Origin of the sequence: Nocardia terpenica (genome assembly GCF_013186535.1) — a bacterium.
Classification (GTDB): Bacteria; Actinomycetota; Actinomycetes; order Mycobacteriales; family Mycobacteriaceae; genus Nocardia; species Nocardia terpenica.
This window is the reverse complement of the sequence record NZ_JABMCZ010000004.1, coordinates 56,703-170,313: the sequence shown is the minus strand read 5'-3', so window position 1 is coordinate 170,313 and position 113,611 is coordinate 56,703. Positions and strand designations below refer to the sequence as shown.

Sequence of the window (113,611 nt, the reverse complement as noted above, 5' to 3'; positions counted from 1 at the left end):
ATTCGGGGCTGGTCGGTGAGCATGCCGATCCGCGCGCCGGGCCAGTGCTCGCGCAGCCGCTCGGCGGTGATCGCCATCATGGCGATGTCGCCGCGATTGCGCAGCCAGTATTCACCGTTCTCGATCAGTACTCGAATCTCGCGCGCCCTCGGCTCCGCGCCGATCATCCCCACGCCCATCGTCCCTCCGCAGGCCCGGCCATCGCCGGTTGTCCGGTTCGTCAGAGCCGCGTCGCCCCTGCGCGTTCCATCGGACCACGCGGGCGGGCCGTTACGCAAGGAGATCGAATCACGTTCGGCGACAACAGACTTGGGGTTCGGTATTTCCGATTGCGAGCGTCGGGGCTCAGCGGCGCGCGGGCTTGGGCTCGGCGCCCGGCAGCCAGGAGTTGCCCGCCGCGGTCCACTCCCGGTCCCGGATCATCCGCCGGGCCTCCCGGCGATGGCGGCCGATCAGCCGCTCCAGATACAGCCGCCCGGCCAGGTGATCGGTCTCGTGCTGCAGGCAGCGGGCCAGGTATCCGGTGCCCTCCACGGAAATCGGCTGCCCGGTCGCGTCCACGCCGGTCACCCTGGCCCAGTGCGCCCGGCCGGTGGGAATCCACTCCCCCGGCACCGACAGGCAGCCCTCCAGATCGTCCTCGGGATCGGGCATGGTCTCCGGGATCTCGGAGGTCTCCAGCACCGGATTCACGACGCAGCCGCGGTGGCGCACCCCGTCGTCGACCAGGTCGTAGACGAAAACGGCTCGGGGATCGCCGATCTGGTTGGCGGCCAGGCCCGCCCCGTGCGCCGCGGTGTTGGTGTCGAACAGATCGTCCGCGAAGGCCAGCAACTCGGCGTCGAACACGGTGACGGGCGTCGCGGGGGTGGACAGCCGGGGATCTCCGGCAATGAGGATGGGTCGAACAGCCATGCGTCCGAGAGTACTCAAAAACGAGTACTCGTGACAGACTGTGGGGGTGAACGAGACTCGGCTGTTCGTCCTTGCCGCCCTGGCCCGCCGCGGGCCCATGCACGGCCATCAGTTGCGCCGCGACGCCCGGCTGGACCGGGCCGACCTGTGGTCGCGGGTCAAACCCGGCTCGCTCTACGGCGCGCTGCATCGCATGCAGGACGAGGGCCTCATCCGCCCGGTCCGCACCGAACAGCAGGGCGGGCTGCCCGCGCGCACGGTGTACGAGATCACCGACGAGGGGCAGCGGGAACTGCGCGCCCTGCGCGACGAGGCGTTCACCGATACCGGAATCCGGCCCGACCCGGTCGATCTCGCGCTCGCGGTCAGCGCCGACCTCGACCGCGAACTGCTGCGCGGCTACCTCGAGGACCGCATCGCCGCCCTGCGCGCCCGCTCCGCCCAGATCGAGCACCACGCCGACCGCCGCTGGCCGGACCAGCGCCTGGCCGACGACCTCATCGCCGAGCACGCGACGCTGCGGCTGCGGGCCGAAATCGAATGGCACGAAAAGGTGCTGGGGAATATCGATAAGTTGGAATCGCCTCGGTAGGAGGTCCCGGCCAAAAGCGTGCCGGGAACACGATGGCCGCGTGCCGGGAACACGATGGCCGCGTGCTGGGAAACGATGGCCGCGTGCTGGGAAATGATGACCGCACGCCGGGAAACAACGACCGCGCGCCGGAACGATGGCCGCGTGCCGGGAAACGGTGACCGGTGGGGCCGCGTCGCATACACTGTGCCGTGCAAGGATGTTCGGCCGTTATCGCGGGCCGAGGGTATCGACGACCCGGGGGTTGTGCGTGCGGCTGGTGCGGGTCCACATGACCGGGGCGGAATGGTTTTCTGCGGCGCCGGGCGGGCTGAACAGATACTTCACCGAGCTCTACGGCGCGCTGCGGCGGTGTGGCGAGATCGAGGTCACCGCAACGGCTTTCGGCGTTGCGCCCGAGGGCGGGCGGTCCTGGGGGGCGCCGCGCGGTTCAACGATCCATCGCGCCCGGCGCGCATTCGCCGACCGGGCGGGCGCCGATCGGAAATACATACTGGACAGACACTTCTGCCTTTACGGCCCGGCCACCTCCGGACCGCTGGTGGTGCATTTCCACGGACCGTGGGCGGCGGAAAGCAGAATTGCCGGAGAAACCGACCGGACAGTGCGGATAAAATATCTGCTGGAACGTCTCCGGTATTCCCGCGCCGACCGATTCGTCGTGCTGTCGAACCACTTTCGGGACCTCCTGGCCAGCGACTACCGGGTGGCGCCCGACCGGATCGCCGTCATCGCCCCCGGCGTCGCCCCCGACCGTTTCCCCGCCACCGACCCACCGCCCGACGACGGACCGCCGACGGTGCTGTGCGTGCGCCGCCTGGAGCGCCGGATGGGCATCGATATCCTGATCCGCTGCTGGCCCGCCGTGCTCGACCGGCATCCGGACGCCCGGCTGGTGATCGTCGGAACCGGCACGGCCGAAACGGAATTGCGCGCCCTCGCCGCCGGGCGGGAGTCGATCGCCTTCGCGGGCCGCCTCGGCGACGACCGGCTCGCCCGGCTCTACGCCGCGGCCGCCTGCACCGCGGTACCGTCGGTGGCGCTGGAGGGCTTCGGGCTGATCGCCCTGGAATCCCTCGCGGCCGGGCGGCCCCCGATCGTCGCCGACTGCGGCGGTCTGCCCGACTCCGTGCGCGAGCTGGACGCGTCGCTCATCGTGCCGCCCGGCGACCCGCAGGCGCTCGCGCACCGCCTCGCGACCGCGCTGGACGGCGACCGGCCGTCACCGAAACGCTGCCGCGCCCATGCCGAATCGTTCTCCTGGGACGCCGCCGCCCGCCGCCACCTCGCGCTCTACCGGGAACTGTCCGACTCGTGAAGGCCGTGTTCCTCGCCCATACCGCGGTCCCCTCGGGGGCCGAACTCGCCACCCTGCGGCTGGTTTCCGCGCTGCGGGCGCACCTGGACGCGGCCGTCGTGTACACCGCCGACGGGCCGATGGTTGAGCGCATGCGCGGGCGGGGCATCGAAACCCGGCTGCTCCGAAACACTTTCGACAGCCGCGCGATGACCATACGGAAAGCCGGTGTCGGCCCCCTGCTCGCCGGCGGGCTCGCCCTGCTGCGGGTGGGCTGGGCCCTCGGCGCCACGGCGCGGGACATGGAGGCGTCGGTGCTGATCGCGGGAAGCACCAAGGCACTGCTCATGGGTGCGGTGGCGGCCCGGCGCGCCCGCGTCCCGCTGGTCTGGCAGGTGCACGACCGCGTCGCCGCCGACTACTTCGGGCGCTGGCTGGCCCCGGTGATCCGCGGGCTGGGGTGGACGGTGGCGCGGGCCTACATCGCCAACAGCCACGCCACCCTGTCCTCCCTCGCCATCCGGCGCAGGCCCGCGGTCGTCGCGTATCCCGGCCTCGAACCCCGGCCGATCCGCGCGCATCCGCCGCAGCGCCCGCCCGCCGAGACGGTGGTCGCGATGCTCGGGCGGCTCGCGCCGTGGAAGGGCCAGGACGTGTTCCTGCGCGCGCTCGCGGCGACGAAAACCCGTCCGCTCCAAGTATTCCTGGTCGGGGGCGCGTTCTTCGACGAGGAACCCTACCGGGCCGAACTGGAGCGGCTCGCCGCCGAACTCGACCTGCCGGTCACCTTCACCGGCCACCTCGACGACCCGGAGGACACGCTGCGGCACGCCGACATCCTGGTGCACTGCTCGGTGCTGCCGGAACCGTTCGGGCAGGTCGTCGTGGAGGGCATGCGCGCCGGATGCGCCGTGATCGCCACCCGGCCCGGCGGACCCGAAGAAATCATCGAGCCCGGACACGACGGGCTGCTGGTCGACGCCGGGGACCGGCGCCAATTGACCGCCGCCCTCGACAGACTCATCGACGATCCCGATCTGCGTGTGAAACTCGCCGACGCCGCCCAGCTCCGCGCGCAGCAGTTCGATATCACCGAGTCCGCCCGCGCCGTGGCGGCGCTGCTGGACTCGGTGCGGCGAAAGCGAGTGCGGCATGGTTGAATCCACCAAGAGCCGAAAACCGGTCCACTTCGGCTTGATCGCGGTGCTCCGCGATATCGGCTACGTCAGTCTCGGCAAGTACGGCCAGTACCTCATCACCGTGGTCACGCTGCCGCTCATCGCGCGGCGGCTCGGCACGCACGGCGTCGGCCTGCTGGCGATCGGCATGTCCGCGTACTTCATCGGCTCGCTGGCGGTGGACCTGGGCATCACCTCGTTCCTCGCGGCGAAGGTGAACGACGCGCGCGGCGGTCCGGAACTCGGGCGGCTGCGCGGCACCTACGCCGTCATCCGCGGCACCGTGCTGGGCGCCCTCGGGCTGGCCCTGGTCGCGAGCCTGCCGATCGGCGTGCCGCCGCAGCTGCACATGATCCTGCTCGGCCTGTTCTCCGGCGGATTCTGGTCGATCTCCGAGGACTGGCTGCTGATCGGGCAGGGCCGGTTCGGGGCCTCCACGCTGTATCAGGGGGTGGGCCGGGTCGCGTATCTGGTGCTGCTGATCGCGCTGCTGCCGCTGTACCCCAATGCCTCGATGGCGATGCTGTGCCTGCTGGTGTCCTCGGCGCTCACCGTGCTGCTCACCTGGTGGGATGCGTTGCGCACCTATGGAATTCCGGGCCGGCCGCATCGCCTGCGGCAGGTGCTGCGGATCGGTGCGCCGGTGCTGACCTCGCGGGCGCTGGTCACCAGCTACGGGCAGGGCTCGGCCGCGGTGTACGCGGCGGTGCTCACCGCCGCGTCGCTCGGGCTGTATTCGGCGGGCGATCGGCTGGTGCGCGCCATCCAATCCCTGCTCGATCCCATCGGTTTCGCGCTGCTGCCGCGCATGGCCCGCCGCAGCGGCCACGAGTCGTTCTGGCGCAATGCGATTCGTTCGCTGGTGGCCTGCGTGCTCATCGCCGCCGTGGCGGTGCTGACGGTGTGGGCGACCGCGCCGCTGCTGATCCACCTCATGTTCGGCGGGGATTTCCTCGCCGCGGTGCCGCTGCTGCGGATCGAGGTGCTGATCCTGCCCGCCACCACGGTCACCTCGTTCGTCACCACCGCGGTGCTGCCGGTGCGGCAGGACACCGTCGGGGTGCTGACCGGGGCGATCATCGGCACCTGCGTGGCGGCGAGCGCGCTGGGGATCGCGGTGCACACGCAATCGGTGTGGACGCTGGTGTACGGCACCGTGTGCGCGGAGGTCACCGTCGCGCTGTGGTACCTCGCGCGGATGCGCTGGCTCATCGTGCGCGAGCGCGACGGACGGCGAGCCGTCCCCGCGCCGCTCGCCGACGAGGAGGCCGCGGCGTGAAAATCCTTTATGTGGGCGATGATTGGGTGGGCAGCAATGCTCGCTCGCTGGCCGACGGGTTCCGCGAGGCCGGGCACGAGGTGCTGGTGGTCGACTCCACGCCGGTCACGCTGCCCGCGCGGCTGTCCCCGCCGTGGGTATACGCGAAGCTCGCGAAGCGGCGCGCGCCGTGGGACATTGCCGCCGTGCACGCCGACATCGAGGCGCTGGCCCGGTCTTTCGCGCCCGATCTGCTGTTCGCGTTCAAGACGGTGCATCTGGACCAGCGGCGGCTGCTGGCCACGCCCGCCGCGTTGCGCGTGCACTACAGCCCCGACGATGTCGCCAATCCGGAGAACATCAGCGCCGATTACCTTGCGCACGAGCCGTGTTGGGATCTGATCGTCACCACCAAGCGGCACAATGTGCCCGAGCTGACCGCGCGCGGGGCGCGCGCGGTGCTGTTCGTGCGCAGCGCCTACGACCCGGCGTGGCATCGGCCGTGCGCGCGGCGCGGCGGGCGCTACCTGGCCGGGTTCATCGGGGCCTGCCGACCCGATCGGCGGGACCTCGTCGTCGATCTGGCCCGCGCGCACGGCGCCGATCTGGCGGTGTACGGGCCGGGCTGGCGGCGGGTGCCCCGGTTGCGGCGGACGGGTGCGGCGGTCCGGGGCCCGGTCTACGGCGAGCGCTTCTCGGTCGCCGTCGCGGGCGTCACCGCCAACCTGGTGCTGCTCAATTCCGCCAACCGCGACACCCACACCTGCCGCAGCTTCGAAATCCCCGCCGCCGGTGGCCTTTTCGTCGGCGAGCGCACCGACGAGCACGCCGAGCTGCTGACCGAGGACAGCGAATGCTTCCTGTTCTCCTCCGCCGCCGAACTCCGCGACATCCTCGACCGCTGCGCCCGCCACCCCGAGCGGGCGGCCGAGGTCGCCGCGGCGGGGCATCGCCGGATCACCGGCGGCGGGCACCGGTATGTCGATCGCGCCCGCGAAATCCTCGATGCGGTCGAGTGAGGACGGACGCCGATGAGCGTCGCACAGCCCGAAGTACTCCTCGTCGCCGGGGCATTGGCGGTCATCGCGATCGCCGGATTCCGGCTGTCCGGCCCGATCCGGGTGCTGCTGGTGGCCCAGGCGGCGACCTGGGCGCTGTCGTATCTGGCGCGGCCGCTGGTGCTGCTGTGGGTGCGGCCGGAACCGCAGTACGGCGACAATGTGCCCGATCCCCGGCTGGCGTCGATCGGCTACGACACCGGCATCGCGGTGGTGCTGAAACCGGTGGTATTCGGGCTGTGGCTGTACGCGGGACTGCTTGTCGCCTACGTGATCCGGTACCGGCTGCGCCGATCCGACGCCCGGCCGCCGGTGCCGTTCGCCCACGACCCCGTGTTCGCGCGCACGCTGTGGGTGCTCTACGGGATCGGCACGCTCGGGCGGCTCGCCGCGGTCGCGACCGGGAACAACGGGCGCGCAGGCGAATTGGAGAGCCCGAACGCGATCCTCAATCTGGTCGCCCTGCTGGCCACCCTCGGCGCGCTCGGCCTGATCGTGTACTCCCGGCCCGCGACCCCGCGCGGCACCGTCCTGCTTCTCGGCGCCCTGACCTGCGGTGAGCTGCTGTGGACCGCGGCGGTGCAGTCCAAGACGCCGATCATGGGCGCGGCGCTGGCGATCGCCGTGCGCTGCGCCATGACCGGGTGGACGCGGGCGAAGGTGGTCGGGGTGGTCGCGATCGCGGTGCTGGCCGTCGGCGGCTTCGGCTGGCTGCAATCGCTGAAGGCCACCGATTCGGCGAAAACCGAACTGGCCGCGGCCGATTCCGCCTACCCGGCGCAGGTGCGGCCGTTCCTCAGCCTGCTGCGCCGCTTCGACGGGCTCGAGGCCGCCACCGATGCCTACTACGCCGGGCCGCATTCCTGGCTGACGCCGGAGCAGGTGCTGACGCACTCGGCGCAGAGCCTGATCCCCACCCAGCTGCTCGGCGCGGCGAAGTTCCAGTCCGGCGCGGCGTGGGCGACCGATGTGCGCGGCCAGTCGGTGGATATGAGCATGGTGTCGGTGTCGCTGGCGGAGGGCAATATCAACGAGGGGTACGTGCTGGGTGGCTATGCGGGGGTGGCGATCGGGGTGTCGGTCACCTTCGTGGTGTTGCTGCTGTGGGAGCGCGCGCTCTACAGCCCGCACGTGGCGCCGACCGTCTTCGGGCTCGCGCTGAACGAGGTGCCGGTGCTGCTGGAGCGCGGGATGCTCGGCACGGTCGAGACGATCGGCAAATATCTGCAGGCCATGGTGCTGGTCTGGGTCATCTACCTGGTGATCGAGGAGTATCGGCGGCAGCGGGCCGGGGCACCGGCGGCTGCCGTCGTCGGGAAAACGAGGGCGCGGCAATGGGTTTGATCGATCTGTGGCAGCTGCTGCGGCGGCGGTGGGCGATCGTCGGGGTCGGCGCGGTGCTGTGCCTGGCCGCCTCCTACGGGTATCTGAAGATGCTACCGGTCACCTATACCGCGTCGAGTACCTGCTATGTGTCCATGGCGACGGGCACCTCGGTCAACGACTCGTATCAGGGCGGGCTGGCCGCCCAGCAGCGGGTGCGCTCCTACCTGGCCCTGGCCACCAGCATCACGGTGGCGCAGCGGGTGAAAGACCAACTGGGACTGCCGATGTCGGTCGACGAGCTGCGCGGCCGGGTGAGCGCCGCCTCCCCGCCCGCGACCGCCGTCATCGTGGTGTCGGCGCACGACGGCACCGCCGACGGGGCCCGGCGGATCACCGACGAGGTGGTGTCGCAGTTCCGGCATCTGGTCGACCAGTTGGAGACGATTCAGCCCGAGGCCGCGCCCGCCGCCCGCGTGGCCGTGGTCGACAAGGCCCAGCTGCCGGGCGCGCCGAGCAGCCCGCAGCGCTCCCGCATTCTCGTCCTGGGCCTGCTCGCCGGGCTGGTCCTCGGATCGGCCGCGGCGTTCGCCCGCGACCGGCTCGACCGCCGCCTGCGCACCTCCACCGACCTGGCCGCCCTCGCGCCCGTGCCCATTCTCGGCATCGTCGACGACGGCCGCCCCGGCGCACCGGGTGAGCTGCGCCGCCTGCGCACCCGGCTGGGCGACGACCCCGACACCCGCACCGTCCTGTTGACCCCGCTGTCGCGAGAGTCGCTGCCGGAGTTGGCGATCGGCCTGTCCCGCACCCTCGCCGACACCGGCGACCGGGTGGTCCTCGTCGACGCCGACACCACCGGCCACGGCAGCTCCACCCGCGCACCGGTGCGGGCCGAGACGGGCCTGGCCGAATTGCTGCGCGACAGTTCACCGCTCGACAATGCGATCGTCGCCTGGCCGGAGGCCGGAATCAGCATGCTGCCGCTCGGCGTGATCGATTCCCGCACACCGGATCTGCTGTCCTCCCGGCGCTTCGCCGAGATCATGACCAAGCTGCGCACCGACTTCGACCACATCGTGGTGGAGGCCGCCCCCGTCACCGCCGCCGCCGACGCCCTCGCCCTGGCCCGCCGCTGCGACGCCACCCTCGGTGTGGTGGAACTGGGGCCGACCACAGGCAATCAGGTGCGGGGGGCGCTGGCGACATTCGGGGAGGGTAACGCCCGGCTCGTGGGGATCGCGGTGTTCTCCCGGCAGCGCCGGTCGGTGCGAAATCTACTGCGGCGCAGAGGGAGGCGCGAATGAGTGCGACGGGGTCGTTCAGCGATGACCAAGGATCCGACCTAGGTCGTCGGCGGCTGTTGGCGACGCTGGGGGTTGCGGGGGTTGGGGCGCTGGCGGGGTGCTCGTCGGATTCGGGTCCGAATCCGGCGGCGGAATTTCGGTCGCCGCGTGTGACCGATGCCCCGTCGGCGCGCAGTATTCGTGATTTCGGGGCGGTGGGTGACGGGAAGGCCGACGATACCGATGCCATTGCGGCGGCCGCGGCCGTCGGGGATCGGCCGCTGGTGATGTATGTGCCCGCGGGGCGGTACCGGGTGCGGAGCTGGCCCGCGCTGCCCGATTACGCCACCGTGCTCGGCGATGGGGCGGACGTCACCACCATCGCCTACGACGGCGACGACACCCTGATCTCGCTACAGGGCAGGCAGCGGGTCCGGTTCGCGCGCATGGGTTTCTACGTCTCCGGTGCGCGGTCGACCGCGGTGCACCTGACCGGCTGCTTCCGCTGCTCGTTCGAATCGGTGGTGCTGCGCGGCAATCACGTGTCCGACAACTTCCCCGGGTTCACCGCGCAGCGCGGGGTCGTGCTCGACGGCAATACCGGTGGGACCGCCTTCATCGACTGCGATATCAACAACTTCGGCTACGGCATCGTGACGTCCTGCATCCAGAACTACGTCACCGCAAGCAAATTCACCGACAACCGGATCGGGTTGCTGGGCACCGGCAACGACCGCAATGCCGGAATGGCGCTGTCCAATGTCGAATTCGTCTCCGACTCCGATCCGCGGACCACCGACAAGCACGTCGTGGTGGACGGCGCCGCCAACGACTGGTGGTTCACCAATGTGTGGTTCGAGGGCGCCGACACCGCGCTGTCGATCGGCGAGCAGGGCGGCGGTCCCGCCCAGTTCGGCATGGTGAACTGCAAGATCGCCGCGCGCCGAACCTGCCTGGAGCTGCGCCACTGCCGCCAGCCCTACCTGGCCAATGTGCAGTTCGACCCCGACCTCGACAACCCGCCCATCGAGCTGCACATCGACCCGGCGGGCTGCCCGGAGGGCACGGCGATCAACCTGATCTCCGGCTCCTACGACGACATCGACTCCCGCACGTTTCCCGCAGGCTGGCACGTCATCGGCCGCGGGCGCGTCTACGGCGGCCGGTACGCGGGCACGCTGGTCCTGCAGCCGGGCATCCCCGATACCGATATCGCGCAGGTGCAGGACCGCACGGGAGCCACCCTGTCGGCGATATTACCGAGCGGCACTTGGCTTTCCGATCGCCCCGAGGCGGGCGTGGTGCTCAAGGATCCGGCCGGTGGCTATTGGCGGCTGTCGGTGGGTACCGACGGCGCAGTGAAGACCTCGCCGCTGGGCAAGCAGCGGCCACGGGAATGACCGGAAGGTGCGCGATGCGTAACTTCGAGCGCAGCAACGCGATTCAGCAACGGCTGCACGACCTGGTGCCGGGCGGCGCGCACACCTACGCCCGCGGACCCGACCAGTATCCGGAAGCCATGGCGCCGGTCCTGGTGCGCGGCAAGGGATCGCACGTCTGGGACTGCGACGGCAACGAATACGTCGAATACGGGATGGGCCTGCGGTCGGTGACCCTCGGGCACGCCTACCCGCCGGTGCTGGAGGCGGTGACGCGGGCGATCGCCGACGGCGTGAACTTCTCCCGCCCCACCGAACTGGAACTGCTTGCCGCCGAGGACTTTCTGCGGCTGGTCCCGGGCGCGGACATGGTGAAGTTCGCCAAGAACGGCTCCGACGCCACGACGGCGGCGGTGCGGGTGGCCCGCGCGGCGACCGGCCGCGAGACGGTGGCCGTCTGCGATCAGCCGTTCTTCTCCGTCGACGACTGGTTCATCGGCACCACCGCCATGAACGCCGGGGTCCCGCCGCTGCTCGCCACCGTGCACTTCGCCTACAACGATCTGGAATCGCTGGCGGCCGTGCTGAATACCCACGAGGTCGCGTGCGTGGTGCTGGAGGCGGCGACGGCGATGACCGAGCCCGAGCCGGGCTTTCTGCCCGGCGTGCGCGCGCTGTGCGACCGGTCGGGGGCGCTGCTGGTGTTCGACGAGATGATCACCGGCTTCCGTTGGTCGGCGGGCGGGGCGCAGCGGGTGTACGGGGTGACGCCGGACCTGTCGTGCTGGGGCAAGGCGATGGGCAACGGGTTCCCGATCTCAGCGCTGGCCGGGCGGCGCGAATTCATGGAGCTCGGCGGGCTGCGCACCGATCGCGATCGGGTGTTTCTGCTGTCGACCACGCACGGCCCGGAGACCGCGTCGCTGGCGGCGTTCCGCGCGGTGGTGCGCGCCTACGCCGACACCGATCCCATCACCCGAATGGAGCGGGCGGGTCGGCGACTGGCCGACGGGGTCAACAAGATGGCCGCCGAGCTGGGCATCGCCGACTGCCTGCGGGCGGCCGGACGGCCGTCCTGCCTGGTCTTCGTCACCCGCGATCCGGAAGGCCGCCCGTCCCAGGCATTCCGCACGCTGTTCCTCCAGGAACTGCTGGACCGCGGCGTACTCGGGCAGTCGTTCGTGACCTCCGCCGCGCACAGCGACGACGATATCGACCGGACCGTGGAAGCGTGCCGGGCGGCGGCGCAGGTCTACCGGCAAGCTCTCGAGCACGGCGTCGACGGCCTGCTGCGGGGCCGCCCGGTGGCCCCGGCCCTACGCCGCCGCGCCGCGCCGCGCCGGATTCCGTCTGCCGGAGCGTGATTCGATGACTACATCCCGAATCGCGGTGGTGCACGAGCGATTCACCGAGTACGGCGGTTCCGAGGCAGTTGTGACCGAGTTCATCAAGACCTGGCCGGGGGCACGGGTTTTCGCGCCCATTGTCACGCCCGGGTGCCTCGCCGCGGTGGAAGCCGCTGTCGTGGAAGGGGATTCCGGCCACAAGCATGCCGGAATCGTGAGGAACTACAACGGCCGATACGCCGTTCACACCACACCGCTGACCCGAGTACACGCTGTGCTCGGCCGTCGTTCACACGCTCCCCTGCTGCCGTTCGTTCCCGCGGCCCTGCGGCGGCTTCCGCTCGACGGCCGGTTCGATGCGGTCGTGGTCAGTCATCATGCCTTCGCCACTCAGGCCGCGCTCGCCACCGACCTGCCCGTCGTCGCGTACGTGCACAGTCCGGCGCGGTGGGCGTGGGACCCCGATTTCCGGGCGCGCGAATCCGGTGGCCGCGCCGGGCAATTCGCGCTCGCCGCGCTCGGCCGCCTTGCCCGGCGGGCGGAGTCACGGGCCGCGCCGCGCCTGACCCGGGTGGTCGCCAATTCGCAGGCGGTCGCCGCCCGCGTCCGCGACTGGTGGGGGTTGCCAGCCACCGTGGTGAATCCGCCCGTCCGGATCGACCGCTTCTCCCCCGATCCGGCGATCCCGCGCGAGGACTTCTTCCTGTTCGCCGGTCGGCTGGTGCCCTACAAGCGCCCCGATCTGGCGATCCGCGCCGCCCGGCGAGCGGGCTGTCGGCTGATCGTGCTGGGGGACGGCCGTTTTCGCGCCCAGCTCGCCGCGCTCGCCGGTCCCGAGACCACCTTCCTCGGCGCGGCCCCCGACGACGTGCTGCTGGACATGTATCGCCGGTGCCGGGCCCTGCTCATGCCCGGCGTGGAGGATTTCGGCATCGTCCCCGTGGAGGCCATGGCCTGCGGCACACCGGTTCTCGCGGTCGGGGCGGGCGGCGCACTGGATACCGTGCGACCCGGCGTCACAGGCGAGTTGCTCCGGCCGGGCGACGATGACGCCGTGGTCGCCGAATTCGCCCGCGTCATGCGCGAATTCGACGCCAACGCCTACGACCCGGGTGCCGTGCGCGCCCACGCTCGGGCGTATTCGCCCGAGGCATTTCGCGCACGGATGGCCCGGATCGTGACCGATGCCCTGGTATGAGCGGTCAGCCGAACCAGATCAGGCTCCGGCCGTGCGGCGCGGTGTAGGCGAGCGGTTCGCCGTCCAGCGCGAGCACGGCGTAGTCGGTGTCCTCGGGCGGGGGCGGCATCCGATCGGCGGGCAGCGCGATCATGCCCGGCGCCTCGTTGGATATCCAGTGGCACGGGAGATTTCGCATCGTCTGCTCGAACTTGGCGCGGGTTTCGGGCGCGGCGTGCGGCAGCACGGAGGTGTTCACGACCACGACCGTGGTGTCCCCGGGCGCGGCGTAGACGAGATCGGTGACGGCGGTGGCGAGATCCCCGGCGACGATGTCCGGCGGCTGTTTGCGCGCCACCTCGATGGCCGCCCGCAGGCGCTGCAGCCGGTCCTCCTCGTCCGGCGACACCAGGCATTCCAGCCAGCGCATGTCCTCGGCGTCGGTGACATCGAGCGGATTGCGGTCCACGCCCGCCCGGTGCACCACCTCCGGCAGCCGGGCGGGCAGCGTCGGCGCGCCGGATGTGGCGCAGGACAACACCACCGGGGACGGGCCGTCGACCGGATCCAGGTCGATCTCCATATCGCCGTAGCGGAAGCTGTAGCGGTCCGGGTACAGGCACAGCCCGGCCGCCGCGCCCACCTCGATCAGGGCCAGCGGCTCGGGCAGCCCGGCCAGCGCGGGCAGCAGCAGCGCCGTGCGGGCGGGCTCATTGGTTTGCAGGTCGTGTGCCGACACCACCTCGCGCACCGTATCCCAGTGTGCCCGAACCCAATCCCGGAATTCCGCGAACGAAACCGGCTCCAGCCCGGCATACCGGGCGGCGGCGAAGAGTAACTGGGGCCGCCGCTTCTCGGGCGGTAATTGCTCGGCGAGGGCGAGTAGGTCGGGGTCGTCGGCGACGCCCCGCGCCCACTGCTGGTAGATCGGCGAGTTCCCGCGCGCCTCCCGGTCGGCGAAGAGTCGATAGCGACGCGCGGTGTCCATGTATCCTCCCTCAATCCAGCCGCAGTTCCGGCGAATACAGCTCCAGCCAGGTATGCAGATCGATGGCTCGGTCGAGCCCTGCCCGTGTGTAGTTTTTCATTCGGAACGGATCCTCCGCCACCGCACGGCGCAGCCACCCGCGATCGACCAGCTCGAAAAGCGGCGAATCGCCCTCGGCCAGTATCTACTTCGCCAGTTGCTGCAGGTTGACGACGTAGCCCGGGTCCTGCGTCGACGGGTAGGGGCTCTTCACCCGCTCCGCGATCGACCGTGGCAGTACGTGTTTCGCCGCGTGCCGCAGCAGGCTCTTCTCCCGGCCGTCGAAGGTCTTCAGCGACCACGGCGTGTTGTAGACGTACTCGACCAGGCGGTGATCCAGGTGGTCAACCTCGGCGCGCGCGTGCGCGTACTGCTCGGCGATGTGGGCCTCCAGGTTCAGCCACTCCCGCAGCCGCGGCGTGAGGATCCCCCAGCGCGGCCATCTCCCGGACGAGGGGCGAATCGGGGGTCTCGCGCATCAGGTCGGGCACGAAATTGCGTTCCTGACCGACGAAATCGACCGAGAAGGTGCGCACCCGCTCGCCGTCGCGCGCCAGCCGCGTCACCGCCAGACCGGTGATGGAGCTGGAATCCAGTCCGCCGGAGAGCAATACGCAGCGCGGCACGTCCGCCACCAGCTGCCGATCCACGATATCGGTGAGCAGATCCCGCACCCGGGCGACCGTCTCGTCTCGGCCGTCGGTGTGCTCGGCCGCGGTCAGCCGCCAGTAGGTGCGCGGATGAATACCGTTGCGGTCCACGGTGATCAGCGTCCTCGGGCGTCTTCGTCAGCACGAACAGCTCGCGCAACCCGTCGAGGTCGACCACCCGGGGCACCAGCGGATTGGCCAGCATCGCCTTGGGTTCCGACCCGAACAGCACACCGTCGGGCGTCGGGAAATAGTAGAAGGGCTTGATGCCCATGCGATCTCGGATCATCACCAGCCGCTCGGCCCGCTCGTCCCAGATCGCGAGCGCGTACATGCCGTTGAGACGGTCGGCGACCCGCTCACCCCACTGCGGGTAGCCGCGCAGCACCTCGGTGTCGCTGTCGGTGCGGAAGGCGTGGCCCAGTGCCCGCAGCTCGGTGCGCAGCTCCCGGAAGTTGTAGGTCTCGCCCGAATACACCAGCGCCACAACGCCGTCGGGCGTGGACACGGTCATCGGCTGGACGCCACCGGGCAGGTCGATGATGGCCAGCCGCCGATGCCCGAGCGCGGCGTGGGCGCGAACGAACGCGCCGCGATCGTCCGGGCCGCGGCCAGCCCGTGATTCCGCACATTCTCGCCTCCGGAATTACTTAGCTAATACAACTATATGTAATCCCGTTGTAACACAGGGGAATGCATGATCACCGGGTATTGCGCCGGTAGCCCGGACGCAACCCTCAGGCGATCGGTGTGGCGGAATCGCCCGCCAGCAGCAGCTGCGGGACCTGGGTGAAGTTCCAGCCGTCGCCGTTGCGGATCAGCACGTACACCATGTCGAACCGCTCCCCCGGCCACTTCGCGGGCGGGGCGGGGTGAATCGCGCCTAGCTGGGCGAGGATGGCGTTGATGTTCTCGTGCTGCCAGGAGATCAACACCGGGCTGCGCAGACCCGGCAGCGCGGCCGCCAGCGCGGCCTCCTGTCCCTTGGCGAAGCGGGTGTCGGCCTGCACGTTCAGCGCGGCGGCCAGCGGGGTCACGGTCTCCAGCGGGCGCTTGCTGCCGCCCTTGCGCACCGGGTCGGAGGCGAAAATCGTTGCGGGGCGGAACAATCCGGGCCGGGTCTCGGCCGGGCCGCCGTCGGCCGCACGCGGGGCGAACAGATCGGTCAGGGCTCCGGCGCGCGTCCACCCGCGCACGGTCAGCGATTCCTTGTCGTGCTCACCGGCTTCGGTGAGGCCGTAGGGGGCGCCGTCGCCGGTCGGCTTCTCCGCGTGCCGGATGATCATCACGACATTCGGCAGCGGCCCCGAGCCCGGCGTGGGCGCCGCCGTGGCCGCCGCCGCGGGCCGGTCGTGTTTGTTGCCGTCGCCGCAGGCCGCCAGGGCGGGCGCGAGCACCCCGGCGGCGGTCAGCGCCAACAGCGAGCGCCGGTCCAGCTGTCCGTTCATGAGCCGACCGTACCGAATGCGCGACCGGCCTCCGGCAGGCACGCGGCATTGCTTACGTCGCCGGGGCGAGCAGAGCCGCCCACCCGTTCACGAGGCGACCGTACAGGACGCGCGACGGGCCTCCCGCAGGCACATTGCTTACGTCGCCGGGGCGAGCAGGGCGGCCACCGCCGCGGCCCGGTCCGGGTTCAGCATGCCCGCGTGTGTGCCGGGCAGGGCGTGTTCGGCGACGCGGCCGGTCACGAATTCGCGCCACTGCGCCGGGTCCGCGTCGGAATCGGGCTCGTCCGCCGCGGTCACGTAGACCAGATCGCCGTCGAAAACTCCCGGGCGGTAACCGGATTCGAGCGGTGCGACCGCCGACCGGTACATGCGGCGCACCTGGGCGAGGGTCAGCGCGAGTCGCTCGCCGCCGAGGGCCCGCGCCACGGTGGACAGCTGGTCGTCGGACAGGTCGGCCGGGTCGTCGTCCGGGCCGAGGCGAATGCCCAGCCCGGCCAGCGCCTCGGTGAGTTCGGCCCGCAGCCGCGCGGGGTCGGTGTGGCGGGTGCTGTCCAGCAGGACCAGGGTCTCGACCCGCTCCCCGGCGGCCTGCAGCCGGGTCGCGACGGCGTGCGCGAGGACGCCACCGCGGGACCAGCCGAGCAGATGGTACGGCCCGTGCGGCCGCGCCTGGCGCACGGCGGCGACGTAGCGGTCGGCGAGCTCGCCGATGGTGGCCGCGGGTGTGTCCGGTTCGGTGATAACCGGTGTCTGCAGGCCGTAGAGCGGGCGACCGGGCAGGTGTTCGGCGAGAACCGTGTAGGCCCAGGACAATCCGATCATCGGGTGGACGCAGAACACCGGTTCGCCGTCGCCCGCGGTGCGGATCGGCAGCAGCACGCCCAGGCCGTCGTCCGCGCTCCCGGCCGCCCCCGCGGCGAGGGCGGCCAGGCCCTCGACGGTGGGTGCGGTGAACAGCCACTGCATGCGCGGCGAAACGACCAGCCGCTCCCCCAGCAGGGCGACGACCCGGGTGGCCGTGAGGCTGGTGCCGCCCAGCTCGAAGAAGTTGTCGTCCAGGCCGATTCGCTCGATACCCAGGACCGCGGCGAACACCTCCGCCACGGCCCGCTGCCCGGCGGTGACCGGCGGCCGGTACCGGCGCGGCGCAAACACCGGCGCGGGCAATGCCTTACGATCCAGCTTGCCGGAGGCATTGAGCGGGAAGGCATCCAGCACCACCAGCGCCGCCGGGATCATGTACGCCGGAAGCGACCGCGACAGCGCCGATTTCACCGCATCGACGGCGACGACGGCATCGGGCTCACGCACCACGTAACCCACGATCCGATCGCCCGCGTGCGCATCGGTACGCACCACGACCACCGACTGCGCCACGCCCGGCTGCGCCAGCAACGCCGCCTCGATCTCACCGAGCTCGATCCGCAGACCACGCAACTTCACCTGGAAATCGGTGCGGCCCAGATAGTTCAGCTCCCCCGCCGCCGTCCAGGTGACCAGGTCACCGGTCCGGTACATGCGCTCGCCCGGCTTCGGTCCCCCATTCCCTTCGCCGAAGGCGAACGGGTTGGCTATGAACCGATCCGCCGACAGGTCCGGCCGCCCCAAATATCCCCGCGCCAACTGATCGCCCGCGAGATACAACTCACCCGCGACACCCACCGGAACCGGCCGCAGCCGCGAATCCAGCACATACACCCGGGTATTCCACACCGGCCGCCCGATCGGCACCGACGCCGTATCGGCCGAAGTCACCTCGTGATAAGTGACATCCACCGCCGCCTCGGTCGGACCGTACAAATTATGCAGCCGCGCCCCGGTCAGCTCCACCAACCGCTGCGCCGTCGGCCCCGGCAACGCCTCACCCGACGCAAACACCTGCCGCAGCCGCACCGCGTCGAGAACCTCGACCCGCGCGCTGTCCGCCCCCTCGCCGGAGGCCCTTTCCGATCCCTCGCCGGAGGCCCCCTCCGTTCCCTCGGCGCCGGAGGCGTCGAGGGCGGACACGAAGACCGACAGCATCGACGGCACGAAATGCGCCGTGGTAATGCCCTGCTCGGCAATGATCCGCGCCAGATACACCGGGTCCCGATGCCCGTCCGGCTTGGCGACCACCAACCGCGCCCCGGTCTGCAAGGGCCAGAAGAACTCCCACACCGATACATCGAACGTCGCCGGGGTCTTCTGCAGAACCGCGTCGGTGACGTCGATCGGATACTCGTGCTGCATCCACAACAACCGGTTGACGATCGCGGCGTGCTCGACGGCGACACCCTTCGGGCGGCCCGTGGACCCGGAAGTGAAAATGACATACGCGGTGTGACCCGGCCGAATCGGCTGCACCCGTTCGACATCGGCGATCGGAGCCGCATCGAAACCGTCCAACGCCAGCGCGTCGACCTCCAGCACAGCCACATTCCGGCCGGTAACAAACCCGTCGCGCCCGGTAGTGAGAATCGCCGCCGGACGAGCGATGTCGAGCACATAGTCGATACGGTCGGCAGGCTGATCCGGATCCAACGGCACATACCCGGCACCCGCCTCGAGCACCGCATACATGGCCACAACCAGGTCAATAGAGCGCCGAATAGCCAGCGCAACAAGGGATTCCGCGCCAACACCATCGGCCATGAGACGACGGGCCAGACGATGCACCCGCGCCGCGAACTCGCCGTAGGTGAGCTGCTCGTCCTCGAAAACCAACGCGACCGCATCGGGAGTCGCAGCAGCCTGTGCCTCGAAAAGAGAGACGAGATCCCGACTTGCGCCCGGAAGTTCGTGCGCGGTCGCGTTCCACTCGCCGAGGATTCGGCTCCGCTCCTCCCCGGACATCAGGTCGATGTCGCCCACCGGGGCGTCCGGGTCGGCGGTGACCGCCCCGAGGATCCGCGCGTACCGCTCGGCGAAGGACGCGGCCGTGGCGGCGTCGAAAAGGTCGGTGGCGTAGGTCAATTCGGCGATGATCCCGGCCGGTGCGCCCGTGGCGTCGAACCGCTCGGTGAGCGTCAGGCCGAGGTCGAACGGCGAGACGCCGGTGTGGGCGGGCAGCAGGCCGACCGACAGCTCGCCCAGGGACAGCTCCGGCGGCTGCTGGTTCTGTAGCGCCAGCATCGCCTGGAACAGCGGGTTGCGGGCCTGCGAGCGCGGCGGATCCAGCACCTCCACCAACCGCTCGAACGGCACGTCGGCATGGTCGAAGGCGGCCAGATCGGTGCCGGTCACCCGGGTCAGCAGCGCCTCGAACGCCGCGGCCGGATCGACGGGCGTGCGCAGCACCAGGGTATTGACGAACATGCCGACGAGCCCGTCCAGTTCGGCCGCGCCCCGCCCCGCGATCGGGGTGCCGATCACGATGTCCGTGCCGCCGGACAGCCGCGCCAGCAGCACCGCGAAGGCGGTGTGCACGACACCGAACACCGTGGACCGCCGCCGCGCCGCCAGCGCGCCGATGCCGCGATGCACCTCGGCGGGCAGCGCGAAGCGGTGCACCGCGCCGCGCTGGGACGCCACCGCGGGCCGGGGACGATCCCAGGGCAGCGCCAGCTGCTCGGGAATTCCGGCCAGGGTCTCGGTCCAGTAGCCGAGCTGACGGGCCGCGAGACTGCCGGGATCGTCCTCGTCGCCGAGCGTATCCCGTTGCCACAGCGTGTAATCCGCGTACTGCACCGGCAGCGGCTCCCAGCGCGGCGCGATGCCCGCGGCCCGCGCCGCGTAGGCCAGGGTCAGATCGCGGGCCAGCGGGCCCATCGAGAAGCCGTCGGCATTGATGTGGTGGACGACCAGCACCAGCACGTGCTCGTCGGCGGCCGTCCGCAGCAGCGCCGCCCGCAGCGGCACCGCGGCCGTCACATCGAAACCGCGGCCGACGATCTCGGTCAACCGGCCCGCCAGACCGTCCGGGTCGATCTCCTCCGGCACCAGGGACAGGTGCACGTCGGCGGCCGGAACGATCTCCTGATACGGCCCGTCGGCGTCGGCGGGATAGCGGGTCCGCAGGGATTCGTGGCGCGCCAGCACATCCGCCGCCGCGGCGGTCAGTGCCGCGCTGTCGAGGCGGCCGGTGAGCCGGACCGCGAGCGGAATATTGTAGGCCGCCGAATCCGGGGCCAGCCGGTTCAACACCCACATCCGGCGCTGCGCGAACGACAGCGGAATCCGTTGCGGCCGTGGGCGAGCCGCCAAAGCCGGGCGGTCCGGCGCGGTCGCGCCCACCGCGCGGGCGGCGAGCAGCGCCACGGTCGGGGCCTCGAACAGGTCACGCACCCCGAAGGCGGTGCCCAGGGCGGCGTTGACCCGGGCCGTCACCCGCATGCCGATCAGTGAATTGCCGCCGAGCCCGAAGAAGTTGTCGTCCACCCCGATTCGCGCCACACCCAGCAGCTCCGCGAACACCGCGGCGATGGTCTGCTCGGTCGGGCCGTGCGGGGCACGGAATTCCGGCGCTGCCACGGCCTCGGCCGCGATCGGCGGCAGCGCCCGGCGGTCGAGTTTGCCGCTCGCCGTGAGCGGCAGCCGATCCAGCACGACCACGTGCTGCGGCACCATGTACGCCGGAACCAGCCGGGCCACCCGCTCGATCAGTTCGGCGGTGTCGATCACCTGCCCCGCCTCGGGCACCACGTAGGCGACCAGCAGTTCGCCGCCGTGGTCGGGCCGGGTCACCACGACCACCGTGCGCGCCACCGACGGCTGCGCGGCCACCGCGCTCTCGATCTCGCCCAGTTCGATCCGCAGCCCGCGCAGCTTCACCTGAAAATCGGTGCGCCCCAGGAACTCCAGCGCACCGTCGGCGCGCAACCGGACCAGATCGCCGGTGCGGTACATGCGGGTACCCGGCGCACCGAACGGATCGGCGACGAACCGCCCCGCCGTCTGCCCGCCCGCGCCCTCGTAGCCCCGGGCCAGCTGCACCCCGGACAGATACAGCTCCCCCGCCACCCCGGGCGGCACCCGGTGCAGGCGCGAATCCAGCACGTACGCACCGGTATTGCGGATCGGCCGCCCGATCGGCACCCGGTCGCCGACCGCGCCGTCGCAGCGCTGCACGGTGGAGGTGACGGTCGCCTCGGTCGGACCGTAGGTGTTGTCGACGACGGCCGGATGCCGCTGCCGCACCCGCGCCAGCAGGCTCGCGGGCAGTTCCTCGCCGCCGATCGAGAAGTAGCGCAGGGTGTCCGGCAGGTCCGCGGTGTCGTCGCCGAGCAGCAGCTCCAGCATCGACGGCACGAACTCGAGGATCGCCACCCGGTGCCGGGCCGCGGTCCGCACCAGATAGTCCGGGTCGAGGTGACCGTCGTGCCGGGCGATGACCACCCGCGCGCCGATCTGCAACGGCAGGAACAACTCCCACACCGAGGCGTCGAAGGTGACCGGCGTCTTGTGCAGGACCGCGTCGCCGGGGCCGAGGTCGTATTGCTCACGCATCCACCACATCTGGTTCACCACCGAGCGGTGGGTGATCACCACGCCCTTGGGTCGGCCGGTGGAACCCGAGGTGAACAGCACATAGGCGGCATTCGAATCCCGCAGGGGCGCACGGCGATCCGCGTCGGTGATCGGCTCGCTCGACAGGTGCGACAGCGCGAGCCGATCGATGCGATACCGCGGCGCCTCGATCGCCGATCCGAGATCCAGGTCCTCCCCGGACGTGAGAACGCAAGCGGGCCGGGTGGTGTCGAGAATGTAACGGATGCGGTCGGCCGGATGATCCGGATCGATCGGCACGTACGCGCCGCCCGCGGCCAGCACCGCGTAGATCGCCGTCAGCAGATCCGCGGAACGCCGCATGGCCACGGCCACCCGGACCTCCGGTCCGACGCCCATCGAGACGAGCTGCCGGGCAAGGCGATTCACCCCGGCCGAGAACTCCGCGTAGGTCCGGGTGCGGTCCTCGAACACCACCGCCGGGGCGTCCGGGGTGCGGGCGGCCTGCGCGTGGAACGCCTCCGGCAGGGTGCCGGGCGTCGGCTGCGGCGCACCCACCGAGGCCAGCAGCACCCGCTCGTCGGCCGACAGCAGCGCGATGTCGCCGACGGCGATCTTCTCGTCCTGGCTCACCTGCGTCAGGATCGCCGCGAACCGCCGCGCGAACGCCGCTACGGTGTCGTGGTCGAAAAGGTCGGTGGCGTAATCGATCGCGCCCGCCACCGAGCCGTCGGCGTATTCGGTGAGGGTGACCGTCAGGTCCAGCTTCGCGACGGTGAGGTCCAGGCCCACCTGCTCGACGGTCAGGCCCGGCAGCTCGACGCGCGGCTGCTCGAAGTTCTGCAGCATGAGCAGCACCTGGAACAGCGGCGAGTAGGCCAGGGTGTGGCCGGGCCGCAGCAGCTCCACCACCCGGTCGATGCCGAGGTCGGCGTGCTCGAAGGCGGCCAGGTCGGTATCGCGCACGACGTCCAGCAGCTCCGAGAACTGTTGTGCCCCCGCCACTTCCGTGCGCAGCACCAGGGTGTTGCCGAACATGCCCACCAGATCGTCGAGGGCGGGCTCGCCGCGGCCGGAGATCTGGGTGCCGACGCTGATGTCGCCGGTGCCCGACAGCCGGGCCAGCAGCACCGCCAGCGCGGCGTGCGCGACCATGAACAGCGAGGCGCTGTGTGCGTCGGCAGTGCGCCGCAGCCCGGACACCACATCCCTGCCGATCCGGAATTCGGCGGTCGCGCCGCGGCCGGAGGGCCGCGCGGGGCGGGGACGGTCGGTCGGCAGCGGCAGCAGTTCCGGGGTTCCGGCCAGTGTCCTGCGCCAGTAGCGGGCCTGCGTGGCGGCGAGCGAGGTGTCGTCGGACTCGTCGCCGAGCAGATCCCGTTGCCACAGCACGTAATCGGCGTAGTCCACCGCGAGCGGCGACCAGACCGGGGGCGTGGCGGTGCTGCGGGCGTGATAGGCGGTCACCACATCGCGGGCCAGCGGCGCCAGCGAGGTGCCGTCGCAGGCGATGTGGTGCGCGACCACGGCCAGCACGTACTCCCCGGCATCGACCCGGAACAGCCTGGCGCGCAACGGAACATCGGTGCGCAGGTCGAAACCGGCCGCCGCGCCCGCCAGCAGGCGCGACCGAATATCGGTGGCCGCCAGCGGTTCCGGCGTCAGGTCCGGGGTCGCCTCGGCGGCGGTCAGCACCCGCTGCACCGGCTGCCCGTCCACCTCCGGATAGATCGTGCGCAGCGGCTCGTGCCGGTCGATCACATCGCGCAGCGCCGCCCGCAGCACCGTCGGGTCCAGCGCGCCGGTCAGCCGCAGCGCGAACGGAATGTTGTAGGCCGGGGAGGCCGGATCGAAGCGGTTGGTCAGCCACAGCCGCTGCTGGGCGAGCGACAGCGGCATCGGGTCCGGGCGGTCGCGCCGCACCAGCGGGGGCCGCCGATCGGCCGCGAGCTCCCCGATCGCAGCCGCCAGCTCGGCCACCGTCGCCGCGGTGAAGAACACCCGGGGCGTGACCCGCACGCCGAGCTCGGCCCCGATGCGCGCCGCCGCCCGCACCGCCAGCAGCGAATTGCCGCCCAGCGCGAAGAAGTCGTCGTCCAGCCCGACCGCCTGTTTGTCCGGGTCCAGCCCGAGCACCTCGGCCAGCGCGGTGGCCACCACCCGCTCGGATTCCGTGCCGGGCGCACGGTATTCGGTCGTGGTGAGCGGCGGCGCCGGCAGCGCCGCCCGATCGAGCTTGCCGGCCGGCGTGAGCGGCAGCGTGTCCAGCACCATCATCGTCGCCGGAACCATATGCGCGGGTAGGGCGCTGGCCACGAATTCGCGCAGCTGCCGCGAATCCGGGTGCGCGCCCGGCCCGGCCACCACATAGGACACGAGCACCGTTGCGCCCGAGGGTGTCTCGCGGCCGACGGTGACCGCATAGTCCAGCTGCGGGTGCGCGGCCAGCGCGGCGTCGATCTCCCCCAGCTCGATCCGGAAACCACGGATCTTCACCTGGAAATCGTTGCGCCCCATATACTCCACCGACCCGTCGGGCGCGGTGCGGGTGACGTCGCCGGACCGGTACATCCGGCTGCCGGGCGGACCGGACGGATCGGCGACGAACCGGGCCGCGGTCAGGCCCGGCCGCCGATGATAGCCGCGCGCCACGCCCGGCCCGGCCAGATACAGCTCGCCCGCAACGCCTTCCGGCGCGGCCGCCAGCCGCTCGTCCAGCACGCGCGCGGTGGCGCCGCGGATGGCGCGGCCGATGGTGATCGGATCGCCCGGCGCCAGCGCGTCGCCGATGGTGGTCACGATCGTGGTCTCGGTCGGGCCGTACGCGTTGTGGAACCGCCTGCGGCCACCGGGGATCTCGATCGCCCAGCGCCGCACCAGGTCCGGCGGGCACGCCTCCCCGCCGACCACCACCACGCGCAGCGCGTCCAGCCCGCCCGGATCGACCGAGGCCAGCGCCGCCGGTGTCACGAACGCGTGCGTCACCCGCTCGCGCCGCAGCAGCTCCGCCAGCTCCGGCCCGCCGTACAGCTCGGCCGGGGCGATCACCATGGTGGCGCCCGCGCCGACCGCCAGCAGCAGCTCCAGCATCGACGCGTCGAAGCTGGGCGAGGCGAAATGCAGCGTGCGCGACCGCGGCGTCACCGCGTACCGATCCCGTTGCTCGGCGGCGAGATTCGCCAGCCCCGCGTGGGTGACCGTCACGCCCTTGGGCACCCCGGTCGAGCCGGAGGTATAGATGACGTACGCCGGATGCGCCCCGGCCAGCGGCCGCACCCGGTCGGCGTTGGTGACCGGCTCGGCCACGAATCGCGCCAGCTCCCGGTCGAATTCGGGATCATCGAGGATCAGCCAGTCCGCGCCGGGCAGCTCCTGCGCGCTCGAGCGCACCGAAAGCCCCACCGCCGCACCGGAATCCGAGATCATGTGGGCGATGCGCTCGGCCGGATAGGTCGGGTCGACCGGCACGAACCCGGCGCCGGTCTTCGCCACCGACCACACCGCCGCCACCGACCACACCGAGCGCGGGATCCCGATCGCGACCAGATCCTCCGGGCCCACCCCGCGCGCGATCAGCAGCCGCGCCGCCCGCGAGGACCAGGCGTCGAGCTCCCGGTAGGTGAGCGCCCGCGTGCCGTCGGTCACCGCCACCGCGTCGGGCGCGATCTCGACCGCTGCCGCCAGCAGCAGCGGCAGCGTGGTGACCGCCGGACCGCGCCGCACGCGCGTGGGGCGCGAGCGCGCGCGGCCCGATCCGGATGAACTGGTCACGGCGGTCATCAACATCCTCTCCCGGCAAGGGTCTGGTTCCTGGCCGACACCGAGCACATCGGCGAACGGCCACGACTGGTTAGCCGCCCGCGCCGACGCGGCGGTCGAGGGGGCTGGCGATCGCCCCGACACCGCGGCGCGCTCCCACCCCGCCGACCCGCCGACGACGCAGACATCTCCAGCACAGCGGCACATCCTGAGCGGCCCCGCACCTTATCCTGCGAATGAGCTGGGAACGAATGTCCGGTGATCATTCTCACGGGCGCGCGCCCGACGGTGGAGCCCGGGTCGTCCGAAAGTTTGATTCCGGCGATCACCGCGGCCGGTATCGTCGAAGACGAAGTTAGGTAACCCAAAGTCACACCTCGAGCCGCAGCAAGGAAGCCTTCACATGCCGGACACCGCCCCGCCGACGACCGTGCCGTTCTCGGCGCAGATCCGCACCGCTACCGAGCGGCAGCACGCGGACGCGGAGAACTCCACGTTCATGAGCGACATGCTGGGCGGAATCCTGGGCGTGGACGCCTTCTATCGATACACCGGTCAGCTCTGGCATGTGTACCGAGCGCTCGAGACGCACTGGGACACACTGGCCGACGATCCGGTCGCGGGGCCGTTCGTCCGCCCGGAACTCGCCCGGCTGGCCCACCTCGAGGACGACCTCGCCCACCTCGGCGGCGCGGACTGGCGCGCCGGAGTGCAGGCGCTGCCGTCGACCGCCGCCTACGCCGCCCGCATCGAGGAGTGCGCCCGGCAGTGGCCCGCCGGATACGTCGCCCACCACTACACCCGCTATCTCGGCGACCTGTCGGGCGGTCAGGTCATCCGCGGCACCGCCGAGAAGCTGTGGCAGCTGCCCAAGCGCGGCGACGGCGTCCGCTTCTACGTCTTCGACCAGATCCCGAATCCGGCGGCGTTCAAACGCGAATACCGCGAACTGCTGGACCGGCTCGCGGTCGACGATCTGGAGAAGCAGCGCGTGCTCGGCGAGTGCCAGCGCGCCTTCGCCTTCAACACCGCGATGTTCCGAGAGTTGGCCGCGGAGTTCCCGATTCGCCGCCGGGGCTGACCGGCGACATCCGTCGTTCCGGCGACGCACTCGGCTGGTTGCCCACGGGTTACCGGCTACCTTTACGGATTACATCAAACCCTTTGTTACACATACCGATCGGCGCTCCCAGGTGGTGACACGTCCCACACCGCGGGGAGCGCCGATTGGTTGCGCGCACAACCGACGCGCCGCTAAAGTTACTCACCAGTTAGGCACGAAGGTGTTCCTACCTCGGCCCGACTTCTGTTAAGGGGCCGATTCCATCACGTCCGCATCCACCGACGCATGTCGGACGAGCCAGCTCGCCCATAGGCGGGTTGTGTTGTGCGACAACGGGTTCGAGATGCAGGAGGGGCGATGGTCGCGTACATCGTGACGGGTGGTACCGGTTTTCTGGGCCGGCGTGTGGTCGAGGGGCTCTTGGCCCGCGACCGGGATGCGGTGGTGCACGTGCTGGTGCGCGAGGCGTCGGCGGCCAAGCTGGCCGAGCTCGCCGCGCGCTGGGGCGCCGAGGACCGGGTGTTCCCGCTGATCGGCGATCTGGCCGCGGAAAACCTTGGGCTGCACGACGATCCGCCGCACGCCGAGCACGTCGTGCACCTGGGCGCGGTCTACGACATGACCGCCGACGAGGAAACGGCCTACGCCGCCAATGTCGGCGGCACCCGCGCGGTGATCGGCCTGGCCGTCGACCTGGGCGCCATGCTGCACCACGTCTCGTCGGTGGCCGTCGCGGGCGACCACAAAGGACAGTTCTTCGAGGACGATTTCGACCTCGGCCAGAATCTCACCTCGCCGTACCATCGCACCAAGTTCGCCGCGGAGAAGCTGGTGCGCGAGGCGAAGGACCTGCGCTGGCGGGTGTATCGGCCCGCGATCATCGTCGGCGATTCCCGCACCGGCGAGATGGACAAGATCGACGGGCCGTACTACTTCTTCCCCGCGATCGCGCGCCTGGCGGCGCTGCCCGCGGAACTGCCGCTGCCGCTGCCGGATCTGGGCGCCACCAATATCGTCCCGGTCGACTACGTGGCCGCCGCGATGGTCGAGCTGATCGGCCGCCCCGGGCTCGACAAGCGCACCTTCCACCTGGTCAATCCGCGGCCGCAGCCGTTCAGCGACATCTACGGCGCGCTCGCCCGCGCCGCCGGGGCGCCCGCCGGGCTGGGGCCGGTGCCGGGCAGCCACGGCGCCCTGCACGCCCTGGGCCGGCTGCCCGGCGTGCCGGTCGTGCGCGATTTCCTGTTGCAGCAGCTGGGAATTCCGGCGGAGGTGGCGCCGCACGTGGCGTTCGAGTCGGAGTTCGTCTCCGATTCCACCCGCGCCCAGCTGCGCGGCAGCGACATCACGGTGCCGCCGTTCCACGCCTACGCCGAGACGCTGTGGCGGTACTGGCGCGCGCATCTGGACCCGGACCGGGCGCGCCGCGACGAGAGCGGCGACCGGCTGCGGGGCCGCATCGTGCTGATCACGGGCGCGTCCTCCGGTATCGGGCTGGCCACCGCGCACGCGGTCGCCCGGCGCGGGGCCACGGTGCTGATGGTCGCCCGCAATGTCGAGGAGTTGGAGGCCGCGGCCGCCGCGGTGCGCGCCGAAGGCGGTGCGGCACAGGCGTACTCGTGCGACATCACCGACGAGAAGGCGGTCGAGGTGCTGGTCAAGCAGGTGCTGGCCGACCATCGGCACGTCGACTACGTGGTCAACAACGCGGGCCGCTCGATCCGCCGCTCGGTGCTCAATTCCACCGACCGCATGCACGATTTCGAGCGGACCATGGCGGTCAACTACTTCGGCGCGGTGCGGATGATCCTGGCGCTGCTGCCGTCCATGCGCGAGCGCCGGTTCGGGCACTTCGTGAACATCTCCTCGATCGCGGTGCAGACCAAGGTGCCCCGCTTCGCGGCCTACGTGGCGAGCAAGTCGGCGCTGGACACCTTCAGCGAAATCGCGGCGGTCGAAAACGCCGACGCGGGAATCACCTTCACCTCGGTCCGGATGCCCCTGGTCCGCACCCCCATGATCGCCCCCACCGACCTGTACCGCTCCATCCCCGTCCACACCCCCGCCCAGGCCGCCGACATCGTCCTGCGCGCCCTGGAAGAACGCCCCACCCGCATAGACACCCCCATCGGCACCTTCGCCCAATTCGTCGACACCCTCATGCCCTCGGTAAAGAAATCCATCCTCGCCCAGGGCTTCCACATGTTCGGCGAATCCCCAGCGGCCCAAACCACCGAGCCGAAACCCACTCCAACATCCGACGACCGAGCAACGCCGGAGCCCACGAAGAATCGCAGCCCCCTCCTCGCCCTGGCCCCGGTAGTCCAGCCCCTCATGGGCCTCCCCACCCCCGCCGCCCGCATCGCCAACCGAATCCCGGGTTTGCACTGGTAATTCCGCGCGCCGGGCCGGTGATCCCACCGGCCCGGCGGGCGCAACAGGACAGATGAACCCGAGGCAAGAAATGCTGTACCGCATGTAATTTCGCCAATTCTGGTCATCTACCACTGCCAGCCCACAGAACGCGGACGGCTTACTCACCGGTGTCCTCCTCTTCGATACGCCGCCGAATCTCTTGTACGGAGCAGTCTTTCGGTAGCCGCTGTGGCCACAGCACAACCACCAGGTACACAACGACCGACACCGCCAGCGATGCCAGCAACAGCAGTCCGAGCGCGCCCCAGTCGCTCATTCCTTCGGTGGCCCTTCAGATTTCAGCTTCTCGAACTCCGCTGCCGCTTCCGGATCAGTCGCCGCGTGATGCTTGCAATAGGCATACCTGCCCCAGTACCCATCCGCCTTCATCGGCGGTGGCGGCCCTTCCTCGCGGAGCGCGGCGGCCCGATCGGGAAAGAACCGATCGTAGAATGCCAGGTCGGCCAGCCATGCCTGCTGGAACGTCGCTGGAACGTCGTCTTCGTCGTCCATGTCGCCCACGGGCTATCGCCCCTTCGTGGCAACAGCCAGATTCCTGCCGCGCGGTGTGATCGACCAGCGAGCCCGGTACGGGTTCGTCATTATCAATCCACGAGATTCCAACTGCCCTATTGCCCGCCGCGCTGCCCAACTGGTCAGCTGAGCCTGCGCCGCAATCTGCCCGGCGGTCAGCATGCCGCCGGGCGCAAGCACTCCCAGCACTTCCGATTCGGCGACCGTTCCTGTTCCCATTCGGTAACCCCCTGGTCCGTGGATTGGTACGGCCCTACGTCGGGGGAGCCGGCGTGAAATCGTCCCGGAGTCGGGCCTACTTCGAGCGTCCCGCCTGCCCTGCCTTGGGTAGGAGTGGCAGGAGGGTGGCATGTCGGGACTGCTGTGCAGGCGTCGATTCGGTTCCTGATGCCGCTAGTGGCATGGGGGTGGCATCTGGCGCGTGGGAGCTCGTAGCGGTGGAAGAGATGGCAGGCTTGGTGGTATGTCGGCGTCCGTAGGGGCATTGATCAAACAGCTTCGCCTTGCGAAGGGTTGGAGCCAAGGCAAGCTCGCCAGCGAGTTGTCGAAGGTCTCGGGTTTCAACATGACCCGTGAGTACATCTCGCGGCATTGGGAGTCGGGCAGGACCGAGCCGTCGCCGTTCTGGCTGCGCCACCTGGCGACGGTGTTGGATTGTCCGCGGAGTGTTTTGGAGGCGGACGTGAACCGTCGGGAGTTTCTATCGCATCTCGCTGCTACCTCGATTGCTCCTGTGGTGGCGTCCGACCTGCTGTCGCAAGGGTTTTCGTCGCGTCTGCATTCGGCACGACCGAGTGTCGAGGGGTGGGAAGGCAAGCTCGCGCAATACGGTACTGACTATATGAGCCAGGGGGCGGCCGATATCCAACGCCGGTTGGCTGCCGATCTCGTGGTGTTGCAGCAGCAGCTCGACTCGCCGCGCATGTGGGCGGTCGCGGCCCGGCTGATGACGCTGTTCGCCAAGACCTATCCGGGTTCCGATGGGAACAAGGCGATTTCGTGGTATCGCATGGCGGCCGAGGCTGCCGACCGCTCCGACGATACCGATATCCGGGTGTGGGTTCGTGGCCGGGCCGCCATCGCGCTCGGGTATGAGGGTGCATCGCTGCCCGTCGCCCGCGAGTTCGCTGATCAAGCCCTGGCCGTATCGGACCGGCACAGCCTCGGACGGTTGAATGCCCTCTGGGGTAATGCGCATGCCGCCGCCTTGCAGGGCGACACCGTGACGGCGCGCACCTTGATCGACTCCGGTCGCCGCGAGTTCGACCGGTCCTACTCGGAGGAACAGACATCCGACTATGCGGTCCCGTGGTGGCGAGTCAATGTGTTTCTGTCCCTCCTCGCGGCACGGCTGGGCGATGAACGGCTCGCGATCCGGGCGCAGACCGACGCGAGGCGCGAGCTGCCCGCCGAGCTGCCACGGTTCGGGACCCACTTGGACATGCACGAGGGTCTGATGCTCGTTCGCGCCGGAGACAGAGCCCGAGGCGTAACCGCCGCACGCGCGGCCCTCGACGCGCTCCCGCCGGAAAAACATTCACTGACGTTGCGGATGCTGATGACCGAGATCGAGGGACCGGCCAAGATCTAGCCCCCAGCGAGGCTTGCGCACGCCCGATATGCCCCGAATTCACCTACCCGCTGTGCGCCCGCCAATCCGATCTGTCAGAGTCGTTTCCCATGGAAGCTCGTTCACGTGCTCTCGGGATCGGTGCCGCGCTGCTGAGTGTGGTCCTACTGGCAGGCTGCGGCGGAGCAGGGAGCGGGGGTGCGCCGACGACCACGGCCAAGGCGGGTGGGGTGCCGCTGGTGTCCACCGACAATCTGCCTGCCGCGGGGCCGGGTGAGGTGCATCTGTTCGGGATCAATGATCTGCACGGGAATCTGCAGCCGCCGACCGGTAGTAACGGTCATGTCGGTAGTTATGTGGCGGGCGGGGCCGCCTATCTCAGTGCTCATCTGGCTCGGTTGAAGGCGAAATATCCGGCGAGTGCGATTCTTTCGGCCGGGGACAATGTGAGTGCCAGCCCGCTGGTGTCGGCGCTGTTCCACGACGAGCCGACCATCGAGTACCTGAATTCGGTGGGACTGGCCGCCTCCTCGGTCGGCAATCACGAATTCGACCACGGCGTTCGGGAATTGGCGCGGCTGCAGCAGGGTGGGTGCGCCCTGGACGGCTGCTCGCCGGGCGAGCCCTTCACCGGGGCCAAGTTCTCGTATCTGGCCGCGAACGTCACCGACGCCAACGGCCAGCTGCCGCCCGCCATGCGTCCGTGGACCATGATCGACGTGGGCGGGCACAAGATCGGTGTGGTCGGTGTGGTGACCCCGACCACCGCGAATATCGTTATGCCCGAGGGCATTCGGGGCTACACCTTCGGCGACGAGGTCGACGCGATCAACAAGTACGTCCCGCAGATCGAGGCGGCGGGCGCGGAAACCGTTGTCGCCCTGCTGCACGACGGCGGCGCGCAGCAGACCCACGGCGGCCCCGTCGATTACAACGGCTGCACCGACGTCGGCTCAGCGGTGAACGATCTGGCCAAGCGCACCGATCCCGCGGTGCGCGTGCTGATCACCGGCCACACCCATCAGGCGTACAACTGCACCATCGACGGCAAGGTGGTCACCCAGGCGGCCTCCTACGGCCGCCTGATCACCGATATCACGCTGCGCTTCCACGACGGCAAGGTCGATGCGAAGGCCGTGAATCGCGTTGTCACCCATGACATCACGCCCGATCCGGGTGCGGCGAAGCTGGTCGACTTCTTCACCGCCCAGGCCGAGCCGCGCGGCAAGCGGGTGATCGGCAGCTCGACCGGGCCGCTGCCCAACGAGGGGTCCCCGGCGGGTGATTCGCCGCTCGGGGACGTGATCGCCGATTCGATGCTGGCCGCGCTGGCCCCGCAGCAGGCGGTGGCGGCGCTCATGAATCCCGGTGGCGTGCGGGCGGATCTGAGCGGCGGCAACATCACCTACGAGCAGGCCTACACCGTGCAGCCGTTCGGCAATCAGGTGGTCGGCGTCAGCCTCACCGGTCGGCAGCTGCTGGCCGTGCTGGAACAGCAGTGGGACAACCCGACCCGGCCGTCGGTGCTGTCGGTGGCGGGCATCGAGTACGCCTACGACGACGCCGCGCCGAAGGGGCACAAGGTGATCGCCGACAGCGTGCGCATCGGCGGGCAGCCGCTGAATCCCGTTGCGGTGTACCTGGTGTCGACCAACAACTTCCTCGCCTCGGGCGGGGACGGGTTCACCGCCTTCACCCAGGGGCGGCAGACCGCCACCGGCCCGACCGATCTCGACGCGCTCGCATCGTATCTGGCATCGCACGGCCCGGTTCAGCCCCCGGCGAGCCGAATTCAGCGGCGCTGACCCCGATTACAACCGCGACGCCACGAAATTCGCTGCGGCCCCGATGCTTCCGGCATAGGCGAGGTGCGCCGCAGGGTTGCCGCCCCCGGCGCACACCGGATCGCCCGGCGCACAGTAGTTTCCGGTCTCGCCGAGAAATTCGCCGGGCACGGTCTGGCCGATCAGCCGCAGCGGATCGCCGAACAGCAGCACCGCCGCCACCCGCGAACCCAGGTCGCCGTCCATCCGGACCGCGCCGGGGATGGCGTCGGTGACCCCGGTGCCCAGCGCCGTGTGCACCACCACCGCGCCCTGCGAGTAGCCGACCAGCACGAACCGCTGCCCCGGACAGGCCGCGGCCCGATCCGCCACGTGCGCAACGAGATCCGCGCTACCCTCGCCCACCGAGCCCGGGTTGCTCAGATCGGCCGGATAGTCGACGCGGTAGGCGCTCACGCTGGTCGGCAGCACCGCCCGCAGCGCCGCGAGCAACGGATCACCGACCTCGCTGCCGAGGTACCCGGGTTCCTGAGTTCCCCTGGCCACCACCACATCCACGACCGCACACCCCTGTGCGGCGGCCTGCGGCGCCGGAGACAGCATGCCCGCCACGAGTGCGGCGGCGAATACCCCGGCGATACGACATATCCTGAACGGCAACACCTTTCGGTCGCCCATGATTCTCACCTCTCACGCCGTTGTGAGGGGCCGAGTGACTCTTGTCAGAGACTATTGTCCCGGCCGCTATATGGCCCAAGGTAAGAGGCGATCGAGGGGGACGGCAACGAACTCTGCTGGAGAGATACCCAATTGCGGCGTATTTGTATCACCCCTCGAATCGGCCCACTTTCTAGAACGCGTTCTCATAGGCTGGCGTGATGGAGCGCATGACCGGACTCGATGCGAGCTTTCTCTACCTGGAGACCGAGACCCAGCTGCTACACGTGTGCGCGCTGGTGCTGCTGGACCCCGCGACCGGCGGCGAGCCGTACGAATTCGCCGCGCTGAAACAGGAACTCGGGCGGCGGCTGCACCTGGTGCCGACCATGCGCCGCCGCATCCACCGGGTGCCGTTCGATCTCGATCATCCGGTGTGGGTCGAGGATCCGAGCTTCGATCTGGACTATCACGTGCATCGGGTCGGCATCCCGTCTCCGGGCGGTGAACGCGAGCTGGCCGAGTTGGTCGCGGATATCGCTGCGCAGCAGATGGATCGGGGGCGGCCGCTGTGGGAGATGTGGGTGGCCGAGGGGCTGACGGACGGACGGATCGCGGTCATCGCGAAATATCACCACGCCGCGATGGACGGCGTCACCGGCACCAATGTGATGGCGCACCTGTGCGATCTGCAGCCGGGCGTGCGCTATCCGGAGCCGGAGGATTCGCAGCCGCACCCGGTGGCCGCGCCGAACGATCTCCTGCTGACCGCCGAGGGGCTGGCGCGGTTTCCCGCCAAGTTCGGCGTCGTCGGAATGCTGCCCAAGACCCTCGCCACGGTCGGCGGTCTCGTGCGGCGGCGGCGAAACGACGAGAAGGGCATGGCGATTCCGTTCACCGCGCCGCGCACCCCGTTCAATCGCACCATCACCGGGCACCGGGCGATCGCGTTCACCCAGGCGGAGCTGGCCGATATCAAGGAGATTCGGGCGGCGTTCGGGGTGAAGGTCAACGATGTGGTGCTGGCCGTGGTCGCGGGCGCGCTGCGGGAGTATCTGGCCGATCGCGACGAACTGCCCGACGATTCGCTCATCGCCTCGGTGCCGGTGTCGGTGCACGCGACGAGTCGGCACGAGCGAGGTGTCAACAAGGTGTCGACGCTGTTCTGCCGCCTGTACACCGAGGTGGCCGATCCGGTGCGGCGGGTGCGGTTGATCGCGGAGGCCAATCGCGGCGCGAAGGAGGAGCACGATCTGCTCGGCGCGGATTTCCTTCAGGACTGGGCGCATTACGCGCCGCCGAACACCTTCCAGGTGGCGGCGCGGGTGTATTCTTCGTTCAAGTTGGCCGAGCGGCATCCGGTGGTGCACAACCTGGTGATCTCGAATGTGCCCGGGCCGCAGGCGCCGCTGTATTTCCTGGGCTACCGGGTGGATTCGATGTATCCGTTCGGGCCGGTGTTCCACGGCGCGGGGCTGAATGCGACGGTGCTGTCCTCGGGCGGGCACCTGGATGTGGGATTCATCGGCTGCCGCGAGCTGGTGCCCGATATCGAGAAGCTGGCCCACGCGGTGCACGACGCCATTGCCGACCTGCGCAAGGCCGCGCGACGCTGATCGATCACCGCCGGTCGGCGACCGCCGCGCAGGCGTCCAGGAGCGCCGGGACGAACACGTCGGCCTCCAGGACGCACGCGGCGTGCCCGGCCCGGGCGGGGAAGATCTCCGCGCCCGGAATCAGCTGCGCCAGTTCCAGTTGCCGATAGACCGGCAGCGCCCGGTCCCGGGTGGTGATCACCACGGCCGTCGGCGCCCGCAGCGTCGGCAGCCACGGCGACGAATCGAAGCGGCCGAGCTCGGCCACGGCCTGCGCGATGGCCCAGCCACTGGTGGCCCGCAGCTCACCCAGCGCCCACCGATCCATGCGCCCGCTCTCCCACGAGGTCCGCGGCAGCGCCGGAAGGCGACGGCTCGCCCGCGCGACGCGGCGCGACATCGGTTGCGCCAGTGCGGTACCCAGCGCGCCCGCGACGCGGTGGAAGGCGCGTTCCCGCCACTTGTCCTGGAATCGGTAGGTGGTGGCGCACAGCACGAGCCCACCGACCCGCTCCGGATGCCGCCGCGCGACAAGCTGAGCGACGATACCGCCCATGGAATACCCGGCCAGCAGCGGCTTCTCGACTCCGACCGCATCGGCGACCGCGACCACATCATCGGCGAGCTCGTCGAGATCGAAACGGGGAGAACGAATCCCATGCCCGTGCCACCGCTGGTCGTAGAGCACCACCCGATACCGCAGCGCCAATTCGGCCAGCGCGGGAAACCAATTCAACATGGCGGTAGTCGCCACCCCGTGCAACAGGATCACCGTCGGCGCACCGACCGGCCCCGTCAACTCCACCAGATACGTACTCCCCCGCCCCACCAACTCGACCATCCGCCCCGCAGGCACCGCGGTCAGCCGCGAAATACGTTCACCCAGACGACGATCCATCCGCCGACTCGCGCCGCCGTCCCCACCCCACGGCCCCCGCACGAAGCCACGAACCGCATCCAGCGGTCTCGGCGTGAAGTCACGCGTCGCACTCTCCGACCCCGGCATAGAGTCACGCGTCGTATTCCCTGACCCCGGCATAGAGTCACGCGTCGTACTCCCTGTTCCCGGCATAGAGTCACGCGTCGTACTCTCTGTTCCCGGCGTGCTTTTGGCCGGGATCGGGTCCGGTGTCGCCATCGCCTACCTCTCGCCGCATCACGAAATTGGAACGCGTTTCACCAAATGATGCCACAGCGGCAGGCGGGAAGGATCAGGCGCAGGGGGCGGTCGACACTGCGGGCGGGACAGTGGTGACCGGGGGTGGGGCGGTGGTGGGCTGGATCGGTGGTGGTGGGCGGTACAGCTGGATGTCGGTGTGCTGTATCTGTCCCGGGGTGACGGTGATGCCGGGGACCTCCGCCTGGTGGCCGTCGGTGTCGGTGAGCAGGGCGGTGAAGGGGCCGGGGCCCGCGCCGGAGATGCGCCAGTAGTTGTCGGGGCCGCGGGAGAGGGTGTGGCCGGGGCCGCCGCTGTCGGGGCGAATCTCCACCCGGCTCAATGCGTTTCCGGTGTCGGCGAACAGCAGGCCGATCCAGCTCGCGGAGGAGCCGTTCTGGACGCGGAAGGTCAGCTCCGGCGCGGGGTCCGGATTGTGGATGCGAATCAGCCGGATCTCGGCGACGCCCGCACGGGGGTCGGCGATCCGGTTGTAGGCGGCGGTGCTCAGGTCGTACTGATGCGGGCCGCAGCCGGGGCAGCGGTCGACGATCTCGGCGCGCACCGCGCCGAGCGGGCCCTCCAGATCCACGAAACTGCCGCACTCGGCGCCGCCCGCGAACTCACCGGTGGGCACGCCGACGTAATAGCCGTCCAGGGGCAGATTCGGGAACGAGCACGACACGGTCGGGGCGAAGGCGTAGTAGCGGGCCTGCGCCGCCTCGGGGGCGTCGCGCTGTTCGCCGCCCGGAATCTGGTTCGGCGCCAGCGGGTTCGGGACGGTGGTCGGGCTCGCGAGCGCCGGGGCCGAGGCGGGGGCCGAGCGCACGGCGGTCGAGGCGGTCCGGCACGCGGCGGCGTGCGGGCGCATCGCCCAGAGCACCGCGGTCACCACGGCGGCGCCCAGTAGCGCCGCCGCCAGCCACGGGCGCGCGGCGCGGATGTGTTGCTGCTGTGTTACTCGATGCATCGGCTCCGCCTCCGGTTCGCCTCATGCCATTGCCCTCACAGCAAAGCAGCAGGAACCGGCCGACCGGCCTCGAATCGCGAACTCATACTGCGAAACTCGGCGTGTCTACGGCGTGTCAGGCAGCGTTGGGGATCAGAACGGCGGCACCCGCAAACTTTCCGTGTGCCAAATCCGACAGCGCGTGGTCCGCGGCGTGCAGCGGATACGGGTGCACGGTCACCTCGAGCCGGTGCTCGGCGGCGAACGCCAGGAATTCGCGGGCATCGGCACGGGTATTGGCGGTGACCGAGCGAATCTCCCGCTCCTGGAACAGATGTCGCTGGTAGTTCAGGGCCGGGATATCGCTGAGGTGGATGCCCGCAATGGACAGCACGCCGCCGCGGTCGAGCGCCGCCAAGGCGGGCAGCACCAGGTCACCGACGGGAGCGAACAGGATGGCGGCGTCCAGTTCGACCGGCGGTGGGTCGGCCGCGCCCTGGGCCGAGGCCGCGCCGAGTTCCAGTGCCAGCCGCTGCGCCTGCGGATCGCGCGTCATCACGTGCACCTCCGCGCCGCGCGCGAGGGCCACCTGGGCGGCCAGGTGGGCGCTGCCGCCGAAACCGTAGATGCCCAGCCGCCCGCCCCTCGGCAGCGCCGCCCGCTCGAGTGCGCGGTAACCGATGATGCCCGCGCACAGCAGCGGCGCGAGTTCGGCATCGGAGTAGCCGTCCGGCACCGGATGGGCGTAATCGGCCGGGACGGTGGCGAATTCGGCATAACCGCCGTCGGCGTCCCAGCCGGTGTAGCGGGAGTTCGGGCAGAGGTTCTCCGCGCCGCGCAGGCAGTACCGGCACCGGCCGCAGGTGTAGCGCAGCCAGGCGATGCCGACCCGATCGCCGGGCGAGAACTCCGCGCCCGCGCCGGGGCCGAGCGCCACCACCTCCCCGACCACCTCGTGCCCGGGGACGACGCCCGGGCGGTGCACCGGCAGATCTCCCTCCGCCACATGCAGATCCGTGCGGCACACGCCGCAGGCGAGCACGCGCACCAGCAGTTCCCCCGTGCCCGGTTCCGGAATACGGACATGCACCCGGACCATCGGCTCACCGTCGATCGGGCCTGGTCGGGCCACCGTCCACGCCGACATCGAGGGCACACCCGTCGCACTCATCCGACCTCCCCTTCCTGATTCGAGCGTAGCTCCGGATTATTCGAACATACATTCGACTCTCGAGCTATTCTCGGCGCCATGATCAGCTCCCCTCACGAGGCGATGCACCAGATCTTCCGGCACGATCCCGGTGTCTTCGCGCGCGCGTTCCGCGCCCTGGATCTACCCCTGCCGGACCCCATCGAGGTAACGCTCGTGCCCACCGATCTCACCGAGATCGAACCGGTGGAGCGCCGGGTCGATACCTTACTGCGCATCGCGACTGAGGAGGGTGCGTTCCTCCTTCTGGTCGAGGCGCAGGGCCGCGACGATCTCGACAAACCCGGGGCATGGGCCTACTACCTGGCCCACTTGTACGCCAAATACAAACTGCCCCCGATCCTTCTGGTCGTCTGCCAGGACCGGACCACCGCCATGTGGGCCGGTGGCGAACTGATCATCGGCAGCCCGTACTGGCCGAGCCTGACCGTCCGCCCACTCGTCTTCGGCCCCCACAACGTCCCGGCGATCACCGACGCCGAAACCGCCCGCGACGACATCCCCCTCGCCACCCTCTCCGCCATCACACACGCGAAACGGCCCTACATCGGTGACATACTGAATGCGCTGGCCGCCGCGCTACAGACCGTCGAGGACGAGGAAGACTCCTCGATCTTCCAAGTACTGACCGAAATGGCCCTGGGCAAGAGCCCCGCCGCAGACATCTGGAGGAAACTGATGACCGTGGACCTGTCGTTCTTCCGCTCGGAAACCTGCCAGCGGGTACGCGCGGAAGGTCGCGTCGAAGGTAAAGCCTCGGCCATCCTGAACATCCTCGACGCCCGGGGCATCGCCGTGCCCGACGAAGCGCGCGAGCGCATCACAACCTGCACGGATGATACGGTGCTCGACCGCTGGACAAGGCAAGCGGCGACGGCAACCAGCATCACCGAACTGTTCGCGGATCGCGCGTGAGCGCGGAATTCCTCCTCGAAGCACGAGATATCACCGTGCCCGACGACGTTCGCGAGCGCATCGAGACCTGCACCGACCCCCGGACCCTCGACCGCTGGATACGGCGGGCCGTCACGGTGGCGACTGCCGACGAACTCGTGGCGTGAGCGCTCGAGAGGCGTGCCGTTGATACGGTCGCATCGTGCCCCAGACCGTTGCCGCGTTCACGCTGCCGATTCAGCGGGTGCGGGCCATTGTGGATCTGGCCGGGCGGCGTGGGTGGGATACCGCGGCGATGTTGGCGGAGGCCGGTATTTCGCCCGCGCTGTTGGCGCGGGGGCGGTCGCGGGTGACCGTCGAGCAGGCGGTGCGGATGGTGCAGTGGCTGTGGCGGAGCACCGATGACGAGTTGTTCGGGCTGGGGCTGCAGCCCATGCCGCGCGGCACTTTTCGGCTGGTGTGCTTCGCGCTGCTGAGCGCGTCGACCGTGGGGGCGGCGATCCGGCGGTTCAGCGGGTTCCGGACGTCGCTGCCCGGGTTTCCGCCGGTGACGCTGCACGTGGTCGGGGACGAGGCGCGGGTGGTGTTCGATATCGGCGAGATTCGCCAGCCGGTCGGGCTGATCGTCGACACCATGCTGATGACCGCGCACCGTTTCCTCGGCTGGGCGGCGGGCGCGCCGATTCGGCTGCGTCGGGTCGAGATGCCCTATCCGCCTTCGGATCTCGACGACTACGATCTCATCTTCGGTGCGCCCGTGCGATTTTCGGCCGCGGCGCCCGCGCTGGTCTTCGATGCGGCGGTGCTCGACACGCCGCTGCTGCGCGACGAGGACGATCTGCTCGCCTTCCTCAGCAATGCGCCGTCGGCGGTCCTCGGCCCGCCCGACTACGCGGTCTCGGTGACCGCGCAGGTGCGCCGCATCCTCGCCCGCGGCCTGCACGGCGACTGGCCCGGCGTGGACGCCATCGCCGCCGAACTCGCCATGAGCCCGCCGACCCTGCGCCGACGGCTGCGCGAGGAACACACCTCGCCCCGCGAGATCCGCGAACAGATCCTCCGCGACGCCGCGATCGCCAGCCTCGTCCGCGGCGACGAAACCGTCGCCGCCCTCTCCCGCCGCCTCGGCTTCTCCGAACCCAGCTCCTTCTCCCGAGCCTTCCGCCGCTGGACCGGCAGCCCACCGGGCTCCTACCGCCCCTGACCGGGTTCGCTCCCCGCTCCAACCACCACCCGCTCCAACAGTCCTCGCCCCGTCCGGGAATGCTCCACCAACGAGCCCCGGCATGCTCCATCGCTAGGCCCCAGCGCCCTCCACCACCAGATCCCGACGCCCACCACCACTAGGCCCGACGCCCACCACCACTAGGCCCGACGCCCACCACCACTAGGCCCGGCATGCTCCACCACCAGGTCCCGGCGTGCTTTTGGCCGGGACCTCGCAAGACTCCGGCCAAAAGCACGCCGGAGTCCAAGTGGAGCAAGCCTTCCGCCGCTGGACCGGCAGCCCACCGGGCTCCTACCGCCCCTGACCGGGTTCGCTCCCCGCCCCAACCACCACCCGCTCCCAACAGCCACCGCCCCGATCCGGGAATGCTCCACCACCAGATCCCGGCACACTCCACCACCAGGCCCCGGCACACTCCACCACCAGGCCCCGGCACACTCCACCACCAGGCCCCGGCACACTCCACCACCAGGCCCCGGCACACTCCACCACCAGGCCCCGGCACACTCCACCACCAGGCCCCGGCACACTCCACCACCAGGCCCCGGCACACTCCACCACTGGTCCCGGCACGCTTTTGGCCGGGACCTCGCAAGACTCCGGCCAAAAGCGCGCGGGGGTCGCCAACTGGAGTAAGCATCCTGTCAGCGGTACAGCGTTGGCTCGATTACGAGCTGGAAGTTCGGTGTATCGACCCGGACTGGGGTCAGGGAAGTTGGTTGCAGGGCCGTGGGATTCGTGTGGGGGGCGCCGAACCGGCAGTGGCCGTTGGGGTTTACGACGAGGGTGTGGGGGGTGGTGGGGAGTGTCAGTTGGGCCGCGCCGCGGAGGTCCAGTGCTTGGTTCGGGGGGAACGGGATCAGGGCGTGGACCCAGGGGGACAGGTATGGGTGGGCGATGACGGTGGTGGTTGTGGGGGTGGAGGTTACGGCGGGGGCGGGGACCTGGACGGGGGTCCATGCGGGGGTGATGTTTTCGGCGGGGTCGGCGCCCTCGCCGTTGGGTTGCTGGGTGTAGTCCGGGGTTAGGGGCGCGGCGTGCGCGGTGGCGGATCCCAGCAGGGCGATTCCGGCGGCTACACCGGCGACCAGGAGTTTCATGTGCCGATTCTCGGGGCTGCCGAAGGTGCGCGGGCCGGTTGCGCTCGAGCAGATCGCAAAACGCGGGTCCGCGAGCGGAATTGTCAACAGGTCGAGCAGGGCGGTCATTGTCGATCATGACTGTGAGCCCTACGGTCGGGGCAGCGCTGTGTGAACGTGAGGAGTACGACGTGGGCCTGCATCGCTCACCATGGATGGACGAGGATCTGGACGCGCTCGCGGAGCTGGCCCGCCAGTTCTTCGAGAAGGAATGCGCGCCCAACGAGGAGCGCTGGGGCCGCCAGCAGCACGTGGATCGCGAGGTCTGGAACAAGGCGGGTGAGGTCGGGCTGCTGTGCCTGAGTATCCCCGAGCAGTACGGCGGGGGCGGCGGCACCTTCGCGCACGAGGCCGTGGTGACCATCGAGCAGACCCGGGCCATGGCGCCGAGCCTGGGCAATCCGGTGCACTCGACCATCGTCGCGCACTACATCCTCGCCTACGGCACCGAGGAGCAGAAGCGCGCCTGGCTGCCGAGGATGGCCAGCGGCGAGATCGTCGGCGCCATCGCCATGACCGAACCGGGCACCGGCTCGGATCTGCAGAGCATCCGCACCCGCGCGGTCACCGAGGGCGACGAGTACGTGATCAGCGGCGCGAAGACCTTCATCTCCAACGGCCTGCTGAGCGACCTGGTGATCGTGGCCGCCAAGACCTCCGAAGGCAAAGGCGCGCAGAGCGTTTCGCTGATCGCGGTGGAGACCGACCGGGACGGGTTCCGGCGCGGCCGCAATCTGGAGAAGGTCGGCCAGCACGGCCAGGACACCTGCGAGCTGTTCTTCGACGAGGTGCGGGTGCCGAGGGCAAACCTGCTCGGCGCCGTGGAGGGCCAGGGCTTCATCCAACTCATGCAGCAGCTCCCGCAGGAGCGGCTGATCCTCGGCGTCACCGCGGCGGCGGCGATCGAGAAGACCGTGGAGATGACCGTCGCCTACACCAAGGAGCGGGAGGCGTTCGGCAAACCGATATTCCAGTTCCAGAACACCCAGTTCGTGCTCGCCGAATGCGACACCGTCAAATCGGTGGCGTGGGCGTTCCTGGACGACTGCGTCGCCAAACACCTACGCGGCGAACTGGATATCCCGACCGCCGCCAAATCGAAGTGGTGGCTGACCGAACAGCAGTGCAAGGTCGCCGACGACTGCCTGCAATTGTTCGGCGGCTACGGCTACATGGCCGAATACCCGATCTCGCGGGCCTACACCGACGCGCGCATCCAGAAGATCTACGGCGGCACCAACGAGATCATGAAGCTGATCATCGGACGCAGTCTGTAACAAGGGAAGTCGGCGATCCCGCGTTCGCCGACGCGCACCCCCGCCCTCGTGTTCTCATGAACCGGTCGGATCCGAGAAGAGGGAGGTTGGGTGTGATCGGAATGCGCGTGCGGGGAGCGCTGGCGGTGGTGGGCCTGGCGGCCGGGCTGGTGGCGGGGGCGGGCTCCGCCCACGCCGGGCCGCAATCCTGCTCCCCCGCAAACCCATTCCGGCCCACGGCCGAGCTATTTGCCACCGACAGCACGGCCACCATCACCGACCCGAACGATCCGCGCGTGCACGACCGGCTGGAGGGATTCGAGCTGGACGTGGACCGGATCGAGCTGAGCGACTACACGCTGCCGGTCGGGTCGACCCTCGTCAGCGGCGTGTTCTGGTCGGACACACAGAAAGTGGCCACCTATGAGGCGTCCCGCGACTTCCGGCTGGCCTGCGCGGACTCCACCGAGCTGCGCCGGGTGGCCGATCAGGTGCGGGTGCGGTACCACCAGGAGTCGGTGCTCACCTTCGAACCCCGCCCCGCCGGCGATCCCGCCCGCAACGCGTTCGTCGTCGAGGTGCCGGGCGTGGATATCACCCGTTTCCACGACGCCCTGGTCGCCGACCCCGAGGCCCGCACCCGGCTGGGCGGCGGCTCGGTCACCGAGAACCACACCCTGATCCTGGTCGCGGATCTGGCCGATCTCGACCTGACCCGGCGGTTCCTCACCGGGCTCGGCGCGAACTGGGACCCCGGCACGATCCGTTACGGCGACCGCGAATTCGTGGACTGATCAGTCGGCCGGGAGCTCGACGCCCTCGGCGGCGGCCTTGGCGCGGACCTCGTCCGGGAAGACGTTCCGGAACAGGTACAGGTCCTGCCCGAGCCGCCAGCCGGGGGCCAGCGCGACGGCGTAGCGTTCGAAGTAGCCGAGCTGCTTGCCCATCAGAATCAGCTGCTCCGGGCCGGAAGCGCCGCGGCGCTTGCCGAATTCGACGAGCCGGGCGGCGACCTTCCCCATGTCCAGCTGGGCCAGCTTGCCCGACAGCACCGGCGCCAGCGCGGTGGCCAACTGCCGCCCGACGGTGGCGTCGTCGCCGGAATCGCCTGCGACCAGATCCAATTCGCGCAGCGCGCGGGCCACGGGACGGAAATCGCCGTCGAGGGCGCTGGCGTGGAACAGCGCCCGCACGAAATCCCGCCACTGCGGGGTCATCTTGCCGACGATGCCGAAGTCGAGCATGGCGGCGCGGCCGTCCTCGAGCAGCCACAGATTGCCCGCGTGCACGTCGCCGTGGAACAGGCCGTGCACCACAACGCTTTCCACCCACGCCTTGACCAGCCGCCGGATCAGCAGCTCCGGGTCCGGGTGCACGGCGCGGATGTCGTCGAAGCGGTCCAGCGGCAGGCCGCGCATGCGTTCCATGCACAGCACCCGCGGCCCGGAGTAGTCCCAGTACACCTCCGGCACAACGACGCTGGCATTGTCGCCGAAGGCCCGCAGGTTGGTGCGGGCGCGGGTCTGATTGTCGGCCTCGTTGCGGAAGTCCAGCTCGGCGACCGTGGTCTCGTACAGGTCGCGCACCACGCCCTCGGCATTGGCGACGCGTGCGTTCTCCGAACGCTTTTCGAGCAGGCCCGCCAGCCGGAACGCCGCGCGCAGGTCGACGATCATGCGGCGCGCGATATCGGGCCGCTGCACCTTGACCACGGCCGGGCGTCCGTCGGCGAGCACGCAGGCGTGCACCTGCGCCACCGAGGCCGCCGACAGCGGTTCGTCGTCGAATTCGCGGAACAGCTCGGCGATCGGCCGGCCGAGGTCGGCCTCGACGATGGCGCGGGCGTCGACGGCCGGGAACGGCGGCACATCGTCGAGGCAGCGCAGGCAGGCGTCGGCCAGTTCACGCGGGAACGCGCCCGGGGAGGAGGCGATCAGCTGGCCCAGTTTGACGAACATCGGGCCCAGCACCTCGAAGCCGTCGACCATGCCGTCGGCCATCGCGCGACGGCGCTTGGCCCGGCGCAGCCCGCCGCGCAGCGTCCGACGCGCCACGCTGCCGCCCAGGACGGTGCCGATCACCACCGTGCGCCGCATCTCCGCGAGGCCGAACTTCTCCAGCGCGGGCCGCAGCACCGCGCGTTCGGTCGTGGTCTCGGCATCCACCGCCGCCGCCGTCACCGCGCATCACCCACGGTCACGCCGCACTCGTCGCCGCTCGTTCGAATCTCTGCCCACAGTGTTTGCACCGCTCCGACCGCCTCGGTTCGTATCGTTCGAAACGCCCATGTCCGAATTATCGCCGTACTCCCCCGTCCGGCCGTACCCGAAGGTATACGTCGCAAAGTGTACGACTATCTCACGGGGTCACCCGATAGGCTCCCGCGACACGCCTGCCCTGATCGGAGCCTGCGGGCGTCGGCCGGTACCGAGGGTTGACGGTACACACCTGATCAGGATGCCGGGCTGGATAGCCGTCCTTTCAGAGTGGTGTCGCGCCCGGATCGACCCCGGGAAGTCAGAGCGTAGGACGTGGTGATCTCGTCATAGCAGATGCCCACGCATGGTGTAGTCGATGCCATCCAGCGCGGTGCCGTGATCAGCAGCACCGAGGGTTTTCCGATATGTCACGGTTCGACCGAATGCGGCTGCGAAAGTGCCCCGGGGCGAATTCTCCACCTTTGTTCCCGACGCGCTCCCCACCTTTGATCCCGACGCACCCCCACCTTTTGTTCCTGGCACGCTTCCCAGCTTTGTCCCCGGCACGCTCCCCACCTTCGTCCCCGGCACACTCCCCACCTTCGTCCCCGGCACACTCCCCACCTTCGTCCCCGGCACACTCCCCACCTTCGACCCCGACACACTCCCCACCTTCGACCCCCAGCGCACTCTCCACCTTTGTTCCCGGCCCGCCCCCACCTTTGATCCCGACGCGCTCTACACTTTGATCCCGGCGCGCTTTTGGCCGGGATCTACCGTGTCGCAATGGATTCCGGCCAAAAGCATGCCGGAATCAGGTGGAGGTACCGACGGCCGGACCAAGTGGGCACACCGACAGCCGGGACCCAGTGGATGCGTCGATGACGAAGTGCGGCATCAACATTCGTTTGGTGCCGGTATGCCCTGTAGCCGCTGGTCCACCCAGGTCATCGCATCCGGGTAACCGGCCACCGCGGCGATGAAATGCTCCCCCGGCACGCTGCGGTAGACGGCGGGGACGCCCATTGCGCACTGGTCGTGGAAGAGGTTGCGGGCGCCCTCGGCGGGGACCCAGAATTCCTGCTCGCCGTTGTAGATGTACAGGGGCACCGCCGATTTCATGCCCGGCATGCGGGTGATTCGGTAGATATCGGCGGCGAGGTCGCTGTGCAGGGGGTCGGGGATGTCGGCGGCCAGGTCGATGGGCAGCATGAGGACGCCGGGGAGGGCGAAGACGCCCGCGCAGGTGTCCTTCAGCGGCGAGATCGCGGCCCAGCGCGCGAGATTGTTCATCCGGGCCAGGATTTCGGGCCGCTCCCGGCCGACGCCGAAGGTGGCGGCGAGGAAGACCCCGGAGGCGAGGTTGGCGTTCATGCTGTGCGCCAGGATCTCGTAATCCGCGGGCACGCCGCCGAGCGCGGCGCCCGCGATCACCGACGCCAATTCCGGTGCGTAGGAGTCGATCAGCGCGACCGCGCCGCGGGTGGCGATGGCGCCACCGGAATATCCGTGCAGCGCATAGCGACTCGCGGTGAACTCCCCCGACGGCAGCGCCCGCACCGCGCGCACGGCGTCGAGCACGGCATGCCCCGCGACATACGGTTCCGCGTAGGCCATTCGCGGTCCCTCGTGATCGGGGATCAGCACCGCGTACCCGCGCAGCACCGCCAGCTGCGTGGTCGGCGGAATGTAGTCGCTGCTGCTGGTGCTGACGTTGATGCCGTGCGCCAGAGTGTATCCCGGCGTGCAGTCGCGGCCGAGGGCGTCGATGGGCAGATTGTTCACCAGCACCGGCCGCGACCCGTCCCCGGTCCACGGGGTCGCCGGAATCACCAGCGACGCGGTCGCATACGAGGGCGCGCCGGGCGCGTCGGTGGTCCGGAATTTCAACTGCAGCACCTGCCGCACCGGCGCCAGCAGGATCGGCGCGGCGACGGCGGTCACGTCCCGGGACTGGAGAATGTCGCCGGGCGCGTGCTCGGCCAGATCCGCGGGCCAGGCGTCGAACAGCGGATCGTGGATCGCCGCGGGGCCCACCGCCGCCTGCAGCCGCGCCAGATCCGCGGGCACGCGCGACGACGGGGCCTCCACCGGAACGGGCGGCGGCGCGATCGGGGGCGGCGGGATCACGGCGTCGATCCACTGCTGCAGCCCCGGCAGGTCCAGGCTGGGCGGCAGCGGAATCGACGGCGGCGCAGGCAGATTCGGTGGCTGCGCGCTCGCGGCGCCCGCCAGGGGCACGCAGGCGAGCAGCATCACGGTGACGAGGGCAAACCATCCCCTCATGACTCACCCCCACTGTGAGCTCGTCCCGGCGTACGACGAACGAGACCGCTCCGAGACCGCGGGCCCGCTACGCCGAGTGGATAAGAGATTACCGTCTGGAAGTGATTGAGACCGTGAAGTTTGCATTTCTCGTCCCTCGCGAATGCGGCCGGAGTCGGTGGGAGGCAGACCTATCGGTAGGATCGGCGCATGCGGATCGTCATTGCGGGCGGACACGGCAAGATCGCGTTACTGCTGGCGACTGTGCTCACCAGCCGGGGGGACGAGGTGGCGAGCATCATCCGGAACCCGGATCACGCCGCCGATATCGAGGCAGCCGGGGCGAAACCGGTGCTGCTGGATCTCGAGCGCTCGGGGCCGGTCGATGTGGCGGCCGTGCTGGGCGGCGCGGATGCCGTGGTCTTCGCGGCGGGCGCGGGCCCGGGCAGCACCGCGGAACGCAAATACACCGTCGATCGCGACGGTTCGGTGACGCTGGCCGACGCGGCGCAGCGCAGCGGGGTGCGGCGCTTCGCCCAGATCTCCACCATGGGTGCGGGCAAACCGCCCGCCGCGGGCACCGACGCGGTGTGGGCGGCCTACATCGACGCCAAGACCCAGGCGGAGGACGATCTGCGCGCCCGCGACCTGGAGTGGACCATCCTGCGCCCGGGCCGCCTCACCGACGACCTCGGCACCGGCCGGGTCGCCCTGGCCGAACCGCCCGGCTCCTACGGTTCCGTCCCGCGCGCCGACGTCGCCGCGGTGATCGCCGAAATCCTTTCGGCCACATCCACCGTCGGCAAGACGCTGGAACTGATCTCCGGCGAGACGCCGATCGCCGCGGCCGTCGCCGCCGTTCGCTGATCCGGCGCCGGATGGATCGGCGCAGCATACGAACCCGGTAGTCCGTTCGAAATGTCCTGAGAAATCACAAGTTCCGCCGTGCGACACCTGTGCTACACGACGAATTCCACCGATAACACTGGTCCGGCTGCCGTGACGAACGTACCGTCGGTTCGGGCGTCGCGGCCGCGCTGAGCGGTCGCGGCGTCGGATGTGAAGGAGCACGGCCATGGACAGTCGCGACTGGGTCCCGGAGCCACCCACCCGGCGGATCACCGTCTACTTCGACGGCCCCGGCCCCGGTGACCGGCTGGTTCTCGAATACGCCGCGACCCGCGCCGAGGCACAGGAATTCGAGGACGCGGCGGTCGGCTCCGGGCTCGCGGTCACCGTGGACGCCGAGGTGCGGCCCGGTCTACGGCCGCTGCCGTGCCGCAGCCTCTGGCATTGACCGCTGTGAGTGTTCACAACCCCGCTGGCTCCCGTCTGCTGTCTGCGCACAGATTCCCGCGAAACCGATCGCCCGGCCCCCGGCGCCGGTTAGCGTAGCCGCCGCACAGCGGTTCGACGGCGGAAGGAGTCGGCGATGACCGTCGACAGTTCGGCCCGCTCGGGTCTCACGGTGTCGGGGCGGCCGATGTCCTCGCCGCTGCAGGACGTGTGGGCCCTGTCGCGGCAGATGGTGGGCCACTTCGTGGAAAACGTCGCCCCCTGCGGCACCCTGCCCGGCGACGCCATCCACGGCGACGTCACCACCATTACCCGCACCTGCCTCGAGCTCGCGGTCAGCATGCTCGACGGTAAGGACATCCCCGAGAAGGCCGAACGCCTCGAGAGCGCCGCCGCGCAGTGGGCCCGCGAGGGCGTGCCGATCGACACCATCCACCATGCCATCCACGAGGGCTTCAAGATCGGCCTCGAGTTGGTGGTGACCAGCGCCGCCGACAAGTACCGCGGCGGCGGGGCCGACACCGTGCTCACGGTCAGCCTGGCCGACTACGAAAGCCTCATCGGCGGCGCGAAACTCGTGGTCGAGATGCTCGACACCATGACCGCCGCGGTCTCGCAGGCGTACGTGCGCGAGCTACGGGCGGTGGTGAGCGAGCACCACACCGCGGTGCACACCCTGACCTCCGCGCTGCTGGGCGGGCACCCCACCTCGACCATGGCCCGCGAGTGCGGCATCGAGATCGCCGAGCGGTATCGCGTACTGGCACTGTCGATTCCGCCGCATCCGGAGGAATCCGATCCGATGCTGGACGCCAAGGTGGTGGCCCGCCGCAAACTGCGCCGGGTGCAGGCGGAGCTGGCGACCCGCTGCGGCGACACCGTGCTGTCGCTGCTCAGCGTGGACGGCGGCACCCTGCTCATCCCCGGCGACGACCCGGATGGCGCCGAATCCGGGGAGACCGGTCTCGACGAGCTCGCCGCGCAGCTGTCGCACGCGGCCCGGGTGCCGATCACCGCGACCGTCGTCGCCACCGACACCGCCGACATCCCGGCCGCCGCCGACCAGGCACACGACCTGCTGGACATGGTGACCCGGCTGCAATCGGTGCCCGGCATGTACCGATTCGACGATCTCGCCCTGGAGTACCAGCTCACCCGGCCCGGGCCCGGCCGCGAATATCTCGGCTCCCTGCTGGATCCGCTGGACGAGCACCCCGAACTGCTGGCCACGCTGCAAACCCATATCGCGCACAACCTCAACCGCCAGCGCACCGCGCGACTGCTGCACGTACACACCAACACCGTCGACTACCGCCTCAAGCGAATCGGCCAGCTCACCGGCTTCGACCCCACCCAGGCAAGCGGCCTATGGTACCTGCGCTCAGCCCTGGTGGCCAGGACGTACCGAACGAATTGACCTGCGCGCGAGCCGGAATCCCGACTCCCAGATCGGCGCACCGGGGAGAGACCGAGGGCACCGGGAAGAGATGGCGCCCACCGGACGGTGACAGGTTCCGTCCGGTGGGCGCGCCGCCGCCGGGAGCCGAGTTGGGGGCGGGGCAGGAGGGGTCTCGGGTTCCTGCCCGCCACGGACTCGCGGGGGCGGCATACGCTCACCGGGTGATGACAGTTGGCGGGTTGTCCGGCCCCGGCGGGCGCACGATGGGAGGAGTAGCGGAGAACGTCGGTGGTCACCGGCAACGCGGGCCGCGCTGCATGCACACACCCTAGAGCCGATCGCCCACGGCGGCGCGCCCACCGGACAGATCTGAGCGTTGTCATAGCATTATCGCGGATTCGCTTGGGAACGAACACAATTCACCGCTATTCCGGACCGTGTCCGGTTCCGGCGTGATCGGGCGGTAAACACCGGTCGACACCGAGGATTGCGGGTGCGCACGCGGGGTACGCCATCGATGTGGTCACTTCGAGTCTGCGGGAGCTGGCCGACCACGAAGGCCCCTTCGCGTCGGTCTACATCGACAGCGCGGCCACCGGGGACGCGGCGCCCCGGCACCGGCTACAGCGCCGGGCAGTTCACGGCATTTTGACCGAAAAGGGCGCTCCCCCACCGCTTGTCGCCGCCGTCGACGGCGCGCTGGCGGGCCTGGCGCCGGGTCCGGTCGGGTGCGCGGTCATCGCCGCCCGCGACGGTGTGCTGCTCACCGAGGCGCTGCCGACCCCACCCCGGCGCCAGATCCTGCGGCTTTCCGCGCTGCCGTACCTGATTCCGCTGCTCGGGCTGCGGCAGCCGCGCACCCCCTACGTGATCGTCCTGATCGACCGGGACGGCGCCGATCTGGTCGCGGTGAACGGCCGGGGTGAGCGGATCGGCGACCGACCGTGGCGAGAGCTCCGGCGGCACACCGGGGAGTCGGTATCGCACTCGATCGCCGCCGTCGCGGCGGAGGCGACCCGGCTGGCCGATCGCGCCGGGGCGACGCTGGTGCTGGTGGGCGGTGCGGTGGCCGAGCGTGGCGCCCTCACCGACGCCCTGGCGCCGCGCGGCCGCCGCATCGTAGCACTCGAAACCGTCACGCGCGCATCGGATTCCGACCGGCGCACGATCGATGTCGACGTCCGCCGCATCCTCCGGGAAGAGGCCGAACTGCGCCGCCGCGCGGTGGTGGACTGCTTCGCCCAGGAATTGCGGCGCTCGCCCGCGCTCGCGGTGCAGGGCCTGGCCGCTACCACCGCCGCCCTGCGCGCCGCCGATGCCGACGTCCTGCTCGTCGATCCGGAACGACTGACCGACCAGAAGGTCCGGGTGGGCGCGGATCCGACCCAGGTGGCCCCGCAGGACATCGCCCTGGGCCACACCTGGCTGCGCCGCGCCGACGAGGCCCTTCCGCTGGCCGCGCTGGCGAGCCGCGCCGATGTCGTCCCCACCGACCGCCGGTGCCTGCCCGCCGACGGTGTCGGGGCACTGCTGCGCCACGGCTGACATTCGGTGAAAACCTCACTCCCGCAGCGCCTCCGCGCGTAGCCAGCTCAGCGTCCTGGACAGGATGCGGGAGACTTGCATCTGCGAGATGCCCAGCGCCGCGGCGATCTGGGATTGGGTCCGCGCCTCGAAGAAGCGCATGAGCAGCACAGTGCGCTCGCGCTCGGGCAGCTCGGCGATGAGCGGCTTCACCGCCAGGAACTCCTCGACCAGGGCGTAGCGGGGTTCGTCGGCGCCCAGCACCTCCATCAGCGACAGCGGGGTGTTCTCGCCGTCGTCGGCGGTGACCGCGTCCAGCGACGACATCTGGTAGGCGTTGCCGGCGATGAGCGCGTGGGTGACCTCCACCAGGTCCACGCCGAGCTCGGCGGCGATCTCGCTGGCCTTGGGCATCCGGCCCAGCCGCTGCGTGAGGGTTTCGACGACGGCGCCCAGCGAGATCTGAATCTCCTTGGTGCGCCGCGGGACTCGCACCGCCCAGGTGTTGTCGCGGAAGTGCCTGCGCACCTCGCCCATGATGGTGGGCACGGCGAAGGACAGGAACGTGCAGCCCCGCGTCACATCGAACCGGTCCACCGCCTGCACCAGGCCCACCCGCGCCACCTGCCGCAGGTCCTCGAAGCCCTCGCCGCGGCCGGAGAATCTGCGGGCGATGTGGTCGGCCAGCGGCATGCACAGCGCGATCACCTTCTCCCGCACCGCTTCTCGCCGTGGGTCGGTGGGGCCGAGCGCGGCCAGCTCGGCGAAGACCGTCTCGATATCGTCGTAGCTGTCGCGGGCGGACCGGCGCTGTCCGCGGTCATCCGCCATCGATGTCACCTCGGGCACGGCCGAATTCGACGATCGTGGGGTAACCGCCGCGTAGGCCGTCGAAGGGCTCGGTGTGGGAGCTGATGCCGTCGGTGATGGTGCGCACCACGTGCCAGCCGAAGCCGTTCTCGTCGAGCGGGTCGTCGATCTCGGCGAGCACGTTGACCCGCACCGTCATTCGGTCCCCGTCGATACCGAACTCGCAGTCGAGCACCGACTCGGGCACGGCGGCGGCGATCAGGGCGGTGCTGACCTCGTCCAGTGCGACCCGGATGTCGGTGACCTCGTCGAGGGCGAAATCCGCGATCAGCGCGACGGTTTCGGCGAGCGCGCGCAGCATGGTGAGCTGCCCCAGATCGGCGGGCACCCGGATGCCGACGGTCGAAGTTCGCGCGTACGACCTCGACACCCATTCGCTCATCGTCACGTCCCTCTCCTCATCCGGCCGCGACCGCCCGCGAGCGGCGCGCGACACCGCCACCTCTCCGACCGGTCGCGTCGTCCGTGGCCGCTTACCCGGCCTCGGAATCGCGAAACATGGGGAGCAATAGACCGTTTCGAAAATGTGCCCGGTACGATTCGGGCCGGTGATCAGGCCCGCAGGGCGGTCTGCACCGAGGGATAGTAGCGGAACAGTGGCCGCGCGCCCGTCACTTCCAGCACTCGCTCCACTTCCCGGCGGCCCGCGACGATCCGGAGATCGACCCCCAGCACCGCGGCGTGACGTTTGGCCTCGACCAGATCGTGTGCCGCCTCGATGCTCAGGAACCGCGCCGTCCCGAAGTCCAGGATTACCGCGCGGGAACCGGGGGTGAGGGCCTGATCGAGGGCCTTGCGGAACTCTCCGACAACCGCCGCGTCCAGCTCACCCTCGACTCGCACCACGGCGTGGTGCGGATGCCGGTCCGCTGTCGGCGGGTCGCCGGGTGCGTCCCGTGCCACCGGATACGTCCGGCGGTGCAGAACGGCGATTGCAGGCATAACCAGAGCCTCCCTACCAGGGGATTCCAGTTCCTCCTTCCCATTGTGGCACGGCCGCCCCGGATCTTCACGGCGCCGTACCGAAATAGCGGCCGCTCGATCATCAACTCCCCCATCGAGTTTGCCAATCGGTTGCTATCGCTCGCTCGAGATCGCGTCCGGCAACCTTCACGCACCCTGTACGCGCAGGTGCACGCACACAGGAAACAAACCGGCGGCGATGCTCCGGTCATGCTTGCCCGGGCCCCTGATTCGCGGTAGATGTTCGGAGTGACAGTCGATCGGGCGCAGACCTCCTCGGAGCGTCGCAGCTGGGAGCAACTGCCGCCCGCCACGCGCGCGGCGGTCGAATCGGTCACCGGCCCGATCCGACATGCCGAGTCCGTCATCGCCGGATTCAGCAGTCACCTTGCGGCCGTGGTCGACACCGGCGACGGCCCGACGTTCATCAAGGGGATGCGCACCGACGATCCCGAGGTGTGGACCCAGCATCGCGAGGCCGCCCTGGGCCCCTACGTGGTGCCGATCGGGCCCGGGGTGCGCTGGCAGATCGCCTCGGACGGCTGGGATCTGCTCGGATTCGATTATATCGCAGGACATTTCGCGGACTACCGGATCGACGCCGATCTGATCGCGACGGCCGCGGCCATGGCCGACCTGGGTCGGCTGCCCTGTCCGCCGGAGCTCGAGCTCAAGGATGCCGAACGCCGCTGGGGCGCATACCTTTCCGATCCCGCCGAGCGGGCTCTGCTGGCCGGCGGCGCGCTGCTGCACACCGACTGGAACTACAGCAATGTGCTGATCGCCGAGTCCGGCGCGGCCCGGCTCGTCGACTGGCCGTGGGCGACCCGCGGCGCCCCCTGGATCGATCCCGGCTGCTGGATCGTCTGGCTGATCTTTGCTGGGCAGCATCCGGTCGAGGCCGAACACTGGGCCGCCCGAGTCCCCGCCTGGCACGCCGCCACCCCCCGCGACCTCCGCGTATTCGCAACCGCCCTGGCCGCCGAGTGGACCGCCACCGCCGCCCGCCGCCCCAACATCTGGACCCGCAGCCTCCGCGACGCGGCCCGCCGCTGGGCGGACTACCGCCGCACCGTATAAGCGCACGCCTCAGAACACCGAACCCCGCCCCGCCACACCGACAACCTCGTCCAAGCGCCCCGCAGTAATCCGACGCCCCGCATTGGCCACCGCGGTGATCAGCCCGGTCCCGAAGACCCCGTGCCGGTCGAACAGCGTGGCGGAGCCGACCGCGATTCCGTTGCCGCCGAGGTGATTATCGGCCTCCACGCCGATATCGGGACCGATCGGCATCCGGGCCAGCGCCAGCGTCAGATCGGTATTGATGAACGCGACCCCCAGGTCCGACCAGTTCGTCACCATGCTGGTCTGCTCGCCCACCATCGCGGCCCGCACGAACGGCGATCCGGTCTCCCCGGCGAGGACGTCGAGCGGCCGCTGCCAGGTGCGCTTGCGGCTGGAATCCTCGTGCCCCGACGGAATCGCCGACCAGTTACCGGAGGCATCGCTACTCCACAGCGGCACGTGGCCCGGCGGGCGGGCCATTCCCGGATCCGGCGGCACCGGTTCGTGATCGCGGGTCCAGACGACGCCCGGCGGCTGCTCGGCGGGCCGCAGGAATACCAGCGCGGCCCGCGCCACCGGTGCGTCGTCCTGCATCACCGTGGCCTCGGCGAGCCGAATCCGATTGCCCTCCCGCACTATCCGAGTGGTCACCGCCAGCCGACGCATCCGAGCGGGTTTGAAGAGATCCACCGTCAGACGCACCGGGACCAGACCGCCGCCGCCGTGCCGATCTACCTCACCGAACGACCACCGCCGTTCGATCTTGTTCCTGCCCTGGAGAATAGCGCAGCCGAATGAAACAAGTTCCATTCGGGTCCCATCCTGATCCCGGCATGCTTTTGGCCGGGATCTTCTTGTACTGCAACAGAAATACCCCTGATTATCTTTCTGGCAGGGTTCTCGGCGGAGTGGTCATTGGTGAGCGGTCGTAATTCCTGGGTAGCTTCTCGTGGCGCTCGGTTTTCTTCGGGAAATACCTTCGCGAACCGTTGTCATTTCGGTCTCGGTCGGCGGTGAGGTGGGGCGTGCTCGTCAGTTGCCCGACAACCGATTCGGGCCATATCGACAGGGTTGCCAGGGGTGCTCTCGAAGGGCGCCGCGACCCGCTCGGTTGCCCCGGCAGGGACGCGGCGGTGAGACCGAGACGCCCGGTGTCATCGAGCGGCCGGGGCGGGCGGCACGAGGGCATCCGGGGCCCGGCAAAGGCCCGTTGGGCCGGACACGGGCCGCCGGGAGTGGCGACACGCCCCGGTGTTCATCCGTGTGGGGAGGGGGCAACAAACAGTGGTCGACGGGTCCGCAAATTTCTGGAACCGGGCGGGAGACCACCTCGGACGGCCGCGAATGGAAGCATCTGCGCCGCGGTTACCGCTATTCATCTCGCACGGGTCCTCGGGCGGCGCACCAACCAGGTGGGATTATTGGGTTGGTCCAGCATCATGCAACCCGAATAGCTATCCTTCAGCAGCCGAAAAGTGCTCTGCGAGTGCATATTCGAGGTTGCAGATGTACTTGCACCTGCACCTTACGCAGACCTAGACTCTTTCTGGCAAGGCAATACAGGGGACTACCAGGGAGCCGTAGGGCGAACCCGGGGCCTATTCAGCCATCGGATAGCTCGCGGCCTGGCGTCAGGGGCGTTCGAATGAACCAGCCAATGGACCTCGGCCGGCTCGGAATTATGGACAGAAACCGGACCGAGCAACACATCTACTCGCGGGAGACCGCGACTCGCTTCGTGATCGACGCGGTCGAGTCCACCGGCGCGGCCACCCGCGACGACTTCGACATCGATCGCATCGTCACCACGGCGCACGCCATGGTGAACGATTGGGACTTCCATACGATGCAGCCAGAGGCATTCTGGCGCATCGCATCCAGCTGCATCCGGCAGTAGTCGTCCCGCGCGATGCGTCACGGGTCATGATTCGCGGCTCCCCACAGCCGCGACGTATGTCCGAGGGCTCGACGTGGTAGGGGCCGCCGACCAGTGGTCGGCGGCCCCTACCGCGTCGAGGCTCGGGTTGTGCCGGGGCTCAGGCCCGTTCGGCACCCCGCTCGGCGTCGGCCAGCGCCTGGTCGAGCACCTTGCGCGAGCGCTCCGGCGGCTCGGCCTGCACGCTCAGCCGGTCCATGACCTGCCGGTACAGTTCGAGATCCTGCTGCCGGTCCAGGTAGAGCGCACTGGTCAGCTGCTCGAGATAGACGATGTCGGGGAGTTCGGGTTCGGCGAAGCGCAGCATGGTGAACGAACTGCCCGCCGCCGCATGCCCGCCCGCCGCGTACGGCAGGATCTGAATCGTCACATTGGGCTTGGACGACATGTCGACCAGGTGGGCCAGCTGCGCGCGCAGCACATCCTGGCCGCCGATGGGCCGATGCAGCACGGCCTCGTCGATGACCGCCCACAGTGTCGGCCCGCCGCGGCGCTCCAGAATCTCCTGCCGCTTGCACCGCAGCTCGACACGCCGTGCCGTCTCGGAATTCTCGTGCCCGAGCGCGACCACCGCGCGGGCGTACTCCTCGGTCTGGAGCAGGCCCGGGACCAGCTGGCCCTCGAAGGTACGAATGGCCTTCGCCGCATGCTCCAGGCCCAGATAGGTCTCGAACCAGGGTGGCAGCAGGTCGCTGTAGCGGTGCCACCACCCGGGCTGGTTGGCCTTGCGGACCAGATCGAGGAACAGCTCGCGCTGGTCCGGGTCGTCGATGCCGTAGAGGCTCAACAGATCCCGGATGTCGCGTTCCTTGAAGCCCGTTCGGCCCAGCTCCAGGCGACTGATCTTCGCGTGAGAGCCGCGGATGTGCTCACCCGCGGCCTCACGCGTGATGCCGCGTTCTTCTCGTAGTTTGCGGAGCTGGCCGCCGACCGCGATCCGAAGCGCGGTCGGACCACGTTCCGCGACAAGCGATTCCACGCGGCCGATCCGGACGGGTTCTGCGATCATGAGGTCTACTCCGATGCTCGACGATCACCGGCAGTGAGGGCCACAACCGCTCTCGTCGCGAACCACACCGCGCCGAATGCCAATGTTACCGCTCAGCGCGCCAAATCGTCGAACTCCCCACTCTTCGCGCCGCGCAGAAATGCATCGATCTCCGGACGGGTGTAGACGAGGACACCGCCCTCGGGGTCGCGTGAATTGCGCATAGCGACCAGACCGTTCGCCAGATCGGCTACCTCCACACAGTTACCGCTCGGATTGCTGAATGTGCTCTTGCGCCACTTCGCGCCCGAGAAGAGCTCAGCACCACTTGCCATCGACTCGCTCATGACTGCCTCCCTGCTCAGTGATCTCCATAGATCCGCGCGTCGCCCTCGAGTAGCGACTGGTCAGTGTTTGCAAATGTTCGCGCGGATGTTCTTGCATTTGAACTGACACCCAAACGATAGCACGTGGGTTGCCGAGGATCGAGACCTAGCGAAAAACGGAAACAGCAAGGGGCCCAACGGCTTCGATCTTGATTCCAACGCTCCACATGGTGGTGGAATCGCCACAGTCACCATCCGACCAGTCTGTTAAGAGGCAATGGGGCAGTTATTCTCCACCGTCCATCCCACCTCGTCGACGGGGTTGAATCTTGTACTGTCACATGCGCAGATCAGGCATACAGGCCCCCGCTTCGCGCCCGCCGAATCCCGGCGGGACCAGGGGATTCTCATTGAGGAGTTGATCATGCCCACAGGGCACAACACCGAGATCCGCACCGACATCCCGCATTCCGCACGAATCTGGAACTACTGGATGGGCGGTCAGGACAATTACGACATCGATCGACAGGTCGGCGATGCCAGCCTGGAGATCGATCCCGATATCGGCGAGATGGCGACCGAGAGCCGCAAGTTCCTCATTCGCGCGGTCAGCCATCTGGCCGGAGAGGTGGGCATTCGCCAGTTTCTCGACATCGGCACCGGCCTGCCCACCATGCAGAACACCCACGAGGTGGCGCAGAGCATTGCCCCGGATGCCCGAATTGTCTACGTGGACAACGATCCCCTGGTGCTCACCCACGCCCGGGCCCTACTGACCAGTACCACGGACGAGGGCGTCACCACCTATATCGAGGCCGACTTCAACACGCCCGAGCAGATCCTCGACGCGGCCCACAACATCCTGAACCTCACCCAGCCCGTCGGCGTGATGTTCATGGGTGTGCTCGGCCATGCGCAGACCTACGACGATCTGCTGCGGATCGTGCGCACCGTGATGGCGGCGGTGCCGTCCGGCAGTCATCTGGTGTATTGGGACGGCACCACCGACAGTCCCTATTACGTCCGAATGTGCGAGGAATACGCCAAATCGGGCGGCGTGCCCTACATTCCCCGCACCCAGGACCAGCTGAGGGGCGTTTTCGACGGGCTCGAGCTGCTGGAGCCCGGCTTCGGCAAGATCACCCACTGGCGGCGGCCCGAAATCGAGCTGGCGACCGTTCGCGATGTCGCCGCCTACGGCGGGGTGGCACGCAAGCCCTGAATTACGCCTGACGGATACATTCCGGAGCGACGCGCCGTGCGACAGTGCAGATGTGCTTGCATCTGCACTGTCCGCAAACCTAAACTCGTCTGCGACGAGGATGGCCGGTCAGCGCCGGATCCGATGGGAGCCCCGAGCCAACGTCGCCACCACCGTTACCCTTCGCGAAACGGCAGAGGCATCCCATGAACCAACTGCTCCAGCATTCGGGTACATGCGATTTCATCGGCAGCGCCGACACTTCGGATGACTGCGCGGTGGAACCACGGGATCTCACTTACCGCCGGGCCAGAGCCATCCTGCGCACCCACGATCGTCATGTCGGGTGCCGTCAGTGGATCGCCGCGGCGGCGTATTTGTCAGCGGGGCTCGACTACGATTAATCGTGCCGGTCGGTCGCTATATTCGTAGTTACCGACCGGGAAACCTGTGTCCGATCACAGCTCGCGGTCATACCATGGTGGACGTCGCATCGTCATGCCGAACGAGTTGATCATGATCATCACGGCCGCATACGAATTCGTACTCGCCCAGATCACGAACCCGACGCCGGAAACACCCCCGGCGGCGGACAAGATCATGAAGTTGGTGCGGTACTTCACCTGGTTCGTACTGCTGTCCGGCACCACCGCCATCATCTACGCGGGGGGACGGTTCGCCTGGGAGAAGTGGAGCGGCGGGGCGTTGCAGTCGCCGAAGATGATCGCGGGCGCCCTGGTCGGCGGGGTCGTCGCCACCAGCGCCGGAACCATTATGAATTCCATTATCGGATCGTGACGCACCCGTTCCGCCGGAGACGATTTCGTGACGTGACGGAACGGTAGCGGTATTCCCCCCTTCCCCGAGCCGCCCCGGATTCGGCTGCCATGCCCCACAATTGGTAGCTGATGAAGGTTCGGCCCCGAGGAAGTCATGTCTGCGCGCGCTCTCGTGGCGGTAGCTCTCCTGCTGCCGCTGGCCATCGGTGGCTGCTCCCACCAGGATTCGAAGTCGGTCGTCCAGGCGACGACACCGCACTCGGCGGACCGCCCGGCCGGGCACGTACCGGTCGGTCCCGGCCCGTCGGGAACCTATATCGTGCAGCAGCAGCCCGCGCCCGGCGGCTGCCACTACCGCAAGACCGGTGACGGGCAACCGCTCCCCGACCCGGCCTGCACGCCCGGGGCGGTGAACCCCAAGGTATCCGCGAACACCATCGCCGACACCATCTGCCGCAGCGGCTACACCTCCTCGATCCGGCCCCCGGCGAACGTGACCGATCGGGAGAAGGACGCCAACGCCAAGTCCTACGCCTTCACCGGCCCGCTGCGCGATGCTGAGTACGACCACCTGGTGTCGCTGGAACTCGGTGGGGATCCCGATGATCCGCGCAATCTGTGGGTGGAGCCGCCCTCCCCCGGCCACCGGTCCGGCTCGGGTCCCACCAACCCGAAGGACACCGTGGAGAACCGGCTGCACTCGCTGGTGTGCGGCGGCAAGGTGGCGCTCACCGCCGCGCAGGACGCCATCGCCACCGACTGGACCACCGCGCTGGCCACCGTCGGTCACCCCGACGGCAAGTAACCGCCGCACGGGCATCGAGAACGAGGGGGGACGATGGGGACGGACGACCACCCGGGCAGACCCGGGCCGCAGCGGGACCACAACCGCCGCAACCGGATCGTGGTCGGCATGCGCCTGGCATTCGCCGTCGCGCTCGTGGCGCTCGCGCTGATCCTCCTGGGATCGCACGTGCGGACGGCGCCCGAAAGACCCGCCGTCACACCGCTTCCGCTGATATCGCCGCTGTTCACGCCGCCCCCGGTGCCGACCTCGCTCCGCGAGGAGGTCCGGCTGTGATTGTCTGTGATTCCGGCACGCTTTTGGCCGGAATCTTGCGGGAGGTCCCGGCCAAAAGCACGCCGGGACCGAGTGTGGATACGTAGGGGATCCGGATATGTTGCGGCTCAGGGGCGTACGACTGTGACCAGGCTGACCAGGTCGGATATTTGGGGGGTGCCGGGGGTGGGGTCGGGGAGTGAGCGGCCCTGGGCGCGAATGTAATCCGATAGGTCGATGTGGTCGGCGTGCCAGCCGCGGTCGGCGAACCACTGGGCGGCGTCGGTGCGCTGGTCGTTGTAGATCAGCTGGAACCATTCGGTGCGGGCCTCGGCCGAGTCGTCGGGGTTGCCGGTGAAGACCGCGCGGGCGGCCTCCGACAGCTGCTCCATCTGCTCGATGGCGACCCGGCTGCCGGGGGCGCTCACCTGCTCGATATCGGTGTACAGCTGGTCGACGGCGGCGGCGGGGAGGTAGATCACCAGTCCCTCGATCAGCCAGGCGGTGGGCTGCGACGGGTCGAAACCGCTGTCGCGCAGCGCCTTGCGCCAGTCCTCGCGCAGGTCGGCCGCCACCTCGCGGCGCTGCGCGAGCGGCTTGTCGCCGTGCGCGCTCAGGGTCTCGCGCTTGAATTCCAGCACCTGCGGCCGGTCGAGCTCGTAGATCACGGTGCCGTCCGGCCAGGGCAGCCGGTAGGCGCGCGAATCCAGGCCCGCGGCCAGGATCACCACCTGCCGCACCCCGGCGGCGACCGCCTCCCGGAAGTACGCGTCGAAGTAGCGGGTGCGCGCCGCCTGGAACAGTCGGAAGGGTATGCCGAAATTCGGGTCGAACAGCGGATGTTCGGGGTTCTTGTCCTCCAGCAGCTCGACCCACTCCCTGCCCGCGGCGCGGACGAAGACCTCGGCGAACGGGTCGACGGCCAGCGGATCGGGCTCGCGCGCGGCCAGGGCGCGGGCCGCGGCGACGAACAGCGCGGTGGACCCCACGCTGGTGGTGATGTCCCAGGAATCCCCATCGGTACGCATAATCGCCAACGTACCGGCGGCGGGCACGGTCGGCACCTACGGCGCGGTACGGCGCCGAAATCCGACAGGAAAGACCGGTCGCGTCGTGGAATCCGACAATCGCGCGGGCCGGGCGCCGATCATCCGCCTCGGACGCTCCGGTAGCTGCGCGCCACCAGCGCCGAGCGCAGATACCACAGGCCCGACGGCTGATTCGGGTCGAAACCGGTCAGCTGCCCCACCCGCTTGAGCCGGTAGTCGATGGTGTTGGTGTGCACGTGCAGGGTGCGCGCGGTGCGCTGCCGGTTCATATTGTTGGCGATGTGCCGTTGCAGGGTGACCAGCAGATCGGGATAGTCGTCGAGCGAATCCAGCAGCGAGCCCAGGTATTCGCGGCCGGGGCCGGGCCGGGTGAGCTGGTATTCGAGGGCCAGATCGTCGAAGCGGTAGAGGCCGGGCACGCAGTCGAGCCGGTGCACGATGTCGAGCAGTTCGTGCGCCCGATCGGCCGCGCCGGGCACCTCCTCGGGGGCGGCGTGCACCACGGTGGCCCGGATCGGCACCTGCGCGGCGCGGGCCAGGCGGGCGGTCAGATCGTCGAGCCGGTCGTCGTCGAATTCGGGCGCGGGTAACAGGATGGTGCCACCGTCGACGCTGAGCAGCGACAGCGCGGACTCGCCGCACCGGGTGGCCAGTTCCGCCTGCACCCGCCTGAGTTTTCGGCGCGCGACCACCCTGCCGTCGATGCGCGGATCGCCCTCGTCGCGATGCGGCGGAATCGATAGTGCCAGTACGTGATACGCGGGCGCGATCTCGAGCCCGCACTCGCGGGCCATGGTCGCGGTGGGGTGGCCGCCGAGCAGCGCGGAGGTGAGCGTGTGCACCGCGGTGTGGTGCTCGCTCACCACGGCGCGGAACTCCTTGACGTAGGCCAGCGACACGGCCGAGGCGATGGCGTCGAAGACCTCCAGCAGCCGCCGCGCGGTGGGTACCACCACCGCGTGGTCGTCGGCGGTCGCCTGCGCGAACACCAGATCGAAACAGATGGTGACGCCCTCGAACACGGCGCGCTGGATGGTGTCGATGGGAATGCCCTCGCGGGCCCACTCGGTGGCGGCGGCGCGCACGCGGGCGACCTGCTCGGCGGTGTCGCGCCCGTCGAACATGCTGGTGGCCAGCTCGACACAGACCCGGGTGACGGTGACGACGTCGCCGTGCAGCACGTCGTCGGGCAGGGTGCCGCAGGAGGCGACGTGCTCGATGAAATGCTCGACCAGCTGCCGCGACAACCCCCAGGCGTCACGCAGCGAGGCGGCCACCGGCCGCCCGGACAGGGTCGGGATCCCGGCCGACGGGGTGCTGGTCATGATGGCCCTGCACTTTCATACCGAGTACTGCTCGAGGTGGTCGTACGCACCAAACACGGTATCCCCCTGCGCCATCCTCGCGCCCCGTCATCGAATCCATTGTGATTCGGCGGAATACGCGACCCCGACTCGCTGTGAGATCACACAGAATCCGCTGATTCAGGCCGCCGAGCGCGGATGGCGGGCCTCGTAGGCCGCGCGTTCGGCCGCGCGGCGGGCGACGACGGTGGAATTCTCCAGATCCGGTGGCAGACCGTGCTTCGCGAGCCGGTGCGCGCGGTTCATCGGCATGTAGGCCACCGAATAGAATACCGCCAGCAGCACCGCCAGCAGGATCATCGAACCGCGCAGCCACAGCGCGCCGGGGAACAGCAGGAATGCCGCGAAGATGGGAAGCAGCGGCACCATGCCGCGCACCAGATGCCGTGCGACGGCGGACCTTCCGGTGAGATCGTTGCGCACCCAGTCCTGCATGGAATCGGGCAGGCGCCGGCCGCAGGCATAGCCGAGCCACTGAATCGGGTTGGGCCGCCGTCGTTCTCGGGTCATTGCCGCTCTCCTGTCGGGGTGTCGGCGGGCGCGGGCGTCACCGCCCGGCGGGCGGCCGCGTTGACTCGGGTGAGAACATCGCGCAGCTCCTCGAGGTCGGCCAGGCTCACGCCGAGCCGCTCGACCACCGCGGGCGGAATCCGCTCGGCCTGCCGCCGCAGGTCGCGGCCCACGGGGGTCAGGTCGACGACGAGGTTGCGCTCGTCGTTGCGGTCGCGGCGGCGGGTGATGTAGCCCGCCGCCTCGAGCCGCTTCAACAACGGTGACAGGGTCGGCGAGTCGAGCTGCACGGACTCGCCGATGTCCCTCACCGACATCGGCGCATCACCCCACAGCGCGAGCATCACCAGGTATTGCGGATGCGTGAGCCCCAGCGGTTCCAGCAGCGGGCGATAGATCGCCAGCACGGAGCGGTTGGCGACCGCGATCGCGAAACACACCTGCCGCTCCAGCCGCAGCGGATCATCGAGTTCCACGGCTACCTCCCTGTCGAACGAAAGGATAGCTCGAGAATAGTTAACGCGCTACTCGATAGCCCGCGAAGTGTGCTCCACTCTCGTCATCCCGGCATGCTCCGCCCTCGTCATCCCGGCGCGCTCTGCCCTCGTCATCCCGGCGTGCATTTGGCCGGGATCAGCCGATCGGCGGTAGGGCCTGCGGCGTGAAGAACTCGTCGAGCGGGGTCGGGCCGGTGTAGCGGTGACACGGGCAGCGCACCCACTCCCGCATTCCGTTGGCCTTGCGGGAGAACTCGGCGTGGCAGACGCCGGACTCCCGATCGTGCACGGCCAGGTCGTGGCCGCAGCCACAGGGTGCGGGCGACTTCTCCACGGCGGCAACGCGATTGCGGCGGCTCATGCGGCCGAATACCCATCCGGCGCCGACGAGTCCGGCGCCGACGGCAAGGCTGATCGGATCGAACATCTCCCTATTATATTTATACGTATACCGACCGCAAGAAGGAGAGTGCTAGGTCTCACTACCAGCCATTTAGGTCAATTGACCTATAGTGCTCATCATGACTGATGCATTGACTCTCGACCCCCAGGGGCCGGTCCTGCTGGTGGGCGGCTACGGCACGGTCGGGGCCGAGTTGGCGCGGCTGCTGTCGCCGCGGTTTCCCCTGCTGCTCACCGGGCGCAGCCGCGAGCGCGGGCGCGAGGTCGCCGCGGAAACCGGTGCGGCGCTGCAGGTCTGGGACCTGGCCGGGACCGCGCCCTGCCGCGCCGCGGTGCGGGCGGTGGTCGGCGTGGTGAACGATCCCGACGACCGGGTGCTGCGGGCGGCCGTGGCCGGAGGCGTCCCGTACGTCGACATCACCCGCTGGACCAGCCGGATGCAGCGGGCCGCGACGGTGGCGGCGCTGCTCGGGCCGACCGCGCCGGTGCTGCTGTCCTCGGCGTGGATGGGCGGCGTGACCAGCCTGGTCGCCGCGCAGCTGGCGGCGAGTCTCGGCGGCGCGGACGTCGTCGAGGTGGCCGTCCGCTGGGATCTGGCCGATCGGGCCGGGGCCGATTCCGTCGAATTCATGGATCGGCTCGGCCTGGACTACGAGGTGGTGGAGGCGGGGCGGCGGCGCACGATCATGCCGCTCAGCGATGTGCGGCGGGTGCGCATCGGCGACCGGGTCACCCGGGTGGCGCGCATCGACACCCCGGAGCAGTTCACGCTGCCGCTGACGCTGGGCACCGCGACCGCGACCACCCGGATCGGATTCAGTTCGGGCGCATCGACATCCGCGCTGCTGGCGGCGAAGCGCCTGGGCCTGTTCCGCTGGGGCCGCGGCGACCGCTTCACCCCGATGCGCCGCGCGCTGCTGTACGCGCCCGGTGCGGGCGGCACCGCCAGCCTGCGCATCGACGTCACCCACGCCGGGCGCACCGGCGGCGCGGTGGTGACCGATCCGGCCGGGCAGGCGCACCTGACCGCGGTGGGCGCGCTGCTGGGCGTGCACCGGGTGCTCGGGCTGGACGGTGCGCCGGTGCGCGCGGGCGTGCAGTTCCCCGAGCAGACACCCACGCCGGATAAGGTGACGCCCATGCTGGCCGAGTACGGGGTGAGTGTGGAACCGGATGCCGACATCGGTCAGGTCGCGTGAGTGAGGCGGCGAGCCCGGCCCGGCCGCCCGCGACCGGGAAGGGCGCGCGGCGGCGGGCCGAGTTGCTCGATGTGGCCGAGCGGATTCTCGTCGATGCCGGGCACGGGGAGCTGACCATGCGGGCGGTCGCGACCGCGGCCGGGGTGCGGCTCGGGCATTTGCAGTACTACTTCCCGAATCGGGCCGATCTGGTGGCGGCGGTGCTGCACCGGGCGCTCGGGCAGTCGATGCACCGGCTGGGACCGCTGCTGGAATCGGCGGCCGCACAGCCCGCCCCGGCGCTGATCCGCACGCTGCTCACCGAGCAGGACGACCCGCGCATGGTCCGGATCTACACCGAACTGTGGGCCCTGGCGGGCCGGGACGAGACGGTGGCGACGGCGGTCCGCGACTTCTACCGCACCTATCAGGCGCATGTGGCGGGCGTGATCGCCGCGCGCAATCCCGGCCTGAGCGAACGGGAGTGCCGGGTTCGTGCCCGGGTATTCGCCGTAGTGATCGAGGGCGCGGCCCTGTTCCGCTCGGGCATCGCCGACGCCGCCGACGCCGAGACCGACGCGGCCCTGATCGAGACCGCCGCCGCGCTGCTCGATCCGTAGCAAGATGGTCGGCACACACGCCCGTCGGCGAGGAGGTGATCGTCATGGTCAACGACGTCGAGAAGAGCTGGCACGACCCCGGCATGTTCCGGCAGGCCGCCGGATACGTCGCGAGCGTGCTGCTGGTGGCGGCGCTGGTGTTCCTCGCGATCGTCGTGTGGGCGAGCCGCCGCGAGCCGTGCACGGGGTCGGGCTCGATGTTCTGCGACTCCGCCTCGCGCGGCGCGATTCTGGCCGGTCCCGGCGCGGTGCTGGTGCTGGGCACGCTCGGCGCGTTCGTCGCCACCTACCGGGTGTGGCGAAAGCACCGCGCCTGGCCGATCTGGCAGGGCGCGGGCTGGGCGCTGCTCACGGTGACACTGGGCTATCTGGCCGTCGGCAGCGGCGTACTCGGCAGCGCCGGGTAGGGCGAGATACGTCCGCCTCGGTGCGGCGAGAGCGAGAGGATCCGCTGCGCCGCACCGAGGCGGACGAGATCATGCTCGACAGGAGCTGATCAAGGGGAAAGTGGTTGCCCGACAAGAGCTCCGGTCACACGGCGGCCCGCTGCTCCTCGGCGGCGCGGCGCTGCGAGATCCGGCTCATGATCGGGTATCCCGCGCAGACCAGCACGGCCCACACCGCGCCCGCGACGAGGGCGGTACGGCCCGTGTCGGTCCAGAACAGCAGCACCACGACCAGCCCCAGCAGGCCCAGCGCCAGCGCCGTGGTCACCGGCGCGCCCGGCAGCCGGTAGTCGGCGGCGGGCAGCTCGCCGCGGCGCACCCGGGCGCGATACACCATGTGGCACACCAGGATGATGCCCCACACGAAGATGATGCCGATGGTGCTCACCGAGGTGATGTAGTTGAACGCCTTGTCCGGCGAGATCACATTGACGATCACGCCGATCACCATCAGCGCGGCCGACACCGTGATGCCCGCCCACGGCACCTGCCGCCGGCTCAGCGCGCCTAGCGCCGCCGGGGCCTCGCTGCGCAGCGCCAGGGCACGCAGCATGCGGCCGTTGGAGTAGATGCCGGAGTTACACGACGACAGCGCCGCGGTGAGCAGCACGAAGTTGATGATGCCCGCCGCACCCGGAATGCCGATCTGCTGGAACACCTCCACGAACGGGCTGTGTCCGGCGTGGAAGTTCCGCCAGCTGGCCACCGACAGGATCACCAGCAGCGCGCCCACATAGAACAGGCCGATGCGGAACGGCAGCGTATTGATCGCCTTGCGCAGCGTCTTGCGCGGGTCGCGGGCCTCGCCCGCGGTCACACCCACCATCTCCACGCCGATATAGGCGAACAGCACGATCTGTAAGGCGAGCAGGCCCTGGCCGAAGCCGTGCGGGAACACTCCCCCGTCGGCCCACAGGTTCGTCACGGTCGGGTTCTTCGCGTGCCCGAACCCGATGACCAGCACGCCGATACCGATGGCGATCATGGCCAGGATCGCGGTGACCTTGATTGCGGAGAACCAGAATTCGCCCTCACCGAAGATCTTCACCGAGATCAGGTTGGCGGTGAACAGCGCGCCGAGCACCACCAGCGCCGTCATCCACTCCGGGATGGCGAACCAGTACTTCACGTACTTTCCGGCCACGGTGATCTCGGCCATGCAGGTGGCCACCCACACCGCCCAGTAGGACCAGCCGGTCGCGAAACCCGCGAAGCGGCCGAGGAATTCGTTCGCGTACTCCGCGAAGCTGCCCGATACCGGGCGATAGGTGAGCAGTTCGCCGAGGGCACGCATGATCACGAAGATCGCCGCGCCCGCAACGAGATAGCAGATGATCAGCGACGGTCCGGCCTGTTCGATGGCGCCACCCGCTCCGTAGAACAGGCCGGTGCCGATGGCACCGCCGATGGCGATCATCTGAATGGTCCGGGGGCTGAGCCCGCGTTGGTAGCCCTCTTCCTCCCCGGAGGAGTCCGAAGATGGCGCGCCGGGCGCCGCCGCTTTCCGATCGGTCGTCATTCCAGGCACGCTACCGCGTGGCGATGATCAAGGTGAGCTGGCCCACAAGTCTTGCATACGGAACAGTTGTGGTTTCACAATCTTTGTGTGCGTACAACTGTTGAGGGGTTGAGCGCGCACCGGAAGACGATCGTTCTGGTGACGTGCTGTATGAGCCTGCTGATCTCGTCCATGGACGCGACCATCGTCAATGTCGCGATTCCGACGATCCGAACGCAGATGGACGCGCCGCTCCCCCGGCTGCAGTGGATCATCGACATCTACACCCTCACCCTGGCCAGCCTGCTCATGCTGTCGGGCGCGACCGCCGACCGGTTCGGGCGGCGGCGGATGTTCCGGATCGGGCTGAGCATCTTCGCCCTCGGTTCGCTGCTGTGCAGCCTGGCCCCTAGCGTCGACATGCTGATCGGGGCGCGGCTGGTGCAGGCCGTCGGCGGGTCGATGCTGAATCCGGTTGCCATGTCGATCATTACGACGGTGTTCACCGACCGGGTGGAGCGGGCGCGGGCGATCGGCGTGTGGGGTGCGGTGGTGGGCATCTCGACGGCGCTGGGCCCGATGGTGGGCGGCGGGCTGATCGACGCGCTGGGCTGGCGGTCGGTGTTCTGGATCAACCTGCCGATCTGCGCGATCGCGCTCGTCCTCACCACGATCTATGTGCCGGAGTCGAAGTCGGCGACGGTGCGCGGCATCGATCCGGTCGGGCAGGCGCTGGCGATCCTGATGATGTTCACGCTGGTGTTCGGGCTGATCGAGCATCGCCCGGAGGTGTTCGTGGTGACGGCGGTGGCGCTGGTGGGGTTCGTGTTCTACGAGCGGCGGCACGCGTCGCCGTTCATCGATGTGCGGTTCTTCCGCAGCTTCCCGTTCGCCTCGGCGACGGTGATCGCGGTGTGCGCGTTCGCGGGGCTGGGTGCGTTCCTGTTCAGCGCGTCGCTGTATCTGCAAGGGACGCGGCACTATACGGCGGTGCACACCGGTCTGCTGTATCTGCCGATGGCGCTGGGCATGCTGATCTGCTCGCCGATCTCGGGGCGGCTGGTGGGGCGGCACGGCACCCGGCCGTCGCTGCTGATCGCCGGTACGCTCATGGGTGTCGCCGCGGCGCTGTTGACCACGCTGCGCGCCGACACCCCGATCTGGCAGCTGATCGTCATGTTCGCGCTGTTCGGCACCGGATTCGGCATGGTGAACGCGCCGATCACCACCGCGGCCGTGAGCGGAATGCCGCTGGATCGCGCCGGGGCCGCGTCGGCGGTGGCATCCACCAGCCGTCAGATCGGCGTCAGCCTCGGTGTGGCACTGTGTGGGCTGTTGACCGGTGCGAGCCTGTGGTGGGTGCTGGCCGCGATGTCGGCCGGTGTCGTCGCCCTGGGCGCCGCGGCCAGCACCGCGTGGGCGGAACGCTCGCGCACCCGCATTGCCCATCTGCTCGAGCCGAAGGTACCCGCCGGTGTCCAATGAACCCCGCCCGGATGACGCTCCGACTCCCGACGAGGTGTGGCGGCTGCTCACCCATGTCGTGATCGATACCCGCGATCAGTGGAAGCGGGCGGTGGTGGAGCGAACGGGCATGCCGTTCAGCCGAATCCGGGTGCTGAAGCGGCTGCGCAAGGGCGCGATGACGGTGTCGGAGCTGGCGCGCGCGGCGGCCATGGACGCGCCCGCGGCGACGGTCACCGTCAACGATCTCGAGGAGCGCGGGCTGGTGGTGCGCGAGGTCGATCCGACCAACCGGCGCTCGAAGCTGGTGAGCATCACCGACGCCGGGCGCGCGGTGCTCGCGGACGCGCTGGGGACGCCGGACCCCGCGCCGGAGCCGCTGGTGGACCTGCCCGCCGACGAATTGAGCGCACTACACGAGATTCTGCGCAAGCTGGAACACTGAGCCCGCTCATTCCTTGTGGGGCAGACGTTCTCGCCAGCCGGTGCGCGGCGCCGAATTGCCGCCCGGCGCAGCGGGGGCCGAAACCGCCGGGGCGTCGGCTGCTTCGGCGGTGGCCGGGGCCGTCGTCGCCGTAATGGCATGCGCGCCACCGGAATGCGCGGCGAGCAGTACCTCCTCCGGGTAAGCCTCCTCGTCGTGCGCACCGATATCGCCGGACTCCAAGGTCGCGTCGTCCATGCGCAGCTTCATGAATAGGCCCAGCAAGCGCAGGATCGCGAAGGTGACCAGGGCATCCCAGGCGATCACCGTGGCCGCCGCACCGGCCTGCCACAGCAGCTGTTTCGGATTGTCGCCGTAGAGCCAGCCTTTGGCGCTCACGTTCGGGACATCCGCGCCATTGCCCAGGTACACAACGACTTTCGGGTCCGCCAGCAGGCCGACCAGCAGGCCGCCCGCGAGCCCGGCCACACCGTGGGTGTGCACCACGCCCAGCGCGTCGTCCACCCTGCGGAACAGCCGGGTGCGGCCGAGCCGGTTCCACGACAGCCACACCAGCGAGGCGGCGACCGCGCCGATCACCAAGGCGCCGAAGCTGTTCACGAAACCGGCGGCGGGGGTGATCGCGACCAGTCCGCTGATCATGCCGTTGACCGCACCGAGGAACGTCGGCTTGCGGCCGGGCCCGGCGGCGATGTCCCAGATCACCCACGTCAGCAGCGCGACGGCGGTGGCCAGGTTCGTATTGAGCACGGCCTCCGAGGCATTCGCGCCGGAGAAGTACATGTCGCCGCCGTTGAAGCCGTTCCAGCCCAGCCACAGCAGGCCCGCACCGGCCGCGGCCATCGGCAGATTGTTGGGCACCGCGCGCTCCCGGTCGCGGGCCAGCCGGGGTCCGATCACGGCGGCGGCCACGAATCCGGAAGTGCCTGCGGCCAAATGGATCACGTAGCCGCCCGAGTAGTCCAGCGCTCCCATCTGCGACCACCAGCCGCCGCCCCACAGCAGAAAGGCGTTGACGCCGTAGGCGAATGTGGACCACAGCGGCACGAACAGCAGCCACACCTTGAAGTTGATCCGCCCGATCACGCTGCCCAACAACAGCAGCGGCGTGATACCGGCGAACACGAATTGGAAATAGGCCAGCGTGGTTTCGCTGAATCGGAACCTCGGCATGCTGGCGTCCAGCAGCGGGATGCTCGCCCGATTCTGATTGTCGCTGCCCAGGATGGTGTGCGGGATGCCGACGGCCGCGCGCAGGATGCCGGGGCCGAGCCGCAGCGGTTCACCGAAACCCATCTCGAACACCCACAGCACCCACACCACGAGCACCAGGGAGAACCCGGTGAAGGCCATGAGCATGGTGTTGACGGCCCATTTCCGTTGCACGAGACCGCCGTAGAGAATAGCGATGCCGGGGATGCTCATCAGGCCGACCAGGGTGGCGGCCACCAGCTGCCATGCGTTGTCGCCGGGATTCAGCCAACCGGGATAGGGGTTCATGTTCGGCGCCCTCTCTGCCAAACCGTGGGCCCGTTCGCTAAAGTCTGGCGAGATCACGTTTCGGCGAGGTTATGCCGTGTTAAGTCTGGATATCTCCCGGCCGCGTCCTAGGGTGTGCGCTATGACGCCGCTGCAGCGCTATATCGCCGAGGAGATCGGGACCGATCACGCTGAGGGATTCATATCCCGGCGCGAGGCGCTGCGGCGGCTGGGACTGCTGGGGTTGGGGGCGGCCGCCGCCGCGGAGCTGCTGGCCGCCTGTGCCCGCGGCACCTCCCCGTCTGAAACAACCGAATCCGCCACGGCCACAGCCGGTTCGGCGGCCGCGCCGCCGGGTGCGAGCACCGCGCTGCCGGTCACCGACATCACCCTCCCGGGGCCGCAGGCCCGTACCCTGCGGGCGGCCTGGGCCGCGGCCCCGCAGCCGCGCGGGGCGGTGCTCGTCATCCACGAGAACACCGGGCTCTCTCCGTTCATCCGATCGGTGACCGGGCGGTTCGCGGGGATCGGGTATTCGGCGCTGGCGGTGGATCTGCTGTCCGAGGAGGGCGGCACCGAGGCGTTCTCCGACCCCGCCAAGGCCACCGCGGCGCTGAGCAGCGTCCCGCAGGAGCGGTTCGTCGCGGATCTACAGGCGGGGGTGGCGGAGCTGGCGCGGCGGGTGCCCGGAAAGAAGCTGGGCGCCACCGGATTCTGCTTCGGCGGCGGCCTCGACTGGCTGCTGCTCACCAGCGGTACGCCGCAGCTGGCCGCGGCGACACCGTTCTACGGGCCGTTCCCGGACAATGGGCGGATTCTGACGAAGGCGGCGGTGCTGGCGATCTACGGGGCGCTCGATCATCGCGTCGGGGCTACCCGGCCCGCCGCCGTGTCGGCCCTCGAACAGGCGGGTGTGCCGCACGAGACGTATATCGCCGACGGCGCGGATCATGCCTTCTTCAACGACACCGGGCCGCGGTACAACGCGGCCGCCTCGGCGGAGGCGTGGCGGCGGGTGGTCGATTGGTATGGGAAGTACCTGAATTGAGTGCTCGGACGAGTCGGGGCTAGCGGACACTCCACGCCTCGGTGATCTCCTTGACCACCCGCTCGATGTCGCCGGTCGCGTCTACGGTCAGGCCGTGTTCGTCGGGAGTCGGGGGCTCCAGGGCCGCCAGCTGTGAGGCCAGCATCTGTACGTGCATGAAATGTCCGCTGCGCGTGGTCAATCGGCGTTCCAGCTCGATGCGCGGCACCTCGAGGTAGACCAGGAACAGGTCGGGTGCGGCGGCGCGCAGGCGGTCGCGATAGGCGCGTTTGAGGGCCGAGCAGCTCACCACGCCGCCTCGGCCGTGCCGGTCGGCGAGCCACGCGCCGATAATATCCAGCCACGGGGCGCGGTCGGTGTCGTCGAGCGGGATACCGGCGGCCATCTTGGCCACATTGGCGGCGGGGTGGAAGTCGTCGCCCTCGGCGTAGTCGACCCCGAGGGTCTGCGCCAGCCGCGCGCCGATGGTCGACTTGCCCGCACCCGACACACCCATGACGACGATCGGTCGCAACAGTTCCGCCATGGCGTCGACAGTAATGGCCGCGAGCGCTCGAACACGACGTGGCCCGGCTGTTCTAGGCTCGAAACGTGGCGGAGGAGATGACACCGGAGTGGGCGCCCAGCGCGTCGGGTTTCGAGCTGGGCACCGACGGCCCCAGCGTGATCATGGTCGGCATCGACGGTTCGGACGCCTCCTGGCGTGCCGCCGCGTACGCCGCGGGCCTGGCCCGGCGGCAGAGCGCCCTGCTGGCAATGGTTTACGTGCAGCCGTTCATGGCCATGGCGGGCGCGTACGGGGCCGACGTGCAGGGCGTGACCGCGGAAATGGCCGACGACCTGGCGCGGGAGATCCAGGAGCATGCCGAGCGGGTACGCGACGTCTACTCCACCCGCTGGAAGTTCCTGACCCGCCGCGGCGACGCGTACACCGGATTGGCCGAGGCCGCCGACGAACTCAAGGCCGACGCGGTGGTGGTGGGGGCCTCGGAGAAGGCGGGGCATCGATTGATCGGATCGGTGGCGGTTCGGCTTGTCAAAGCCGGGCGCTGGCCGGTGACCGTCGTACCCTGACAGGGTTTGACCGCGCGGACCGCGGGAACCCGCTCGAACAGCATCGAGGAAAGGGGTCATCGTCATGTTGCTTCGCCGTCTCGCCCGCCCATTGCTGGCATCCGCCTTCGTCGTGGACGGGGTCGACACACTCATGCATCCCGAGCCGCGCGCGAAAGCGGCCACGACGCTGGTGGAGCGCGGCGAACGACGACTGCCACCGCAACTGGCATCGAAGCTGCCCTCGGATCCGGGCACGGTGGTGCGGGCCAATGCCGCCGCCCAGGTGGGCGCCGGGGTCCTGCTGGCCCTCGGCCGGATGCCACGGCTGTCCGCGCTGGTGCTGGCCTGCACGGTGGTCCCCGCGACGGTCACCGAGCAGGACTTCTGGAACGAGAACGACCCCGACCGCCGCGGCGCCAAACGCGCCGCCTTCCTCAAGGACATGGGCCTGCTCGGCGGCCTGATGATCGCCGCCGCCGACACCGAGGGCAAACCCTCCCTCGGCTGGCGCGGCCGCCGCGCCGCCCGCCGAGCCGCCGCCGCCCTCCCCTTCACCGCCTCCGCCGACCCCCTCCGAGACCGCCTGTACCACCAGGCAACCCGAGGCCGCCACCTGGCCGAATCCCTGGCCGAAGCCGCCCAGACCCACGGCACCGAACTGGCCGAAGCCGCCAAATCCCGCGGCGCCGAACTCACCGACACCGCCCTCCAACGCGGCACCGAAGCCGCCGACGTGGCCAAACACCGCGGCACGGAACTCGCGAAGGTGGCCCGGCACCGCGGGACCGACTGGGCCGAGGTCGCCAAACACCGCGGGGCCGACTGGGCGGACGTGGCTCGGCATCGGAGCGCGGACTGGGCCGACGTGGCCAAGCATCGCGGAGCCGATTGGGCGGACGTCGCCAAGCATCGTGGGGCCGACGTGGCCAAACATCGCGGGGCCGACTGGGCCGACGTGGCCAAACACCGTGGGGCCGACTGGGCGGACGTGGCCAAGGCTCGGGGGGCGGACTGGGCCGAGGTTGCTAAGCAACGAGGTTCGGAAATCGCCGAGGTCGCCAAGCAACGAGGCGCTGAGTTGGCCGAGACGGCGCGCGAGCGCGGACCGGAATTGGCCGAAACCGCCCAGCAGCAAGGCAAGCGCGCGGCCCGCCAAGCCCGCCGCAAGGCATCGGAACTCGCCGAGATCACGCGAACCCGCACCGGCACCCACTGACACCGCGCGCAAACACGGATCAGAGTCGGCCGAAACCGCCCAGAGGCAAAGCAAACGCGGCCCGCCAGGTGCCACCGCAGGGCATCGGAACTCGCCGAACTCACTCAAACCCCGGCACCGGTACCACTGACACTGCGGGCGGACACGGCAGGGAGTTGGCCGAGACGGTGCGCGAGCGCGGGGCGGAAGGGTGGGCCGGGTAATCCGTGCTCGGGACCGAACGGCGTCCCGGGTAGTGGGCTCGGCGGTGCATTAGAAGAACCGATTGTTGTGGGGAAGGTTGGCGGGCTCCGCTGCTTCGGCCGGGTCTGAGTGCGTAGTCGAAGGTTTTCGTCGGTATTCCGGCGGGTTTGTGGTCGGAATCTCCTGCGGGAGGGTGGGTTCCGGCCGCGAGCACGCTGGAATGGCGGGGCGGGACCTCTGCCGACGTGGCTAGATTCGGGTGAGTTGGTAGAGGCGGAATTGGCGGGGGTGGGCCAGGCGCTCTTCCATGGTGTAGCCGGGCCAGTAGGTGGTGGCGCGGTGCCAGGCGGCTTCGCGGGCGGGGCCGGTCAGGCGGTTTACTCGGACCTTGAAACGTTCGCCGCGGGTGTGGATTTCGGCGTGGTCGGCGGCGTTCAGGTTGGCCGACCACGAAGGGTGGTCGGGGCGGCCCCAATTGGAGCCGACCAGCAGGTAGGTGTCGGGGCCGTCGGGGATGTAGAGGAGTGCGACCGTGCGGGGGAGGCCGGATTTGCGGCCCAGCACGGTGAGTTCGATGGAGGGCACGCCCGCCAGGTCGAGCACGCCGTGGCGGCCGCGGGTGAGCGTGCGGACGCAGCGTTCCAGCAGGGCGACGGCGGGCGCGGCCCGCATGACGAGCGGGCGGCGCGCAAGAGCTCGACCAATGGCAGGCAAAGGATTCCTCAGCACGCGACCACCGTATCGGGCGGCCGGGCCCGAGCTACCACCAGCACCGACGGCGGCCGCGGGCATCACAGACGACCCGTCCGGCGTTACCGCACAGGGGGCAAATGTTTCCTCTGTATTACCAAGACTTTACCAACTATCACCGCTATCCTGTGAGCATGCTGTCGATCTGCGCGGTTCGGCGTGACGAAAGCCCGTTCTACGCAATCAATTCCGAGGTCGCCCACGATGCGGCGAGCACGGTGAAGGCGGCGGTGCTGGCGGCGCTGTACCGCGGCGACACCGATCTCGACGCGCTCGTCTCGGTGCACGACCGTTTCGCCTCGGCGGTTCCCGGCCGCTGGTTCCACAATCGGCCCGACGCCGACAGCGACCCCGCGCCCTGGCGCCGGCTGGGCGGCCGGGCCACGGTCCGCTGGCTGGCCACCCGCATGATCACGCACTCGTCGAATCTGGCGACCAACCTCTGCGTCGAACACATCGGGCTGACCGCGATCGCCCGCGTGCTGCGCGACACCGGGGCCACCGGCACCCGCATGGAGCGGCTCATCGACGATCACCCCGCCCGCGAGGCGGGCACCACCAACGAGGTGACCGCCGCGGGCTTGGCGCAACTCCTGCTCGAGATGCGCCCCGACGAGCTGGAGGTGCTGGAGCGCAATGCCTTTCGCGACGACCTGCCCGCCGGGCTCCCGCACCGCACCCGAATCGCGTTCAAGAACGGCTGGTTTCACGGTGTGCGGCACAGCGGCGCACTCGTCTTCCCCACGGACGCACCGCCGTACGCGCTGGCGGTGTGCTACACCGGCCCCCTGGCCAATGGCCGGGCCGTCGGCGATCCGGCCTCGCGGCTGCTGGCCCGCATCTCCGCGCAGGTGTGGGACCTGCGGCGCAACTGACTCTCGAACGGCTAGCCGATCGCGAATTCCGGTGAGACGCCGGTGAATCCGGTGACCACTCCCCCGGCGTCGCGGCTGTCGCCGGTGTACCGAATCCGATACCGCCCGGCCTCGGTACCCTCCGGCACGGTCCACTCGATCCTGATCACCGACGCCGCGGGCTGCCCTTCCGGCCGTGACCAGTGCAACTCGGTACACCAGTCGTTATCGTCGCACACCCCGGCCCACTGCCCACCGGCCCACCGCTCGACCACGAAATACGTTCCGTCGGTATGGAAGTCGTTGTTGGGGTGCGCACCCACGAAATCCACCGACACCGTTTGCCCTGTCGCGTACGAGGGCTGCGGCGCGGTGAGCACGTCCCCGAACCGATGTCCGGCCACCGGCACGTCCGGCGGCACCGGCGGCAGCAGGTCCGGCTGCAATCCCGAGGTCCAGTCCAACGGCGCGGGACCCCGGCCCGGATCGGTGCGCGCCGCCAAAGCCCGTGCCAGCCGGTCGAATTCCTGCATGTACGCCGACAGCGTCCACCGCCCGAACAGCGTCTCCCCGCCCTCGTACTGCTGGGACACGTACTCCTCGGGCGTGGTCACATACCCGCTGTACCCATTGGCGTACCCCTGCATCAGCACGTTCTCCAGCGGCGCCCCGAGCGCCCGCGCCACCAGCCGCCGGATCCGCAACCCCGACACCACCGTGTATTCCGCGGGCCCGGACGCCAGTACCAGGTCACCGATCCGCAGAATCTGAATCGGCAGCACCAGCGGCACCCACGGCCGGGGCGGCAGAGTCCCCAGCGGTGCCACGATCAGCTTGGGCGCCTGCACATCCCGCATCCACTGCTCGATCGGTCCGTTCACCCCGCCCAGCGCGGCCACCACCGGATTGGTGTCGCCCTCTTGAAGGAACGGCAACTGCGTATTCCAGTTGTCCTCCGAACTGGTGGCGGCGGCGGAGGCGCCCATCATGGCCGGGCTGGTGCGCGCGGGCCTGCCATCGGGGGTGTAGTCGCCATCGATCGCGGTGTCGCCCATGTTCACATACCGCAGCACCGCGTCCACGCCTCCGCTGGACATCGGCCGCGCCGCCGCGAAGGCCGCACGCCCGGCCTGATATTGGCGCTCGCCGATGAGGGCGCAATTGACCCGATTGTTCTCGGTCGGCCCGGACGGATGCCAGGGGATGACATTCAGGTTCGGGGTGATGTCCCCGGGATTGGTCTGCGCGAACGCGGCCACGAAACCGGGCTGCCCGTCGAGATATCGCACGCCCATCTCGTCGTGCTCCCAGCGGTAACTGGCATAGCCCTTGTTGTCGGCGGACAGGAGAGTATTGCGATCCGTCAGCGAGGTTCCATGCGTCGCATACCAGGTGATGGCGCCGATATCGCGGCCGCCCTGCCGCAAGCGCAGCACCGTGACCTGCGGATCGATCGCGTTCGGGAACTGCGCCCTGTCCTCGGGCGGGTTGAGCTCGAACGCCACCCGCGACCGATTCGCCGCGGCATCGTGCAATTCCCCGTGGCCCAGCAGGATCTCACCGGGAGCGAGCCGGTCGTGCGCCCGCGCGATGGCGGCCACGATGCCGTTCACCTCGGCCCGATGCGAATTCTGCTGAAAACCGTAGGCGGCCAGCGAGTAGGCGTACTCGCGGGCGGTGCCGCCGCAGGAGTTGTGATTGTGGGTGGCATTGATATTGACATTGCGCTCGGTGTAGGTGTCACCGAACCGCTGGGCCAGCCGCTGCAATACCGCCAGATGCACGGACTGGAACAGGCAGGCATTGTCGGCATTGACGAAGACCACGCGGTCCCCGGTCTTCCGGTCGACCACGATGTAGGCGCGCGCCCGGCACCGCATGAGCAGCCCGGTCGCCACCTGATCCAGCTCGGAGTAGCCCATCATGCCCTGCCCGGCGGGCGCGCCGGTGATATCGGCGATGCCGCAGCCGATCAGATAGCTCTGGCCGTCCTCGTCGCGCCGAACCTGTTGCGCCGCAGCGGGTCCCGCACCCCGCAGCCCACCCGCAACCGTCGCGGCCGCGGTACCGGCCAGCATGGATCGCCGAGAGACCCGCATCGGTGGCTCCTTCGGATTTTCCGAGGACGCGGCCTCGTCGCCACATCCGTCACCTGTTCGGCGAAGCGTACTGGTCAACTGTCCAATACGCCATAGTTCCCGGAGCATCACGCGCCGACGGCCGAGGGCACCGATCCTGCCAGTCGGCGCGGGGATCGCGAGGCAGCCACGCCCGGTCCGGACGGGGAATGCCCGGCGGCGGCGCGTGGCCGCCCGCTGCTCAGAGGTTGCCGGTGAGCGTGGCCGCACCGGCGGCCAGTCCGGATACGGCGGCGCTGCCGGTAGCGAGCGCGGCAAGGAGGAGAGCGATGATCATGACCCGACCCTTTCCGGGGAATAACTTCGAGACGACCGAAAAGTACAGCGCCCCAAGGTCGCTCACAATTGTTCCGGCAATTTTCTCGGTCAACTCCGGGACGATTGACAGTGCATTCCCAGCGCGCGCATCCGAATTCTGTGTTAATTGCACGGCCCGGTGCCCGGTGATCACTCCTGCCCGAAATGTGACGACAAACACCCCCGGCCGCCGCCGACCGCGCCGACCTGCGGATACACCGGCCACGCCTGCGCATTTCCACCCGAGAACTCCCGCTCGACAGGCGCCTGGCTTGGTCTCGTGAAACACCGCCGTTACATTGAGGCCCGCCATCGGTTCGTCGACACGGGAGTAGCGCATCGCAATGACCATGCCGTCTCGGCGCTTCGTTGTCGGTGGTGCCCTCGCCGCGATCGCCGCCATCCTGGTGGGCTGTCGATTCCCGGCCGAGAATGCTGCGGCCGAGGCCGATCCGCCACCGGCCCGGGTCGCCCCGCATCCCATCTGGATCGCCAATCACACCGGCGGCCAATCGCTTACCTCCGACCTCGCCGCGGCGAATGCCCTGGAATTGCTGGCCGTGCTGCCGGTGCACGACTCCGCCGAGGACACGCCCTTCGACCCGGACGCTTTCGGTCCGCTCTGGTCCGACGACGTGACCGTGGCGGGCGGCCACAACGGCTGCGACACCCGCAACGACATCCTGCGCCGCGACCTGCGCGACCTGGTGACCGAGCCCGGCAGCAGCGGCTGCGAGGTCCTCTCGGGCGTCCTGCACGACCCGTACACCGGGGCCGACGTCCCCGCCCTGCGCTCGAGCGCGCCGACCCCCGAGACCGCCACCGTGTCGGTCGACCATGTGGTGGCCCTGGCCGACGCCTGGCGCAAGGGCGCCCAGGCCCTGTCCACCGAGGAGCGCCGCAACTTCGCCAACGACCCCCGCAACCTCCTGACCGTCTCCACCGCCGCCAACCGCGACAAGGGCGACAACGACGCCGCCCGCTGGCTACCACCCAACCCCCTGTTCCGCTGCTCCCTGGTAATCACCCAGGTGGAGGTGAAATCCGCCTACCGCCTGTGGGTAACCGCCCCGGAGCGCGACGCCATGCGCGGGGTACTGACCGACTGCGGGAGCACCCGGGCGGCAACATCGACGTCGAAGCGCCCGGCCTGAGCGGGTGATCGAAGGGTCTTCTCGTGATTCCGGCGTGAGTTCTCCTCGTGATTCCGGCATGCTTTTGGCCGGAATCCACTCTGCTGCAGGAGATCCCGGCCAAGAGCACGCCGGGATGACAAGTGGGACCTCTCCTTGGAATGGCGAGCGGAACGTCTCCCCTGGATGACGAGGGGACCCTTCCTGAATGGCGAGCGGGACCTTTCCCCGGGACGGCGGGGGTGACCTCCGTCCTCGGGACGACGGGCGAGACCTCTGTCCCCAGGACGACGGGCGAGACCTCTGTCCCCAGGACGACGGGCGAGACCTCTGTCTTCAGGATGGCGAGGGGGACCTCTATCGGCGTGCTTAGCGAGATCTGTCGATTGGCTTATTCGATGGTTGCTGTGAGTGGTAGGTCGGTGGATGAGGTGCCGATGTGGGCTGTGAATGGGCCTGGTTCGGTGGTCCAGCCGTGGGGGGTCCAATGTTCGAATGAGCGCTGTGGTAGGGGGATTTGGAGGCGGTGGGAGTGGGCGGCGGGGAGGGTGATTGTTTCGAAGGCCGATAGCCAGCGGGTTGGGCGGTCGATTGTGCTGTTCGGGCGCGACAGGTAGACCTGCACGACCTGTTTGCCTGTGCGGGTGCCGGTGTTGCGTACCGTAACGGATACGGTGCGGCCGTCGACCTCGAGGTTGCTCAATTCCCATGTGGTGTAGCCGATTCCGTGGCCGAACGGGTAGGCCGGGGTGCGGGCGGCGCGGAGCCAGGCGCGGTAGCCGATGTGTATGCCCTCGTCGTAGGCGAGCTGGCCGGTGGTGTCGGGGCGGGTGTTCAGGATGGGGGCGTCGGCCATGGTGGCGGGCCAGGTGGTGGGGAGTCGGCCGCCGGGTTCGGTTGCGCCGGTGAGGATGTCGGTCAGGGCGCCGCCGAATTCCTGGCCGGGGAACCAGGACAGGAGCACCGCCGCTACCTCGGTGCGCCACGGCATCTCCACGGGGGCACCGGAATTCACCACCACGACCGTGCGCGGATTCGCGGCCGCCACCGCCGCGACCAGTTCGTCCTGGCGGCCGGGCAGCCTCAGAGTGGTGCGGTCGACGCCCTCGCTCTCGATCTGCTCGGTGGTGCCGACGATCACCACCGCAACCTCGGCCGCGCGGGCCGCCGCCACCGCGGCCTCGAATTCCGCGTCGGCCGGGCGCTGCGGGCGGGCGACGCCCAGCATCACGCCGACGATCACACCCAAACCGGGGATGGCCGAAGAGGTTTCGACGCACAGGTGCACATCGACCTCGTCGCCCGCCGCCAGGGTGCGCGCTACCGCGCGCTGCGGCGGATCCAGCAGGGCGGCCAGCGGATCGGAGCCCTCGGGTGTGATCTGCTCGTCGAGCACCGGTTCGCCGTCGAGGGTGAGTCGGATCTGCCCGACGGTGGCCGCCCCGATCCGCCAGTCGCCGTCGGTGTCGGCGCGCAGCCGGGCCCGCACCTCGATCGCGGCGGCCCGGGCGGCCGAATCGTCGCCGAACAGAACGAGAGTGCCCGCGGTGCGGTGCTGAGCATCGAACACCTCCCCCGCCTCGTCCAGGAAGCGCAAGCTCACCCCGGCGGTGCCGGTGTCGGGGTCGGTGACCAGCTCCAGCGGGACCGGCACCAGCCCCTCGGTCAGTCGCACGCCTGGCGTATGGGTCACCGGCGCAACGGCTTTCAGGCCCTCGAGCGGGGTGCTGGAGTGGCCGGGGATTACGGTGGCGCTGCCGCCGCCCATGAAGCGTGGCTCGGCCGCGCCCGGGCCCAGGAGCGCGATATCCGCGCCGGGCCGCAGCGGCAGCACGCCGTCGTTGTGGACCAGCACCATGGCCTCGGCGGCGGCCCGGCGCACCAGGGCGCGGGCGCTGTCGTCGTCGAAAGCCGGTGCCGGGCGCGGTGGTTCGCCGAGCGCGCCGACGCGTTCGGCGAATCGCAGGATGCGGCGGACCTTGTCGTCGATGGCCGACTCCGGCACGGTGCCCGCGCGCACGGCGGCCGCCAGCGGCTCGCCCCACAGCAGCGGCGGGCCGGGCATGCACAGGTCGGTGCCCGCCGCCGCGCCCTCGGCGCTGCGCACGGCGGTCCAGTCCGAGACCACCACACCGTCGAAACCCCAACTGCCCTTGAGTGGTTCGGCCAGCAGCGGATTCTCGGTCATGGTGGTGCCGCCGACGGAGTTGTAGGCGGCCATCACCATCCACGCCCCGGCCGCCACGCTGCGCTCGAACGGATAGAGATACAGCTCGCGCAGGGTGCGGTCGTCGGCGCGCACGTCCACGGTGAATCGGTCGGTCTCGGAGTCGTTGGCCACGTAGTGTTTCGGGCACGCGGCCACGCCGTACGCCTGCACCGAAGACACATAGGCCGCGGCGAGTTCGGCGGTCAGCATCGGATCCTCGGAGAAGCATTCGAAATGCCTGCCGCCCAACGGGGTTCGATGCAGATTGATCGTCGGTCCCAGCACCGCGTACACGCCCTTGCGCCGGGCCTCCGCCGCAATCAGCGCGCCGATCTCCCCGACCAGTTCGCGATTCCAGGTGGCGGCCAGCGCGGTGCCCGAGGGCAGGCTCACCGACGGATCGCGCTCGTCCCAGTGCTCGCCGCGGACCCCGGACGGACCATCGGAGATCGGCATCTCGGCCAGCCCGATCGCCGGTTCACCGGCCATCCGGAACATCCCCGCCCCGGAGATGAGCCTCAATTTCGCCGTCAGATCCAGCCGCGCCAGCAACTCCTCGATCCGGTCGTCCATCCGCTGCCCCATTCGTCTCGACTGCAATGTCTCGCGCCACCGAGGCTACCCGACCAACCACTCGGTAGGTGAAAGCGAGCTTTCAGCAGCCGAGCAGTTCCGCGAGCTCGACGAAGTTTCCGGCCGTCAGGTCGGCGGCCGCGTCCTCGGGACGGTCCGCGGGAATGCGCGGGCCCTTCTCCCCCGGTCGTTCCACGAATGCCGTGTGCAGCCCCGCTGCCCGTGCCCCGGTGAGATCCCAGATGTGGCAGGCGATCATGAGGGTCTGTTCGGGGGCGACGTCCAGGAGTCCGGAGGCGGTCAGGTAGACCTGTGGGTCGGGTTTGTAGGTGCGGGCCAGTTCGGCAGAAACGATGCTGTCGAAGGGGAGGTTCGCGGCCTTGATCAGGCGGGTGAGCAGGGCGAAGCCACCGTTGGAGAGGGCGACCACGGTGTAGTGCTGGCGCAGGCGGGCCAGGCCCGCGACGGCGTCGGGCCAGGCGGGGAGAATGTGCCAGGCGCGCACCAGGTTTCGGCGCTGCTGCTCGTCCACGGCCGCGCCGACGCCGTGCCGCTCCAGCAGGCTGTCCAGCGACTCGCGATGCAGGGTGTCGAGGTAGGCCCAGTCCCGGTCGCCGTCGCGAACCCGTTGCATGGCAGGCAGATACATGCCGCGCCATTCCTCGGCGAAGGTCCCGGCATCCAGTTCGACCCCGGCCGCACGGAAGATCTCGGCGGCTTGGTCGGCGACGCCGGTATACCAGTCCACGGTGGTCCCGAAGATATCGAACACCAGTACCCGGAGCCGTCCCGGATCGAATTCGACCATGCGCGTGCCTTTCTCGTCGGCTGCTCTACCACAAAGATCGCATAGATTCCCGGCCGAGAGCAGTGGATGCCGCGCACGCTGGGGCGGGGGTTGTCAACATGCGCTGTCGAGCAAAGGTTTCGGGGGGGGTCAGGATTTCGGCGGTTTCTACCGTTGTTACCTCGCGGAGGGCGCCGCCGGTGCGGAAGTCGGAGAGTTCTTCGGGGTCGCGGGCGGCTACTCCGATCAGAAGGTTTGCGGGGCCGGTCATTGTTGCGGCGAAGAAGACTCGGGGGTGCGTGCCGAGGCGGCGGCCTATTTGTTCGAGCGATGCGGGTGGGGCCGAAAGCCATAGCAGGGCTTGGGATGTCAGGCCGAGTAGGGTCGGGTCGACGACGGTGATGGGGCGGACCACGCGCGACCGCAGGAGGAGGTCGAGTCGGCGGCGTGCGGCGTGGACGGTGATTCCGGCGGCGCGTGAGAGGTCGGTGTAGGTGGCGCGGCCGTCGCGGATCAGGGCGTCGATCAGCGGTCGGTCGATGGGGAGGGGTTCGGGCGGGTCGAGCGGGTCCTCCAGGCCGATGCCCAGCCGCGGTTCGCGGGGGCCTGGCCAGATGTCGTGGGCGGCGGGGAAGATTCGTATGATGCGCCGCTCGTCCCAGGAGGTCACCGCGAGCGTGTCGGGTAGGTCGCGCAGCAGGGCGTCGCGGGCGGCGATGCCGTCCAGGAACAGCAGTGCGCCGATCTCGGAGCCGCCGCCGAGCAGGCCGACCCCGAAGACGTCCGGCCGCCGGGCCAGGGCGGTGGCGAGGGAGCGGATGCGGTCGCGCGTGGACCGGATGCGCAGCGCCATTGCGATGAGGTCGGGGAAATATGCCGGATTCCGCACCGCCGTCGCGCGCAGCACGCCCCGATCGAACAGCGGCGGAACCCGGCGCACGACAGTGCGTTCGGAGATCCCGAGCCGCCGCGCCAACTCCCGCCACGAGGCACGGGGAGTAGCCAGCAACGCGGTCGCGAGCGCATGATCGGTCCCCACCAGCGGCTGCGGCACCCACCTACGATAGCCGCGCCGGGCCACCCACACGCATTCCGGCACCGATGTGCCAGGACGACCCGCCGGACCCCACCACTGCGCTCGCGGGCACGACGGACCACCGGGCGCATGATGGCACGCTCATCCCCACGTCGCGACGACTGAATTCCGCCAGAGTCCACGACAGCCCGCGCATCCACGCCACGACGACCGAATTCGGCCAGAACGCACGACAGTACACCAACTCCACGCCAAGACAATCGAACCCGGCCCGACCGCGTGATGGCATCCTCCTGTCGCGATGATCGAGTCCGGCCCGAACGCACGACAGCACCCAAACTCACGGCACGGCGGCCCGCTCCGGTCCCGGCAGATGACAGCACAGGCATGTCCGCACCATGGTGGTCGAATCTGGCTGGCCGCGAGTGTCTTTCGGTGCAGCGGGGCGAAATCGGGATATAGGCGTTCGGGCGATATGGGCAGGTCATGATGCGATGTCGGCGGGGCGGGGCGATCCGTGGGTGCTTCGCTGCCTGCGCATCACTCGCTACGCTGCCGGGGTGTCCGATTATGTTGGCTGCCGTGTCGTCGTCTTTGCTCTCGGGGGGACTATTGCCATGACCAGGTCGGCGGAGGGGGGTGTGGTGCCCGCGTTGTCTGCGCGGGAGTTGGTCGGGGGTGTTCCGGGGCTGGGTGAGAGTGGGGTTGCGGTGGAGGTGGTGGACTTTCGGCAGGTTTCGGGGGCGTCGTTGGCGTTTTCCGATATTACTGCGCTGGCGGGGGCGATTCGGGTGTTGCCGGAGGGGGTGGATGGGGTTGTGGTTACGCAGGGGACCGATTCCATCGAGGAAACCTCCTATCTGTTGGATTTGTTGCATGGGGGTGAGCGGCCGGTGGTGGTTACGGGGGCCATGCGGAATCCGACGCTTGCGGGTGCGGACGGGCCCGCGAATTTGCTGGGCGCGGTGCTGACCGCCGCGCATCCCGAGGCGCGCGGGCAGGGGTGTCTGGTGGTCTTCGACGATGAGATCCATGCCGCTCGGCGGGTGCACAAGACCCATACCGCCGCCACGGGCGCCTTCCGCTCCCCCGACGGCGGGCCGCTGGGCTATCTGGTGGAGGGTCGGCCTCGGTTTCTCAATCGGCTCCCGCACCGGTTCCTCGTTCCCGCCGATAATATTGCGGGGGTTCGCATTCCGATTCACACCGTCGTTCTCGGCGACGACGGCACCACGTTGCATCCGCTCGCCGGGCGGATCGATGGCCTGGTGGTGGCGGCCTTCGGTGCGGGGCACGTGCCCGCCGAGTTGGTGCCGGTGCTGGAGCGGCTCGCGGCCGAGGTGCCGGTCGTGCTGGCCTCGCGGACGGGGGCCGGGTCGGTGCTGGAAACCACCTATGGGTTCGCCGGATCCGAGCGGGACCTGCTTGCCCGCGGGCTGATACCCGCGGGCTTCCTCAGTCCGATCAAGGCGCGAATCCTGTTGGCCGCGTTGCTCGCAACGGGGCGCGACCGGGACACGCTGCGCACGGCGATCACGGTGGCGGGTGGCAGCGGTGACCCCGGGGACTGGCCGCTGCGCTGAGCGTCAGGCGGTTCGGCTGGGTTTGCCGTTCTCCAGGTGGCCTACGAAACGGCGGCGCCAGGCGCTGTTGCCGGTCAGGGTCAGGGTCACGTCGTACCAGCCGTCGGATGTCTTCGCCGTCAGGTCGTGCGAACCGCCCGGCGGGACGGCGAAGCCGGTGCCGCCCGCCAGCTCGATATTCGCGGGCACGGGGCCGGAATTGCGCACGGTGACAACGAAAGTCGGCTGATCCGCGGAACCCTGCACCGCCGCCGATACCGCGAGGGGCGCGGTGTCGGAGGCGCCCGCGGCCTCGATCAGAAAACCGTTGGGCCCGTGCACGGCCAGGTCGTAGGCGTCGGTCGCGGTGAGCTGCTCGGTGGCGGTTCCGTTGGGCGCCACCACCGTCTGCCGGATCTGGCCGCCGCCCGCATGGTAGGTGTAGGTCTGGAACGGGAAGGCGGCCTCGCCGTGGTTGGCGTAGTGCACACCGAGCGCGCCCGGCGCGAATTCCGCCCACGCCACCGGCTGATACGGCAGCGCGCGGGCCTTGGCGTGGCCGGGGTCCTGGAACGGCGGCTTCTGATCCGACGGCGACGGCGGGGCCGGTTTCGGAAGTTTGGTCTGCGTCTGATCCGCTTGCGCGCGAAGGGCGTTCGCGTCGGGCAGGGTCGGGATGCTGGTGTCGCGGCTGCCGAAGTCGAAGCAGCTGGTGAGGTCGCCGCAGACGGCGCGGCGCCAGTCGGAGATATTGGGTTCGGCCACGCCGGTCCACCGCTCCAGGAACCGCAGCACCGAAGTATGGTCGAACACTTGCGAATTCACCCAGCCGCCGCGGCTCCACGGCGAGATCACCGTCAGCGGCACGCGCGGGCCGAGACCGATCGGGGTGAGCGAACCGTAGTCGGGGACAGTGAGTTTCGCGCCCGCGGCGGCCTCGGCAGCCGAGCCGGTGGCCCCGCCGCCGGAGACGGGCAGCAACTCGTCGGGGGTGCCCGGGGGCGCGGTCGGGGGCACGATGTGGTCGAAGAAGCCGTCGTTCTCGTCGAAGTTGATCAGCAGGACCGTCGATTCCCATAGTTTCGGGTTGTCCCACAACGCTTTCAGCACGCGCTGGATGTAGGCCGCGCCGTCCACCGGCCGGGCCGCGGGGTGCTCGCAGTAGCCGTAGGGCGCCACGATCCACGACACCTGCGGGAGGGTGTTGGACGAGCAGGCGGTGACGAACTGCTCCAGGACGTAGTCGACGTTCTTGCCGTCGGCGCCGTCGGGCGGCAGCCAGGACTTGGTGACGTTCGCGCGGTCGGCCAACTGGCGGACCGCCGGATCGCCGGAGTCCAGCGCGTCGTGGTACGCCTGGAACAGCCAGAGCGGATTGTCGCCGTAGTCGCCGAGGAAACCGTTGGCGCCGTCGTCGCCGACCCGGTCGTTGGCGTATACCTGCCAGGTGATTCCGGCCTGCTGCAACCGTTCCGGGTAGGTGGTCCAGCGGTACACCGGTTTGTAGTCGGCCGGGTTGCCGGTGGCGGGGCCGCCCAGGGTGCCGCCCGGGTCGATGGTTCCGGTCCAGTGGTACAGGCGGTTCGGCGTGGTGGGGCCCTGGATCGAGCAGAAGTAGTGATCGCAGAGGGTGAAGGCGTTCGCCAGCGCGCGGTGGAAGGGGATGTCGGCATCGGTGAAATAGCCCATCGTCATGCGGGACTTCGCGGCGATCCACGAGTTGTAGGCGCCGCCCGCCCAGGCGGCGTGCGTGGTGAACCAGTCGTGCGCGAGGTCGCCCATGTCCTGGCCGTCGACCCTGGTGGTGTCGACGTGCCACGGCAGCAGGTAGCCGGTGCTGCTGAAGGAGTCGGGCTGCTGGAAGACCGAGCCGTTCCCGCCGCTGCTGCCGGTGGGGATGCTGCTGCCGCTGGGCAGGCCGACCACCGCGGCATCGGTCAGCGCCTGCAACGCCGGATCCTGACCGCCGGGCGGCAGCCGCAGCGCGGTCGGGTCGCCGAAGCCGCGCACCCCCGCCATGGTGCCGTAGTAGTGGTCGAACGAGCGGTTCTCCTGCATGAGGATCACCACGTGCTCGACCTTGTCGAGGCTGCCGCGCCGCCGCGGCTCGGCCAGCGCCTCCGCCATACCGTCCGGCAGGCCGGCCGCACCCGTCAATCCCGCGGCGGCCAGCATGCCGCCCAGCACCGTCCGCCGATTTGCCGTCCCGAAGCTGCGTGTCACCGGATTCTCCGATCACCGATCGAATCAACAGATCTGTCACCGAAAAGATACGAAAGCCGCAGCGGACATTTCGAATCCCTCGATGTTCCACGAGATGTCGACATCGGATATTCACGCCACGTTCAGTGTCCGCCCACTCCGGTCACCTGCCTGCCATCCCACGGACAGTATTTCCGAACGAAAAGTCGACGATCAACCCCTAGCGTTCAGGACCGGCGGGTCGCTTGCTCCAGCACGACCGACACCGCCTCGCCCGCCGTCTCGGCAACGACACCCGCCGACACCGCACTCCCCCGCGAGTCGACCACCCGCCACCCACCGAGCAGCACCACCGGTACACCCCCGCGCCGATTCGCCAACGCCACCTCCGACAGGGTGCCCCACGAGCCGCCGACCACGATCACCGCATCGGCGGACCAGACCAGGATGGCATTCCGAGCCTCGCCCATATTGGTGTAGAGAACTGCGGACAACCCTTCGCACACCCCGTCCGGATCGGTATCCGGCCGCACGCCGATCACCAATCCCCCTGCCGCCGAAGCACCCTCCGCCACGGCCGCCATCACCCCGCTGCCGCCGCCACACAAGACCGTGGCACCGGCCTCGGCCAGTAGTCGGCCGACATCGCGAGCTTGCGCCGCTTCGTGTTCGTTGCATTCCCGAGGACCACAGACGGCGACTTGGATTGGCACCGGGACTCCTTTCGACTGGAATTCCTCGTCTTGCGACGCGGTGAGTATTGGATCGAACTCGCGGAGTCCTATTGTCATCGAACGGATTCCATACGGCGGATTTGCCATTCAATGGGAGAAGCCCTCAGCGGTGCTGAGGGCTTCTGGTCTCGAATGCTGCTATGACCGGTCGAACTCGCCGTCTTTTACTCCGGCGGTGAAGGCGTCCCACTCGCCGGGGGTGAAGACGAGGGCTGGGCCAGCGGGGTCTTTCGAGTCGCGCGTACCGACATGTCCCGCGTCCAGGAAGGCAACTTCCACACATGCTGAGGTATCCCGGCTTCTGCTGGACTTGAACCACTGTGCGCCGGACAAGGTGGTGCTCATCGCCTGTACTCCTCTATCGCTTCCACGATCAGTGCTCGGGACTGTATGGGGTCCAACGCTACCTGTCCGATGCGCTTGACATCATCCCGATATTGATCGAGGTCGGCCTCTTCCTCCAGGTACAGAGCTCCCCGGTGGCCCTCCACGTAGACCACCGAAGGCAACTTGGTGGAAGGCAGAAACGGAAACTCCAGCAGGGTGAAGCTTCCCGCGAGGAGTCCGAGCGGGTTGGCGGCCCTGAAGGGCACGATGCGGATGGTGATGTTCGGAAGATCGGAGAACTCGAGCAGTTTGGTCAGCTGCTCCTCCATCACGGCATCGCTCCCGACCAGGTTGTGCAATACCGACTCATGCAGCATCACGTTCAGGTGGAAATCCGGATCTTGCAGGCGCTGTTGGCGATTCGTCGCGATCTGGACTCGTCGCTCCACTTCGTCGTGACTCCAGGCCGGGTTCTCCGTCCATGCGATCACGCGTCGGTAGCCGACGGTCTGCAACATCCCCGGGACCAGATTCGTGGCCCACAGGGTGAGGCGGTTCGCCGAGTCCTCCAGCGAGATGTAATGGTTGAAGTCCGAGGCGATCTCATCGGAGAAGGCCCGCCACCAGCTCTTTTTCGCCGTTCGTAGCTCGAGGGACAGCAACAGCATCGTTCGGCGTTCCTCGTCGGTGCACTTGAAGGCATCGGCCCAGACGTTGATCCATAGGTCCGAGACCTTGGCCTTCGTACCGTCCTCGATCCGGGTCACGGTCTGTTGAGAGGTGTCCACGATCTGAGCTGCCGCGTACTTGGTCAGCTTGGCCCGTTTCCGGTACTTGGTCAGCAGTTGCCCGAGACCTCTAGCCGCAAGGGTTGAGTCAGCCATTACTTCGCCTCCCTATCGAATGGCTGTCGTTTTGGAAGTACCTGATCTGGAAGCACCCCGCTCGGGGGTATCGCGCCTGAAAGTTTGGCACAACCAGGGCCATAGGTGAGCCTGAAGCTTCCAAACCATCGCATCGGGGGCGTAGATCTATAGACGCACCGGCACTTCGGAACGCTCCAAGCCGAGTGTCCGATCAACCCGAAAGCCAATGTACGCAATGGATTTGGAAAGGTACCCGTGACCGTTCAAGGGCTCCCAGCTCGCCGGACACGCACGAGGAAACAGTATCCGGACACGGTCGGCTCGGCGGCCGAGATGGCCGTGCTGACGATCCTCGCGCCCGGCGGGCTACTCACGTGTGACCAGCTCGCCGCCCAGACTCACCAGACCATGCGGACCACACGCGGGGCCGTACTCCGGCTCCAGGGGCGCGGTCTGATCATGCCGACCTATAACCGGGCGCGGTGGCAGATCACCGATCGTGGGCGAGCGGCACAGGCGACCAAGGGGCGCAGGTTCGCTTGGAAGCCGTAGCGATGCCGCGACCGGCATTCACGAGAAGCGTTCGCACACAATGACTCCGGATAGGATGCGGTATGTACGACATATATCGGACCGAGGTCGACGGCCTCGAGGCGACCTGGCAGCTCCATCATCCGCCACAAGTCGGAATCATCAAGATACACAACAGGTCCGAGAACCTGCCTATCGCGACGTTCGATTCCGATCGGCACTTGGACCTCGTTCAGGCTCGCAGGCAGTACCCGAAGCTCGAAAAGCTTTGGGATGCAGTGCGTCACGACTTCTGGTGCTCGATCACTCGGGGGAACACGTGAAATGGGAAGTGTGCATTCATCGGAGGCGGGCTTCGAGCAGCGACGTCGGTCCTGCGGTCGGTACTATTCGCTCTAGGTGGAAGCCGCTGTCCCACAATAGCTCCCGAAATTCTTCGGCGGTTCGCTCGCGGCCCCCGGTCTGCACCAGCATTTCGATGTCGAGGCTGAACGAGGCGTGCCGGTGTGGTGTGCGAGGGACCACCATCTCTATCAGTAGGAGTGTCGCATCGGGCGGGGCTTTCTCTCCGATCGCGGAGAGGATCTTCATCGATTCCTCGTCGTCCCAGTCGTGCAGGATATGTTTGAGCAGGTAGGCATTGGCCTCGGGCAGGTCGGCGGTGGACAGGAACGAGCCGTGCACGAGGGTGACTCGGTCCGAGACACCGGCCGCGTCAAGGTAATCCGCCGCTCCCTCGGTGGCGCCCGGCAGATCGAACAGCACGCCCCGGCTGGTAGGCGCCTGCCGCAGCACTGCTGCGAGAAGTCTTCCGCGCCCGCCCCCGAGGTCGGCGATGACCGGGAAGCGGCCGAAGTCGTAGGCGGCCAATACCGATGGCACCTCCACCGCCGACAACGAGGCCATGGCCGCGTGGAATACCTCGGCCAGTTCCGGATCGGCGTCCATATGTTCGAAAGACGGCATGCCGCGCAGTGTGCGGGTGGCGTCCACGCCGGTGCGGATCACGTTCACGATGCCGCTCCACTGTTCCCGGAGCACCGGATGCCCGACGAATCGCACCATGTCACGGGTCGAATTCGCTACCCCCGCACGCAGAGTGTTCGACATCCGGTTGTTGCGGTAGCGCCCGGCATCGGTCCGTGCGAATACGCCGTGCGCGGCCAGCGAGCGCAGCAGCCGATGTATTGCGTCCGCATCGACCCCGACCGTCCGCGCCACCTGCTCCGGCGTTCGCGGCCCCTCGGAAAGCGCCCCGGCGATATCCAACTCCGCTGCGGCATACATCATTTGCGCGAACCAGGCCCCATCCAATGCCTCAAGCACCGCGACCTGCGCCGGTACGACCCGCCGCACCGCCGACAATGCCCCCGCCCGCACACCGTTCACGACCCTGGCGACCCACACCGGCGGCGTACGCACTATCGAAACCTCCTCGCGCAGCGGCAATTCCGGCTGCGGCCCCATGGTCGCACGCCCGTCCGACCAGTTTTCGGCGCATTCGCGGAAATAATCGGTTCGCGGCGAGTATCGATAGGGGATCAACCTTTGGGTTCCCGCGCTCGCGGTGAGACCGTTAAACTGCTGATCTAGTCCCTATCGCAGGGAGGTGGTGCCATGCCCGTCCGCCGAAGTGCGCTGGTAGTGGCGGTTCTGTGTGCCGCGTCGGTGCTGGGTGCGCCGCTGGGGCGGGCGCAGTCGCCGGACGAAGGGGGCTGTCGGCAGGGTAGCTTGATGACCGGTCGTCTGGTTCCCGGGTCCGGGAGTGCGGGGCAGAGTATTCAGCGCACGGCCAGCCTGTGGGGGTGTGTCAGTTCGCTGCTGCCGGGTGTGAACGCCGGGCAGTTCACGGTGACCATTCCGTGGAATGCGCCCGGTGCTACCAGTGCGGCACGGTTTGCGTGGTCGGATGGGAGTGTGAGTACCGGAATCGGGTACGGCAATGGGTTGTGGTTGATTACCGGTGGTCCGGGGCGCGGGCATGGGATTCAGGTGAATGTTGCCGATACCTGGGATGGTTGGTATTACAGCTATGCCGATGTCGCTGTTACGTCGGTGGATTTCGTGTCGTGATCGGCTGATTCAGCTCTGCCGGGTTTGTTCGTCGTAGAAGATGCCCAGGCGGTCGATGCGCCACAGTTGGCCGTAGACGATGAGGGCCGCGCCGGATACCGTCGGCCAGATCTCGAGGGCGATGAGACCCCAGAGCAGCAGGGCGGCACCGGCCAGGCCGCCCGCGAGCCAAATGCGTTGCACCACCGCGAAACCGGCGGGCATGCGGGAGCGGTCGCGCATCCAGAGGCGTTCGCCGTAGATGCCGCGGGACGACCAGGCGGTCGGCTTGTCGATCGGCGCGAACGCGTGCGGGTTCCACCACAGCCAGCCGATGACCAGGGCCAGCGGGAGCAGCGCCCACCAGCCGATCCAGGTGCGGCTCCAGATCGACACGATGATCAGCGGAATGGCGGCGAACCTGGTCCAGACGCTCCACGGGTTGGCGTGGCGCTTCCACGCCTGCTCGCTCATGCCCGCCATGCTTGCGTATTTGTCCAGCACATTCATCGGAGCATTCCTCTCGCCAAGGTACGGATGGTGGCCTCCAGCACCTGCTCGTAGGCGGGGCCGAAGCGGTCGCGGTGCATGACGAGCAGACCGACGGCGCGGATCACCTCGACGAGAATCTCCGGTGCGATGTCGTCGACGAATACCCCGTCGCGCTGACCCGCGGCCAGGTAGTCCAGCAGCGGCGTCACCAGTTGCGGGGTGACGCGCGCGATCTGCTCGGGGCCGACGCGGCGGGTGACCGCGTCGAGCTCCTCCGGGCGGGTGAGCAGCCGCCGATACAGCGGGTCGCTGACCAGCACATCGGTAATGGCGCGCATGACCGCGATCAGGTTCTCCTCACCGGCCGGATGGGCCAGCGCGGCGGAGACATCCGCGGCGACCTGCGGCGCCCGCCGGAGCATGACCTCCAGATAGAGCGACTCCTTCGACTCGAAGAAGGCGTAGAAGCTGCCCTTGCCGATCCCCGCGGGACCGACCAGCTCGTCCAGCGAGGTCTTCTTCAAACCCTGTGTGGTGAACAGCTTTTCGGCCGTATCGAGCAGAACGCGCCCGATGCGGTCCTTCTCTTCGGCTGTGAAGGCTATCGCCATAGCTATGACTCCTTTGGTCATCTGGTCATAGGCTAGCAGCGGGCCGGGATTCGGCGCCAGCGGATTCGCGGACCCGGTGCCACGACCGGACGTTTCGCCCCTGCACCATAGAGGGATGGACGATCATGGGAGCCCCGTGCTGTATGCGATCGTGACCGGTTCGCCCGTGGCTCGAGATGTTGCGACGCTTGTGGATCTGGCGCACGAGGACGGGTGGGAGGTGTGCGTGGTGGCTTCGCCGGAGGGGCTGCGGTTCATCGATGCGGAGATGTTGGAGAACCTGACCGGGTTTCCGGTGCGGAGCAGGTACAAGGAGCCGGGGGCGCCGGATGCGTTGCCGCCTGCCGACGGGATGATCGTCGCGCCCATCACGTCGAATTCGATGGCCAAGTGGGCGGCGGGCATCGCCGACACCCTGCCGCTCGGATTACTGGTGGAGGCGGTCGGATTGGGGTTACCCGTGGTGGCGGCGCCGTTCGCGAACCGGGCGCTGATGAGCTTTCCGCCGATTCGCGACGCCGCGCGCAAGCTGTCGGAGTGGGGGGTCACCATGCTGACCGAGGACCCGCCGCACGAGCCGCGCACCGGCGGCAGCCACGCCGCCCGCTTCCCGTGGGAACAAGCCTGGCGAGCGCTGCTGGATCACCCGAATCTGGCACTGCCGCAGGGGTAGTCGCTGCGATGCCCCGGCCAAAAGCATGCCGGGGCAAGACATCAGTTGTGGCGCGCCAGGGCAAGACGACAATTGGGGGCACGCCGGGACAAGACGACAGTTGTGGCGCACCGGGCAAGACGACAATTGGGGGCACGCCGGGACAAGGCGACAGGTGGGGCGCGCCCGGGGCAGGACGACAGTTGGGGGCGCGCCGGGGCAAGGGGTCAGTTGCGTCGCATTTCCCAGAACTCGTTGTCTCCCACCGCTGCTGGTTGCAGGTAGGTGCCGACGCGGCGGAAACCGGCGCGTTCGTATACGCGGATGGCTCGCTCGTTCCAGCCGAAGACGAACAGTCGGAAATAGCTCGGCTGGAAGGTGTTTCGTGCGAAGGCCAGCCCGGCCTGTACGAAGGACAGGCCGACGCCGCGGCCGGTCACCTCCGGGCGCATGCCCAGCCCGACGGCGACCTCGCCGTCGGGACCGTACAGCGCCGGTTCGGGGCTGCCCCACGGCAGTGCCGCGGTGCCGAAGGCCAGGAATCCGGTGAGATCACCGGCCGGATCGCGGACCGCGTAGTGCGGGCTGCGCGGATCCAGGAGCTCGTCCTCCACGGAATCGTCGTCCATGTCGTAGATCTCGTACGGGGGCTCGTAGTGCCAGGCGAGAATGGCATGCGCATCTCGCGGGGTCATCTCCGCCACCGTGAACGACACGGGGTTTCCCGAATACACAGGCATCCACACACGCTAGCGCAGGCCCGGTTCGCTCCCGTCCGCCGGTCCGGAGTAACGGCGACGGAACGGACGGGCCGCCCCGGAACATCGGGGAGAAGCCCGAATTCGGGCCGGGGGCATCGCGTGCGTGTAGGCTGGAATTCCAGCGGGCGATACTATACGGGGGCCGGTGAATTCCGCGTATTCATGGACCGGAAGATCTTCTGCCCCAGGGCATTGCCCGACGTCATCCGATTGTGGGGTAGAAGCGATGAGCAATGATCCGGTTTCCGGCGGCGGCGCCCCGGCGGCGAGCAACGGCGGCGATCAGCCGTTCTTCGATCCGGTGGTGTACGGCAACGGACCCGACGACAATGTCACCGACGTCACCGAAACCGCGGCGATCACGCATCATTCGATCACGGTCGGCGGCAGGCAGATCGCCTACACGGTCACCGCCGGGCACCTGGTCACCGTCGATCCCAGCAGCTCACAGCCGAACGCGAAGATGTTCTACGTCGCGTTCACCGAGGACGGCCAGGCCGAGGAGACCCGGCCGGTCACCTTCTTCTACAACGGCGGACCGGGCTCCTCGTCGGTGTTCCTGCTGCTCGGTTCGTTCGCGCCGCGGCGCATCAAGACGAATATGCCCGATTTCACGCCACCGGCCCCCTACACCCTCGAGGACAATCCGGACAGTCTGATCGACAAAAGCGATCTGGTGTTCATCAATCCGGTAGGAACCGGTTACTCGGCGGCCGTTGCGCCGCACAAGAACCGCGAGTTCTGGGGCACCGATCAGGACGCGGAATCCATCAAGGACTTCATCAAGCGCTATCTGACGAAGAACAACCGTTGGAACTCCCCGAAATTTCTGTTCGGAGAATCCTATGGCACGGCCCGCAGTTGTGTGCTCGCCTATCGGCTGCACGAGGACGGCGTCGACCTCAACGGCATCACGCTGCTGTCGTCGATCCTCGATTACGCGCAGTCCGGCAACCCGATCGGCATCCTGCCCACCGCGGCCGCCGACGCCTGGTACCACCAGCGCCTGGGCATCACTGCCCCGCCGCCGGATCTGGGCGCGTTCGTGACCGAGGTGGAGCAGTTCGCCAGCGGGCCGTATGCCGCTGCGCTGCAAGCGTTTCCGAAGCCCGACCCGGCCACGGTCGACAAGCTGTCGGCCTACACCGGCATCGATAAGACGGTCCTCACGTCGTGGAGCCTGGTGCTGGGCTACCCGTTCCTCACCGCGCTGCTGGCGGACAAGAGCCTGGCGCTGGGCGCCTACGACGGCCGCGTCACCGGTATCGACTCCGGCATCGCGGGCAAGGTCGACCCGAACTCCGGCGGCAACGATCCGACCATGGCGGCCGTGTCCGGCGTCTACACCACGATGTGGAACCTGTACCTGAACGAGCAGCTGAAGTACACCTCGAACTCGTCCTACATCGACCTCAACGACCAGGTGTTCCTGAACTGGGACTACAGCCACGTCGACCCGACCGGCACCAAGCAGTCGCCCACCGCGCTGTACACGGCGGCGGACCTGGCCGCGGTGATGGCGATCAATGTGGATCTGAAGGTGTTGTCGGCCAACGGATATTTCGATTTCGTCACCCCCTGCTACCAGACGGTGCTGGACCTGCAGCACATGCCGCTGCAGGATCAGACGGTGCGGCAGAACCTGGAGACCCGCTTCTACCACTCCGGGCACATGATCTATCTGGACGGCAATTCCCGCACCGCCCTGAAAAAGGACCTGTCCTGGCTGTACGACACGGTGGTGGGCAATCGGGAGGCGATGGCCCGGGTGCGCGAGCTGCAACAGTCCGCGCGGTAGTCGGGGAGGCGGCCGCGGAAGCCGTTGTCAGCCCAGGGCTTTCACGGCCGCGGCGGCCGCCTTGGCGATCAGCGCATTGTCGTAGGAGGCGTCCTTGTCCGGACGAGTCGTGAACACCACCAGGACGATCGGGGCGGCGTTCGGCGGCCACAGCACGGCGACATCGTTGCGGCTGCCGTAGGAGGCCAGGCCGGTCTTGTCGCCGACCACCCATCCGGCGGGGACGCCCGCGCGAATGAGTTCCGCGCCGGTCGTGTTGGCGCGCAACATGTCCGTCAGCAGCGCCCGCGCGGGATCGGCCAGGGCCTGGCCGAGGACGTACCGGCGCAGATCGGCGGCGAAGGCCGTCGGGGTACTGGTGTCGCGGGGGTCGCCGGGGGTGGCCTCGTTGAGATCGGGTTCGGTCCGATCCACCTGGGTCACGGTGTCGCCGAGGTCGCGCAGGTTCTGTTGCAGGCCCTTGGGGCCGCCGAGCTTGGCGAACAGCAGGTTGGCGGCGGTGTTGTCGCTGTAGCGGACGGCCGCGTCCACGGCCTCGCGCAGCGTCATGCCGTCGTCCACGTGCTTCTCGGTGACCGGCGAGCCGGAGACCAGATCGGCGCGGGAGTAGGTGAGCCGCTCGTCCAGCGCGCCCGGGGGCAGCGAGCGCAGGATCGCCCCCGCCGCCAGCGATTTCACCGTCGACGCGTAGGGGAACCGCTCGTCGGCGCGGTGCGCCACGATGCGGCCGGAGCCGGTGTCGAGCGCGTACACGCCCAGGCGCGCGTCGTATTCGGTTTCCAGGCTTGCGAATTCGGCCTCCGCCCCGGCGGGGGCCGGAGCGGCGCTGGTCACCGGTGCGGTCGCGGGCGAGGGTTTGTCGCTCCCGCACGCTGTCAGCGCGGTGAGCGCGGCCGCGAGTGCGAGCGCGAGGCCGCAGCGCCGAGCCGAATGCGGCAAGAAGGGTCGGTCCAGCACGGAGTGAACAGCGGTGTTGATCATCGATGCCTAATCGTCGCAGGGCTGGTTCTCGGTTCGACGACCCGATCGGGCCGTCGAGCGATCGAAGCCTTGCATTCGTCCACCTATGCCGTCCAAGACGAGAATGCGGGGAACCATGCCGAATCGGCATAGCGGCTTCGCCTACACTCTCCAGCCGTGGATGTGGTAGCCGCGTGCCGGGCCTTCGTCGCGGTCGGCGGGCAGGGCAGTTTCACGGCCGGGGCCGCGGCGGCGGAGATTCCGCAGTCGGTGGCCAGTCGGCGGATCGCGGCGCTGGAGCGGCATTTCGGCGCGCGGCTGTTCACGCGGTCGGCGCGCAGCGCCACCCTGACACCGTTCGGCCGGGAGATGCTGCCGACGGCCCGGCGGCTGGTCGAGCTCGCCGAGGCCATGGACCACGATGCCGAGCGCGCCAAGCTGCGGCCGTTCCGGGTGGCGGTGCCCGCGAACTGCCCCGCGCGGCTGCTGGCCCGGCTGGTGGCCGACGGGCGGCGGCACGGGCTGACCATCGATCCGCATCCGGCCGCCCCCGCCGAACGGGCGGCGCTGGCGCGCACGCAGGAGGTGCGGGCGGCGCTGGTCGCGACCCCGCCCGAGGATGCCGCGTGGCGAATCCCGTTGGGCGTGGCCGACGGTGCCGGGCCGCACGCGTCGGCGCTGTATCTGGCCACCCTGCGGCCGGGCCGCGCGGACCGCGACACCCGCCGACGGCGCGTGTGGATCCAGCCCGAGGACGATGTGCCCCACATTCGCGACCCGCTCACCCGGCTGCGCGATGCGCTGGGGCTGCAACCGGGGCAGGTGGTGGTGGCCGCCTCGCCCGTCGCGGCCATGGCCGAGGTGCTGGACTCCGCCGATCTGCTGCTGTGCGCGCCGGGCGAGGCCCGGGAGCTGGGCCTGCACTGGCGGCCGATCGGGGAGCTGGATCCGGCCCGCGGCTACGACATCGCCGCCGGGCAGCGGGAGGACGCCGGGCGGCTGCGGGAGCTGCCGGAGGAGATCATCGGCCGGTGCCTGGGCGCGCCCGGCCCGGCACGCGAGGGAGGATCGGACCGGTGGGCATGACAACCGCGCTGCGCGCGGCCCGGGAGGCGTTGGCGGAGGCCGGTTTACGGGGCTCGTTCCTGGTCCGCGATCTGGACTCCGGCGACGAACTCGGCATCGACGCCGACCGGGACTATCCGATCGCCTCGCTGGCCAAGGTGCCGCTCGCGGTCTCCACCCTGGAGCGGGTGGCCCGCGGCGAACTCGACGCGGCCACGCCGATCGTGGTGCCGCCGGGCCGCAGCGTCACGCCGGGGCCGACCGGGGTGAGCAAGTTCCGGTATCCGGCCACCATCGCGCTGGGCGATCTGGTCTATCTGGCCACCACCATCAGCGACAATGCCGCGGCCGACGCCTTGTTCGAGCTGACCCCGCCCGCGGCGGTGACCGCCGAGCTGCGGCGGCTGGGTTTCGACGACATCACGGTGCGCCACCTCATGCGCGACCTCGCCGACACACCTGTCGAATGGCACGGGCCCGAGCGGGTGTATCTGGCGCACGCGCTGGCCATCGAGGCCGCGACCTCGGGGCGCGGGCATCCGGTGCCGCAGCTCGATGTCGGCCGGGCCAGCGTCGCCTCGGCGCGGTCGCTGGTGGAGCTGCTGCACGGGCTGTGGCGGCCGGTCACCATCGCGCCGGAGGTTGCGGCGCGGGTGCGGGAACTCATGGGCGACAACCTGATTCGGCAGCGGCTGACGCCCGATTTCAGTTCGGACGCGTCCCGCTGGTCGTCGAAGACCGGCACGCTGCTGAATCTGCGGCACGAGATCGGCGTGGTCGAGCACGCCGACGGCCAGGCGCTCGCGGTGGCCGCGCTCACCGAATCGCGGGTCGCGGCGGCGACGCAGCCGGACGCGGAGGCGAGCATGGCGAAGGTGGCCCGGATTCTGCACGACGAGCTGCGGATCTCGCGGTACTGACGGGCGCGGCCGCTCCTCGCCTGGACAGCTCACCGAACCCTGTTACTATCTGCGTACACAGATAGTAGTTCTGTTCGTTCGCCGCGCCTGCGGCACGAGACCGAGGGGACTGGTCGGCTATGCACGCTTCGATTCGAGCGGGTTTGCTCGCGGCGGGCGCGGTAATGTCCGCGACCCTGGTTCCGGTGGCCGCGCACGCGGATCCACCCCCGGCCTACGGGGAGATCACCGTGACGCCGCTGTTCTCGACGACGGTGGGCGACAAGCAGATTCGGCTGCTGGACATCTCCATGCCGCCGGGGAAGTCGACGGGCTGGCACTATCACGACGGCCCGATCTACGGGTTCGTGCGCGGCGGCACGCTGCACCACTACAACTCGACCTGCGCGAGCGACGGGGTGTACGGCCCCGGGGGCGTCATCAGCGAGGCGAGCGGAAAAGGGTACGTGCACATCGGGGTCAACGAGGGCACCGAGCCGGTGCTGCTGACCGCGCTGTACACGCTCCCGCTCGACGCTCCCCTGGCCGAGCCCGCGCCGTCACCGGGCTGCCCGGGACTGCCCTGACCCGTCGGGCAGGCTCACTCGGTCGGCCGTGCGGCCGCGCGCATGCGGTTGCCGCTGATCCAGGTGGCGTGGAAGCCCAGGGGGACTCGGGCGGGGATGCCGAGGCGGCAGATCGGGCCCGGGGTCAGGTCGGCGGCGTTGTAGATCCAGAGTTCGGCGAGGCCGGTGTGGCTGTTGTGGGCGAACATGGTCAGCCAGGCGTCGTCGTCGGCGGTGGCGTTCGGGCGTGGGACCACGGCGAGTTCGCTGCCGAAGAGGCCGTCGCCGAAGGGGCGGGTCTGTTTCGCGCCGGTGCGGATGTCGTATTTGACGATGGCGTCGAAAAGCATTGTGCGGTCTACGGATAACCGCATGTGATAGGACCAGCGGCCGCGGCGGCCGGTGCCGCGCTGGTCGATGGCCGGGAATTCGGTGTTGACGTCGTCGAGGGGTTCTTCCCTGGTGGCACCGGTGCGCAGGTCGAAGCGGTACCGGTACAGCGTTGCCTCCGGACGCAGGTAGGCCAGCAGTTGCGCCAGGGGGTGGGTGCGGTCGGAGGCCGGGCTCGGGCGGGCGACCCGGCAGGCCACCAGGACGATCTCGTCGCCCTCCTCCCAGGCGTTGACCGTGTGGTAGATGTAGCCCGGCCGCGCCTCGAACCAGCGCGCCTCGCCGCCGCGGCCGTAGCGCGGGAGAATCGCGAAGCGGCTGGGCAATTCGCGATCGAAGAACAGCTTGAACCGCCCGGCCGCCGCGGCGCGCGGATCGTTGTACAGCGGCAGATCCATGAGGATGGAGTAGTTCTCGGTGATCGCCATGTCGTGCGGCAGCCGCGGGCCCGGCAGGTCGAGACCGGTGTAGTGGGTGACCGCGCCGGAAGGGTCGGCCACGCCGTAGCGCAGGTAGGGGGTGTGGATGCCGTAGTCGAAGAAGATCAGTTCCTCGGTGTGCTCGTCCACCTTCGCGTGCGCGGACACCTCGCCCGGCAGGGTGCCGCCGAAGGAGTCGGCCCCCCGTGTTTCCAGCGAGATCGGGTCCAGCGCATAGGGTTTCCCGGCGCGGTACCACAGGGCCAGCAGGTTGCCGTGGTGGAACACCACATCGGTGTTGGCGGAGTTGCGTTCGCGGCGGTCGCCGGGCGGGTTGGCGTCCCAGGGTTCGATCACCCCGCGCCACAGCGCCGTGCCCGCCGCCCGCTCGGCCTCGAATTCCGTTGTGCGCACGTACCGATTGCGATAGGTGGCGCGGCCGCCGTCGAAGTGGACCGCGTGCAGCATGCCGTCGCCGTCGAACCAGTGGTAGCGACCCAGCGGGGCGAACTGCGGGTTGGGACCGTTGCGCACGTAGACGCCGTCGAGGTCGGCCGGGAGTTCCCCGGACAGCACGGGGAGGTCGGTGGCGGTGACCTCGTCGGCGCACGGCGCGTACGGGCCCTCCAGGTACGGGTTGGTGAGCGCCTCGGCCGCCGGGGCGACGAGTTCTTCCCTCAGTGTCACGATGCGCCTCCCCGAGAGTGTGCGGGCACCGGCCCGCGGGCGGAACTACACTTAGTGAAGTGATACGCGCCGCACGGTGGCGTGTCAAGCGCTCGGCCGCCGCCCCGGCTCGGCGGTCGGTAGCCGCGAAATCGCTTCGAAGCGAACGGCTGTGCGCTCGAGGGTGGTATCGCACCCCCGGCAGCGCAGGGCCGGAGTGAGCGCCGCCCCGCAGTCGCGGTGCCGGATGCGCAGGCCCGATTCGGGCCCGTCGGGGTGGGCGCGCTCCGCCCACGCGAGCAGAAAAGCGAAGACGCCGAACAACGCTCGCCCGCGCGGGGTGAGCCGGTACTCGCGGCCCGGCCCATCCGCGCGGTACAGAATTCCGGCGGCGCACAGCCGGGACAGTCGCTCGGTCAGCGTGGTCGGCGAAATATGCAGTGCCGCACGGAATTCGCCGAAGCGCCGGACGCCCGCGAGGGCGAGCCCGGTGACCACGGCGCTCCAGCGGTCGCCGATCGCCTCCATGATCTCGCCGAAGCCGCCGCCGCTGCGCGCCGGGGTGGGCGAGCGCCGCCGCCCGGAGGTCAAGCGCCACAGCGTATCCGGCGCGAGTTCCACCGCGGTGTCGCGGGTGGTCACGGTGCGCCCGCAGCCCCGGCACCCGAGCGTCGGCGGACCGCGGTGGCCGCAGCCCGGGTGTACGAGTTCGGGCAGCAGCGCGCCCTCGGTGGTCCACTCGCGCTGCCATGCCCACACGCAGACCAGGATCTCCCAGGTGGCCAGGCCGAGCTCGGTCAGCCGGTACTCGAACCGCTCGCCCGTGCCGGATTGCGGTGTGCGCGTGAGCACTCCGGCGTCGACGAGGGCGGTCAGCCGGGCACTGAGCACCGCCGGGGGCGCACCGGTGTGCGCGCTCCACTGGCCGAAGCGCCGGGCGTGATCGGCGAAGGCGTGCCGCAGGATGGTCAGCGTGAGCCGGTCGCCGAGCAGGTCGAACGTCGCCGCGACCGGGTTGAGCGCGGCGCGTGCGTCATCGTCGACCGGCGGCACGGGAACACACTACTACATCAACTGTATTAACTCAGCGGCCCTCGCTCGGGGCCGTCACCAGCACGTAGAACCGCGCCGCGCCGTAGACGCTGTGGTCGGATTCGCTGGTGGTGATGAGATCGAACGCGTAGACGTCGCCGGGCTTCTCGTTGTCGTAGGGCGCCACGGTGACCACGACATCGCGCTGCTGCCCGGGCCGCAGGACAACGCCGAGTTCGTGGCCGGGGTCGCCGTTGTCGTCGATGGTGACGGCGTCGAAGGGGGTGTCCTCGGGCGGGCAATGATGGTCGGGCAGACCGGCTTTCGCCGCCAGCGTGACCAGATTCGCGGCGCCCTGCTGCAACACGAGCTGTTTCAGCGCCACCTCCGCCTCCAGCGGGCAGCGATCGGTGCGCGGCACCCCGACCATGACGGCGCGGGTGGCCGTGGTCCCGGCCGGGCGCGCAATGATGTTGAGGTTGCGCTGTCCCTGGCGGCGATCGCAGTAGGGCTGGATGTAGGTGCCGAGGAACGCGTCGCCGTCACCCGGGGTGCCGCTGCCCTCCTCGCCGGGGGTCGCCTGGGCGTACACATTGAGGATCAGGCAGACGTGACCGCCGTTGCGCGCGAGCTGTTTCGCATTGGGCTGCCAGGTCTCCTTCGACACCAGCACGGCCATATTCGCCGGGTTGTCGGGGTTGGCCGGGTCCTGGGGCTTCACCTCGGACGCGCTCATGCTGAAGTCGGTCTTGAACGAGATCTGTGGATTCCGCTGCGGATCGAACGGCTGATCGGGGTCCGCCAGGATGGCGAAATCGGGCCCGGGTCCGGCCGCGTTCAGGCTCGACACCCAGCCCTGCATGGTCAGCCGCTTCAACGTCACCGTGCCCGAATTGCGCAGCCGTGCAACGAGTTTGTACTCGGTGTCGGTGCCGACCTGTTCGACGGTGAGGTCCTTGCCGTCCCAGTGCGCCGGGTCCTGCCAGGCGGTCACCTCGCCGACCGGCACGAGACGGATATTCGGGCTCACCCAGAAGGCGAAGGTGTAATTGCCCTGGGCGTCCTTGGGAATCGGGCGATCGCCGGTGTCGGTGGCCGCCGGGGCCAGGCCGACGATCAGTCCCTTGGTGGTGCCGCTGGTTGCCGCGCAGTCCATGATTTCCTCGTTTCTCTCGAAATGTCGAATCACGCGGCCTTGCAGGCGATCTGCAGGCCGGTGATGGTGATGCTGTCGGTGGTGGTCCGGCTCGCGCCCTCGGCGACGAGGAAATACGACGACGCCGGGTCGATGGAGTTGGGGTTGGCGGGCTGGGTGACCGTGAACGGCGCGGTGGACGCGGTGCCCGTGATGTCCACCTCCGCAATGGTTTTCGCGGTGCCGTGGGTGTCGCGGGCGACCAGCTGCACGGTCAGCTGACCGGTCCCGACATTGGTGCCGCTGACGGTCAGCGACGAGACGACACCGGCGGCGGGCAGCGCCACCTGCACCGCGCCGATCGCGTCCGAGGAGGCGGCGAGCTTGCGGGCGATGCCGACGGTGCTGAGGTCCCACGGATTCCCGGCGGTCGAGACGAACAGCGGCGACACGGTGATCACCCGGTCGCTGCCCGCGCCGGAGGCGAGCGAGTTCAGGGCCGCGGTGACCTTCAGGAACCGGTCGTGCAGGGTGTCCAGATCGGCCTCCAGCGCCTGGAATCGGACGTTGAAGCCGTTGTCGCCACCGGCGGTGACCCGGTCCACATTGTCGGTCCAGGGCAGATGCTTGAAGGTGCGGGTGAATTCGATGTCGAAGGCCATGGTCAGTCCAATCTGTCGGGCCGCGTGCGGTGCTGCCCCCGCAGGCGGTAGGTGGGGTAGGTGTAGGCGGGGAACGAATCCAGTTGCCCGACGGCCAGTTCCAGCACGTGCGCGCGGATGACCGTGGTGTCGAATTCCACGCCGATCGGGTGGAGTTCGTTGAGCACGTTCATGATTCGCTCGTATTGGTCGCGGCGGATCACCACCTTCGTGCCCGCCTTCTCCCGGTCGAGAAGCTGCTGCGCCAGCCCCACCCGGACGGTGTAGGGCGGGTTGCCGCCGTCGGTGATCGGGGCGCGGGCGCGCACCTGGATCGCGCCCGCGTGGTCGGCGAGCAGGGTGGTGCGCTCCCCCGTGGATCCGTCGAGGCGGGCGGCCGCGTCGTCGGCGGTCGCGACCGACCACTCCACGCGCCGTCCGCCCGCCGGACTCGCCTGCGGCGACAACGAGAATGCGGTCGCGCTGCCCTCCTCGACATCGCGCGGGCCGAGGATTTCCAGGTGCTCGCCCGCGCGCTGCGCCACCCGGATCACGCTGCCGGTGTTCTCCACGTAGTCGAATCCGGCCCCGTGCGCCATGACACCCAGCGTCGCCAGCGTGATCGACGCGTCGCCGGGCATGAGCGTGAGCGCCCGGCCGACGGCATCGAGCCCGCTGCCGGTGGGGGTCCAGCCCGACGCCAGGGTGATCGGTTTCCCGGCGATGGCGAGCAGCCGCCCGAGGCGGTCGGCGACATTCGCCTGCATCCGATTCGACCCGGGCACAGCGACATTCAGCAGCGGGTCGGTGACGGTGACCAGGTAGTCGGCCGCGTACGCGCCGTCGGCCGGGCTGCCCGCGATCGATTCGTCGACGCCCTGGGTGCCGTCCGCGCCGATCGTGTGGCTGGCCGGGAGGGTCTGCGGGCCGATGGTGAATCGTCGTGTGGCCGAATAGGTTCGGCCGCCGAGCCGGATCTCCAGCGCCACGGTCACCTCGCCGGGCGCCAGGGGATGAATATTGGTCACGTTGGCGACGACGGTGCCGAGCAGTTCCGCCCGTCCGGGCCCGGCCTGCAGCAGCGACCACCGCTGCTGCGCCTCGTGCGGCGGCAGCGGCTGGATGCCGAGCGGGGTCGTCGGGTTGCCCGCGCCGAGGTCGGTGCCGAACCAGCCGGTGCCGCCGGTGATCTCGACGACCGAGGTGTCGGCGATCGACAGGTACACGTCGTCGGTGGCGGCCCGGTGCCGCACCCAGGAGAACCCCGCGCGATGCGCGAGCGCGGCCAGCCGCGCGGCGGGCACGAACGGATGCCACACGATCAGGGCGCGGCCGACCGCCCGCAGATCCGGGGCCTTCGGGTCGTATCCCCCACTGACCCAGACGGGTTCGCTGTGGCCTTCCAGTTCCACCAGGACGGCGTGCAGCGCGTCCAGGGCGCGGGTCAGCGGCTGCCGCATGCGCGGATCGCCGACGGGGAAGTTCGCGGCCGGGCCGCTGTAGTAGGTCAGCCAGCGCGGGTCGAACGGGTCGTCGGCGAGGGTGCCGCAGACCTCGGCCTCGTCGATGCCGCGGCGGCCGAGCGCATCGATCGACTCGCCCGGCAGCAGTGTGGTCGGCCGGACGGTGAGGGTGTGCGAGCCGACCGGCGACTTCTCGTAGGCGTCGGAGACGGTGATCGGATCGACGACGCCGTCGATCAATCCGACGATCCCGTTGAGCGCGTCGGCGATCTCGGTGGGCGTGGGCAGGTTCCAGCGCCGGAACAGCATGAGCCGGGAGCGGTAGCTCTCGTCGTCCTCACCCAGCACCGGGCCGAAGGAGGTGAGCGCGGCGCGCGAGATCCGGATCTCGTCCAGCGTGCCGAAGAAGCTGCCGCTGAAGCCGCCGCCGGTGGTGTCGTCGAACCCGATGCGCAGCGGCGCGGCATTGGTGAGGGCGCCGAGCGCGGTCGAATCGCTCGCGCGCAGTTCACCGTTCACGTACAGCCGGGTCACGCCGCGGACGCGGTCGAGCACCGCCGCGACGTGGTGGAACCGGTCGGTGTCCAGCGACAGGTCCGCGAACAGCTCCACCCGGGTGGTCCCGTCCGAGACCAGTAGCCGCACATCGCGATCCAGGCCGCGGAAGTTGCCCAGGTGCAGGCCCCAGCCGGGCTTGGCCGGGTCGAGCATGTCGGTGTGCTTGGACAGGACCGCCCCGCGCCAGCCGCCCGGAGCGGGCCGCACGAAGCATTCCGCGGTGAGGCTCGCCGTCGCGGGCAGCGCGAAGTCGGCGTGATCGGGGACGGTGACCTCGGACTGGCCGTAGACGAAGCCCAGGCCCGACCCGAACCGCCCGTCGGCGCCGGTCACGGTGGTGGGCAGCCGGGTGCCGGGGTGTCCCGCGCCGGTGTAAAGGGTCATGGCGTCGGCGACGGTGACCGTGTCGGAGGTGTCCTCGCAGTGATACAGCGCGATCGTGTCCGCCGCGAAACCGTAAGGCAGCGGCGGGAATCGGGGAATGCTGAGGTCGGAGCCGAGGAGATCGAGCGACAGGCCGGTGGCCCGCTCGACGGTGTGCTGTGCGCGCACCCGCCCGTAGTGGTCCGCGAGCAGATCGCGGTCGCCGCCGAGCACCCACAGCAGGGCGGCCAGATCGCCGAGCAGCGCCGTGAAGCCGAACGAGCCCGCGGCGACGGGCGGCTGCTGCCCCTTCGGCCCCTGCACGGCAACGGTTTTCAGCACCGCCTTCGCCGCGTCCGCGCCGAGCGGAACCATCAGCGAGGTCCCGGCGATCGTGCCGCCGGGAACGGTGAATGTCACGGTGGCCGTGTCCGATTGCGGCGTGCGGTAGCCGACGGTCACGGCGGTGTCGCCGGGGATGTCCTCGAGCACGGTGAGGATATAGCGCGGGCGCGGGTCGGTGCCGAATCGTGCCAGGTGCTCGGCGAAGTCGTAGTCGGCGAACGCCGTGTGCGCGGACGGCTCGCCCCGGTATCGCAGCGGAAGCCGGTCCGCTCCCGCGGCGAACGGGACGGTGAGGTTGCCCGCCATGCGGTCGACGGCGGCCGGGTAGGGCGCGGTCATCGGGCCACCACCCACAGGTCGATCAGGCCGCTGTCCTGCCGGAACTGCGCGATCTCGGTGGCGGCCAGCGTGAGGTTCTCGCCGAATCCGGCCTCGATCGGCTCGGCCCCGAACAGCTCCGGCCCGAAGGTGATCCGGCCCAGCAGCGGCGGGAACCGGCGCAGCCGCAGGCCCTGCACGTCCACGACACCGGGCACCTCCACCAGCGCGCACAGCACCTGGGAGAACAGCACGTCGTTGCCGAGGCGCAGCGTGCCCAGGCTCTGCGACAGCCGGTCCAGCAGCGCGGCGCGCAGCGAGGTGGGGTCCTGGCCTCGTTCGATGACAACCGTTGCGCGCACACCGATCTCGATGTGGTCGGCCTCGACGATATTCGGGTAGATGCCGACCGGTCGCACCCGGTCCACCGCCGCGGCGACCTGTTCGAAGATCCCGGTGACCGGGCCGGTCGTGCGCCAGGGCCGGGCGAATTCGTGCGCGACCACGACGTCGAAGAAGTAGGGTTCGCCGAATTTCCGTAGCCCGCTGAAGGTTCGGTCGCCGAAGTCGAACTGCGCGAAGATGCTCTTGGTGACGTCCGGGCCGCCGAGCGCGTCGGCGAGCAGGACATCGACCACCCCGCGCACCTCGAGCACCGCCGCCCGCACGCTCTGCAGCGTCCACATATCGCGCGGGAAACCGAGTTGTCGTGCGCGGTAGGAGGTGTCGTCCTCGTAGGCGTCGCCGCCGGTGAACATGCCCGGGTTGGCCGCGGTCACCTGCACGGTGTTCGGGAAGTGCAGCTGATTCAGCAGATAGTCCGGGTCCACCCGACCCAGTTGCTGCGCAACGATATTCCCCTGCGGTCCGGCCACGAAGGCGCGGGCGAGCACCGTCGCGGTCGGCGCCTGCGCGGTGAGGGTCACCGGCGCGGTGAGGAAGAAGGCGTTGGGCGGCTGCGACTTGTCCAGCAGCACTGTGCCTTCCGGGAGCAGGTAGCTCCGGCCCGGCTGGCCGCCGGTGAGGGTGAGCTGGGCAATGCCCTGTGCGAACAGCAGATTGCGCGGCAGGCCGATGTCCTCGCCGAGCAGGTCGAGGTCGTCGCCGTCGGCGGTGGAGGCGAACCGGCTGTAGTAGACGTCCTCCAGCCGCTGCCACAGCATCGCATCCTCGTCGGCGCTGATCTGCAACAGCTTCGCCAGCACGCTGGTGGGGCTCAGGTCGATGTCGGGGCCGAAGGCGTCGCGGGCCCGCTGCTGGGCCGACGCCAGGATCTCGGCGAACCCCTTCAGCACGAAACCGTCCTTGGTCACGCCGAATTCGGTCATGGCCGGGCTCCTATCGTGGTGGTCAGCACCGCGGCGTCGCCGGTGGCGGTGATGATCGAGACGTCGACGGTCCACTGCCTGCGGTACGGATCGCGGGCGCTCACCCGGACGTCGCGGATGTCGCGCACCCGGGCGTCGCCGCCGAGGGTGCGAACGATGGTGAGCCGCACCAGATCCTGCGTCTGCTGGGCGCTGGCTGCGGTGGTGAACACCGAGCGGTAGTCCAGGCCGTAGCGGGTGTCGTAGCGGTCGCTGCCGAGCGGGGTCAGCACCAGCAGCCGCAGCGCCTGCGCCAGATTGGGCAGCCCGGAGGCTGACGCGAGATCGCCGCGCTCCCACACGAGATCGCCGCTGTCGAGCCGAATCCCGGTGCCGTTGCTCGCGGTCGTGGTCATCGTGGGCTCCCTCCTTATTTCGAGTCGAGAATGGTCTGGCCCGGGGCCAGGACGGTGAAGGCGCCGCCGTTGGCCGCGGTGGCGTCGGTCTGCGCCACGGCCGAGGCCAGCACCACGGGCTGCCCGCCGACCGTCAGCACGGTCGACACCCCGGCGGTGAACGGCAGCAGCTTCGTGCACGGTTTCGAGGGCGGCCCGACGGCGCACGCCAGCACCGCCCGCGCGAAATCCGCCACCACCAGCACCGGATTGCCGTCGACGGTCAGGGCGGCGGTGGCGGTGACGGTGATCGGCCCGTGCGGCGGGACCGGGCCGCAGCTCAGTCGCGCGCTCGCGACCAGAACCTTCGCCATCAGCCCACCTCCACCGCGGACGCCGCGAGCTTGATGGTCGTGGCGGTCAGCGTGATCTCGCCGCCGCGGATCGCGATCGAGGCCGAGCCGTTGCCGAATTCGAGATCCTTACCGTCGGTGGTGATCCGGACCGCGCCGTCGTCCGCGACGGTGATGGTGGTGCCCGCACCGTGCCGGATGGTCAGCGCCGCGGCGCTCGGCGGCGTGGGCCGCTCGCCGACCTCGGGCAGCAGTTGCGCGCCGAGGTGGATGTCGAGCCCGGCGGCCTGCACGACGCGGTACCCGGCGGCGTCGGTGAGATCGTTGACGCCCTTGCCGGACGGCCTGCCGTCGGATACCTCGGTCGGCAGGCACAGCCAGTAGTCGCCCGGTTCGTTGCGCGGCGGGCGGTGCCCGGCGTGCCGCGACCACACGAAGCCCGCCGCGATCGCATTGTCGACCTCGCCGCTGTCGTGCAGCAGCACCGCGCGCATGCCGGGGTAGACCGGAACCATCAAACCCGTTCGGTCCCAGGCGAACACGGAGGCGATCGGGCGGTCGTGCAGTTGCAGTCCGTCGTCGGTGCCGTCGTCGGCGGCGGAGGCGGGCGGCTGCGGGCGGCCGTAGTTCAGGGTGGCCCGGTGGCCGCCGGTCTCGCCGTCGCCGGATTCGGCGTAGGCGGCGATGTCGCCGATGTCGACGGCCGGGTGGTCGGTGAGGACGCCGCGGGTCAGCGCCTGCAAACCGTCGACCACGGCCTGCGGGCCCTGCACCGCGTCCGGGCGTTTCGCGGCGGCGGCGTCGAGCAGCGCGACCTCGCAGGTGTATCCGGCGCGCAGGCTGAACAGGTGCCGCACCGTCTCGAGGCGCAGATCGCGGCCGGTGTCGCCGTCGAGCACGACCGGCGCGCCGATCTGCAGCGCCGGATCGCCGAGCACGGTCAGCTCGTAGCGGGTGGTGGCGCCGGGCGCGGCTTGCAGATCGGGAGCGCCGCTGTCCCAGCGCTTCTTGCTCACCACATTGATCGCGGGATCGAAACGGACCGGCGGCAGCGGGTCGGATACGGTGCCGAGCACCGCCTTCCCGGCGCGCACGGCCAGCGGTGCGCCCGTGCGGGCGGCCAGCAGCCCCAGCGTGTTCAGCGCGGTGGTGTCGGCGAGGGTGAGGTCGGTGTCGGTCCCGGTCACGCCGTCGTGCAGGACCGGGACGGTGGTCGCGGCCTGCACGGCGGCGCAGATCTCGCCGACCTCGGTCCGCCCCGGCTTGTGGTAGGAAAACCGTTGCCGCAGTAGCTGATAGCCCGCGAATTCCGCTCCCTTGACGCGGGTAAGGAGACTGCCGTCGGCGGCCACCTCGGCGCGGACCTCGGTGACCGCGCCGCGCAGCACCGGCGAGCCGCCGGGCGCGGGCCGATCGAAATAGCCGAGCTCGATATCGACCAGCAGCGGGGTGTCCGTCCCGGCCCGGGAGCGGCACGCCTCGGCGAGCCCGCGGGCATCGTCGGCGGGCAGATCCCACAGCGTGATATCGAAGGTGGTGGCGTGCGGGCCGAGGACGGCCTGCGTGGTCACCGCGGCGTCGAGCAGCAGATCACCGGCCAGCGCGTCGTTGGACACCCGCAGCAGCGGCGCGGCGGGCGCGCCGGTGTGGAAGGCCAGGCGGTAGCGGATCACGAAGCCCATCGGGTGCGCACCCCTCCCGTCACGACCGAGCCGAACGCACCGGCCCCGTTCAGGTTTCGCGGATGCACCGCGAGTTCGGTGAATACCAGGCCCAGTTCGTGCGCGCCGTACTCGAGCGGCGGAACCAGCTTGCGGTGGAACAGGTTTCGAGTGCCGTTCGCGTGCTCGGCGGAGACATCCAGGACGAGGTACGCGCCGGGCCGCGGCAGTGTCAGGGGCTCGTCGCGCGCCAGCAGCGTCTCGTCGGTCACGGTCACGGAGAACGTCAGCACGTAGATGCGCTGCCCCAGGGCGATCCGCACGGCCTGCGGGAAGCCCTGGTCGGCGTCGATCGGGATGCGCAGGTACACAGATGTCATCGGTTGCCTCACAACGGGATCGACGGGACGGACGGCACCCCGGAGGGGACGGCGGGGCCGCCCGCCAGCGCGGTGCCCGCGGCCAGCGCCAGGTCGCCGAGCTCGCCCAGCAGCGCGGACAGGGTGCTGCGGGGGACGTGCTCGAGGGTGATCGAGACGTCGATCGCGTCCCGCTTCTGCGCGCTCTGGGTGAACCGCAGATCGGTGATCTGCATGTCCAGGCTGATGGTCAGCCCGCACACCACCGGGATGCCGGTGACCGCCAGCGCCGGCGCGGTGGCGGCCACCAGCAGCCGCGAGGTCAGCGCCAGCGCCTCCAGTTCCTTCTTCAGCAGCAGCCGATCCGGGCCCAGCAGCACGGCCTCGATCGCGATGCCCTGCCGGGTCGGCGCGATGGCCTGCGAGAACGGGCTGTCGGCGATGCGCTGGATCTGGTAGCCCTCGGTCATCACGATGTTCTGCACATACAGCAGGGGCACCGGGCCGATCAGTACCGGTTGCGCTGTCATCGATACGGCTCCTTCGGGACGGGGGGAAGGTCGGTGGGCGACACGATCAATTCCGCCGGGGGCGTGGGGAATCGGACGCGGCGGGCGGCGGCGAGATCGCGCGGGTCGAGCCAGCCCGCGGACACCCATTCGACGGCGGTATCCGGATCGACGGGGATGCCGCCGATTTCGAGCACCGTGTCGGTGCTGATGTAGCCGCCGACGTGCGGGGCCTCGACGGTGCGCGATATCAACCGGTTCTGGTTCTTCGACATCAGCGCCAAATGGGTGCCACCGGCCTTGTCGCTGGTCATGTGGCCCATCTCGGTGGCTTCGGGATGTTCGAGCCAGTCGGCGGCCCCGCCCTCGATGGTCCGCAGGCTTCCGCTCTCGTCCAACAGGAATCGCAGCGGATGCCCGGGGTCGGCGCGCAGCACGCGTTCCACGGCGGCGCGGAAGACCTGGGTGGAGCCGATGGTGCCGAGCGGGCCCAGGTCGGCCGCCGGGACGACGGGCCGCGGCGTGGAGGTACGCACGGACTTCTCGGCCTGCTCGGCGGCCCGCGACAGCCAGTCGGCGTCGTCGAAACCGGTGATGTCACCGGCATCCAGGCGCTCCAGCAGCTCGTAATACCGTTCGGGCCCGAGGGTCGCGCGTGCCTCGGCGACGCGGCGCAGGAAATGTTCGTAGCGGGCCGGATTGGTGCCGAAGACGCGGACGGTCGAGGAGAAGGTGCCGCCGCCCGCGTCGTAGACGAAGGCCAGCGCGCCCGGTGCCCGCGCGGCCCGGGCGAACGCCGCCGGGCCGAGATCGATGAGATGCTGCGGGGTCAGCCGAGCGGCGATCCGCAGCAGATCGGGCAGGGCGGTGTCGGGGATGCCGGTCAGCAGGGTGTGGACCGCGTCCGCGGACCAGCCCGGTGTGCCGGACACCAGGTCGAGCAGCCG

At 69.4% G+C, this 113,611-nt stretch carries 104 protein-coding genes and 1 pseudogene (2 of these 105 only partly in view); 47 read left to right on the top strand and 58 right to left on the bottom strand.

Features of this window, described 5'->3' with window-relative positions:
* A protein-coding gene (locus HPY32_RS33550) for a polysaccharide pyruvyl transferase family protein (protein ID WP_067589944.1) crosses the window boundary here: on the bottom strand, window positions 1-179 show its beginning. 1,108 nt of this gene lie to the left of the window's left edge; 179 of the gene's 1,287 nt are visible here — the first part of the coding sequence; its start codon is at window positions 177-179; its stop codon lies beyond the left edge, outside the window.
* 166 nt (window positions 180-345) lie between these two features.
* Window positions 346-915, bottom strand: a complete 570-nt coding sequence (locus tag HPY32_RS33545) for a peptide deformylase (RefSeq protein ID WP_067589948.1) — start codon at window positions 913-915, stop codon at window positions 346-348.
* Between the two features lie 46 nt (window positions 916-961).
* On the opposite strand from HPY32_RS33545, the gene HPY32_RS33540 reads away from it, so the two are divergent.
* The 10 genes from HPY32_RS33540 to HPY32_RS33500 all read left to right on the top strand — a co-directional run bounded on the left by HPY32_RS33540 (window position 962) and on the right by HPY32_RS33500 (window position 12,830).
* Window positions 962-1,507, top strand: coding sequence for a PadR family transcriptional regulator (locus HPY32_RS33540; protein WP_067589951.1), 546 nt, complete (start codon window positions 962-964; stop codon window positions 1,505-1,507).
* Between the two features lie 271 nt (window positions 1,508-1,778).
* Window positions 1,779-2,825 (top strand): glycosyltransferase family 4 protein, encoded by a 1,047-nt coding sequence (locus HPY32_RS45115; protein ID WP_067595971.1) that lies wholly within the window; start codon window positions 1,779-1,781, stop codon window positions 2,823-2,825.
* Complete coding sequence (locus HPY32_RS45110; RefSeq protein WP_067589955.1) at window positions 2,822-3,964, top strand: glycosyltransferase family 4 protein; 1,143 nt, start codon at window positions 2,822-2,824, stop codon at window positions 3,962-3,964. The genes HPY32_RS45115 and HPY32_RS45110 overlap by 4 nt, the downstream gene beginning before the upstream one ends.
* Entirely contained in the window at window positions 3,957-5,261 is a 1,305-nt protein-coding gene (locus HPY32_RS33530) for a lipopolysaccharide biosynthesis protein (protein ID WP_067589958.1), read from the top strand. The genes HPY32_RS45110 and HPY32_RS33530 overlap by 8 nt, the downstream gene beginning before the upstream one ends.
* Window positions 5,258-6,259, top strand: a complete 1,002-nt coding sequence (locus HPY32_RS33525; protein WP_067589961.1) for a CgeB family protein — start codon at window positions 5,258-5,260, stop codon at window positions 6,257-6,259. The genes HPY32_RS33530 and HPY32_RS33525 overlap by 4 nt, the downstream gene beginning before the upstream one ends.
* Before the next feature lie 12 nt (window positions 6,260-6,271).
* Window positions 6,272-7,642, top strand: a complete 1,371-nt coding sequence (locus HPY32_RS33520; RefSeq protein WP_067589964.1) for a hypothetical protein — start codon at window positions 6,272-6,274, stop codon at window positions 7,640-7,642.
* Window positions 7,633-8,928, top strand: a complete 1,296-nt coding sequence (locus HPY32_RS33515; protein WP_067589967.1) for a GNVR domain-containing protein — start codon at window positions 7,633-7,635, stop codon at window positions 8,926-8,928. The genes HPY32_RS33520 and HPY32_RS33515 overlap by 10 nt, the downstream gene beginning before the upstream one ends.
* On the top strand, window positions 8,925-10,307 hold the full coding sequence (locus HPY32_RS33510; RefSeq protein WP_067589970.1) for a glycosyl hydrolase family 28-related protein: 1,383 nt from the start codon (window positions 8,925-8,927) through the stop codon (window positions 10,305-10,307). Before HPY32_RS33515 ends, HPY32_RS33510 begins: the two co-directional genes overlap by 4 nt.
* A 14-nt stretch (window positions 10,308-10,321) precedes the next feature.
* Window positions 10,322-11,650 (top strand): glutamate-1-semialdehyde 2,1-aminomutase, encoded by a 1,329-nt coding sequence (locus tag HPY32_RS33505; RefSeq protein ID WP_067589973.1) that lies wholly within the window; start codon window positions 10,322-10,324, stop codon window positions 11,648-11,650.
* A 4-nt stretch (window positions 11,651-11,654) separates the two neighbouring features.
* Window positions 11,655-12,830, top strand: coding sequence for a glycosyltransferase (locus HPY32_RS33500; protein ID WP_067589976.1), 1,176 nt, complete (start codon window positions 11,655-11,657; stop codon window positions 12,828-12,830).
* 4 nt (window positions 12,831-12,834) lie between these two features.
* Here HPY32_RS33500 and HPY32_RS33495 read toward each other — a convergent pair whose 3' ends face one another.
* From HPY32_RS33495 to HPY32_RS33480, 6 genes and pseudogenes are all read right to left on the bottom strand, one after another.
* Window positions 12,835-13,797, bottom strand: coding sequence for a DUF2332 domain-containing protein (locus HPY32_RS33495; protein ID WP_067589979.1), 963 nt, complete (start codon window positions 13,795-13,797; stop codon window positions 12,835-12,837).
* A gap of 184 nt (window positions 13,798-13,981) precedes the next feature.
* Window positions 13,982-14,131 carry an asparagine synthase-related protein gene (locus HPY32_RS45105; RefSeq protein WP_231951939.1) on the bottom strand — a complete coding sequence of 50 codons (150 nt, stop codon included), beginning with the start codon at window positions 14,129-14,131 and terminating at the stop codon, window positions 13,982-13,984.
* Between the two features lie 49 nt (window positions 14,132-14,180).
* Entirely contained in the window at window positions 14,181-14,597 is a 417-nt protein-coding gene (locus tag HPY32_RS45100; RefSeq protein WP_231951704.1) for an asparagine synthase-related protein, read from the bottom strand.
* Window positions 14,598-14,607: 10 nt separating this feature from the next.
* Window positions 14,608-15,057, bottom strand: a pseudogene (locus HPY32_RS46970) (asparagine synthetase B family protein); the annotation flags it as partial.
* Between the two features lie 166 nt (window positions 15,058-15,223).
* The gene (locus tag HPY32_RS33485) at window positions 15,224-15,934 is read right to left on the bottom strand and encodes a hypothetical protein (protein ID WP_067589982.1); all 711 of its coding nucleotides are present in this window, start codon (window positions 15,932-15,934) and stop codon (window positions 15,224-15,226) included.
* A gap of 138 nt (window positions 15,935-16,072) precedes the next feature.
* Window positions 16,073-25,141, bottom strand: a complete 9,069-nt coding sequence (locus HPY32_RS33480; protein ID WP_171983195.1) for a non-ribosomal peptide synthetase — start codon at window positions 25,139-25,141, stop codon at window positions 16,073-16,075.
* A gap of 382 nt (window positions 25,142-25,523) precedes the next feature.
* Between HPY32_RS33480 and HPY32_RS33475 the strand changes: the two genes are divergently transcribed.
* Complete coding sequence (locus HPY32_RS33475) at window positions 25,524-26,201, top strand: biliverdin-producing heme oxygenase (RefSeq protein ID WP_067589988.1); 678 nt, start codon at window positions 25,524-25,526, stop codon at window positions 26,199-26,201.
* A 339-nt stretch (window positions 26,202-26,540) separates the two neighbouring features.
* Window positions 26,541-28,577: an SDR family oxidoreductase gene (locus tag HPY32_RS33470; protein ID WP_067589991.1), complete on the top strand. Its 2,037-nt coding sequence runs from the start codon at window positions 26,541-26,543 to the stop codon at window positions 28,575-28,577.
* A 139-nt stretch (window positions 28,578-28,716) separates the two neighbouring features.
* Here the strand turns inward: HPY32_RS33470 and HPY32_RS33465 are convergent, their stop codons facing one another.
* Both HPY32_RS33465 and HPY32_RS33460 read right to left on the bottom strand, forming a co-directional pair.
* Window positions 28,717-28,875, bottom strand: a complete 159-nt coding sequence (locus HPY32_RS33465; protein ID WP_156674533.1) for a hypothetical protein — start codon at window positions 28,873-28,875, stop codon at window positions 28,717-28,719.
* The gene (locus HPY32_RS33460) at window positions 28,872-29,120 is read right to left on the bottom strand and encodes a hypothetical protein (protein ID WP_067589994.1); all 249 of its coding nucleotides are present in this window, start codon (window positions 29,118-29,120) and stop codon (window positions 28,872-28,874) included. Before HPY32_RS33460 ends, HPY32_RS33465 begins: the two co-directional genes overlap by 4 nt.
* Before the next feature lie 475 nt (window positions 29,121-29,595).
* On the opposite strand from HPY32_RS33460, the gene HPY32_RS33450 reads away from it, so the two are divergent.
* Together HPY32_RS33450 and HPY32_RS33445 are read left to right on the top strand one after the other, a co-directional pair.
* On the top strand, window positions 29,596-30,723 hold the full coding sequence (locus tag HPY32_RS33450; protein ID WP_067589997.1) for a helix-turn-helix domain-containing protein: 1,128 nt from the start codon (window positions 29,596-29,598) through the stop codon (window positions 30,721-30,723).
* Window positions 30,724-30,812: 89 nt separating this feature from the next.
* Window positions 30,813-32,507 carry a bifunctional metallophosphatase/5'-nucleotidase gene (locus tag HPY32_RS33445; protein ID WP_067590000.1) on the top strand — a complete coding sequence of 565 codons (1,695 nt, stop codon included), beginning with the start codon at window positions 30,813-30,815 and terminating at the stop codon, window positions 32,505-32,507.
* Window positions 32,508-32,513: 6 nt separating this feature from the next.
* Here HPY32_RS33445 and HPY32_RS33440 read toward each other — a convergent pair whose 3' ends face one another.
* Entirely contained in the window at window positions 32,514-33,164 is a 651-nt protein-coding gene (locus HPY32_RS33440; protein WP_082871521.1) for a cutinase family protein, read from the bottom strand.
* A 200-nt stretch (window positions 33,165-33,364) separates the two neighbouring features.
* Here HPY32_RS33440 and HPY32_RS33435 point away from each other — a divergent pair, with 200 nt between their 5' ends.
* Window positions 33,365-34,759: a WS/DGAT/MGAT family O-acyltransferase gene (locus HPY32_RS33435; RefSeq protein ID WP_067595973.1), complete on the top strand. Its 1,395-nt coding sequence runs from the start codon at window positions 33,365-33,367 to the stop codon at window positions 34,757-34,759.
* Window positions 34,760-34,763: 4 nt separating this feature from the next.
* Here the strand turns inward: HPY32_RS33435 and HPY32_RS33430 are convergent, their stop codons facing one another.
* The 3 genes from HPY32_RS33430 to HPY32_RS33420 form a co-directional block, all read right to left on the bottom strand.
* Window positions 34,764-35,636: an alpha/beta fold hydrolase gene (locus HPY32_RS33430; protein ID WP_067590002.1), complete on the bottom strand. Its 873-nt coding sequence runs from the start codon at window positions 35,634-35,636 to the stop codon at window positions 34,764-34,766.
* A gap of 313 nt (window positions 35,637-35,949) precedes the next feature.
* Complete coding sequence (locus tag HPY32_RS33425) at window positions 35,950-36,864, bottom strand: expansin EXLX1 family cellulose-binding protein (protein ID WP_067590005.1); 915 nt, start codon at window positions 36,862-36,864, stop codon at window positions 35,950-35,952.
* Between the two features lie 115 nt (window positions 36,865-36,979).
* On the bottom strand, window positions 36,980-37,990 hold the full coding sequence (locus HPY32_RS33420) for a zinc-binding alcohol dehydrogenase family protein (RefSeq protein WP_067595974.1): 1,011 nt from the start codon (window positions 37,988-37,990) through the stop codon (window positions 36,980-36,982).
* 102 nt (window positions 37,991-38,092) lie between these two features.
* Here HPY32_RS33420 and HPY32_RS33415 point away from each other — a divergent pair, with 102 nt between their 5' ends.
* From HPY32_RS33415 to HPY32_RS33405, 3 genes are read left to right on the top strand one after another with little or no spacing between them, the layout of a single operon-like run.
* Window positions 38,093-38,968, top strand: a complete 876-nt coding sequence (locus HPY32_RS33415; protein ID WP_067590008.1) for a hypothetical protein — start codon at window positions 38,093-38,095, stop codon at window positions 38,966-38,968.
* Window positions 38,965-39,114, top strand: coding sequence for a hypothetical protein (locus HPY32_RS33410; RefSeq protein ID WP_156674535.1), 150 nt, complete (start codon window positions 38,965-38,967; stop codon window positions 39,112-39,114). The genes HPY32_RS33415 and HPY32_RS33410 overlap by 4 nt, the downstream gene beginning before the upstream one ends.
* A gap of 35 nt (window positions 39,115-39,149) precedes the next feature.
* Window positions 39,150-40,151, top strand: coding sequence for an AraC family transcriptional regulator (locus HPY32_RS33405; protein WP_067590011.1), 1,002 nt, complete (start codon window positions 39,150-39,152; stop codon window positions 40,149-40,151).
* 668 nt (window positions 40,152-40,819) lie between these two features.
* On the opposite strand, the gene HPY32_RS33400 is transcribed toward HPY32_RS33405, so the two are convergent.
* Window positions 40,820-41,383 carry a hypothetical protein gene (locus HPY32_RS33400; RefSeq protein ID WP_171983193.1) on the bottom strand — a complete coding sequence of 188 codons (564 nt, stop codon included), beginning with the start codon at window positions 41,381-41,383 and terminating at the stop codon, window positions 40,820-40,822.
* Between the two features lie 86 nt (window positions 41,384-41,469).
* On the opposite strand from HPY32_RS33400, the gene HPY32_RS33395 reads away from it, so the two are divergent.
* Both HPY32_RS33395 and HPY32_RS33390 read left to right on the top strand, forming a co-directional pair.
* Entirely contained in the window at window positions 41,470-42,591 is a 1,122-nt protein-coding gene (locus tag HPY32_RS33395) for an acyl-CoA dehydrogenase family protein (RefSeq protein ID WP_067590017.1), read from the top strand.
* A 101-nt stretch (window positions 42,592-42,692) separates the two neighbouring features.
* Complete coding sequence (locus HPY32_RS33390) at window positions 42,693-43,364, top strand: hypothetical protein (RefSeq protein WP_067595975.1); 672 nt, start codon at window positions 42,693-42,695, stop codon at window positions 43,362-43,364.
* Here HPY32_RS33390 and HPY32_RS33385 read toward each other — a convergent pair whose 3' ends face one another.
* Window positions 43,365-44,750, bottom strand: coding sequence for an ABC1 kinase family protein (locus tag HPY32_RS33385; protein WP_231951706.1), 1,386 nt, complete (start codon window positions 44,748-44,750; stop codon window positions 43,365-43,367).
* 915 nt (window positions 44,751-45,665) lie between these two features.
* Window positions 45,666-47,054 carry a lipase family protein gene (locus HPY32_RS33380; RefSeq protein ID WP_067590020.1) on the bottom strand — a complete coding sequence of 463 codons (1,389 nt, stop codon included), beginning with the start codon at window positions 47,052-47,054 and terminating at the stop codon, window positions 45,666-45,668.
* Between the two features lie 189 nt (window positions 47,055-47,243).
* Between HPY32_RS33380 and HPY32_RS33375 the strand changes: the two genes are divergently transcribed.
* The 4 genes from HPY32_RS33375 to HPY32_RS33360 all read left to right on the top strand — a co-directional run bounded on the left by HPY32_RS33375 (window position 47,244) and on the right by HPY32_RS33360 (window position 51,273).
* Window positions 47,244-47,900 carry an SDR family oxidoreductase gene (locus HPY32_RS33375; RefSeq protein ID WP_067590024.1) on the top strand — a complete coding sequence of 219 codons (657 nt, stop codon included), beginning with the start codon at window positions 47,244-47,246 and terminating at the stop codon, window positions 47,898-47,900.
* A gap of 208 nt (window positions 47,901-48,108) precedes the next feature.
* A complete protein-coding gene (locus HPY32_RS33370) occupies window positions 48,109-48,330 on the top strand; it encodes a hypothetical protein (RefSeq protein ID WP_067590027.1) in 222 nt (73 codons plus the stop codon).
* Between the two features lie 135 nt (window positions 48,331-48,465).
* A complete protein-coding gene (locus HPY32_RS33365; protein WP_067590029.1) occupies window positions 48,466-49,746 on the top strand; it encodes a PucR family transcriptional regulator in 1,281 nt (426 codons plus the stop codon).
* Window positions 49,747-50,247: 501 nt separating this feature from the next.
* Window positions 50,248-51,273, top strand: a complete 1,026-nt coding sequence (locus tag HPY32_RS33360) for a baeRF2 domain-containing protein (protein ID WP_067590031.1) — start codon at window positions 50,248-50,250, stop codon at window positions 51,271-51,273.
* A 15-nt stretch (window positions 51,274-51,288) separates the two neighbouring features.
* Here the strand turns inward: HPY32_RS33360 and HPY32_RS33355 are convergent, their stop codons facing one another.
* From HPY32_RS33355 to HPY32_RS33345, 3 genes are all read right to left on the bottom strand, one after another.
* Window positions 51,289-52,083, bottom strand: a complete 795-nt coding sequence (locus HPY32_RS33355; protein ID WP_067590034.1) for an RNA polymerase sigma factor SigF — start codon at window positions 52,081-52,083, stop codon at window positions 51,289-51,291.
* Window positions 52,073-52,504, bottom strand: a complete 432-nt coding sequence (locus tag HPY32_RS33350; RefSeq protein WP_067590037.1) for an ATP-binding protein — start codon at window positions 52,502-52,504, stop codon at window positions 52,073-52,075. Before HPY32_RS33350 ends, HPY32_RS33355 begins: the two co-directional genes overlap by 11 nt.
* A gap of 170 nt (window positions 52,505-52,674) precedes the next feature.
* Window positions 52,675-53,064 carry an STAS domain-containing protein gene (locus HPY32_RS33345; protein WP_067590040.1) on the bottom strand — a complete coding sequence of 130 codons (390 nt, stop codon included), beginning with the start codon at window positions 53,062-53,064 and terminating at the stop codon, window positions 52,675-52,677.
* A gap of 270 nt (window positions 53,065-53,334) precedes the next feature.
* Here HPY32_RS33345 and HPY32_RS33340 point away from each other — a divergent pair, with 270 nt between their 5' ends.
* Complete coding sequence (locus tag HPY32_RS33340; RefSeq protein WP_197696540.1) at window positions 53,335-54,165, top strand: hypothetical protein; 831 nt, start codon at window positions 53,335-53,337, stop codon at window positions 54,163-54,165.
* A 9-nt stretch (window positions 54,166-54,174) separates the two neighbouring features.
* Here the strand turns inward: HPY32_RS33340 and HPY32_RS33335 are convergent, their stop codons facing one another.
* Window positions 54,175-54,960 carry an acyl-CoA thioesterase domain-containing protein gene (locus HPY32_RS33335; protein ID WP_082871523.1) on the bottom strand — a complete coding sequence of 262 codons (786 nt, stop codon included), beginning with the start codon at window positions 54,958-54,960 and terminating at the stop codon, window positions 54,175-54,177.
* 847 nt (window positions 54,961-55,807) lie between these two features.
* Here HPY32_RS33335 and HPY32_RS33330 point away from each other — a divergent pair.
* Window positions 55,808-56,047: a hypothetical protein gene (locus HPY32_RS33330; RefSeq protein WP_231951708.1), complete on the top strand. Its 240-nt coding sequence runs from the start codon at window positions 55,808-55,810 to the stop codon at window positions 56,045-56,047.
* 139 nt (window positions 56,048-56,186) lie between these two features.
* On the opposite strand, the gene HPY32_RS33325 is transcribed toward HPY32_RS33330, so the two are convergent.
* Together HPY32_RS33325 and HPY32_RS33320 are read right to left on the bottom strand one after the other, a co-directional pair.
* A complete protein-coding gene (locus HPY32_RS33325; protein WP_067590047.1) occupies window positions 56,187-57,095 on the bottom strand; it encodes a Sco1979 family transcriptional regulator in 909 nt (302 codons plus the stop codon).
* A gap of 92 nt (window positions 57,096-57,187) precedes the next feature.
* Window positions 57,188-57,421, bottom strand: coding sequence for a DUF397 domain-containing protein (locus HPY32_RS33320; RefSeq protein ID WP_067590050.1), 234 nt, complete (start codon window positions 57,419-57,421; stop codon window positions 57,188-57,190).
* A 403-nt stretch (window positions 57,422-57,824) separates the two neighbouring features.
* On the opposite strand from HPY32_RS33320, the gene HPY32_RS33315 reads away from it, so the two are divergent.
* The 4 genes from HPY32_RS33315 (at window position 57,825) to HPY32_RS33300 (ending at window position 60,461) form a co-directional block, all read left to right on the top strand.
* A complete protein-coding gene (locus tag HPY32_RS33315; protein ID WP_067595979.1) occupies window positions 57,825-58,622 on the top strand; it encodes an SAM-dependent methyltransferase in 798 nt (265 codons plus the stop codon).
* Between the two features lie 495 nt (window positions 58,623-59,117).
* Window positions 59,118-59,399, top strand: coding sequence for a hypothetical protein (locus tag HPY32_RS33310; protein WP_067595980.1), 282 nt, complete (start codon window positions 59,118-59,120; stop codon window positions 59,397-59,399).
* Window positions 59,400-59,534: 135 nt separating this feature from the next.
* A complete protein-coding gene (locus tag HPY32_RS33305) occupies window positions 59,535-60,185 on the top strand; it encodes a hypothetical protein (RefSeq protein ID WP_067590057.1) in 651 nt (216 codons plus the stop codon).
* A gap of 33 nt (window positions 60,186-60,218) precedes the next feature.
* A complete protein-coding gene (locus tag HPY32_RS33300) occupies window positions 60,219-60,461 on the top strand; it encodes a hypothetical protein (RefSeq protein ID WP_067590060.1) in 243 nt (80 codons plus the stop codon).
* Between the two features lie 107 nt (window positions 60,462-60,568).
* On the opposite strand, the gene HPY32_RS33295 is transcribed toward HPY32_RS33300, so the two are convergent.
* The 5 genes from HPY32_RS33295 to HPY32_RS33275 all read right to left on the bottom strand — a co-directional run bounded on the left by HPY32_RS33295 (window position 60,569) and on the right by HPY32_RS33275 (window position 64,287).
* Window positions 60,569-61,468, bottom strand: coding sequence for an SAM-dependent methyltransferase (locus HPY32_RS33295; protein WP_067595981.1), 900 nt, complete (start codon window positions 61,466-61,468; stop codon window positions 60,569-60,571).
* 119 nt (window positions 61,469-61,587) lie between these two features.
* On the bottom strand, window positions 61,588-62,814 hold the full coding sequence (locus tag HPY32_RS33290; RefSeq protein ID WP_067590063.1) for a PucR family transcriptional regulator: 1,227 nt from the start codon (window positions 62,812-62,814) through the stop codon (window positions 61,588-61,590).
* Window positions 62,815-62,973: 159 nt separating this feature from the next.
* Window positions 62,974-63,363 (bottom strand): DUF5313 family protein, encoded by a 390-nt coding sequence (locus HPY32_RS33285; protein WP_067590066.1) that lies wholly within the window; start codon window positions 63,361-63,363, stop codon window positions 62,974-62,976.
* The gene (locus HPY32_RS33280) at window positions 63,360-63,839 is read right to left on the bottom strand and encodes a MarR family winged helix-turn-helix transcriptional regulator (protein WP_067590069.1); all 480 of its coding nucleotides are present in this window, start codon (window positions 63,837-63,839) and stop codon (window positions 63,360-63,362) included. Before HPY32_RS33280 ends, HPY32_RS33285 begins: the two co-directional genes overlap by 4 nt.
* Window positions 63,840-63,996: 157 nt before the next feature.
* Complete coding sequence (locus tag HPY32_RS33275) at window positions 63,997-64,287, bottom strand: RNA-binding protein (RefSeq protein WP_067590075.1); 291 nt, start codon at window positions 64,285-64,287, stop codon at window positions 63,997-63,999.
* A gap of 94 nt (window positions 64,288-64,381) precedes the next feature.
* Here HPY32_RS33275 and HPY32_RS33270 point away from each other — a divergent pair, with 94 nt between their 5' ends.
* Genes HPY32_RS33270 through HPY32_RS33260 form a run of 3 tightly spaced genes read left to right on the top strand, consistent with a single transcriptional unit; the run spans window position 64,382 to window position 66,467 of the window.
* On the top strand, window positions 64,382-65,461 hold the full coding sequence (locus HPY32_RS33270) for a saccharopine dehydrogenase family protein (protein ID WP_067595982.1): 1,080 nt from the start codon (window positions 64,382-64,384) through the stop codon (window positions 65,459-65,461).
* Window positions 65,458-66,060 (top strand): TetR/AcrR family transcriptional regulator, encoded by a 603-nt coding sequence (locus HPY32_RS33265; protein ID WP_067590078.1) that lies wholly within the window; start codon window positions 65,458-65,460, stop codon window positions 66,058-66,060. Before HPY32_RS33270 ends, HPY32_RS33265 begins: the two co-directional genes overlap by 4 nt.
* A 44-nt stretch (window positions 66,061-66,104) precedes the next feature.
* Window positions 66,105-66,467, top strand: coding sequence for a hypothetical protein (locus HPY32_RS33260; RefSeq protein ID WP_067595983.1), 363 nt, complete (start codon window positions 66,105-66,107; stop codon window positions 66,465-66,467).
* Between the two features lie 124 nt (window positions 66,468-66,591).
* On the opposite strand, the gene HPY32_RS33255 is transcribed toward HPY32_RS33260, so the two are convergent.
* Complete coding sequence (locus tag HPY32_RS33255; protein ID WP_067590081.1) at window positions 66,592-68,025, bottom strand: amino acid permease; 1,434 nt, start codon at window positions 68,023-68,025, stop codon at window positions 66,592-66,594.
* 87 nt (window positions 68,026-68,112) lie between these two features.
* Between HPY32_RS33255 and HPY32_RS33250 the strand changes: the two genes are divergently transcribed.
* Both HPY32_RS33250 and HPY32_RS33245 read left to right on the top strand, forming a co-directional pair.
* On the top strand, window positions 68,113-69,489 hold the full coding sequence (locus HPY32_RS33250; protein ID WP_067590084.1) for an MFS transporter: 1,377 nt from the start codon (window positions 68,113-68,115) through the stop codon (window positions 69,487-69,489).
* Entirely contained in the window at window positions 69,479-69,913 is a 435-nt protein-coding gene (locus tag HPY32_RS33245; protein WP_067590087.1) for a MarR family winged helix-turn-helix transcriptional regulator, read from the top strand. Before HPY32_RS33250 ends, HPY32_RS33245 begins: the two co-directional genes overlap by 11 nt.
* Before the next feature lie 6 nt (window positions 69,914-69,919).
* Here HPY32_RS33245 and HPY32_RS33240 read toward each other — a convergent pair whose 3' ends face one another.
* Entirely contained in the window at window positions 69,920-71,413 is a 1,494-nt protein-coding gene (locus HPY32_RS33240; RefSeq protein ID WP_082871525.1) for an ammonium transporter, read from the bottom strand.
* A gap of 121 nt (window positions 71,414-71,534) precedes the next feature.
* Here HPY32_RS33240 and HPY32_RS33235 point away from each other — a divergent pair, with 121 nt between their 5' ends.
* Entirely contained in the window at window positions 71,535-72,440 is a 906-nt protein-coding gene (locus HPY32_RS33235) for a dienelactone hydrolase family protein (protein ID WP_067590090.1), read from the top strand.
* A 19-nt stretch (window positions 72,441-72,459) separates the two neighbouring features.
* Here HPY32_RS33235 and HPY32_RS33230 read toward each other — a convergent pair whose 3' ends face one another.
* Window positions 72,460-72,966, bottom strand: coding sequence for a gluconokinase (locus HPY32_RS33230; protein ID WP_067590093.1), 507 nt, complete (start codon window positions 72,964-72,966; stop codon window positions 72,460-72,462).
* Window positions 72,967-73,031: 65 nt separating this feature from the next.
* Here HPY32_RS33230 and HPY32_RS33225 point away from each other — a divergent pair, with 65 nt between their 5' ends.
* Both HPY32_RS33225 and HPY32_RS45865 read left to right on the top strand, forming a co-directional pair.
* On the top strand, window positions 73,032-73,514 hold the full coding sequence (locus HPY32_RS33225; protein ID WP_231951710.1) for a universal stress protein: 483 nt from the start codon (window positions 73,032-73,034) through the stop codon (window positions 73,512-73,514).
* A gap of 64 nt (window positions 73,515-73,578) precedes the next feature.
* Window positions 73,579-74,712 (top strand): DoxX family protein, encoded by a 1,134-nt coding sequence (locus HPY32_RS45865; protein WP_067590099.1) that lies wholly within the window; start codon window positions 73,579-73,581, stop codon window positions 74,710-74,712.
* Between the two features lie 432 nt (window positions 74,713-75,144).
* Here the strand turns inward: HPY32_RS45865 and HPY32_RS33215 are convergent, their stop codons facing one another.
* On the bottom strand, window positions 75,145-75,624 hold the full coding sequence (locus tag HPY32_RS33215; RefSeq protein WP_082871526.1) for a nitroreductase family deazaflavin-dependent oxidoreductase: 480 nt from the start codon (window positions 75,622-75,624) through the stop codon (window positions 75,145-75,147).
* A gap of 155 nt (window positions 75,625-75,779) precedes the next feature.
* Between HPY32_RS33215 and HPY32_RS33210 the strand changes: the two genes are divergently transcribed.
* On the top strand, window positions 75,780-76,520 hold the full coding sequence (locus HPY32_RS33210; protein ID WP_067595984.1) for a serine hydrolase: 741 nt from the start codon (window positions 75,780-75,782) through the stop codon (window positions 76,518-76,520).
* Between the two features lie 11 nt (window positions 76,521-76,531).
* On the opposite strand, the gene HPY32_RS33205 is transcribed toward HPY32_RS33210, so the two are convergent.
* Together HPY32_RS33205 and HPY32_RS33200 are read right to left on the bottom strand one after the other, a co-directional pair.
* Complete coding sequence (locus HPY32_RS33205; protein WP_067590105.1) at window positions 76,532-78,598, bottom strand: neutral/alkaline ceramidase; 2,067 nt, start codon at window positions 78,596-78,598, stop codon at window positions 76,532-76,534.
* Between the two features lie 220 nt (window positions 78,599-78,818).
* Entirely contained in the window at window positions 78,819-79,286 is a 468-nt protein-coding gene (locus tag HPY32_RS33200) for a hypothetical protein (RefSeq protein WP_156674536.1), read from the bottom strand.
* Here HPY32_RS33200 and HPY32_RS33195 point away from each other — a divergent pair.
* On the top strand, window positions 79,279-80,088 hold the full coding sequence (locus HPY32_RS33195) for an HNH endonuclease family protein (RefSeq protein WP_067590108.1): 810 nt from the start codon (window positions 79,279-79,281) through the stop codon (window positions 80,086-80,088). The two genes, HPY32_RS33200 and HPY32_RS33195, sit on opposite strands and share 8 nt — an antisense overlap.
* Before the next feature lie 370 nt (window positions 80,089-80,458).
* Here the strand turns inward: HPY32_RS33195 and HPY32_RS33190 are convergent, their stop codons facing one another.
* The 3 genes from HPY32_RS33190 to HPY32_RS33180 form a co-directional block, all read right to left on the bottom strand.
* The gene (locus HPY32_RS33190; protein ID WP_231951711.1) at window positions 80,459-82,861 is read right to left on the bottom strand and encodes a beta-glucosidase family protein; all 2,403 of its coding nucleotides are present in this window, start codon (window positions 82,859-82,861) and stop codon (window positions 80,459-80,461) included.
* Window positions 82,862-82,931: 70 nt separating this feature from the next.
* On the bottom strand, window positions 82,932-83,657 hold the full coding sequence (locus HPY32_RS33185) for a haloacid dehalogenase type II (RefSeq protein WP_067590114.1): 726 nt from the start codon (window positions 83,655-83,657) through the stop codon (window positions 82,932-82,934).
* Window positions 83,658-83,682: 25 nt separating this feature from the next.
* The gene (locus HPY32_RS33180) at window positions 83,683-84,690 is read right to left on the bottom strand and encodes an AsnC family transcriptional regulator (RefSeq protein WP_067590117.1); all 1,008 of its coding nucleotides are present in this window, start codon (window positions 84,688-84,690) and stop codon (window positions 83,683-83,685) included.
* A gap of 380 nt (window positions 84,691-85,070) precedes the next feature.
* Here HPY32_RS33180 and HPY32_RS33175 point away from each other — a divergent pair, with 380 nt between their 5' ends.
* Window positions 85,071-86,255: an asparaginase gene (locus tag HPY32_RS33175; RefSeq protein WP_309247565.1), complete on the top strand. Its 1,185-nt coding sequence runs from the start codon at window positions 85,071-85,073 to the stop codon at window positions 86,253-86,255.
* A gap of 3 nt (window positions 86,256-86,258) precedes the next feature.
* Here HPY32_RS33175 and HPY32_RS33170 read toward each other — a convergent pair whose 3' ends face one another.
* The 5 genes from HPY32_RS33170 to HPY32_RS33150 all read right to left on the bottom strand — a co-directional run bounded on the left by HPY32_RS33170 (window position 86,259) and on the right by HPY32_RS33150 (window position 92,316).
* Complete coding sequence (locus HPY32_RS33170; RefSeq protein ID WP_269456515.1) at window positions 86,259-88,457, bottom strand: phosphocholine-specific phospholipase C; 2,199 nt, start codon at window positions 88,455-88,457, stop codon at window positions 86,259-86,261.
* A 206-nt stretch (window positions 88,458-88,663) separates the two neighbouring features.
* Complete coding sequence (locus HPY32_RS33165) at window positions 88,664-89,149, bottom strand: SLOG cluster 4 domain-containing protein (RefSeq protein WP_231951712.1); 486 nt, start codon at window positions 89,147-89,149, stop codon at window positions 88,664-88,666.
* A 159-nt stretch (window positions 89,150-89,308) separates the two neighbouring features.
* Window positions 89,309-89,515: a DUF397 domain-containing protein gene (locus HPY32_RS33160; RefSeq protein ID WP_082871529.1), complete on the bottom strand. Its 207-nt coding sequence runs from the start codon at window positions 89,513-89,515 to the stop codon at window positions 89,309-89,311.
* A complete protein-coding gene (locus tag HPY32_RS33155) occupies window positions 89,512-90,381 on the bottom strand; it encodes a helix-turn-helix domain-containing protein (RefSeq protein WP_082871530.1) in 870 nt (289 codons plus the stop codon). The genes HPY32_RS33160 and HPY32_RS33155 overlap by 4 nt, the downstream gene beginning before the upstream one ends.
* Before the next feature lie 852 nt (window positions 90,382-91,233).
* Window positions 91,234-92,316, bottom strand: a complete 1,083-nt coding sequence (locus HPY32_RS33150; protein WP_171983191.1) for a methyltransferase — start codon at window positions 92,314-92,316, stop codon at window positions 91,234-91,236.
* Between the two features lie 312 nt (window positions 92,317-92,628).
* On the opposite strand from HPY32_RS33150, the gene HPY32_RS33145 reads away from it, so the two are divergent.
* Window positions 92,629-92,967: a hypothetical protein gene (locus tag HPY32_RS33145; protein ID WP_156674537.1), complete on the top strand. Its 339-nt coding sequence runs from the start codon at window positions 92,629-92,631 to the stop codon at window positions 92,965-92,967.
* 9 nt (window positions 92,968-92,976) lie between these two features.
* Here the strand turns inward: HPY32_RS33145 and HPY32_RS33140 are convergent, their stop codons facing one another.
* Both HPY32_RS33140 and HPY32_RS33135 read right to left on the bottom strand, forming a co-directional pair.
* Entirely contained in the window at window positions 92,977-93,456 is a 480-nt protein-coding gene (locus HPY32_RS33140; RefSeq protein WP_067590131.1) for a DUF6653 family protein, read from the bottom strand.
* Window positions 93,453-94,049: a TetR/AcrR family transcriptional regulator gene (locus HPY32_RS33135; protein WP_067590135.1), complete on the bottom strand. Its 597-nt coding sequence runs from the start codon at window positions 94,047-94,049 to the stop codon at window positions 93,453-93,455. Before HPY32_RS33135 ends, HPY32_RS33140 begins: the two co-directional genes overlap by 4 nt.
* A gap of 115 nt (window positions 94,050-94,164) precedes the next feature.
* Here HPY32_RS33135 and HPY32_RS33130 point away from each other — a divergent pair, with 115 nt between their 5' ends.
* On the top strand, window positions 94,165-94,722 hold the full coding sequence (locus HPY32_RS33130) for a flavoprotein (RefSeq protein WP_067590137.1): 558 nt from the start codon (window positions 94,165-94,167) through the stop codon (window positions 94,720-94,722).
* Between the two features lie 206 nt (window positions 94,723-94,928).
* On the opposite strand, the gene HPY32_RS33125 is transcribed toward HPY32_RS33130, so the two are convergent.
* Window positions 94,929-95,441, bottom strand: coding sequence for a GNAT family N-acetyltransferase (locus HPY32_RS33125; protein WP_082871533.1), 513 nt, complete (start codon window positions 95,439-95,441; stop codon window positions 94,929-94,931).
* Between the two features lie 247 nt (window positions 95,442-95,688).
* Between HPY32_RS33125 and HPY32_RS33120 the strand changes: the two genes are divergently transcribed.
* Window positions 95,689-97,260, top strand: a complete 1,572-nt coding sequence (locus HPY32_RS33120; RefSeq protein ID WP_067590143.1) for a S10 family peptidase — start codon at window positions 95,689-95,691, stop codon at window positions 97,258-97,260.
* Window positions 97,261-97,287: 27 nt separating this feature from the next.
* Here the strand turns inward: HPY32_RS33120 and bla are convergent, their stop codons facing one another.
* Window positions 97,288-98,199 (bottom strand): class A beta-lactamase, encoded by a 912-nt coding sequence (gene bla, locus HPY32_RS33115; RefSeq protein ID WP_067595988.1) that lies wholly within the window; start codon window positions 98,197-98,199, stop codon window positions 97,288-97,290.
* Between the two features lie 198 nt (window positions 98,200-98,397).
* Here bla and HPY32_RS33110 point away from each other — a divergent pair, with 198 nt between their 5' ends.
* The 3 genes from HPY32_RS33110 to HPY32_RS44095 all read left to right on the top strand — a co-directional run bounded on the left by HPY32_RS33110 (window position 98,398) and on the right by HPY32_RS44095 (window position 100,771).
* Entirely contained in the window at window positions 98,398-99,306 is a 909-nt protein-coding gene (locus HPY32_RS33110; protein ID WP_067590146.1) for a LysR family transcriptional regulator, read from the top strand.
* Window positions 99,303-100,205 carry a serine hydrolase gene (locus HPY32_RS33105; RefSeq protein ID WP_067595989.1) on the top strand — a complete coding sequence of 301 codons (903 nt, stop codon included), beginning with the start codon at window positions 99,303-99,305 and terminating at the stop codon, window positions 100,203-100,205. Before HPY32_RS33110 ends, HPY32_RS33105 begins: the two co-directional genes overlap by 4 nt.
* A gap of 164 nt (window positions 100,206-100,369) precedes the next feature.
* Complete coding sequence (locus tag HPY32_RS44095; RefSeq protein ID WP_231951714.1) at window positions 100,370-100,771, top strand: cupin domain-containing protein; 402 nt, start codon at window positions 100,370-100,372, stop codon at window positions 100,769-100,771.
* Window positions 100,772-100,785: 14 nt separating this feature from the next.
* Here HPY32_RS44095 and HPY32_RS33095 read toward each other — a convergent pair whose 3' ends face one another.
* From HPY32_RS33095 to HPY32_RS33040, 12 genes are all read right to left on the bottom strand, one after another.
* A complete protein-coding gene (locus tag HPY32_RS33095; RefSeq protein WP_156674538.1) occupies window positions 100,786-102,246 on the bottom strand; it encodes a carotenoid oxygenase family protein in 1,461 nt (486 codons plus the stop codon).
* Between the two features lie 84 nt (window positions 102,247-102,330).
* Entirely contained in the window at window positions 102,331-103,278 is a 948-nt protein-coding gene (locus tag HPY32_RS33090) for a winged helix-turn-helix transcriptional regulator (RefSeq protein WP_067590154.1), read from the bottom strand.
* Between the two features lie 31 nt (window positions 103,279-103,309).
* Complete coding sequence (locus tag HPY32_RS33085; protein ID WP_067590157.1) at window positions 103,310-104,413, bottom strand: hypothetical protein; 1,104 nt, start codon at window positions 104,411-104,413, stop codon at window positions 103,310-103,312.
* A gap of 29 nt (window positions 104,414-104,442) precedes the next feature.
* The gene (locus HPY32_RS33080; protein WP_067590160.1) at window positions 104,443-105,054 is read right to left on the bottom strand and encodes a hypothetical protein; all 612 of its coding nucleotides are present in this window, start codon (window positions 105,052-105,054) and stop codon (window positions 104,443-104,445) included.
* Between the two features lie 2 nt (window positions 105,055-105,056).
* Window positions 105,057-108,101, bottom strand: a complete 3,045-nt coding sequence (locus tag HPY32_RS33075; RefSeq protein WP_067590163.1) for a LamG-like jellyroll fold domain-containing protein — start codon at window positions 108,099-108,101, stop codon at window positions 105,057-105,059.
* Entirely contained in the window at window positions 108,098-109,408 is a 1,311-nt protein-coding gene (locus HPY32_RS33070) for a baseplate J/gp47 family protein (protein WP_067590166.1), read from the bottom strand. The genes HPY32_RS33075 and HPY32_RS33070 overlap by 4 nt, the downstream gene beginning before the upstream one ends.
* Entirely contained in the window at window positions 109,405-109,803 is a 399-nt protein-coding gene (locus tag HPY32_RS33065; protein ID WP_067590169.1) for a hypothetical protein, read from the bottom strand. Before HPY32_RS33065 ends, HPY32_RS33070 begins: the two co-directional genes overlap by 4 nt.
* 14 nt (window positions 109,804-109,817) lie before the next feature.
* Complete coding sequence (locus HPY32_RS33060) at window positions 109,818-110,156, bottom strand: hypothetical protein (RefSeq protein WP_067590173.1); 339 nt, start codon at window positions 110,154-110,156, stop codon at window positions 109,818-109,820.
* A complete protein-coding gene (locus HPY32_RS33055; protein WP_067590176.1) occupies window positions 110,156-111,817 on the bottom strand; it encodes a hypothetical protein in 1,662 nt (553 codons plus the stop codon). The genes HPY32_RS33060 and HPY32_RS33055 overlap by 1 nt, the downstream gene beginning before the upstream one ends.
* The gene (locus HPY32_RS33050) at window positions 111,805-112,176 is read right to left on the bottom strand and encodes a hypothetical protein (protein WP_156674539.1); all 372 of its coding nucleotides are present in this window, start codon (window positions 112,174-112,176) and stop codon (window positions 111,805-111,807) included. The genes HPY32_RS33055 and HPY32_RS33050 overlap by 13 nt, the downstream gene beginning before the upstream one ends.
* Window positions 112,177-112,184: 8 nt before the next feature.
* The gene (locus HPY32_RS33045; RefSeq protein WP_067590183.1) at window positions 112,185-112,685 is read right to left on the bottom strand and encodes a hypothetical protein; all 501 of its coding nucleotides are present in this window, start codon (window positions 112,683-112,685) and stop codon (window positions 112,185-112,187) included.
* Window positions 112,682-113,611, bottom strand: partial view of a polymorphic toxin type 5 domain-containing protein gene (locus tag HPY32_RS33040; protein WP_156674540.1) — the end only. 1,944 nt of this gene lie beyond the right edge of the window; the window shows 930 of its 2,874 coding nt (coding positions 1,945-2,874); the start codon falls outside the window, past its right edge; it ends in the stop codon at window positions 112,682-112,684. Before HPY32_RS33040 ends, HPY32_RS33045 begins: the two co-directional genes overlap by 4 nt.

What these genes read in the sequence shown, in the direction of transcription:
- HPY32_RS33545 (WP_067589948.1), bottom strand. Translation starts at nt 915, where the DNA reads ATGGCTGTTCGACCCATCCTCATTGCCGGAGATCCCCGGCTGTCCACC.
- HPY32_RS45115 (WP_067595971.1), top strand. Translation starts at nt 1,779, where the DNA reads ATGACCGGGGCGGAATGGTTTTCTGCGGCGCCGGGCGGGCTGAACAGA.
- HPY32_RS33530 (WP_067589958.1), top strand. Translation starts at nt 3,957, where the DNA reads ATGGTTGAATCCACCAAGAGCCGAAAACCGGTCCACTTCGGCTTGATC.
- HPY32_RS33520 (WP_067589964.1), top strand. Translation starts at nt 6,272, where the DNA reads ATGAGCGTCGCACAGCCCGAAGTACTCCTCGTCGCCGGGGCATTGGCG.
- HPY32_RS33515 (WP_067589967.1), top strand. Translation starts at nt 7,633, where the DNA reads ATGGGTTTGATCGATCTGTGGCAGCTGCTGCGGCGGCGGTGGGCGATC.
- HPY32_RS33510 (WP_067589970.1), top strand. Translation starts at nt 8,925, where the DNA reads ATGAGTGCGACGGGGTCGTTCAGCGATGACCAAGGATCCGACCTAGGT.
- HPY32_RS33505 (WP_067589973.1), top strand. Translation starts at nt 10,322, where the DNA reads ATGCGTAACTTCGAGCGCAGCAACGCGATTCAGCAACGGCTGCACGAC.
- HPY32_RS33500 (WP_067589976.1), top strand. Translation starts at nt 11,655, where the DNA reads ATGACTACATCCCGAATCGCGGTGGTGCACGAGCGATTCACCGAGTAC.
- HPY32_RS33495 (WP_067589979.1), bottom strand. Translation starts at nt 13,797, where the DNA reads ATGGACACCGCGCGTCGCTATCGACTCTTCGCCGACCGGGAGGCGCGC.
- HPY32_RS33485 (WP_067589982.1), bottom strand. Translation starts at nt 15,934, where the DNA reads ATGAACGGACAGCTGGACCGGCGCTCGCTGTTGGCGCTGACCGCCGCC.
- HPY32_RS33480 (WP_171983195.1), bottom strand. Translation starts at nt 25,141, where the DNA reads ATGACCGCCGTGACCAGTTCATCCGGATCGGGCCGCGCGCGCTCGCGC.
- HPY32_RS33475 (WP_067589988.1), top strand. Translation starts at nt 25,524, where the DNA reads ATGCCGGACACCGCCCCGCCGACGACCGTGCCGTTCTCGGCGCAGATC.
- HPY32_RS33470 (WP_067589991.1), top strand. Translation starts at nt 26,541, where the DNA reads ATGGTCGCGTACATCGTGACGGGTGGTACCGGTTTTCTGGGCCGGCGT.
- HPY32_RS33465 (WP_156674533.1), bottom strand. Translation starts at nt 28,875, where the DNA reads ATGAGCGACTGGGGCGCGCTCGGACTGCTGTTGCTGGCATCGCTGGCG.
- HPY32_RS33450 (WP_067589997.1), top strand. Translation starts at nt 29,596, where the DNA reads ATGTCGGCGTCCGTAGGGGCATTGATCAAACAGCTTCGCCTTGCGAAG.
- HPY32_RS33445 (WP_067590000.1), top strand. Translation starts at nt 30,813, where the DNA reads ATGGAAGCTCGTTCACGTGCTCTCGGGATCGGTGCCGCGCTGCTGAGT.
- HPY32_RS33440 (WP_082871521.1), bottom strand. Translation starts at nt 33,164, where the DNA reads ATGGGCGACCGAAAGGTGTTGCCGTTCAGGATATGTCGTATCGCCGGG.
- HPY32_RS33435 (WP_067595973.1), top strand. Translation starts at nt 33,365, where the DNA reads ATGGAGCGCATGACCGGACTCGATGCGAGCTTTCTCTACCTGGAGACC.
- HPY32_RS33430 (WP_067590002.1), bottom strand. Translation starts at nt 35,636, where the DNA reads ATGGATCGTCGTCTGGGTGAACGTATTTCGCGGCTGACCGCGGTGCCT.
- HPY32_RS33425 (WP_067590005.1), bottom strand. Translation starts at nt 36,864, where the DNA reads ATGCATCGAGTAACACAGCAGCAACACATCCGCGCCGCGCGCCCGTGG.
- HPY32_RS33420 (WP_067595974.1), bottom strand. Translation starts at nt 37,990, where the DNA reads ATGTCGGCGTGGACGGTGGCCCGACCAGGCCCGATCGACGGTGAGCCG.
- HPY32_RS33415 (WP_067590008.1), top strand. Translation starts at nt 38,093, where the DNA reads ATGATCAGCTCCCCTCACGAGGCGATGCACCAGATCTTCCGGCACGAT.
- HPY32_RS33400 (WP_171983193.1), bottom strand. Translation starts at nt 41,383, where the DNA reads ATGACCGCCCTGCTCGACCTGTTGACAATTCCGCTCGCGGACCCGCGT.
- HPY32_RS33395 (WP_067590017.1), top strand. Translation starts at nt 41,470, where the DNA reads ATGGACGAGGATCTGGACGCGCTCGCGGAGCTGGCCCGCCAGTTCTTC.
- HPY32_RS33390 (WP_067595975.1), top strand. Translation starts at nt 42,693, where the DNA reads ATGCGCGTGCGGGGAGCGCTGGCGGTGGTGGGCCTGGCGGCCGGGCTG.
- HPY32_RS33380 (WP_067590020.1), bottom strand. Translation starts at nt 47,054, where the DNA reads ATGAGGGGATGGTTTGCCCTCGTCACCGTGATGCTGCTCGCCTGCGTG.
- HPY32_RS33375 (WP_067590024.1), top strand. Translation starts at nt 47,244, where the DNA reads ATGCGGATCGTCATTGCGGGCGGACACGGCAAGATCGCGTTACTGCTG.
- HPY32_RS33370 (WP_067590027.1), top strand. Translation starts at nt 48,109, where the DNA reads ATGGACAGTCGCGACTGGGTCCCGGAGCCACCCACCCGGCGGATCACC.
- HPY32_RS33365 (WP_067590029.1), top strand. Translation starts at nt 48,466, where the DNA reads ATGACCGTCGACAGTTCGGCCCGCTCGGGTCTCACGGTGTCGGGGCGG.
- HPY32_RS33355 (WP_067590034.1), bottom strand. Translation starts at nt 52,083, where the DNA reads ATGGCGGATGACCGCGGACAGCGCCGGTCCGCCCGCGACAGCTACGAC.
- HPY32_RS33350 (WP_067590037.1), bottom strand. Translation starts at nt 52,504, where the DNA reads ATGAGCGAATGGGTGTCGAGGTCGTACGCGCGAACTTCGACCGTCGGC.
- HPY32_RS33345 (WP_067590040.1), bottom strand. Translation starts at nt 53,064, where the DNA reads ATGCCTGCAATCGCCGTTCTGCACCGCCGGACGTATCCGGTGGCACGG.
- HPY32_RS33335 (WP_082871523.1), bottom strand. Translation starts at nt 54,960, where the DNA reads ATGGAACTTGTTTCATTCGGCTGCGCTATTCTCCAGGGCAGGAACAAG.
- HPY32_RS33330 (WP_231951708.1), top strand. Translation starts at nt 55,808, where the DNA reads ATGGACCTCGGCCGGCTCGGAATTATGGACAGAAACCGGACCGAGCAA.
- HPY32_RS33325 (WP_067590047.1), bottom strand. Translation starts at nt 57,095, where the DNA reads ATGATCGCAGAACCCGTCCGGATCGGCCGCGTGGAATCGCTTGTCGCG.
- HPY32_RS33320 (WP_067590050.1), bottom strand. Translation starts at nt 57,421, where the DNA reads ATGAGCGAGTCGATGGCAAGTGGTGCTGAGCTCTTCTCGGGCGCGAAG.
- HPY32_RS33315 (WP_067595979.1), top strand. Translation starts at nt 57,825, where the DNA reads ATGCCCACAGGGCACAACACCGAGATCCGCACCGACATCCCGCATTCC.
- HPY32_RS33310 (WP_067595980.1), top strand. Translation starts at nt 59,118, where the DNA reads ATGATCATCACGGCCGCATACGAATTCGTACTCGCCCAGATCACGAAC.
- HPY32_RS33305 (WP_067590057.1), top strand. Translation starts at nt 59,535, where the DNA reads ATGTCTGCGCGCGCTCTCGTGGCGGTAGCTCTCCTGCTGCCGCTGGCC.
- HPY32_RS33300 (WP_067590060.1), top strand. Translation starts at nt 60,219, where the DNA reads ATGGGGACGGACGACCACCCGGGCAGACCCGGGCCGCAGCGGGACCAC.
- HPY32_RS33295 (WP_067595981.1), bottom strand. Translation starts at nt 61,468, where the DNA reads ATGCGTACCGATGGGGATTCCTGGGACATCACCACCAGCGTGGGGTCC.
- HPY32_RS33290 (WP_067590063.1), bottom strand. Translation starts at nt 62,814, where the DNA reads ATGACCAGCACCCCGTCGGCCGGGATCCCGACCCTGTCCGGGCGGCCG.
- HPY32_RS33285 (WP_067590066.1), bottom strand. Translation starts at nt 63,363, where the DNA reads ATGACCCGAGAACGACGGCGGCCCAACCCGATTCAGTGGCTCGGCTAT.
- HPY32_RS33275 (WP_067590075.1), bottom strand. Translation starts at nt 64,287, where the DNA reads ATGTTCGATCCGATCAGCCTTGCCGTCGGCGCCGGACTCGTCGGCGCC.
- HPY32_RS33270 (WP_067595982.1), top strand. Translation starts at nt 64,382, where the DNA reads ATGACTGATGCATTGACTCTCGACCCCCAGGGGCCGGTCCTGCTGGTG.
- HPY32_RS33260 (WP_067595983.1), top strand. Translation starts at nt 66,105, where the DNA reads ATGGTCAACGACGTCGAGAAGAGCTGGCACGACCCCGGCATGTTCCGG.
- HPY32_RS33255 (WP_067590081.1), bottom strand. Translation starts at nt 68,025, where the DNA reads ATGACGACCGATCGGAAAGCGGCGGCGCCCGGCGCGCCATCTTCGGAC.
- HPY32_RS33240 (WP_082871525.1), bottom strand. Translation starts at nt 71,413, where the DNA reads ATGAACCCCTATCCCGGTTGGCTGAATCCCGGCGACAACGCATGGCAG.
- HPY32_RS33235 (WP_067590090.1), top strand. Translation starts at nt 71,535, where the DNA reads ATGACGCCGCTGCAGCGCTATATCGCCGAGGAGATCGGGACCGATCAC.
- HPY32_RS33230 (WP_067590093.1), bottom strand. Translation starts at nt 72,966, where the DNA reads ATGGCGGAACTGTTGCGACCGATCGTCGTCATGGGTGTGTCGGGTGCG.
- HPY32_RS45865 (WP_067590099.1), top strand. Translation starts at nt 73,579, where the DNA reads ATGTTGCTTCGCCGTCTCGCCCGCCCATTGCTGGCATCCGCCTTCGTC.
- HPY32_RS33210 (WP_067595984.1), top strand. Translation starts at nt 75,780, where the DNA reads ATGCTGTCGATCTGCGCGGTTCGGCGTGACGAAAGCCCGTTCTACGCA.
- HPY32_RS33205 (WP_067590105.1), bottom strand. Translation starts at nt 78,598, where the DNA reads ATGCGGGTCTCTCGGCGATCCATGCTGGCCGGTACCGCGGCCGCGACG.
- HPY32_RS33195 (WP_067590108.1), top strand. Translation starts at nt 79,279, where the DNA reads ATGACCATGCCGTCTCGGCGCTTCGTTGTCGGTGGTGCCCTCGCCGCG.
- HPY32_RS33200 (WP_156674536.1), bottom strand. Translation starts at nt 79,286, where the DNA reads ATGGTCATTGCGATGCGCTACTCCCGTGTCGACGAACCGATGGCGGGC.
- HPY32_RS33190 (WP_231951711.1), bottom strand. Translation starts at nt 82,861, where the DNA reads ATGGGGCAGCGGATGGACGACCGGATCGAGGAGTTGCTGGCGCGGCTG.
- HPY32_RS33185 (WP_067590114.1), bottom strand. Translation starts at nt 83,657, where the DNA reads ATGGTCGAATTCGATCCGGGACGGCTCCGGGTACTGGTGTTCGATATC.
- HPY32_RS33175 (WP_309247565.1), top strand. Translation starts at nt 85,071, where the DNA reads ATGGTGGTCGAATCTGGCTGGCCGCGAGTGTCTTTCGGTGCAGCGGGG.
- HPY32_RS33160 (WP_082871529.1), bottom strand. Translation starts at nt 89,515, where the DNA reads ATGAGCACCACCTTGTCCGGCGCACAGTGGTTCAAGTCCAGCAGAAGC.
- HPY32_RS33155 (WP_082871530.1), bottom strand. Translation starts at nt 90,381, where the DNA reads ATGGCTGACTCAACCCTTGCGGCTAGAGGTCTCGGGCAACTGCTGACC.
- HPY32_RS33145 (WP_156674537.1), top strand. Translation starts at nt 92,629, where the DNA reads ATGACCGGTCGTCTGGTTCCCGGGTCCGGGAGTGCGGGGCAGAGTATT.
- HPY32_RS33140 (WP_067590131.1), bottom strand. Translation starts at nt 93,456, where the DNA reads ATGAATGTGCTGGACAAATACGCAAGCATGGCGGGCATGAGCGAGCAG.
- HPY32_RS33135 (WP_067590135.1), bottom strand. Translation starts at nt 94,049, where the DNA reads ATGGCGATAGCCTTCACAGCCGAAGAGAAGGACCGCATCGGGCGCGTT.
- HPY32_RS33130 (WP_067590137.1), top strand. Translation starts at nt 94,165, where the DNA reads ATGGACGATCATGGGAGCCCCGTGCTGTATGCGATCGTGACCGGTTCG.
- HPY32_RS33125 (WP_082871533.1), bottom strand. Translation starts at nt 95,441, where the DNA reads ATGCCTGTGTATTCGGGAAACCCCGTGTCGTTCACGGTGGCGGAGATG.
- HPY32_RS33120 (WP_067590143.1), top strand. Translation starts at nt 95,689, where the DNA reads ATGAGCAATGATCCGGTTTCCGGCGGCGGCGCCCCGGCGGCGAGCAAC.
- HPY32_RS33105 (WP_067595989.1), top strand. Translation starts at nt 99,303, where the DNA reads ATGACAACCGCGCTGCGCGCGGCCCGGGAGGCGTTGGCGGAGGCCGGT.
- HPY32_RS44095 (WP_231951714.1), top strand. Translation starts at nt 100,370, where the DNA reads ATGTCCGCGACCCTGGTTCCGGTGGCCGCGCACGCGGATCCACCCCCG.
- HPY32_RS33085 (WP_067590157.1), bottom strand. Translation starts at nt 104,413, where the DNA reads ATGGACTGCGCGGCAACCAGCGGCACCACCAAGGGACTGATCGTCGGC.
- HPY32_RS33080 (WP_067590160.1), bottom strand. Translation starts at nt 105,054, where the DNA reads ATGGCCTTCGACATCGAATTCACCCGCACCTTCAAGCATCTGCCCTGG.
- HPY32_RS33075 (WP_067590163.1), bottom strand. Translation starts at nt 108,101, where the DNA reads ATGACCGCGCCCTACCCGGCCGCCGTCGACCGCATGGCGGGCAACCTC.
- HPY32_RS33070 (WP_067590166.1), bottom strand. Translation starts at nt 109,408, where the DNA reads ATGACCGAATTCGGCGTGACCAAGGACGGTTTCGTGCTGAAGGGGTTC.
- HPY32_RS33065 (WP_067590169.1), bottom strand. Translation starts at nt 109,803, where the DNA reads ATGACCACGACCGCGAGCAACGGCACCGGGATTCGGCTCGACAGCGGC.
- HPY32_RS33060 (WP_067590173.1), bottom strand. Translation starts at nt 110,156, where the DNA reads ATGGCGAAGGTTCTGGTCGCGAGCGCGCGACTGAGCTGCGGCCCGGTC.
- HPY32_RS33055 (WP_067590176.1), bottom strand. Translation starts at nt 111,817, where the DNA reads ATGGGCTTCGTGATCCGCTACCGCCTGGCCTTCCACACCGGCGCGCCC.
- HPY32_RS33050 (WP_156674539.1), bottom strand. Translation starts at nt 112,176, where the DNA reads ATGACATCTGTGTACCTGCGCATCCCGATCGACGCCGACCAGGGCTTC.
- HPY32_RS33045 (WP_067590183.1), bottom strand. Translation starts at nt 112,685, where the DNA reads ATGACAGCGCAACCGGTACTGATCGGCCCGGTGCCCCTGCTGTATGTG.